Genomic DNA, 114,955 nt, shown 5'->3' with positions numbered 1-114,955 from the left:
TGGAGCAATTGTTACACTATGTTTGGAAACACCGCCTTTTTCAGCGCGACCTGAAAACGACCGATGGGGCGCCTGTTGAGGTGATTGATGCCGGCACACACAATACCGATGGAGGCCCCGATTTTTTTAATGCCAAAATAAAAATCGGCGATAAAACCTGGGCGGGAAATATCGAGATACATACTTCATCCGGCGACTGGTACAAGCATCGCCACGAATCCAATCCGGTCTATAACTCGGTGGTATTGCATGTGGTGGAATTTGCCAACGGCGAGGTGCGTAACGAAGCAAACCAACCGGTACAACAATGTTGTATCACCTACCCCAAACAGTTGAAAGACAATATCGACTATTTGCTGTATGCCGATGTGCCCATTCCGTGCTGCAATTTCATCGCTTCCGTTCCGCCCGTACACCTGAATGCCTGGTTCAATGCCCTCCTTATTGAGCGGCTCGAACGCAAGGCGAACGATATTTACCGGCATCTGGAGCAGTCGAATGGCTCGTGGGAAGAAGTGTTTTACATTCTCCTGACCCGCAACTTTGGGTTCGGACTTAACTCGGATATATTTGAACGCCTGGCATTGAGCCTGCCCTTGCGCTACATTCAAAAGCAGGGCGACAACATCCGGCAAATCGAAGCTTTACTGTTCGGACAAGCGGGGCTGCTTGAGGATGAACAGCCCGATGAATACGCCAAAAGCTTGCGTCAGGAATACCTTTTCCTCAAAAACAAATACAGCCTTTCGCCCTTGGAATCCCATTTATTTATGCGGATGAGGGTTCGACCGTCCGGCTCGCCGTCTGTCAGGCTGGCTCAGCTGGCCATGCTGCTGTATAAAACGCAGGGCTTGTTCTCTAAAGTCATCCAATGCAAAGACTTGGGACAAATAAGGCTGGTTTTTCACGAAAATGCCTCCGAATATTGGCAAACGCATTATTCCCTTGGGGACGAATCGCCAAGAAAGTCGAAATACCTGGGCGATTCTTCGCTGGATGTTATCCTGATAAATACGGTTGCCCCCATACTCTTTGCGTATGGCCGGAGTATTGGCAATGAAGAGTTGTGCGAGCGAGCCTTACTCTTCTTGGAGCAGTTAAAACCCGAATCGAACTTCATCACCCGCGATTTTGCAATCGCCCGCCTCAAAGCCCGAAATGCCTACGATTCGCAAGCCATGATACAACTGAGGAAAGAATATTGCGACAAGCGCAAATGCCTGTATTGCCGGATAGGGTTCAGGATGCTGGTGGAAAGATGATTTTTAACCGGCCATGGGTGATAAGCTAAAAATATTACCTAAATTTGCAAAAATATAAACCTTCAATTGCATTAGCTTATGGAAGCAAAGAAATTTTTATCTTTAGCATTAATTGCGTTATTGACACTTATGTCGTCAACAGCACAAAACATTCGTTATGTAAAACCGGATGGGACGGGCAATGGAACAACATGGGAGCTAGCGTCAAACGACTTGCAAGCTATAATCAATTTATCGGATGTGGGAGATCGGATATGGATGGCCAAAGGCGCTTATACTGCTCCCGCAGGTAATGGCTTTGTTCTGAAAGAAGGAGTTAGTATCTATGGCGGTTTTACAGGCGATGAAACAGAGCTGTATTTGGCGCCCGATACGGTGAACAACAAAACCATACTGAAAAGTGAAGGCAATGGCCGCGTACTGACCCAATTAGCCAATTTCGGCGCCGACACCGAATGTGCCGGCCTTATTATCACCGGCGGAAATGCAACGAATGCAGTCTTTGAACCTAAAAATGGAGGAGGAGCGTACATTATGGGGGGTACAACCTTGCGGTATTGCATTGTAAAAAATAATGTAGCATCCTTTTCTACTGTCGGAAATGGCGGTGGTATATACAATAACACGGGTACCATTGTAAACTGTGTAGTCTCGTATAATAAAGGATCCTCTGCCATAGGCTATGGCGGCGGTATATGTAATTTGGGATTACTACTGAATAGCATAATATCAGACAATCTGGGTGGTGGACTGGGTATTGGCGGCGGAATATTTAATACTCGTACTTTTAGTGGACAAGAAAAAACAGGAGTAGTATCTAATTGCTTAATATTCAACAATACAGCAGGAGAAGTAGGCAATACCGGTGGTGGAGTTGTGAACCTGAGTATTCTTATCAACTCAACAATAGTGAACAACTGTGGCGTTATTGACGATAAATCTGTTAGTGCTAATATAGGCGGTGTATACAATGATGGTGGTCCTAGTGGTGGTGGGTTTGCTTATAACAACATAATTTGGGGCAACACCGACATAGATATTTCAATTTACGATGGAGGAACAGTAAAAAACAACATATTCAAAAATGTTTCAATTGAGACCGAACCCTTTGTATTTACCGATGGTAATAGTAATGCAGACCCGCAGTTTGTAGATGTCGAAAACGGCGATTTCAGGTTACAGGCCTCAAGTCCGGCTATTGATGCCGGTAATAATCTATACTACGACCTTGTTCAATATGGCAATAAAGATGTTAGCAACAATAAACGCATTGAATTTGGGACAATTGACCTAGGCGCGTATGAGTTACAGAATCTGAGCTTAACTAAAATGCCAGCCAGCGACAATTTGTCTTATTTTATTCAAAACGGTTATTTGTATTTCACCGATGAGAACAACAAAGGTATTGTATTATATAATACAAATGGACAATATATCCGGCAATCTTCCGTCAACAATATTTTGTTGCCACAACGCGGAATTTACATCGTTAAGGTTAATTTCGATGGTAAAGAAAAGTTTTTAAAGATTATCTGGTAATATGAATAATAATGCGAATAATGTAGGGTCGCGGCACGCCACGACCCTACATTATTCACATTGGCATATTATTCTCATTATTCAAATACCCTCCAACTCAACAATTTTCATCACTCTACCAACCACTCCGGCGTTGTTGAGGACATAATTTCCGGCGGCATTTCCGGCAGAGGCTAGTACTTCGGGGTATTGCAGAAATTCTTCCATCAGGCCTCTGAAGGTTTCAAAGTCTTTTATCGAATAGCCACCACCTGTTTCAATCAGCTGGTTTGCTTCTCTGAACTTCTTGAAGTTAGGGCCGAATATAACGGGAATGCCATAAACTGCCGCTTCCACCACATTGTGGATGCCTACGCCAAATCCGCCGCCGATATAGGCAATATCGCCATAGCGGTATATGGCCGACAGCAAGCCGTAGGTATCAAGAATCAGGCAATCGTAATTGCCGATAGTCTCCGGCGATGCTTGGGTGTAGCGAATGGCAGGGCGTTTCAACTGGCTTTCGATATAGGCCAGATGGGATTCGTGTATTTCGTGGGGAGCAATAATCAGTTTTATGTTGCTGTTATTAAAATAGGAGATGAAAATATCTTCGTCTTTCGGCCACGAACTACCGGCAACCAAAGTTTTGTCCTTTTCTCCCGTTCCATTGTTCAAAAAAGCATCTACCAAAGGCAAATCTTTCGCCTGTTCTTTTATTCTGAGTACCCGGTCGAAGCGGGTGTCGCCACATACGGCCACATTGGCGGCTCCTATCTTCTCCAGCAGGCGTTTAGAGTTCTCGTCCTGCACGCAAATACATTTATAGAAGCGGAAAATCCTGCGCATACCTCTTCCATACCACCTGAAAAACAGTTGATTGGGGCGGAATATGGCCGATACCATGTAAACAGGAATGCCTCTTTTGTAGAGCGCTTGAATGTAATTGTACCAAAATTCGTATTTGATGAATATGGCAAGGGATGGATTGGTGAGATTCAGGAAACGTTTGACGTACTTCTTCCGGTCGAAAGGCAGGTAACAAACCACATCGGCCAGCTCGTAATTTTTCCTGACCTCGTATCCCGAAGGCGAAAAGAAAGTGAGCAGTATTTTATACTGCGGATAATTGGCTTTTATTTGCTCAATTATGGGTCGTCCCTGTTCAAATTCGCCTAAAGATGCCGCATGTATCCACACATACTTGGCGGTTGGGTCTATCTCTTTCTTCAATTTATCGGCAACTTGTTTATGCCCTTTTATCATCAAACGAGCCTTTTTGTGGAATGGCGAAACCACCCTGACGGCTAATGCGTATAATGCTATGACGAAATTATACATAATATTTGATATTTATTGTCATGTCGGCTACAAATAAAAGGATCTCAACTTCTTTGTTCAGCGCATGAAAATCTTATAATCTTAATTTTGCTTTTCAATTTTAGTTAAGGCTGTATGCAGTCTTTCAATCGTTTCTTCTTTCCCTATGGCGGCTGTTATATCGAATATATGGGGGCCTTTGGATTCGCCGACAACAGCCAACCGGAAGGCGTTCATCACATTACCCAGATGATAGCCTTTTGCTTCAATCCACGATTTAACCACCTCTTCCTGATTGTGAGCCGAGAAATCGGCTATTCCCTCAATAACGGCGATTAGCTCTGTCAGTTGTTCGGGCGTTTCTGCTTTCCAACGCTTCTTCAGGGTTTTCTCATCGTAAGATTCCGGCGCTTTGAAAAAGAAGAACGACTGATCCCATAAGTCTTTGACAAACGAAACCCGTTCTTTTACCAAGCCAACAACCTTGGCTGCATATTCGCTCGAAGCATCAATGTTATGTTCTTTAAGCGTCGGCAGAAACAAGGCGGCAATATCGCTGTCGGATTTTTGTTGAAGGTATTGATGATTGAACCATTTTGCCTTTTCGTAATCGAAACGGGCGCCGCTTTTGCTGCATTTTTCCAGCGAAAACAACTGTATGAGGTCGTCCAAAGACACTATTTCCTGATCGTTACCCGGGTTCCAACCCAACAGCGCCAGAAAGTTGATTACCGCTTCGGGCAAGTATCCGCTTTCGCGGTATCCCGACGATATATCGCCTGTGGCGGGGTCTTTCCATTCGAGGGGGAATACGGGGAAGCCCAGCCGGTCGCCATCCCGTTTACTCAATTTTCCATTGCCTTCGGGTTTCAGTAACAAGGGCAAGTGGGCAAAACGGGGCATGGTATCCGTCCAGCCAAATGCCTTGTAGAGCAGCACATGAAGCGGAGCCGAGGGCAACCATTCTTCGCCGCGAATAACGTGCGTTATTTCCATCAAATGGTCGTCAACGATGTTGGCCAGGTGGTAGGTCGGGAGTTTATCTGCCGATTTGTATAAAACCTTGTCGTCCAGTATCGAAGAATTAATAACCACTTTGCCGCGAATTTCATCGTTTACAACAACATCTTCGTTGGGTTCTATTTTGAAACGGACAACGTATTGCTCCCCCTTTTCTATCAGCGACTGCACTTCTTCTTTCGATAAGCTGAGCGAGTTCCGCATCGCGTTACGGGTAGAAGCATCGTACTGGAAATTGGCTATTTCGGCTCTTTTGGCTTCGAGTTCCGAAGGGGTGTCAAAGGCAATATAAGCCTTGCCACTGTTTAAAAGAACATCGACATACTGCTTATATATTTCTTTCCTTTCCGATTGTTTATACGGGCCGTATTTTCCTCCGAGATGTGTTCCTTCGTCAAATTGCAGACCCAACCACGTTAGTGCTTCAATTATATACTCTTCGGCGCCGGGCACAAAGCGTTGCGAATCGGTATCTTCTATTCTGAGAATGAAATCGCCTTTATGCTGCTTGGCAAACAAGTAATTGTATAAGGCAGTTCTAACGCCGCCTATGTGTAAGGCCCCTGTGGGACTGGGAGCAAAACGCACCCTGATTTTCTGAGTCATCTATTTAATAAATATGAAAATGGAGACAAAAATACATAAAATATATCAAATTGTAGCGTTTTGGGTGAGCAAAATGCTTAAAATAGTATTTTGTTTAAAAAATAAAGGCCGAACACCCGCTTTTTTACAATAAGTAGCCGCATTTATAGTCAGGGCAAACCTTAAAAATTTAGTACCACTGTTGCGGATGAGATTCCTCCCTTTGGTCGGAATGACTGTCTCCTTTTTGGGAGAGGGGATGAGGAAGCGGCGGCTTCGCCGCCGCTTCCTCATCCCTTAAACCACCAACAGGCAAGTCATTCCGACCAAAGGGAGGAATCTCCTGCTCATATCAACAACTTTACCGAAAGGCATAAGCCGTAAATTTTTCATGCGTTTGCCCTACATTTATAGTCCTTCTATTTTTTACAGTGTTTTATGGCATCCAAAAGAGGAGATTTTATGTGCAAAAAACAGAAACAAATTCTAAGGATTAGCAACAGGTTTTAGCCCCAGTTTTTTGGCCTTTTCCAGCAAATACTTGTAAGCCGCATCGTATTCGTTCGGAATCACGCCATCCATAATAGCGTCTTTGACAGACGATTTCAACCGCCCGACCTCTTCGCTTGGCGAAAGTCCGAATATGCGCATAATTTCTTCGCCCTTGATGGGTGGCTGGAAATTTCTGACATGGTCTTTTTCCTCAATGTCTTTCAGTTTCCGGCGCACAATCTCGAAGTTGTGCAGGTAGCGGCGAACCTTTTCGGGATTTTTAGAGGTGATGTCGGCCTCGCACAGCATCATCAAATCGTCAATGTCGTCTCCTGCCTCAAACAACAAGCGGCGCACTGCCGAATCGGTTACTTCGGACTCAACCAGTATGATAGGGCGCATGTGCAACGACACTAATTTTTGCACATACCGCATTTTTTCGTTCAAAGGCAGTTTCATCCGGCTGAATATGCCCGGAATCATTTTCTCCCCAATGTAGTTGTGATTGTGGAATGTCCAACCCAGCTTGTTATCGAAGCGTTTGGTCGCCGGTTTGGCTATATCGTGGAATAGGGCCGACCAGCGCAACCACAGGTTACCGGTACGTTTCGAGAGGTTATCCAGCACCATGAGCGTGTGGAAGAAATTATCTTTATGCCCAATGCCTACTCGTGTTTCCACCCCTTTAAGCGCCACCAGTTCGGGAAATATAATGTTGAGCAATCCCGTTTGGTACAGCAACATAAATCCGACCGAAGGCTTTGGCGACAGAACAATTTTATTCAACTCGTCAACAATCCGCTCCTTTGAAATAATCTCAATCCGGCTTTTGTTGGCGGCGATGGCCTCAAAAGTGCTGCCTTCAATATCAAAGCCCAATTGCGATGAAAACCGGATGGCACGCATCATGCGCAGGGGGTCGTCGCTAAAGGTGATAGCCGGGTCGAGCGGGGTACGAATCAGCAGCCTGTCCATATCTCCAAGCCCGTCGAAAGGGTCGAGCAGCTCTCCGTAGCGGTCTTTGTTCAGGCAAACGGCCAAGGCATTGATGGTAAAATCGCGCCGGTTCTGGTCGTCTTCGAGGGAGCCGTCTTCCACAATGGGATTGCGCGAATTTCGTTGATACGATTCTTTACGGGCGCCGACAAATTCAATTTCGGTGTCCTTATATTTCACTTGGGCGGCGCCGTAAGACTTGAAGACAGCCAGTCTGGCCTGTCTTCCGAGGGCGGTAGCAACCGCTTCGGCAAGTTCTATGCCCCGCCCTACGGTAACAACGTCAATATCTTTCGATTTGCGGTGCAATATCACATCCCTCACATAACCGCCTATGGCGTAACATTCGAGGCCTTTCTCATCAGCTATCCGGCTAATGGTGTCAAATATTTTTCCCGAAAAGCGCTTGTCTATATATCTTGGGTCGAGTTGCATCGGCTATTATTCTTCCTTTTAAGTGCACAAATTTATAACAAAAGGAGCAGATACCACAGAATATTGTTATTTTTGTGTGCTATATGTTTGTAAGTGGGGCTGTCTCATAAGTATTTTTGAACGCGAATTACGCAGATTACGCGAATTATCGCAATTTATTTATTGTTGAATTTCAATTAAATAAGAAAAAGATAGAGTGGTTTATTTGCGTAAATTTGTGTAATCTGCGTAATTCGCGTTCTTTCGAGACAGCCCTACAAATAAAATTCGTTTTTATGAAAAAAATATGCCTTTTAGCAATATGCAGCCTTCTACTTTCGGCCTGCGGCGAGAAAAACAAGGACGCCAAGTTATACTTCGAAACTATCCGCACCAGTTATCAGGCGGGAGATTACGAAACGGTCAAGCTGAAGATTGACAGCATCAGGATACTGTTCCCCAAAGCCTTTGAGCAGATAAAAGAAAGCATGGCGCTGTTGCAAGAAGTACGCAAGGCGGAAAACACCCGGCAAATAGCCGTTTGCGATTCGCTCGTTGCCATTCTCGCTCCACAAATAGATTCCATTAAGAAGAATTTTGTATATGACATAAACAAAGAATACCAGGAAACAGGCCGGTTTTTACCCAAAGGCGTTTTCGCCAATCCCTTGCTGACGGCCATCGGTTTGCGTTCGGGCGTGAATGAAGACGGCAGTCTCTTCCTCGAAAGCGTATTTATAGGAGGCAACCGGTTTCATAATCAGGTGAGTGTGAGCACAAAGGACGGATACTTTGCCGAAACATTGCCGGTAGATGGCGATGGGCTAAACTTCCGGTTTACTGATGCCGGTAAACAATACGAAGTGATTAAGTTTTCGGGAAGCGACGAGAACAATGTCGCCCAATTTATATATGCCTATTACGACAAGCCATTGACCATTACGCTGAAAGGTAAAAACACAACATCCTTCACCCTGTCGAATGCCTCAAAAAAAGCCATATCCGACTCCTACCTACTCTCGGTATGGATGCAACAAAGCGATAGTTTGAAAAATTTAAAAGAGAAATCGGAATTGTTAATTCGGTATTTGGATGTGAAAGAAAGCGTACAGCAATTGGGAAAGTAAGCAAAATGTCTTATTTTTGCAGAAAACTATTTCATAACCAGGAGTAAGAATGGATTACAAGAAACTAATAGAGCGACTAGGATTTACTCCCAAAGAAAACACATCGGGAATATATCGGAAAAAGTATGCCTCGTGTGATGGATATGGCATTGAAGTAGATTTTGATAAACAAACTATAGATTATGGCAATCTGATTACTTCGGACAGCAAAACAACACAAAATCTTTCTCAACCCGAAAACTTTGTAGTATTAGAATGTGCTGACAAACTTCTTTCCAAAGGATACAAACCTGAGAATATTATTTTAGAGAAAACATATCCTGCCGGACACGGCACTTCGGGCAGGTTGGATATTTGCGTTACCCGCGATGATGGATCGGAATATCTGCTCATTGAGTGCAAAACTTACGGAAAAGAGTTTGAAAAAGAATTTGCCCGCATGAAGCGCGATGGCGGACAACTATTTACTTATTTCAAGTTCAGCAACAAAGCGGATGTCATCATGCTGTATGCATCCGAGCCAAAAGGGAACGAAATAGTTTATCGCAACGAAATAGTGAAAATTGAAGACGATTACCGGACGGGTGATGTCAAAGATTTTTACGAAAAATGGAATAAACTAAGCAAAGATAATGGCGTTTGGGAAAGTCCCCCATACAATTTTACCCCTAAGGCATACACAATCGAAAAATTAGAAGACATAAAGCCCGAAGATAGCAGTTTTATTTTTAATCGGTTTTTAGAAATCTTTCGTCATAATGTTGTTTCAGATAAGCCAAATGCCTTCAATAAAATCTTCACTCTATTTCTTTGTAAGATTTATGACGAAAAAGATAAAGAAGGAACTGATGAAGAGTTAGATTTTCAATGGATTGAAGGGAAAGATGATGATGTTTCTTTTCAACTGCGATTGACAGATTTGTACAAAAACGGGATGGAATGTTTTTTAGAAAAAAAGGTAACTGATTTCTCCGATGAAGAATTTGAAAATCAATATGCATCATTGTTTATCGGAAACGATGATTTAAAAAAGAAATTTAAAGAAAATGTTCTCTACAAACTACGATTGGAAAAAAATAATGAATTTGCCATTAAAGAAGTTTATGACGAAAAATCGTTTAAAGAAAACGCAAAAGTTGTAAAAGAGGTTGTTGAATTATTGCAAAAATATAAAATACGTTATACAAAAAAACAGCAATATCTTTCCGATTTCTTCGAGTTGTTACTTACTACCGGATTGAAGCAAGAATCTGGGCAGTTCTTTACTCCTGTTCCTGTGGCTCAGTTTATTATCAGAAGCTTGCCGATTGATAAAATAGTAAATGAAAAACTAATCGGAGGAAAACCAAACGATTTACTTCCTTATATAATTGATTACGCGGCGGGTAGCGGGCACTTCCTCACAGAGAGTATGCATGAAATTCAACGATTGTTGATAAATGCCGATATTAAAAGTTTAAAGTCGGAGGCTAAAAGTTTTATTGATGTTTCAAAAATAAGACATTTTGATTGGGCAGAACAATATGTCTATGGAATAGAAAAAGATTACCGCTTAGTAAAAGTAGTAAAAGTGGGTTGTTATCTACACGGCGATGGGTTAGCAAATGTGATCCATTCGGATGGGCTTGCTAATTTCAAACATAGCGACTACAAAGAAAAATTAAAAGAAACCGACAAAGATTTTACAAAAGAAAATAAGCAATTTGATGTGTTAGTTTCTAATCCCCCCTATTCGGTTGCGGCGTTCAAGAATGCAGCAAGGGAATATTACGGAGGCGAAGACTTTGAATTATACAATAGTCTCACTGACAATAGTTCTGAAATAGAATGTTTATTTATAGAACGATCCAAGCAACTGATCAAAGACGGCGGTGTGGCAGGAGTTATTTTGCCAAGTTCTATATTGAGTAATTCCGGCATTTACACCAAAGCGCGCGAAATTATTTTGCAATATTTTGACATTATCGCCATTACCGAATTGGGGAGCAATACATTTATGGCAACCGGCACAAATACGGTTGTGCTTTTCTTGCGCCGTAGAAGCAATTATACAAGTATCAATTTAAGAAAATCGGTTGATAGATTTTTCGCCGATTGGCAAGATGTAACGCTCAACGGTGTAGAAAAACCTGTTGCAAAATACGTCAATCGCGTTTGGGAGGGAATCTCTTTCTCCGATTACCTCACACTATTACAAAAAACGCCTAACCAAGCTATTGAGGCACACGAAATTTATAGGGAATACCGAAACAAAATAAGTTCGAAAACAGAAAAAGATTTTTGGAATACAGTTGTTGAGTTGGAAAAAGAAAAATTGTTCTATTTTATTTTGACTTATCCTCAAAAAACAGTATTGGTAAAAACAGGCGAAAAAGACGCCGAAAAACGTTTCTTGGGTTACGAATTTTCTAACCGTAGAGGCAGCGAAGGTATTCATCCCATACAACGCGGTAAAACCATTGACGAATGCACCAAATTGTTTGACGAAAACAGATTTATAAATGACGAAAAAGCAAGTACTTACATTTACAAAGCATTCGCAAATGACTATGAATACCCGATACATGAGAGCCTGAAAGAAAATATATCCCGTGTGCATTTGGTGGATATGCTGACTTTTGACAGAGTGAACTTTGAAAAAAATATTTCTACTTCGATTAAAAAAAAAGTAAAGATTGAGAGTAAATATGAGATTAAAAGGCTAAAAGAGGTTTCAATAATTGATTATGGTACTCGCATTGTGAAAAAATCTGAGCAAGGAACTATTTACCCTGTTTATGGCGGTGGTGGCGAAACATTTAAAGCAAATACTTTCAATAGAGAAAATGTTTATATTATTTCAAGATTTGGAATGTCGCCTAATTGTGTGCGCTTTATAGAGGGAAAGTTCTTTTTGAATGATTCTGGTATGTCATTAAATTCCATTAATAATGAAATTACAAACCCAAAATATTTAGATTATTATTTATTTTTAAATCAAGATATTGTATATGATTGTGGTCGTGGTGTAGCACAGAAAAATATTGACATTGATTTGTTCAATAATATTCAAATTCCTCTCCCACCCAAAGACATACAAGAAAAAATTATTGCTGAAATTGAGGTGTTGGAAAAGACAGAGGAGGAGGCGAAGGAGGAAATTGGAAAATTAAGAAAAGACATTACAGAAAAAGCAAATAATTTATTTGGGAAGTATAAATCAGAAAAATTAGGATTATTGTCTAATGAGCCAGTGTATGGGGCAAACGAAAGCGCTGTTGTTGGAAATTCTAAGACAGATTATCGTTATGTAAGAATTACTGACATTGATGATAATGGGACGTTGAATGATGACTGGAAAACTGCAGCAAAAGTAGAAGACAAATACATTTTAAAACAAGGCGATTTTCTTTTTGCTCGTTCTGGCGCAACCGCAGGAAAAACGTTTTTATATAACAAAAAATACGGAAAAGCATTATATGCAGGTTATCTAATTAAATTTGAGACTAAGAAAGATTTATTATTCCCTGAATTTTTGAATTTTATTTTAAAGTCCGATAATTATACAAGTTGGGTGTTAAAAAATAGACAGGGAACAGCACAACCCAATATTAATGCGCAACAATTTTCGTCTTTTGAAATCCCTCTCCCCCCACTTTCCGAGCAGCAAAAAATCGTTGCCGGAATCGAAAAAATAGAAATCCAAATAAGCGAATTGGAACAGCAATTAGCAGCAATTCCTAAGCAAAAAGAAGAGGTTCTGAAAAAATATTTAATAACCCTCACATCCACCCCTCAATCGCCTCAATCTTCTCCTCCATACTCAACCCATAATCCAACCAATGGATATAAAGCCCCCGTTTTTCCATTCCTCTGAACCAGGTCATCTGGCGTTTGGCGAATTGGTGGATGGCTATTTCGAGTTGCGAGAACATTTCTTCGTAGCTTAGCTTTTTTAGCACATACAGTGTCAGGTATTTGTATTCCAAGCCGTAGTATATCAGGTTGTCAGGGGCGATGCCGCTGTCGAGGAGGGCTTTTACTTCTTCTACCATTCCTTCCTCAAGGCGCGCTTTCAGGCGGTTGGTGATGCGCTGGCGGCGCAGGTCGCGTTCGATGTCCACACCTGTTATCAGGCTGTTTAAGGGGGGGAACTCGTTTTGTTCCAAGGGGTGGTTCTTTTTGTATTCTTCTATTTCTATGGCGCGGATTGCCCGTTGTGCCGTATCAACGTCGGTGGTGTTGTGCAAGGGTTTGTAGGACAGCAGGATGTTTGTCAACGTTGCCAGACTTTCCGCTTCGTATTTTTTTCTCAGTTCTTTGTTCTCGGGCACATTTATCAGCGAATATCCCTTCAACACCGATTCGATGTACAGCCCCGATCCGCCGCACACTATGGGCAACAATCCCCGGCTCCTCACATCGGTGTATGCCCGGTGAAAGTCGTGCTGGTACTCGAATATATTGTATTTTGCTCCGGCGTCGCGAATATCTATCAGGTGGTAGGGAATGGGGGCGCCGTTGAGGGTGTAATCGTCCAAGTCCTTGCCCGTACCCAGGTTCATTGAGCGGTATATCTGTCGCGAATCACCGCTGATAATTTCGGTTTTCAGGTCGTAGGCAAGTTGGCAAGCCAGCGAAGTTTTTCCCGAAGCCGTTGGGCCAAGTATGGTAATTAAATCGTATTTTTTCATTCTGCAAATATAGGCAACAAGTAAAAATAATGTGATAAAATATATAAAAGACTATGCTATAAATCATTTTCCTGCCGATAATATAAAAAAAACGGCTTATCTTTGTGGCTCGAAAACAGACAAAGGTAATAATTAAATGTTCAACGCGGTATTTCCGGCTATAACATGTCAGGGCAAACGCATGAAAATTTTTAGTACTACTGTTACGGATGAGATTCCTCCCTTTGGTCGGAATGACTCGCCTGTTAGTGGTTTAAGGGATGAGGAAGCGGCGGCTTCGCCGCCGCTTCCTCATCCCCTCTCCCAAAAAGGAGACTGTCATTTCGAGCGTAGCGAGAATTGGAAATAGACGTAGTCAAATCGCTGCTCATAGCAGCAATTTTACCGAAAGGTATAAGCAGTAAAAATTTTCATGCGTTTGCCCTGTATAACATATAGCAAACCGTTCGTTTTACATAAAAAAGGCCTGAGCGCCTCACTTGCATAATGGAAGATATACAAAACTTAGTAAATGATATTGTATTTGCTTGTCAGGAGAAAAAAGCAAAAAACATCGTAGTAGTCGATATGACAAAATTACCCGGCGCTATTTGTCGGTATTTTGTTATCAGTGAAGGAAATACGCCTATACAGGTGTCGGCTATATCCGACGAGATTATTGATTACTTGAAGAAAAAAGCGAATGAAAGGCCGATTTCTACCGACGGTTTGCGCGAAGCAAGATGGGTAGGAATTGATTATGGCACAGTTATTGTCCATACCTTTATACCCGAATTGCGCGAATTCTATGACATCGAACACTTATGGGCTGATGCCGATTTGACGTATATTCCGAATCTTGATTGAAAAAATCAACAGTTGATAAACTCAAAATTATTTCCTTAAAAGAACAAATGGATAAAAATAACACAGGAAAAAATAGACCTCCACTACCCAAAGGAGGCGGATCCAAAGGCTCTAAGGTGCCATTCAATGCCTATTGGATTTATCTGATTGCTTTGTTTGTTATACTTGGGCTCTATTTCATTGGCGAAAGCGTAGCAGTAAAAGAAGTTTCATGGTCTGATTTTCAGAAGTATGCCAAGGAAAATTATGTAAGCAAAATCGTTGTTTATAACAACAAGAATACACTGGATGCCTTTATCCGTCCCGATTCGGCCAGTCGCATCTTCAAAGAAGATGTTGCTAAACTAAAGGATCCGTCTATATTGGTTCGCATCCCTTCAGCCGACCGGTTCTCCGATTTTTATGACAAGCTGAATGCCTCGGGCGATTACAACATAGAAGTGAGTTACGAAAGCGGCTCCGATTTCACCAGCATCTTCCTGAACCTGCTGCCGTTCATCCTCATTATCGGTATCTGGATTTACCTGATGAAGCGCATGTCGGGCGGTGGAAGCGGTGGAGGCGGTGGCGTTTTCAGCGTAGGGAAATCGAAAGCCCAACTTTACGATAAAGGTTCCGACCTTAAAGTTACGTTCAAGGATGTAGCCGGATTATCGGAAGCAAAAGAAGAAATAGAGGAAATTGTAGAGTTTCTTAAAAACCCGACCCGCTACACCGAAATAGGAGGTAAAATACCAAAAGGAGCATTGCTTGTCGGCCCTCCCGGGACAGGTAAAACATTGTTGGCAAAGGCCGTAGCCGGAGAAGCCAATGTGCCGTTCTTCTCGCTTTCGGGTTCCGATTTTGTGGAGATGTTTGTTGGCGTGGGCGCCTCCCGTGTAAGGGATTTGTTCAGACAGGCCAAAGAAAAAGCGCCGTGTATCATCTTCATTGACGAAATTGACGCCATAGGACGCGCCCGCGGCAAAAACCCCAACTTTGGCTCGAATGACGAACGGGAAAATACACTGAATCAATTGCTTACCGAAATGGACGGATTTGGTTCCAACAGCGGTGTAATTATTCTTGCGGCCACCAACAGAGCCGATATACTGGATAAAGCCTTGTTGAGAGCAGGCCGCTTCGACAGGCAGATACATGTGGACTTGCCCGATTTGAACGACCGTAAGCAGGTGTTCAAGGTGCATCTGCGCCCCATCAAGATAGATGATTCGGTTGATATTGAGTTTTTGGCACGGCAAACACCCGGTTTTTCGGGAGCAGATATTGCGAATGTGTGTAACGAAGCCGCATTGATAGCCGCCCGAAACAACAAGAAGATTGTTCAGAAAGAAGACTTCCTGAGTGCGGTTGACCGTATTATAGGCGGTTTGGAAAAGAAAAATAAAGTAACTACGCTCAACGAACGCCGGACAATTGCTATTCACGAAGCCGGTCATGCCACACTGAGCTGGTTCCTCGAACATGCCAATCCCCTGGTAAAAGTTACCATAGTTCCCCGAGGCAAGGCCCTGGGCGCTGCATGGTACTTGCCCGAAGAAAGGCAGATAACAACAAAAGAGCAAATGCTCGACGAAATGTGTGCCCTGCTGGGTGGCCGTGCGGCAGAAGAAGTCTTTGTAGAACATATTTCTTCCGGCGCCATGAACGACCTCGAACGGGTAACGAAACAAGCCTACGCCATGATTTCGTACATGGGGATGAGCGATAAACTCCCCAACTTGTCGTACTACGACTCAACAAATCAGGGATATGGCTTCACAAAACCTTACAGCGACGAAACAGCGCTCTTGATAGACAAAGAAGTGCAAAGCCTGATTAACACCCAGTACGAACGGGCAAAAGAACTGCTGAAAAAACATACCGAGGGACACGGTAAGCTAGCCGAAATACTCCTCGAAAGAGAAGTAATCTACTCAGACGACCTGAAGTCCATATTCGGAGAAAGGAAGTGGGTATCGCGCTCGGACGAAATTTTGAAAGAAGAAAGGGATGATGCCGACGGCAAAACAAGCAGTGAAGAAGTTGATAAACCGGTGGAAGAACAAGCGGTTAGCAAGTAAATAAGAGATATATTCTGGTGATATAGATATTTGTAGAGACGCAACATTTTGTGCGTCTCTATTTTTTGGCGCCCGCATCTTGAACGCATCCTTTGACAGCGCCAAACTTACAGCCCATCCAATGATGTCTATATCATGCCCCAAAGCCTTGCCGTTGGGCTGGGATATATTGCTACTTTGCGGCGTTTTTCTCCTTTCCCTAAAAATCCCAACAGAGGTCTATAAACATTCTGAAAGTTTAAACACCCATGCATATTCGCCATCGGTGGGCGAAAGCGATGGGGGGGTAATCGTCAGATTTTTGCCGCTTCGTGAAAAATGAACCTTGACATTGCTTCCTAATAAACTTACGGACGAAGGTTTTTGAGTAAGGCCGTTGACAGTAATAGCTTTTTCAGGGTAGCTGGTGCAAATAACATACAGGTCTTTTCCTTTGGTGGTAAAATAAGCCTGAATATCGGGTTGCCGGGAGGCGACACTCCAAGCCCGCGTTTCATAAATAGATTCGCCGTTCCGCTTCAGCCACCGCCCTATATCAATTAGTCGTTGCTGCATGATGACGGGAATACGCCCGTCGGCCGTTGGGCCGATGTTGAGCAGGAGATTCCCACCCATGGAGACCTTTTCTATCAATACGTGTACCAATTCCTCCGAACTGCTGTAATCATCCAATTGTTCGTTCCGGTTGAAGCCGAAGGAATGTCCGATGCCCCGACACTCTTCCCAAGGATGCTGTACATTGGAATCCATTTTTCCATCGTGCACCAAATCATATTCAGTAGTGTATATTCCGCCATGCCGACTGCGCGTTTCCTTTCCCCAACGGTCGTTCACAACCACGGTTTCCTTCACCGGCGATTCGTTATATAGCCACGCGAGAAATTCTGTACTTTTCCATTTCTCAGAGGGTATATCCCATTCTCCGTCTGTCCATAGCACGTCAGGATGATAGCGGTTTATCAAGTCTTTCATTTGCGGAGTCATGTGATCCTTCACATATTCGTCGAGGTTCGATTTGTACAAAGGATTAAACCATTCATACAACGAATAATAGAAACCCATGTGCAAACCTTCTTTCTTGACGGCTGTAGTTAGGTCGCCGGCCAAGTCGCGATGAGGCCCCACATCTACGGCATTCCAGTTCCAAGCATGCTCGCTCGGCCACAAGGCAAAGCCATCGTGATGTTTGGATGTCAATACCACATACCGGGCGCCGGATTCTCGGAGGAGCTTCGCCCAATCGGCAGGTTTAAACATTTCGCAGGTAAACCGGTTTACAAAATTCTGATAGGTAAAATTCTCGCCGTAATTTTTGTTATGAAATTTGACATATAATGGATTCAGTCTGTTATTCTTATCCATTAATTTCATCCAATACCATTCCGCATAACAATCGTAAACATTTGCGCCATCGGAAGGAAGTGGCCCCCAGGCCGGAACGCTGTAAAGACCCCAATGAATGAAGATGCCAAATTTAGCATCCGTAAACCACCCCGGAACCGGACGGCTGTCGATAGATTCCCAAGTTGCCGTGTAATTTTTTTGAGCCAAAAGACCCACAGAGAGTAACAGGATTACACTAAGTAATACAATTCCTTTTTTCATGATTTTCAGATGAATGTTAACGAGGACTTCTAAAAATTCATTTCCCTTTCTCACAGGGCTATTCTTTGAGATGATTACCTCGGTGGGACGAAGCCCATTAATCTCAGCCGGAATAATCGCTTCAAATATATGCCATTTTTCTGTTAAATACAATTAACCGAAGTTATTCATCAAGAATAATTTCAGATTACCCTATTCCCATCGCTGACCGAAAATCCGGCGTATATTTCTACCCCTTTTTCTTCGGCTTTTTTGGCCAGATAACGGCATAGCTCGCCCAACGAAGCCGTGTAATTTCCGGCATTGCTCATGTAGGGAGGATGAACCGGGACTTTTATCGAACCGTTCTCGCTCAATAAAAGTGTGGTGTCCTTGCTTACCCTGGCGTTCAAGGGAATCTCGTCGAATGGCACATCCGGCAAAAATTCTTTTAGCATATACCCACATTTTAACATAAAATAATTATAACAGCTCAATTTTCTTGTTTCGCAACAAGTTGAAAGGGAATTACCAGTCGTCCCCGTCGTCTTCGGCTTCCTCCTCTTTGTGCTTGTGTTTATGCTGGGCATGAGTAAGGTAGAGCGCCGCCGACACAAAAAGCACGCCAATACCAAGGAACAACAGTTCGAGTGCGCTGTCGTACTTGATTTTCAGCGAGTGCTCGAAGAAGGAAACAATCAACACCATCAGGATAACCTTTCCGAGCGAACTCTTCAGGTCATCTATACTGTTGATTTTCAACCAATTTGGTCGCGTATCGGAGCGGCGGCTGGCCGGGTCGATTTTGCTGATGAACAACTCGTACAGGCCCATACTGAATATCAGCAGCACGGTGGCAAACAAGTATTCGTCAACCGAAGAAACAAACAGCGCCACCAAATCGGAGCCATGCCCCTCCTCTATCGTAGTGGAAAATTGAATATCGTGAATAAAAATAATCAGCCCGTTCACCACCTGCAAGGTACTCTTAATAAACATAATAATGGCCGAAGCCAAGGAGCCCAACACAGCAATAAGCGTTATAAAACGGCAGTTGAACAGAAAAGATTCAAAAACATTTTCAATTATTTTCTTTACGTCTTTCATGTGATTTTACTTTTTTTTCGGGGAAAACACTATTTTTCAAAATTGACGTAAATATACAAATAGTTTATAATTTATAGCGATTGGGGCGGAAAAAAAATGAAATGGGAATAATGAGAATAATTTGCCAATGGGAATAATGCAGGGTCGTGGCATGCCGCGAATGGGTTACGCGTCCGTATTTTCCGTAGGGGCGAAATATCTTTCGCCCGCTGCCGCGAATGAGTTGCTACGATAAATAATACACCTACACAAATGCGGGCGTATTCGATACACACATGTCCACTAAAAACAATTAAGATTTTTTTGATAGCCGTTAGGTAAGGCTGAAAGCCTTAATTGGTAGCTATAGTTAAAAACTACACCGAACAAGGGGATTGTTATAATATTGTTCTCTTAAATCATGAATAAGAATGGCAAACGCATGAAAAAAAGTAGATTCATGCATTTGCCCTGATTATTCCTCTCCGAATGCTTGCGGGTTAAAATAATTATCGCCAAATTTGCAGTTATAAAGAATCATTCTATATAAGAACTGCTCGTAGATGCCTAATTCAAAGAAAATACTGGCTATTGCCGAAACTTCGTACATCATTCGCAAGGGGCTTGTTTATGCTTTATCGCAACTACCGACAGTGGCAAAGGTGGTGGAGCTGAAAGAGCATGAGAATATTTCCTATCAGGTGGATATTTTGGCGCCCGATGCGTTGATTATCAACCCGATGCTGTTGGGACACAGTTTTAAGCAGGATGTGAGGCAACAGCTGAAAGTGAGTAAAGACACATCGGTTATTGCGCTGGTGTACAACCTGATAGACGAACAATTCTACCGCTCGTACGATGACGTCATCCGCATCAACGATTCGGAAAGCAAGATAGAAGAGGCGCTCGACAAATGCTTTAAGGAAAGCAAAACAGCTCCCGATCAGGAGGAATTGAGCGACCGCGAAAAAGACATTCTCATCGGTGTTGTCAAGGGGATGAGCAATAAGGAGATTGCCGATTTTCACAACATTTCCATCCATACGGTTATCACTCACCGCCGCAATATCGGGCGCAAACTCGGCATACACAGCGCTTCGGGCTTGACGGTGTATGCCATAATTAACAAATTTGTAGATATTAAAGATATTTCGCTATGAACAATATTACAACTGTATTCAGCAAGTCGATGAAGATGTCGGATCTGATTGATGCCGATTATCAACTGTTATTGTTATTAATGCGCTTGGATATTTCGTTGGGTTTTGGCGAGAAAAGCGTGGATAGCGTTTGCCGTCAAAGCAATTTCGACCCCGATTGCTTTATTTTTCTGGCAAATTTTCAATCGGGCATGTCGAAGGTGAACATGCACGAGGAGTTCGACAAGCTACCCCTCGAACCATTTTTGTTTTACCTCAAAAAATCGCATACCTACTTCCTCGAAGACCGCTTGCCCGGCATCCGGCAGAATCTGAAAATAATTTTTGCTAACAAGGAAAATATTCAGCAGGAGGTAGTTCTCGGCTTCTTCGACAACTATATGCAGGAAGTATCCGACCACATGGTTTACGAGAATGAGGTGGTGTTCCCCTACGTCCGGTCGCTTATCAGCCAGAAAAACACCGATAAATATTCGATAAAAATCTTTGAAAAAAGGCACAACAACATCGACGAAAAAGTCAACGACCTGAAGCGCATCCTGATGAAATACATCTCGGGCATAGAAAACCAAAAGTTGATGACAAACATCCTCATCGAACTGTATATGACGCAGGAAGAACTGGAAAAACACACATTTATAGAGGATAACCTGATTATTCCCCGCGTGAAGAAGATTGAGGGGAAAGGCTAATTGTTTTTGAAGCGGTGATTATTCTTTATTTATAGTATTATTTATCAATTGCGATACCACAAAATCCGTATCTTCGGTATGAATGGCATCGTAGGTTTCGTCTATATAGTCAAACAGCTTATTCTCGGTAAAGAAATCAAACGCTTCACTTGCCGAAATGTTTTGCTTGGCTCTGTATTCTTCCAAAAGGAACAATGTGTATTTTTCTTTATCAGTCATATCTTTTACAATATTACATCGGGCATTTCAAATTTATTGGTAACAACTTCGTTCTCAAATACTCTATACAAAAACACATTACTGAATTGCCATAAATTATTTTCCTTTTTTTCAAGCATCGAATAAGTTTTCGACTTCATCAACATTTCGGTAGCCTTACGGAAACCAACATGCTTCGCTTCCATTATTTTTTCTACTAAACCTTGCGTTATGCACCAAAGCATCAACGAAAACTTTTTATCAGACATATTTATATTCCTTGAATGTTAATAACAGCACGGCCACCACGCCACTGTATAATTTTTTTTGCAAAGGCCATTGCCTGCTCAAAATTTGTTGTAGCATAAAAACCTGCTCCAAAATCAAGCGGGTGCGTTGCCGCTAATAATTGGGACTGGGTTATTATTTGGTTGCTTCCGTGATATAATTCCATATTTCATCAAATGCCTGCAAAAGCTGTTGTTACAAAATTACAACTTTATATTTGATTTTCAATCAACTATTTTCCAAAACCTGTCGCATATCAGAAAATAATATCACCCCTCTGTGGGATATAAAAAAGGTTATCTTTCAGTAGCGATGCACGATCCTGCGGCGTAAATCTGAAAGCGATTTTTTTTATTCAAACGGCTCAATAGACGTGATTGAGTATTGATTTCTTGTGGGAACTTCTTTCTTTTGTTTGGCATAATTACATGCCACACCTCTACAAAACCAACCACGCAAACCCTATGAAAAATAATCCCCCAATAGGTTAATTCGGAAATTAGTATTTACTTTGTTATTGAAAAAAGAAATCAAAATGAAACGCACCGAAATAGCAACTTTGGGAGAATTTGGGCTTATCAAACGCCTGACCGAAAATATTCAATTGAAAAACTCCGGCTGTATAAAAGGGGTTGGCGACGATGCCGCCGTTCTCGAATACGCCGCTAACACACAGGTATTGGTAACTACCGATTTGCTGTTGGAGGGTATTCATTTCGACCTGACCTACGTGCCGCTGAAGCATTTGGGCTATAAAGCGGCGATTGTCAACTTCTCGGATATTTATGCCATGAACGGACAACCCAAGCAGATAACCGTATCGCTGGGACTGTCGAAACGGTTTTCGGTGGAAGATATGGAGGATTTCTATGCCGGATTGCAGTTGGCTTGCGCCGAATATCAAGTCGATATTATCGGGGGAGATACCTCCTCTTCGCTCACGGGTCTGGTTATCAGCATAACATGCATTGGCGAATGCGCCCCAACTAAAGCGGTATATAGAAACGGCGCAAAGGATACCGATTTGATTTGCGTTTCGGGCGATTTGGGCGCGGCATTCATGGGGCTTCAGCTTTTGGAACGCGAAAAGCAGGTGTTTGACGGGAAAGAAAATTTCGCCCCCGATTTTGCCGGAAAAGAATACCTGCTCGAAAGGCAACTCAAGCCGGAAGCCCGAAAAGATATTATCCGCCTGCTGGACGAAGAAGGCATTGTGCCAACCTCCATGATAGATATTTCGGACGGGCTGTCGTCGGAGCTGATTCATATCTGCAAGCAAAGCGATACCGGCTGCCATATTTACGAAGAGCGCATCCCCATTGATTATCAGACGGCAATGATGGCCGAACAATTCAACATGAACGTTACGACTGTAGCCCTGAATGGTGGCGAAGACTACGAGTTGCTGTTCACCGTTCCGCTTCATTTGTTCGACAAGGTATCGAAAATAAAAGGAGTGCAGCTTATCGGCCACATTACCAAAAAAGATTTCGGACTTATTCTGGAAACCCGCGATGGCGCCAGCCTGGAATTAAAAGCACAAGGCTGGACATTTTAAGTTCAAAGCTTTCGTAGGAGTGGCTGTTTTTTGAATATTTCAAAGAACACTATTTCTTTATTTACCTATCAATGTCATTTGGCGCAAATATAGGACATTCACCTGCTCATTGATGTATCCCCTACGGGGAAAAGGCGAATTGTAATGCTAATTTTCTATTGATATGGATGTCCTACGGACAATTGTCGTAAAAATAAGTGTCGCCCCCTGCGTGGCTTGGCAGGGAAAATCGACTGTCAATCCGTAAGGGGGCTGTCTCAAAAGTCTTTTTCTGAGGTTGTCATTGCGGGATCCGACCCGCAATCTCCTGACATTCAGTTGATTTTTATTAGGAGATCCCGCGTCAAGCACGGGATAGCAGACTTATGAGACAGCCCTTTCAAAATCTGATGTACCGTCACCGTGAGGAGCGTAAAGGGCGAATAAAATTCTTTCTGTTTAAATTGGCCTGAACACAGGGGTTTGCTGGTGAGCTGTAAACCCCCTTTCAAGTATTAGAAGTTGGGTTTGGAAAACAGATTTTTGTTTTTCAGCGGATTGAAAAATAAAAATGCCTATCTTTGCAGACTGATTAACGAACAAGAAACAAGGTGAGGAGACTATTTGCATTTATTTTAAAGAGTTTGGGTTGGAAGGTGAGCGGAATAACCGAAATAACCGATTATCCCGACAAGTGCATATTGTGTGTAGCGCCTCATACCAGCAATTGGGACTTGATTTACGGCAAACTGGCCTATATTTCGGTGGGGAAAAAGGCGCATTTCCTGATGAAAAAAAGTTGGTTTTTCTTCCCCATGAACATCTTCTTCAGCGCTTTTGGCGGAATACCGGTGGACAGAAAAAAGAAAAATGCTCTGACAAACCAGTTATCCGAAGAATTTGCAAAGCGCGATACGTTTTACCTGGCCATAACGCCCGAAGGAACACGCAAAAAGACCGGTGAATGGAAAAAAGGATTTTACTACATCGCTTTGGCAGCCAAGGTTCCCATCATTATCATCGCTATGGATTATGTCGAAAAAGCGGTCTATCTCAAAAAAGTATTCTATCCGACCGGAGAGGTTGATAAGGATATAGAGGAAATTAAAGCTTACTACAAAGGCATTGCAGGACGGCATCCTGAAAAGTTTTCGACCTGACCGGCGGATAAAACTAAAGAATAATATAAAAAACACTACTCAATACCGAACATAAAAGGATAACTGTTTGTTAACTTTGTGTGTCAATATAGTCACTAATTTGAAATAGATATGAAATTGTTAAAACTATCAGTTTTTTTATTAGCAATACTTGCTTTAACTGCTCAGAGTTGTAAATCGGTAAAAAATGTGTCCGTTGTGCAACTGGATGGGAAATGGACATTGAAAACCTTCAACGGAAAAGATGTCGCCGAGTCGTTCAAAGGGGGGATTCCAACGCTGGAATTCAACATCACCGAAAAGCGTATATCGGGTTCGGGTGGTTGTAACAACTATTCGGGGGTTTTTATTTTGACAGAAAATGAATTTTCGGCGCCAAATGTAGTCTCCACCCAAAAGATGTGCTTTGCTCAAAATCAGGAAAGCGCTTTTTATCAGTTATTGGCCGAAGTGTCCACCCTATCGTTGAATGGCGAGAACCTGATTTTCACACAAAAAGGGAAACAGGTACTGGTATTTGTGAAGGAAAAAACTTTAAATCTGGCCGATTTAACCGGAGTTTCTTGGGTTCTACAATCCATAGAAGGCTCACCGGTTGACACTTACTTCAAAGGAACCAGCTTCCCCGGCATCGAGTTTGATGCAGCAAATAACAGCCTGAAAGGAAACGCCGGCTGCAACACCTACAATGCACCGTTTACACTTACCGGAAATACCTTGACGGTAAGCGCAGGAAGAACAACTCGCCGGGCTTGCGAAAACATGGAAGGCGAACAAAAATTTGTCGGAACAATTACAGGAGCAAGCAATATTGAATTGAATAACAACAACTTAGTATTGAAGAAAAACGGAGTAGAAGTACTGCGTTTTACGAAGAACAACTAATAGTTGAGTAGTCGCTCATTGTTTAAACGGGACTGTCTCATAAGTTTTTTGTCATTGCAGGCTCCGACCCGCAATGACACAGAGTTTTGGGACAGTTCCCTGCTAATTCAAAACATCGGTAACGCTTCCGCCACAATAAAATTGCTGCCACCGATGAAGATTAAATCATCCTTACCGGCATTTTTCAGGGCAGCATCTACGGCTTCTTTTACCGATGAGAATGCTTTTCCTTTCAGCAAACAGGTTCCGGCTTGTTTCTTCAGTTCGTTTTCGTCCAAGGCTCGCTCTATGGCTGCACGGCTGAAGTAGTAGGTCGCTTTTTGCGGTAAAAGCGGCAGAATTTGCGAAATATCCTTGTCGTTCACCATCCCTATTACAATGTGCAACTGCGAATAACTTTCCTCCTCCAGTTGCTTGACCACATATTCAATTCCGCCCGCATTGTGCCCCGTGTCGCAAATAACTTTCGGCACATCCTGCAATCTTTGCCAGCGGCCCGATAATCCGGTTAGCTCAATCACCTGGGCGAATCCGTCATACACAGCCCTCGCGGGAATGGCGTAGTGAAGCTTCGTTAAAGTCTCCACCGCTTTCAGCACGGTTGCCGCATTCTTTAGTTGATAATTGCCACCCAGTTCGCAGCAAAGAGCGGGGTATTCGAGTGTTTCAAGCAGCCAGTTTCCACCCTGTCTGGTACAGGACAAAATAGCGTTATCATCTTCCGCGAAAAAAATGGGAGCGCCTACAAGAGCGGCTTTTTCCTCAAAAACAGTACGGACAATACCTTCGGCCTCGCCAATAATCACCGGAATATCCTTTTTGATGATTCCGGCCTTTTCACCAGCAATTTGTGCTAATGTATTGCCCAAAAACCGGGTATGGTCGAAACTGATATTGGTAATAACCGACAAATCGGGCGTAATGATATTGGTGCTGTCCAAGCGTCCCCCCAATCCTACTTCTATAATACCAATATCCACCTTTTCATCGGCAAAATATTGGAAGGCCATCATCATCGTCAGCTCAAAAAAGGACGGGCTTATAGGCTCGAAATAGCTGCGGTGTTTCTCAACAAACTCAACGATGTAATCCCTGGATATTTTTTCTCCGTTCACCCGGATTCTCTCTCTGAAATCGACCAGATGAGGGGATGTATATAGGCCTGTTTTATAACCGGCTTTTTGCAAGATAGCTGCCAGAATATGCGAGGTAGAACCTTTGCCATTGGTGCCGGCAATATGTATTGTTTTGTATTTTTTATGCGGATGCCCCAGGTAGTCATCCAATAGCAAGCTATTATCCAATCCTTCTTTATACGCCTTTCCACCGATGTTTTGATACACAGGCAGTTGATTGTATAAATAATTTAGCGTCTCTTGATAATTCATATAATGTTCAAAGTTTCAAGTTCAAAGTTCAAAGCTTGTAGAGACGTGGCGTGCCACATCTGTATTTTATTGTCTGAAGTTGTCTTTGCGGGCTTGACCCGCAATCTCCTAACCGTGCCGATAATCCGTAGGGGCAGACCTATGTGTCTGCCCAATCGCCGACCCAATCACAGGGGCGTATCGAATACATCTAAAACACACAACCCGCCGAAGGCAGACACATAGGGTCTGCCCCTACGAACATCGCGCAATTCTCCATTCAAAGCAGCGGCGTGAGCAGCCGGAATAATGATTCCATAAAACGTTTTCGAGAGGGGCGGTTGAGCCATTCTTCGTAAAAAAGCTGTTCGGAATCCGACATGTCGGCTCTGAAAATCTCTTTGGCCTCCTTTGCCGCCATCCCGTCATAGATGAACGCATCTATCTCGAAATTGTGTTCAAAACTGCGAACATCCATATTGGCCGAACCTGTTATCACCAACGAATCGTCGATAACCATCAGCTTTGAGTGCAAGAACCCCGGCTTAAAGAAATAGACCTTTATTCTGGCATTCAACAGGCCTTTGATAAAAGACATGGAGGCAATATGCACAAAGGTGGTATCGGAATGTTCGGGTAGCATCAGCCGGACATCCACCCCGCTTTGGGCGGCTGTTTGCAAGGCCAGCAGCAAACTATCAGTCGGGATAAAATAGGGCGTTTGAATATAGATGCTTTTTTTTGCATTGGCTATGGCATGAAAAATCCCCTGGTGTATTTCTTTGAATTCGCCGGTAGGACCGCTTGTGGCAATCTGCATAATGGCGCTCCCGCAATCTTCCAGTTCGGGAAAATATTTTTGCGAGGCAATAAATTCTTTTCGGGCAGCATACCAGTCGGTAATAAAAGACGATTGAAGACCATGCACCGCTTTTCCCTCCAATTTGATGTGGCTATCCCGCCATACCCCGCCATTGGGTAAGCCCTTTACGTACCGGTCGGCAATATTCATTCCGCCCATAAAACCCACCTTTCCGTCAATGACTACCACCTTGCGGTGATTCCGGTAGTTAACCCTGCTGGTCAGCAAGGGGAAAACTACTTTAAGGAAAGGCGTAACCATAACGCCTGCTGCCTCCATTTGCCTAAAGAAGTTGTTTTTAGCTTTCCACGACCCAACATCATCGTACAAGAGGCGCACCTCTACACCTTCTTTTGCTTTTTCGACCAGTATATCGCGCAAGCGGCTACCGGTTTCATCGTCCATGTAGATGTAATATTGTATATGGATATGCTTTTTTGCCTTTTTAATCTCGCGGCACAAATCTTCAAATTTATCCTCGCCGTTGGAATAAAAACACAGCTTGTTTCCGCCATAGAGCGGAAATTCGCCTGATTCGTTCAATAACGAAATCAGCCGTTGGTATTCGTCGGGCGGATTCAAGGCCTCCAGCCGCTCGAGCGAACTTAGCGACTTCCGGTTCAGTTTCTTCTTCATCTTTCGGGAGATGAGGCGGTGTTTGCGGTTGTCTTCGCCAAAAAACCAGTAGATAATAAGCCCCAGAAGCGGAAGCAGCAGCAGAATTAATACCCACGAAATGGTTTTCAGGGGATTCCGGTTTTCGGATATAACAACAATTACCACCCCTATGGCCGTAAGGATATAAAGCAATTGAAAAATTAAATAGATATTATTCCCCGAAAACATAAGTCATTTGTTAACTATTCAGCCGCCATTCGGCTCCGTCTTTTCCATCTTTTATTTCAAAGCCGATAGCCGTCAGCTCGTTGCGGATTTTATCGGATGTAGCCCAGTCTTTGTTGGCTTTTGCTTGGGCGCGTATTTGCAGCAGCATGTCCACCGCCTTTGAAAAAGCCTCATACGAATTGTTATCGCCGCTTCGGGCTTCGTCCTTTATTCCCAGAATATCGAACAGAAAAATGTCGAAAACCGATTTTAGTTCCTCCGTATCTTCTTTTGTCAAGCTAATATTTCCGGCAATGGTCGAGTTGATGATGGTAGCCGCTTCAAACAGATGCGAAATGACGATTGCCGAATTCAGGTCATCGTTCATGGCCTCGTAGCACTTGCTGCGAATATCGCCGACATTGGCGCTTGAAGTAGCCGAAGCTTGGATTTTCCCAATTTTTGAATAAGCTTCGAGCAAGCGCGCCAATCCTTTTTCCGAAGCTTTCAGGGCTTCGTTGCTGAAATCGATGGTGCTGCGGTAATGCGCCTGAAGGATGAAGAAGCGGATTGTCATAGGCGAATAGGCCTGTTCGAGGGATTTGTGGCTACCGGCGAAAAACTCTTCAAGGGTGATGAAATTCCCCAGCGATTTACCCATTTTTTGTCCGTTGATGGTGATCATATTGTTGTGCATCCAGTATTTAACAGCCGGACGTCCTTCGGCGGCGGTGTTCTGGGCTATTTCGCATTCGTGATGCGGGAACAGCAAGTCCATGCCTCCCCCGTGTATATCGAATTCTTTTCCTAAATATTTGACGCCCATTGCCGAACATTCGATGTGCCAACCCGGAAAACCCTCGCTCCAGGGCGAAGGCCACTTCATAATGTGTTCGGGCGAAGCTTTTTTCCACAGGGCGAAGTCGATGCTGCGGCGTTTTTCTTCCTGCCCGTCAAGTTCGCGGGTGGTGTTCAGCAACTCTTCTATGTTGCGATGCGAAAGGATGCCGTAGCTGTATTTTTTGTTGTACTGCTCCACATCGAAATAGATTGAGCCATTGCTTTCGTAAGCATATCCATGCTCCAGTATTTTTTTCACCATGGCAATCTGCTCAATGATATGTCCCGAAGCGTGAGGCTCGATGCTGGGGGGCAAAACATTCAAGGCTTCCATCGCCTTGTGGTAGCGGAGCGTGTAGTATTGCACAATTTCCATGGGTTCCAACTGCTCGAGGCGTGCTTTTTTACCGATTTTGTCTTCGCCTTCGTCCGCATCGTTCTCCAAGTGTCCAACATCGGTTATGTTGCGCACATAGCGCACCTTGTAGCCAATGTGTTTGAGGTATCTGAAAAGCAGGTCGAATGTAATCGCCGGGCGGGTATGTCCTAAATGCGGGTCGCCATATACGGTGGGGCCACAAACATACATCCCTACATGAGGTGCATGCAGCGGTTCAAAAACTTCTTTTTCGCGTGTAAGCGTATTGTAAATCATTAATTTCTGCTCCATATCTTATTTACTGATGGCGAAAACTATTATTTTTAAATTGGAATTACAAAAATAAGAATAAATAAGTATTAACCAGGCAGCAGTTTTTATTATTTTTGCATCCATAGACACAATACTGATGCAATTATGGAATTTAGAACAAAAATAGAGCTGGAAAAGTCGAAATTGACCATCAACCACCAATCGAAATTGATGTTGTTTGGTTCGTGTTTTGCCTCTGCTGTCGGCAAGCTGTTGCAGGACAATAAATTCGATGTCAATGTAAATCCATTTGGTATGCTTTACAATCCGGCATCCATTGCCATGTCCCTGCACCGGATTCAGGACGGCAAGTTGTTTTCGGAGGACGAGCTTGTTTATCACAACGATCTGTTTCACAGCTTCTTTCATCACGGCGATTTTTCGGATGCCGATAAAGGCGCCTGCTTGGCCAAACTCAATGAATCTCTGAAAACAGCCTCCGAAGATTTGCATCACGCCGATACCCTTTTAATCACTTTCGGAACTTCCTATGTCTTCAAGCAGCGGGCATCGAACAGCATTGTATCGAACTGCCACAAGTTTCCGGCAACAGATTTCGAGCGTTACAGGTTGACGGTGAGCGACATAGTTGCCGATTGGTCGTCGCTTATCCAAAAGTTGAGAGAGGACAATCCCGCGCTGAATGTGTTGTTCACGGTAAGCCCCATCCGCCATTGGAAAGATGGAGCGCACGACAACCAGCTGAGTAAAGCCATTCTGCTGTTGGCAATAGACGAAATTCAAAAGCAGTTCGAGAATTGTTATTACTTTCCATCCTACGAGCTGGTTTTGGACGACCTTCGCGATTACCGTTTTTATGCCGAAGACATGGTGCATCCCAATGCCCTGGCGGAGGCTTATATATGGGAAGCTTTTGCCAAAGCTTTCTTCGACAGCGATACAGCGCAAGTCATAAAAGCATGGAGCAACCTAAAGCAGGCCATCAATCACCGTCCCTTCAACCCCGGAACAGCGGTGCATCAACAATTTTTAAGGCAAACTTTGTTAAAATTCAATTCTTTTCAACAGAAATACCCTTACTTTGAACTAGGAAATGAAAAAAAGTTTCTCGAAGATCAACTGATATTTAGCCAGGGAGATTACGGGTCAAGCCCGCAATGATATATTAATTCGTAAATTTAGAATGACAATTAAAGAAATCGCAAGCGTATTGGGGCTTGAAAATAAAGATTTCAAGGATGCATCCATCACCCATTTACTGACAGATAGCCGGAATTTGTTTTACCCGAAAGAAAGCCTGTTTTTTGCCCTCGAAACAAAGAACAATGACGGGCACAAATTTGTGAAGGAGCTGTATGGCTTTCAGGTGCGTAATTTTGTTGTCGAAAAAATACTCCCCGAATGGTCGGATTATACGGGCGCTAATTTTCTGCTGGTGGAAGATTCGCTTGCTGCTTTGCAAAAATTAGCGGCATACCACCGGCGTCTGTTCGATATTCCGGTGGTGGGAATAACCGGCAGCAACGGAAAAACCATTGTGAAGGAATGGATATACCAGTTGCTGCAATACCACTTCAATGTTACCCGTTCGCCCCGGAGCTACAATTCGCAAATAGGAGCGCCGCTCTCGGTTTGGCAGTTGGACGAGATTTCACAGATCGGACTGTTTGAGGCCGGTATATCCATGGAGGGGGAAATGGCGAAGCTCGAAAAAATAATTAGCCCGACCATCGGCGTTATTACAAATATAGGCGATGCACATCAGGAAAATTTTAAGACCCTGAAGCAAAAATGCCTCGAAAAACTGGAATTATTCACCAATTGCGAGGTGATTGTGTGTGAGGAAAGCGACAGTTTGATTGAGGAATGCATGACCGAGCTGCTCCTTTCGCAAAAAAGGCTTACCTGGTCGCGAAAGCACTCCGATACAAGCCCCTTGCAGATTATTAAGACGCAGAAACAGGCATCGTCCACGCTTATCCGGTATTCGTTTCTTCAGTTCGATTTTACGGTAGAAGCGCCTTTTATTGATGATGCTTCTATCGACAACATCACTGCGGCGTTGGCTGTGGCGTGCTATTTGCATGTGCCATTGGACGAGCTGCAAAAAATTGTGCCGACATTGGAACCTGTGGCCATGCGCCTGGAGGTGCGTTCGGGAAAATCGAACACGATTATAATCAACGATTCCTACAATTCCGATATTCATTCGCTAAAGATAGCGCTCGATTTTCTGATACAGCGCGCCGCCGCCGCCAACTTGAAAAAGACGCTTGTTGTGTCGGACATTTTGCAATCGGGCGTACAAGCAAAGGCCTTATACAACAGGGTATTGGACTTGGTTGTTCAGAAAAAGATAGAAAAAATAATAGGTATAGGAAAAGAAATTTCGCTTTACAGCTACCTGTTCGCCAAGATTGAGAGTTACTTTTATACCACAACCGACGACTTTATCAAATCGGGCATTTACAACGACTTCCAGAACGAGATTATTTTGCTGAAAGGCTCCCGCAATTTCAGGTTTGAACGGATTAACGCTTTGTTGGAAAGGAGAACCCACGAAACCGTTCTGGATGTGAATCTGGACGCCATCAGCCATAACTTTAATTTTTACAGGTCGAAGTTGAAGCCCGAAACCAAACTAGTTTGTATGGTGAAAGCCGACGGTTACGGCTCGGGAGCTGCCGAAATAGCAAAAACCTTGCAGTACCACAAGTGCGATTATCTGGCCGTAGCTATTGCCGAAGAAGGCGTATTATTGCGGAAAAAAGGGATAAAACTGCCGATAATTGTTCTCAATCCCGAGGTCAACGGATTCGACGATTTGTTTAGCAACAAGCTCGAACCGGAGGTCTATAATTTCAGGATACTCGACGCGTTTATCCGCGAGGCCAAAAAACGCGGAATAACCAATTACCCGATACATCTGAAGATAGATACGGGTATGCACCGACTGGGATTTGACGAAAATGACCTCGAAAAACTGAATAGCATACTGTCGGCACAGAAAGGCTTACGGGTGTCTTCGGTGTTTTCGCACCTTGCGGCAAGCGAAAGTTGGAATTTCGATGACTTTACGCACGAGCAAATAAGCAAGTTCAAGTACATCACCAAGGAAATAGAAACCGGATGCGGCTATCCTGTTCTGCGCCATATTCTTAACTCGGCAGGCATCGAGCGTTTCCCCGATGAGCAATTGGATATGGTACGTCTGGGCATTGGACTATACGGTATCAGCGCCAGCGGCTTGGATGGCTTGCAGAATGTATGCACGCTGAAAACAACTATTTTACAGCTGAAAAATATATCGAAAGACGAAACTATCGGTTATGGACGAAAAGGGACATTGGACCATGACGCAACAATTGCCACCATCCGCATCGGTTATGCCGATGGCTTGAGCCGCCGCTTGGGGAATGGAGTTGGCAAGGTGTTGGTCAATGGCCAATTAGCGCCGTTCGTGGGCAATATTTGTATGGATTTGAGCATGATAGATGTAACCGGCATTGAGATAAAAGAAGGCGATCCGGTCATTATCTTCGGCGAGAACCCCAATCTGATTGATTTGGCCGACAGGATGCAAACCATACCTTACGAAATTCTTACATCCATTTCGTCCCGCGTTAAACGTATTTACTTTAAGGAGTGAACTATTAGCTTTGATGTTTGTTGAATATATTTTACAAACAAATAGCAAAAAAAGATTAGGTCAAACGCATGAAAATTTTTACTGCTTATACCTTTCGGTAAAGTTGCTGATATGAGCAGGAGATTCCTCCCTTTGGTCGGAATGACTGTCTCCTTTTTGGGAGAGGGGATGAGGAAGCGGCGGCGAAGCCGCCGCTTCCTCATCCCTTAAACCGCTAACAGGCGAGTCATTCCGACCAAAGGGAGGAATCTCATTCGTAACAGTAGTACTAAATTTTTCATGCGTTTACCCTAAAAAAAAGATGCTGCAACCCGAATAAAATGAGATATATTTTTATCTTTGCGTAATTACTTGGTTACACAACATCTTTCTGCTTTTTACAAATGGAGATTTATGAAAAGGAAATGCATCGGTTTAATTTTATTGCTTGGCTGTTTTGCACCGGTTGTTTCGGCTCAAAAACGCTTGAGCATTGAGGATTGCCGCAAGTTGGCGATTGAAAACAACAAAAACCTGAAAGTAGCCTCCGAGCAGGAACGTACTGCCTATTATCAGAAAAAGGAAGCATTGACCAAATACTTTCCCGAACTGTCTTTTCAGGGAGCTTATTTGCACAATGGCCGAAACCTGAATTTGTTACCGTCTTCGGTAACAATGCCGCAGCTGCCGCCTATCCCGGGCATCCAATGGCCGATACCTCCCGGAACAGAAATCCCGCTGCCCGATAATATTAAGAATTTAGGGAAAATAGAGATACAAGATATATGGGTCGGCGGTTTTAGCCTGATGCAACCCGTATTTATGGGTGGAAAAATTATTGCCTACAACGATATACAAAAATACGCCGAAGAACTTGCCAAATCTCAAAAAGATACCTATCTGGCCGATTTAATCGTAGAAACTGACAATGCTTACTGGCAAATTGTGTCGCTCTCGAACAAGGAAAAGCTGGCCAGGTCGTATGTCGATTTGTTGAAAAAGATGGAGCAGGATGTTATTACCATGCAGGAAGAAGGCGTTGCCACCAAAGCAGATGTGCTGACAGTGAGCGTGAAGCTGAATGAAGGGCAAATGAACCTGACAAAGGTAGAGAATGGGCTGAGCCTGAGCAAAATGCTTCTCTGCCAAGTCTGCGGTTTGGCAATATCGGAAAATATTGTTCTCGAAGATGAAAATATAGAAAACCTCGGCGAAGCGGAAGTTGAAGCCACCATGCCCAATATTTCGGAGGCGCTTGCCAACAGAGGCGAAATAAAGAGCCTGGACTTGGTTACCAAAATATACAAAAAGCAAGAAAAAATAGCCTTGTCCGAATTTTTGCCGCAAGTAGCCCTCACCGCCAATTACTTGTGGACAAACCCCAACCTCTTCAATGGTCTTGAAAAGAAATTTGATGGGATGTGGAATGTGGGGGTCGTGCTAAAAGCGCCCTTGAATTTTGTGTCCGGTTCGGCAAAGCTGAATGCGGCCAAATCGCAAACGCGCATCAAGCAATACGAATTGGAAGAGGCCAAAGAAAAAATTGAATTGCAGGTCAATCAGTCGGCTTATAAATTGAACGAAGCCGGTAAAAAGCTGGAGATGAGCGAAGAGAACAGGAAGAAGGCGGATGAAAACCTCCGGTATGCCAATGTGGGATTTGAAGAAGGCGTCATTTCATCGTCCGATGTGCTGGCCGCCCAAACAGCCTGGATGTCGGCTCATTCGGAATTTATTGATGCTCAAATCGACCTGAAGTTGTGTAAGATTTATTTGAATAAAGTATTAGGAAAACAGCCCCTCCAAACCTCCCCTGCCTCTATCCCCCTACGGGTACTTTCTCCAAAAGGAGAAAGGAAAAGGTAAAAGCTTTGGGAGGCTTTTGAATCCCTCCTACGGGGGGGGCTAATACGTCTCTACACAGAACTTTGAACTTAAAACTTTGAACATAATATGGATACCTCAACTAAAAAAACAGGCTCTAAACTTATTCCTATCGTGGGATTTGTTGTTGTTATTGTGGCAGTCGGACTTTACGGCTTTCTATTCCTCAACCAGAAGGATAATATTATTCAGGGAGAGGCCGAGGTAACGGAAATCCGAATTTCGAGTAAAGTTCCCGGACGTGTTTCGCGGTACTTGGTTGCTGAAGGCGACTTGGTGAAGAAAGGCGATACGCTTGCCATCCTGAGCGCACCCGATGTGGTGGCCAAATTGTCGCAGGCCACTGCCGCCGAACAGGGAGCAGCCGCCCAAAACGAAAAGGCGATAAAAGGGGCGCGGAAAGAGCAAATACAAGGCGCCTACGAAATGTGGCAAAAATCCAAAGCCGGTCTCGAGATAGCAAAGAAATCCTTCGACCGGATACAGAACCTGTATGACAAAGGCGTAACTACCGCCCAAAAACGCGACGAAGCCGAAGCAAATTACAAGGCCTCAATCGCCACCGAAAAAGCGGCTAAATCGCAATACGATATGGCTGTGAATGGCGCCGAAAAGGAAGACAAACTGGCGGCAAACGCCTTGTTGCAAAGAGCAAAAGGCGCTGTGGCGGAAGTAGATTCGTACATTGACGAAACTTTTTTGATTTCCCCTGTCGATGGCGAGGTCTCCGAGATATTTCCGCACGAAGGCGAATTGGTGGGATCGGGTGCGCCTGTACTGAATGTAATGACATACTACGATAAATGGGGCGCTTTTAATGTGCGTGAAGACTTGCTGGTTCAGTTTAAGATGGGCGAAATCGTTCGGGTGTATGTTCCGGCGCTGGACAAGGAAGTGGATATGAAAGTCTATTACCTGAAAGATTTAGGTTCGTACGCGGCCTGGAAAGCGACTAAAACCACAGGCAGTTACGACCGGAAGACCTTTGAAGTGCGTGCGCGTTTTGTACAGGACGCGCACGATGTAATACCGGGTATGTCATTGATTATTAAACACAATTAATGAAATCCGATACCGGCATATATGTAATATTTTGCAGGGAGTGGCGGCGTATAATCACTTCCAAGATATGCATCTGGGGAATACTGGTTGTTCCCCTATTGTCTATGGCGGTTTTTGTTTATATGATGAGCGAAGGATTGCCATCTAAAATTCCTATTGCGGTTGTCGATATGGATAATACGGTTACATCGCGCTCCCTAATCCGGCAATTGGATGCATTCCCCAAAACAACGGTTAAATTTAAAAGCCTTTCTTTCAGGGAAGCGCGCATGAGAATGGAGCGAGCGGAGGTTTTTGCCGTGCTGACTATTCCCCACGGATTTTCGCAAAAAGCCGTATCCGGCGAACGCCCGAAACTGGTGTTTTATACCAACAATGCCTTTCTTATATCCGGCTCATTGCTTTTTCAAGACCTCCGAACTATCTCGGTATTGGCTTCCGCATCCGTTGGACTAAAGATCGCTGAAGCTAAAGGTTACAGCAAAAAGCAGATTATGCCTGTGCTCCAACCCATATCCGTAGAGTCTCATCCCATCGGAAACCCCTGGCTGAGTTACTCGGTCTATCTGAACAATACGATATTGCCCGGCATATTAAACCTGATGATCATGGTATTTACCATTTCGTGTTTCGGCTCGGAAGTGAAATCGGGGACAGCCAGAAAATTGATGGAGATGGGGAACGGGTCGATAATAAAAGTGGTGACAGGTAAATTATTACCCTACACAATACTGTTTTTTATCGTTGCCCTGCTGTATATGTCGGTTCTCTACTATTACAATAAATTCCCGATGAATTCGGGTTTTTTGCCTATGTGCCTCAATTATTTGTGTTTGATAATAGCGGCACAGGGAATGGGACTTATATTGCTGGGCGTTTTTGCCAACTACCGTTCAGCCTTGAGCATATCCAGTTTGTGGGGAATGATAACTTTTTCTATTTCAGGCTTCTCGTTTCCATCTTTGGCGATGAGTCCCTCTTTGCTGGCTTTAGGTTATTTATTTCCGCTCCGGTACTTTTTTCTGGTCTATGTCGATCAGGCGCTGAATGGATTGGAGATGGGCTATTCGGCCTGTTATTATGCGGCCATGCTGACGTTTATGGCTGTTGCATGTTTGTTTTTCCTCCGAATAAAGAAGTTTTTACTAGCCAATGTATATGAAGAATGAAAAGAGCCATTGTTGACATATATCACGTATGCATGAACGAATTTAAGTTCGTTTTCAGGGATAAAGTGGTCATATTTATCTTCTTTCTGGTACCTTTAGCATACCCCTTGTTGTATGGATTTATCTACAACAATGAGGTTGTTCGCGATGCAAAGATGGTTGTTGTGGACGATTCCCATTCTTCGCTCGGGCGCGAATTTATTCGCAAAACCGATGCATCTCCCAATGTGGAGATTGTGAGGATGGTCTCGAATATGGAAGAAGCAAGGGAAGCCCTCAGACGGAAAGAAGCATTCGGCATTTTGTACATTCCTTCCGATTTTTCGCGCAATATCAATACCATGCAACAGACGCAGGTAATGGTTTATTCCGATATGAGCAGCCTGTTGTTCTACAAATCGTTTTTATTAACGGCCGCAGAAGTGTCTTTGAATATGGGCGCCGATATACGCGTCCAGGAACTGGGATTCGGCACACGGGCGCAGGATGCCGTTACCATGCAAATAATTGATTATGAATGGGTCGCGCTATATAATACCCCCAATGGATTTGCCAGCTTTTTGGTGCCAGCCATCCTTATTCTGGTACTGCAACAAACATTGATGCTGGGCATTGGCACAATAGTGGGGACGCATAACGATAAAAAGCGATTCTCGGTAGCTTCTTCCGGTAAAATGGGGAAAACCATTTCGTCTCTGCACTTAACAATCGGAAAAGCAATCTGTTACAGCTCGCTTTACTTGCTTATCGCGGTTTGGGTTCTGAGGGTCGTCCCTTACTTGTTTGAGCTGCCCCAGATAGGGAATCCATTGACTATTCTGGCGTTTTTGGCGCCATTTCTCTTAGCCGCTACTTTTTTTTCCATGACTTTGTCATACTTTGTTTCACAACGCGAGTTTGTGATTATACTTTTTGTGTTTACGAGCCTTATATTCCTGTTCATTTCGGGTATATCGTGGCCATGGACAGCTATACCTGCTCCTTTACAGGCCATAGGATATATTATACCTTCTACTCCGGCTATTCATGCCTTTGTTAAGGTGAATACGATGGGCGCTACCCTGGCCGATATACAGGTCGAGTTTATTGCGTTGTGGATACAGGCTTTTGTATATTGTATGCTGGCAACAGGCATGTACAAATGGTGGATTGCCAATTATGACCCTTTATACAAAGGCCAATTGAAAAAAGGAACGACTTCTTCGGAAATAAGAAATCAACATTGAAACAATGAAAAAGTCCGGTTTATTACTGCTGTTATTTCTCCATTTTATAGCCATTTCATCGCAAAATCGAGATGTGGCAGCGCTAAAAGTCGGCGCCGACCGCCTGGAGGTTCTGTTACCTTTGCTGAAAGACAAAAAAGTAGCTCTTGTTATCAACCAGACAAGCTGTTTGAGCAACGGCGTACATTTGTTGGATACCCTTTGGGCAAATGGGGTAAGCATCACCCGGATTTTTGCTCCCGAACATGGTTTCAGGGGAGATGCCGGCGCCGGGGAAACTATTGTTGACGGAAAAGACCGGGAAACGGGGATCAGCATATTATCGTTGTACGGCAATAATAAAAAGCCGGCCAGGAGCCAGTTATCGGATGTGGATGTCGTTGTGTTCGACATACAAGATGTAGGAGCACGCTTCTATACCTACATCAGCACGATGCACTACGTGATGGAAGCTTGTGCCGAAAACGGGAAAGAATGCATCGTCCTCGACCGCCCCAATCCCAATGATTATATCGATGGTCCGGTACTTGATCCCCAATATAAGTCGTTTGTGGGTATGCATCCCATTCCGGCGCTTCATGGCCTGACCGTTGGCGAACTGGCACAAATGATTAATGGCGAGAAGTGGTTGAAAAATAGAGTAACATGCCGGTTAACGGTTATATCCGTAACAGGGTGGACTCACGGGAAGTCATTTTATCCCCCCATCAAGCCCTCTCCAAACCTTCCGACTGACCAGTCAGTAATGCTCTATCCCTCCCTGTGTTTCTTTGAAGCAACGACTATAAGCATAGGACGAGGCACCCATTTTCCTTTTCAGGTCATCGGTTTTCCGAATCCGAAGTTCGGTTCATTCACATTCACGCCGGAGTCTTTGCCCGGATTCGATAGAAATCCCTTGCAAAAAGGTAAATTATGCTATGGAATTGATTTGAGGGAAGCAAAAGTTGAAAGAGGCCTCAGTCTAAAGTACCTGATTGATTTCTATAAAAAAGCAGGGAGAACCCCCTCCTTTTTCAAATCGCCCGATTTTATGGATAAACTGGCCGGAACAAACAAGTTGAGAGAACAGATTATTAAAGGAATGGATGAGAAAACTATTCGCGCAACTTGGAAAAAAGACTTGAATAACTATAAAACAATGAGAAAAAAGTATTTATTATACCCTGATAACGTTAGCGAATAGTATCTTTGTATAAAAATCAGACCAAGCGTATGCTCAACAAACAATGTCCTTTGTGCGGAAAACAAATAAATGAAGAAGAGGGAATATGCAAGGACTGCCTTGGAACGGCTAAAGAAAAGGAGTTCGTAACTATTCCGGTCGATGAGGAACAGCCGGAAGAAACCGAACCGGACAAACCGGCTATTGAAGCCGAAGAACAGCCCCAATCCGATGATATAGCGCCTGTTCAGCTGGAAGATAACAAGAAAAAAGCCGGAAGAATCAATAAAAAGGTGTTGATTTTTTCGCTTTCAGGTGTATTGGTATGCATTGCTGTGGGCGTATATCTTTTTATCGCAGACAGGGATTTGCGGAGAGAACAGGAGATAGAACTGAATACCTGGTATTCGTGCATCGAAGAAAATACGCCGGTGGCCTATTCAATTTACTTACAGACCTACCCTCAGGGCAAGTTCAGGAATGAGGCTTCGAGCAAGATTGGCAAACTACGCGAAACGGAACGGTTGGCATGGGAAAAGCTGAAAAATTCGGCGGATATAGATGAATACTACAACTTTCTGAGGATATACCCCAATACGCCCTTTAAGAGTGAAGCGAAAAAAATGATGGATTCTTTAAGTTGGGAGACAGCCGTAAAAAGCAATACAGCCGAATCGTATCAATTTTATCTCGAAACCCTGCAATCCGGTTATATTACCGGCTTATACAAAGGAATGGCCGAGGAACGGCACGATTATCTGAAGCAAATTAAGGACTTGACTGAAGAGGAATCGGAGAATGTGAAAAAAACAATCAATGTCCTTTTTCAGGTGTTATCCAAGCAGGATACCAAGGAGTTGAATACGCTGTTCAGCAAGATTATCACCAATTTCTATGGAGCGAGAAACCGTTCGGCAACGGCAATAATCACCTCCATAAAAGCTGATATGGACAGGAACAATATCAAAACCCTGAGCTATGACCCCGATCTCGGGTCGCTGAAAACATGCAAGGATGGTAAGGGAATAGTGATTATTGAGATTAACGTCAAAAAGAAAATCGCTTTCAAGATTAAAAAAGTGGCAGAAGAAATAGACGAAGTCCTGCACATCGACATTAATCCCGATATGACAATAAAATCCCTATACCCCAAAGACAAGAAGAGCAACGATTAAAAGCGACTGACCGTATAACTTGTATTTGGTTTTGTCTTGAATACGGTAACATAATACCCCTCGTATTTTGTAGTCCTGGCAGACGCACCCTTTACTTTTACCGGAACATCCGTCCTGATTTTGCAGTCATTGCCCGCTTTCGACAGGATTATTGCCGAAGATAATTTGTTCTTATCCCAGTCGATAGCTATCTCGAATGCACCCCGCGCACACAATCCCTTTACGCTACCCTTGTTCCATTGCCGGGGAATAGCAGGCAAGAGGTGTATTTCGCCCAAGTGGCTTTGAAGAAGCATTTCGCCAAGCCCCGAAATACCCCCAAAATTTCCGTCTATCTGGAAAGGAGGATGGGTATCGAACAGATTGGGCAAGGTGGAAGTCGATAGCAGTTCGCGATACATTTTGTAGGCGTGTTCGCCATCGAGTAAACGGGCTTGGAAGTTCACTTTCCAGGCTTTGCTCCATCCGGTGCCGCCATCGCCCCTTATTTCGAGCGTTCTTTTACAGGCAGCCGCCAATATCGGCGTCAAAACCGGCGAAATCTGGCGACCGGGATGCAATCCGAACAAATGCGAAACATGGCGGTGAACAGGGTCTTCGTCCTTCCAGTCCTTATACCACTCGATGAGGTTCCCTTCTTTCCCGATGCGAAGCGGATAAAGTTTTTCTCTTGCTGCCATCCATTTCAAGCGTTCGTCCTTATCAACATTCAATACTTCGGAGGCTTCAATCAGATTCGTGAACAAATCCCAGATAATCTCCATATCCATGGTGGAGGCAATGGTAACCACCCCTTTATTTCCGTTATCGTCAATAAACACATTTTCGGGCGATGTTGAGGGCGCTGTAACCAGGTAACCATCTTTCTCCACCAACCAGTCCAGACAAAAGTCGGCGGCGCCTTTCATCAAGGGGTAAGCAAGTTCGGCCAGGTATTTTTTATCGGCGCTAAACCTGTAATGTTCGTACAGGTGTTGCGACAGCCAGGGAGAACCCAAAGACCAGTTCGCCCATTTGGGATCGCCTGTTTGGTGGCCAACCGGATTGACATGCGCCCAAATATCGGAATTGTGGTGCGCCGCCCAGCCTTTCATGTTGTAATAGTTATGCGCTATTTTGGCGCCCGTAACCGAAATATGCTGAATTTGCTTTATCAAGGGTTCTGTCAAGTCGCTCAAATTCAGCATTTCGGCAGGCCAATAATTCATTTGCAGATTGATGTTGACGGTATAATTGCTTCCCCACGAAGGGCGTTGATTTTTATTCCATATCCCTTGCAGGTTGGCAGCAATTCCACCCGGACGGGAACAGGAGATAAGCAGATACCGCCCAAAATTGAAGTAAAGCGCCTCCAAAGCCGGATCGTTACTCCCTTTGGCATAGTCTTTCAGCCGCTCATCGGTAGGTTTGTTTTGCACATCCTGACTTCCCAAGTCAAGAACCACCCGGTTGAAATATGATTGGTAATCGGCGATATGTCGTTGCTTGAGTTCGTCATACGAAAATTTTTCGGCGGCAGATAAGTAATTCTGTGCCAGTTGGTTTTCATCTTTTCCTTCGGTGTCGGGGCGTTTATCGAATCCGTTGAAACTTGTTGCGGCTGAAATCAGGATGATGGCTTCGGTAGCTTTCGTTATTTGCAAAGCCGGGTCGGATGTTATGCTCCCGTCTTTTAGCAGCACTTTTACGCGGTACTGGTAACGCATCCCTTTTTGTCCCTTCTCATTCTCGTATATCAGCGGAAAATTGCGGGCTGAATTAACATCGACAGGCAATTGGCCGTTCAGTATAAATTCGTTGTTACCCAATCCGGTTATTGATGCATTTTCAAAAGGGGTGTTGCCGGTGAGGCTGAAATTGAGGAATCCCGGTTGAGAGGCTGTCAGTTTAACAACTGCAACTTGGTCTGGAGCCGACACAAATACCTCGCGTGTGTAGGTAATGGTATCTATCGAAAACGAGACGGACGCGACAGCTTGAGATAAATTCAATGCCCGCACATAATGTGAAGGCGTTTTTTTCTGCGCATAACGTTGTTCGATAATTATATCTCCCATGGGAACAAACGATTGGGAATTAGCCCCTTGTATATTGCGCAACACCTTCGATGCCTCGCCCCACTTCTCCTGAAACAAGAGTTCGCGGGTTTGCTTTAGATATTCTACGGTATTGGCAGGCGCCGAGGTATTGGCAGGGCCTCCTCCCCAAAGGCTTTCTTCGTTGAGGTTGAGAGTCTCTTTGTATATGTCGCCATATACCATCAGCCCGATGCGCCCATTGCCCAAAGGCAAAGCTTCTTCAAAGCGTGTGGCCGGATTTTTATACCACATATGCCACGAACTGTTATCTTCTGCCAATTCGGCAAAAGCATACGAACAGGTGATAAAACAGAAAAGTGTGATTAGTTTGATGTGTTTCATGGAACTCTTTTTTATTTTTCAATTCAGTTATCAGGGCTGTCTCAAAAGTCTTTTTCTGAGGTTGTCATTGCGGGCTCCGACCCGCAATGACAGTCCCGTTTCGTTGTATGGGATTATAAATCCCATACAACAGATGCGCCAAAAATCCCCCTCAGGGGGGACTTAGGGGGGCTGTTATTTCAATTTCTCATCCATAGCTGCTGCTGCTTTGCGTCCGTCTCCCATAGCGAGGATAACGGTGGCTCCGCCGCGTACAATATCGCCGCCAGCATAAACATCCGGCAAGGCTGTTTTCAGGGTGCTTTCGTCTATGACGATGGTGCCCCACTTGGTTACATCCAAGCCTTTAAATGTCGATGGAATCAGGGGATTTGGCGAAACGCCCACACTTACAATCACTTCATCCACCTCTATCCATTCGGTAGCTCCTTCGATGGGAACAGGCTTCCGGCGACCAGAGGGGTCGGGTGCGCCAAGTTCCATTTTTTGCAAAAGCATTCGTTGCACACGGCCCTTGTCATCGCCCTCGTATTTGATGGGGCTGTGCAAGGTCATAAATTTGATACCTTCTTCCTTGGCATGTTTAATTTCCTCCAAGCGGGCAGGCATTTCGTCTTCCGACCGGCGGTAAACGATAATGGCTTCTTCGGCTCCGAGGCGTTTGGCTGTGCGCACGGCATCCATAGCGGTGTTACCGGCGCCTATAATGGCTACTTTCTTGCCCATTTGCACAGGAGTATCGCTATCGGGGTTGGAGGCATCCATTAAATTTACACGGGTCAGGAACTCGTTGGACGACATGATGCCGATAAGGTTCTCGCCGGGGACATTCATAAAATTGGGAAGACCTGCGCCACTGGCAACAAATATGCCTTTGAAGCCTTCGTCGTGCAAATCTTCGTAGCTGATTGTTTTTCCTACAATGCAGTTCTTCACGAATTTCACGCCTGTTTTGCGAAGGACTTCTATCTCTACATCAACAATTTCGTTGGGTAACCGGAATTCGGGGATTCCGTATTTGAGCACCCCGCCTATTTCGTGCAGGGCTTCAAAAACCGTTACATCGTATCCGCGTTTTGCCATGTCTCCTGCAAACGATAAACCGGCTGGACCCGAGCCAACTACCGCCACTTTTATACCGTTGCGCTCAGCCACAACAGGCAGGGCGATTTTCCCGCTTAACCGTTCGTAGTCGGCGGCGAATCGTTCCAAGTAGCCGATGGCAACAGGCTCTTTGCCCATTTTTTGGATATAGATACACTTCGATTCGCATTGCTTTTCCTGAGGACAAACACGTCCGCATACGGCAGGCAAGGCGCTTGTTTCTTTCAGGGTTTTTGCCGCTTCCAGAAACTCGCCTTTTTCGATGTATTTGATGAAAGTGGGAATATTTATTTCTACCGGACATCCTGCAATACAGGTCGGATTCACACAATCGAGGCATCTTTTGGCCTCAAGCAAAGCTTGTTCCACGGTCAACCCTGTGTTTACTTCATCCTTCAAGCTACGGCTCCTGAAATCGGGAGCCAGTTCGGACATGTGTACGCGAGATATATCAGACCGCTCTTTGGCTTTCATGCTTTTCCGCAATTCGTCTCTCCACGGTTCGTTACGCTGTTCATTCATATAATATAAGTGTTTTTTAGTTACAAATTGAACCCTCAATTTCCCTGCAGAGGGAATTAAAAAGCCTCCAAAAGCTTTTACCTTTTCCTTTCTCCTTTTGGAGAAAGTACCCGTAGGGGGATAGAGGCCGGGGAGGTTGGAGGGGCTTTAGTTATAGGCTTTCAGGCGCATGATCATTTCGTCAAAATCCACTTGGTGGGCGTCAAATTCAGGGCCATCGACACAAACAAATTTGGTTTTTCCACCTACCGATACCCTGCAAGCGCCACACATACCGGTTCCGTCAACCATAATGGTATTGAGCGAAGCCATGGTTGGGATGTTGTATTTTTCGGTAAGAAGCGATACGAATTTCATCATAATCGCCGGTCCGATGGTAACGCACATATCAACTTGTTCGCGCTGAATAACCGATTCTACGCCGGTTGTTACAAGCCCTTTCTGCCCGTACGAACCATCATCCGTTACCACAATTACTTCATCCGAATATCCGGCGACCTGCTTTTCCAGAATAATCAGGTCTTTTGTACGTGCTGCCAAAACCGAAATAACCCTGTTACCTGCCTTTTTCATGGCTTCGATAATGGGTAGCATGGGGGCAATGCCCACACCACCGGCGGCACAAACAACCGTCCCGAATTTTTCGACATGCGTTGCACGTCCCAGCGGCCCTACCAAATCGGTGATATAATCGCCCACATTCAGGTCGCAGATTTTCTTTGAAGAAGCGCCTACGTTTTGAATAACCAGCGTGATAGTTCCCTTTTGGGTGTCGGAGGAGGCTATTGTCAGGGGAATGCGTTCGCCCTTTTCTCCAATCTTAACAATAACAAAGTGCCCTGCCTTGCGGCTTTTAGCAATCAAAGGAGCTTCCACCTCAAGCTTAACAACATTGGCCGAAAAATACTCCTTGCCTGTAATTTTATTCATGTATCTCTGATAAAAAATTTATGTATGCAAATTTAAACAATTAAACAATAATACAGTAAAAAACACATTGAGAATTTAGGGCAAACGCATGAAAAATTTTACTGCTTACACCTTTCGGTAAAGTTGCTGATATGAGCAGGAGATTCCTCCCTTTGGTCGGAATGACTCGCCTGTTAGTGGTTTAAAGGATGAGGAAGTGGCGGCTTCGCCGCCACTTCCTCATCCCCTCTCCCAAAAAGGAGACAGTCATTCCGACCAAAGGGAGGAAGCTCATCCGTAATAGTAGTACTAAAAAATTTCATGCGTTTGCCCTAATTAAGAATTAAAATAAAATTTTTATATACCATAAGTCGCCTATCCCCTGTGTTTGATATTCCCCGATTTGGGATAGGGAACCCCGAAAATTTTAGTTGTTATTTCCAGGACTTCTATTCTCCAGATTTTCACATTCTTAACAGCAGGCGCCGAATAGGTGAATTTTTTAACGGAGTACTGTTTCATGATGCAATCCAGGGCTTTGACTTTTGCCTCGTAATCTTCCTCAAAACAGACTTTTCCCCTGCACATCACGCTGCTTCCTTTCATGCGGTAGCTACAAGCTACGTCCTCGTCCTGATAAGCCAGTTCTGGCTCCGGGCAAAAGACGATACACACCGTTGGATTGGCCTCGAGGGACGAAATGCTGTGGCCCTCCTGCGCCGAGTGCAGGTAGATGATATTGTCCTCAAACCCAAAATTCATCGGGATGACATAGGGCAAGCCATCAACATCGACCATCGCCACATGGCAGAGCTTGTTTTTCTTGATAATTTCATCAATCAGCGTCCGTTCTTCTGTTGTTATTGTAATCATACCTCTTGTTTTATGCTTAGAATCTGTAAAGATAATAAATTTGAAAGTGTTTAGAATGTTAAAATACAGCTGAAAAACGAGATTATGCCGTAAAAAAGATTTTATTTTATAAATTTGAAGCGGAATGTTTATGCTATTTAAGGTCTCAGAGCTTTTTATTGTTTTGATAAGCATATATACAACAGACAGTTACAAACTTGAAATATATCATTAAAACCTTATTGTTACCGATACCGAAAAGTTCCGGATAAAACACACGCCGCCATGAAAAAACATATTGCCGTTATTGTACCCATACTCACACTTGTTGTTGTGCTTTTCAGCGCTTGCCGACCGGAAAAAGAGGAGCCGTTGAGTATTGATTTTGAGCAGATTAAGCAATCGGATACCTTGACTATAATAACCCTTAGCAGTTCGTATGCCTATTTCATCTACAAAGATGAGGCGATGGGCTACGACTATGATTTATGCAAGGATTTTTGCAGCCATTACGGTCTGGAACTGAATGTGAAAGTTGCCGAAAATCAGGCCTGCCTAATCGAGATGCTTCAGCGTGGCGAAGGCGATTTGATTGCGTTTCCGGTGGCCATAGAAAACGAGTTGAAAGATTCGGTCATCTATTGCGGCCCTACGCAAATATCGCATCAGGTTCTTGTTCAACGGGCCGACAGGGGCGATACGCTGCTTACCGATGTTACCGATTTGATAGGGAAGGAAGTGTATGTAAAGCACAACACAAAATACCATCAACGCCTGCTGAATCTGGATGCCGAGCTGGGCAATGGCATCATTATCAAAGATGTGGAGAAAGACACGGTGAGCGTTGAAGACCTCATCGAGATGGTAGCGCAAGGCAAAATAAAATACACCATTAGCGACGATTATGTGGCCAAACTGAATAGCACCTATTTCCGCAACATCCATATTTCGTTGCCCTTGAGTTTCGACCAGCGGTCGTCGTGGGCGGTGCGCAAAACTTCGCCCGAACTGGCAAACGCTTTGAACGAATGGGTAAAATCGACAAACAATACGCCCATATACAAAAGCATCACAAAAAAATATTTTGAACTGAGCAAAATGCCTTTTGACGGGGAGTACATTGTGCCGAAAAACCTGCCCAAAGGCAATATCTCGGTTTTTGATGAGCTGTTTAAGCAATATGCCGGAGAATCGAATTACGACTGGCAGCTTTTGGCCGCAATCGCCTATCAGGAATCGCGGTTTCAGACCGATTTAACCTCATGGTCGGGCGCCACGGGGCTGATGGGATTGATGCCCGGAACAGCCCGGGCGATGGGAATATCGACTGACGACCGCTTGAATCCCGAACTGAGCATTATGGCCAGTGTAAAATTATTGAACAAGCTCGATAAATTGTTTTCGGGAATAAGCGACAACGAAGAACGGATGAAATTTGTTTTAGCCTCATACAACGGCGGAAACGGACACATATACGATGCCCGCGCCTTAGCCAGAAAATACGGCGACAACCCCGACAACTGGGAAAGCGTAGAAAAATACATCGAACTGAAAAGCAAACCCGAATACTACAACGACCCGGTTTGCAAAAACGGCTATTTCAGAGGAACCGAAACCGTGAGGTATGTGAGAAACGTTATTGGAAACAGGGAGAAATTCAGGGGGAAGAAGAGCTAATATGGAATAATGAGAATAATGTGCCAATGGGAATAATACGACTAATGGAGGTGGTTGTCTCAAAAGAACGCGATTTACGCAGATTTACGCAAATAAGCGCTATATATTTCTCTTATCTAATTGAATTTCAACCATAAATAAATTGCGATAATTCGCGTAATCAGCGTAATTCGCGTTCAAAAATACTTTCGAGACAGCCCCGTATGGCGATTGTAAAAACCGCATTCCGAATACTATTCGGGATGCGGTTTTTATAACGTACGACGAGCGTTTCTGCTTACTTTATCACCACCTTTTTGGTAGCAACCTCTTTACCCATCAACAGCCTGACGTAGTAGATACCCTGGGGTAAATCGGACCGGTTGATATTTACCGCCTCCGCATCGCAGCTGGTTTTGCCCAGCATACCGCCCGAGGCATTGTAAATCTCCACCGTGTAGGGCTGTACCTCGCCACTCAACTCCACCGTGAAATTCCCGTCATTGGGATTGGGATATACGGTGAAATCGAACTTTTCGCTTGGATTTTGCGTTGTTACTGCTTCTTCCAGCGAGGTGGCTATTTCGGGGTCGTCCACAACTTTGGCGGATGACAGGCTGGGGGAAGCCTGGGCTGCTGTGATGGTAACGTTGGAACCCTGTTTTGCCCAGAAATCGGGGCCGATGGTTACGCCGTGTTGCGAATTGATGTTGACGGTGTTACCTGCATTTATTGTTGTGTTGGTCATTTCGATGGAACAGCCGGTAACGGTGAAATTATGCCTACCTAAGAAATACTCAATGGCTGTTGGATATGTTCTATCATATATAAAGACATATGGACATGGATTTGCCACATTTTGTAATAATGAAGAATTTGCTATTGTTGTCCTCATTCTTGAACCTTGACCGGATGTATGATATTGCATACAGCTTGGCGGGACATAAGCCATGATTAAGTGAATATTAGGATTGTATTGACTTCCACTTGCTCCTGAACATGTTAGACCATTCCAAGTACAAGTATTTTGGTTAACCTGAAATGTTTGAGGATCCGCTGGCGTATCTGCTACAAAGTCTCCACATGAAGACCCGTTGCTCCCATTAGGTAATTCTGCACATCCGGACTCACATAAACCATGAAAAGTATGATACAAACCCAAACAATGTCCCACTTCATGGGACAATGTATGGGTACTGGCAAGATTACTCCCAAAAGCATTACCTCCTATTACTAATGCTGTGCCGGGTATGCCACTCGCTAATCCAAAGTCTAACTTATCATTAGCAAAAAGATAAATATCAATGGCATCCCCATGGGAATTTGGACTAAAATTATCAAATTTGCCATCACCATTATTGTCTCCACTAAAGCTTGTTCTATCATAAGTCGCATTATCTTTTATTTCATCTATTCCCAACAAAGAGAAACTAATTCCATGATTCTCATAATCAGAGTTTAACGTGCTTAACGCCATATTTATTTCGGTTTGAGTCTGCCCACCTGTTCCATCAGTCCTCCGTATTATGTGTAAAAATATTTTGACTGTATATGTGTTTTGCACTATTTGAAATTGAGTGGACGGAATTGTTTGCAAAATATCGGGAATATCAGATGCTGTTGCACAAAAACTTTGTGCCATTATTGTTGGACTCATAAACACAAAAACTAAAGAAAGCAAACTCCACTTTATAGTTCTCATAACTTTTTAATTTTTAATTTTGATTTATAATCTAGCGGATTATTATTTGTGCCCTCATCAGGGTATGGATCAAGCCGTAATAACCGAATTCTGTATCCCAGCGTATCTTTATAGGCATTACTATTCTCATTTTCTTCGTCAATACAACCCCAAATCGACAAATCAATATCTGATGTCTCCCCATTTTTAGTAACAGATATTTGAATATCTGCACGACTGCCGTAGGATAATTCACACTGCGATTTGTAACAACGCCCATCATTTAAAATTTTCTTGAGACCAATAGTTAATTCAACATCATTATTTTCAGTCATAAGTGTAATTGATTCATTGATCTTTACCGTAAACGCATCACCAAGGTGAATTGCTGAATCTTTTTTATCCTCATCATCCCCACATCCAGCAACACCTACAGCCACAAAAAACAAGGCAATAAAAAACATATATATCTTTTTCATAATTCGTATATTTTTATTTGTTTATTAATCCGTTTACTTGTATTCGTAAATTAAAAAATTTGCAACTTTTGGTAGTTGAAAACTACCTGAATATCAGGCACAAGTTACAAACTTGCGCCAAACGAGGGATTGTGTATATAATTTAAAGCACAAAAACACAAATATCAATAAAACATATTTCCATTTCATAACTAATAATATTTAATAATGTTGATTAATGTTTAATGAGAATACCGTATTTTGTTCTTGTGGTAACTTTGGTATCAATGAGGCTACTTGCCAATTTTCTCCCGCAACATCTGTAAGGTTAAGTGTTATATCTATATTCAAATTGTATTTATTATGACCCATTTGTACCACTTCTTTCTTAATAATACCAATTCCCCCTGTAGCAACTCCATGAGCAATAATCAACGAATAGTCGTCAAAATTGACATCTATAGCAGGAATATCGTCACCTCTACAAGAAAAATACCGATTTAATTCTTGCTCAGAATTTATCAAATAAATCTTGTTCAATTCAATATTTTCCCAGCAAAAATATGAAACCCGCTCTAATGATAGATCCTGAATTTCAACGCTTTTAGGTGTATTCTTTTCATCATCCCCGCACCCAGCAACACCCATTGCCACAAAAAACAGGGCCACAAAAAACATATATATCTTTTTCATAATTCTTTTTTCTGAATGGTTGATAACTCTAGTATATACCATATATGAATTGGACCCGCTACAGCAGGACGTGATCCATTGTACTCATACAATTTTCCACTTAATACGATAGGCAACCCTTCTTCTGGTATTTCCCAGTCTTTAACGTATAAAGGACAATTACAAATACCATACGTAGTAATATACTTGACCATATCCGATTCATATTCGTATTCTTTCATAACTGCACTTATCAGATTATTACTTCCGTATAACGCAATGAACGGAGTAGATACAAGACCGTTAGGCTCTTCTCGGAATATGACAGCTTCAAAATTATCAATATCCCGAATATATTCTGTTTCAGGATTGCACGGAATTATTTGCGCCTTTTTTTCCTCTTCCTTATCGCAGCCGCTCATTCCGGTAGTCAGGACAAACAGGGCTGTCAATATAAATAATATCTTTTTCATAATTTTTACCCTCCGCTATTTAGCTGTTTTTAATTCTTTCAATTCCGTTTTCAATGTTTGTATCTCGTCATTCTGCTGAATAACATACAGCGTCAGTTCTTCAATTTTTTGCAGCAGCTTTACCTGCAATACGCCCAAGTCGGTGTCGCCGCTTGTCATCTCGGCGGCAGAGGGTATCTCGGGCAGGTGTTTGTTTTCCTTGATAAAGCTATGCACTTCGTTGAGCGATTTTAGCTGGTAGTTGGCGTCAAAAACAAAGTCGGCGCCTGTGTTGAGGTTTACTTTTATTTCCCTTGCCCTGAGCGTGCCGTTCACATCCAGCTTGTAGTAGGGGTTGTCGGTGCCGATGCCTACTTTGTCTCCAATTGTCATGAAACTATACATGGCAAGGTTCGAGAAATTTGTAACACGACCGATAACAAGCCTGTCGGCATCATCATCCCCTAACCCAATTCTAAATTCAGAAACATCACTGCTTACGGCATACTTGGCCATCCACACAGGGTCGGTGTTCCATTCGCAGCCCGAAAAATTCAGCATTTTTCCATATCCCCAGGCTGATCCGCTAACCAAATCTTCCCCAATCTTATAATTTCCATTGCTGTCCGAAACCAATGCAGTTTGTCCAAACGCCGTATTTGCCAACAATACGGCAAATACTGACAGTAAAAGTTGTTTCGTTTTCATACTTAATTGTTTTAGTGATTTTTATTATGACAAATATATAACAATATTTCAGAATTACCCCCCCCATTTAGTTAGATATGGTTAATCATTGAAAAAGAATAATTCATAAAATAAATTTAAGGCCTCAAAATACTACGCCAGAAAAAAATACAGACATTTGTCCGGCAAAAACAAGGAACAATGCTTTCTGTCATTGCGGGCTCCGACCCGCAATCTCCCAGCTATGGCACAAAACCCAAGCATTGCAGAACCTCTCAGTAGAGACGTGGCGCGCCACGTCTCTACACAAAACCTTGAACCTGAAACTTTGAACCTGAAACTGCATCATAAAAATGGGGTGTTAAACTAACTAAGTCAAAAAATCACCCCTAACAATATAACCGATTACATATTTTTGTAACGAGAGATGTAGTAACCACAAATCTGTGCCATTAAATAATACAGGGCTGCGTGTTTGTGATTCTTTATTAACCATTGAAAATGAAGCTGTTAACATTTGATTTGTAAGCTAAAATAGAAATAAATAATGATTAATAACCTAACCTAAACCTAAATTAATGACAGTAAGAAAATGAAAACATAACACAGAAAACGCTTTAAAAGCATATTTTATCATGAAAAAGAATAAAGACCAATACAGTTATAACAATTTAATTAACGTTCTATGAGAAACAAAATTGATTTGAAATTATCAGGATTTTGTCTGCTCTTATGCTTGTTCTTATTTAGTTCGTGCGAAGAAGAACTGGACAAGTATTATGAGGTTCCCGGATGGTTGAAGGGAAACGCAAAAGAAGTTCTGGAGAAAAAGGGAAATTTTTCGGTTTTCCTCGAAGCCGTCGATAAGGTTGGCTACACCACCATGATCAGCGGAAAAGGTATTATTACAGTAATTGCTCCTACCGACGAAGCTTTTAAAGCTTGGTTTGTTGCAAACGGCTACAGTTCGTTGAACGATGTTCCTAAAAAGGTACTCGAAAAGGTGGTTGCATATCACCTGATTTGGTTTTCGTACGACAAGCAAAAGTTAGCTAATTATCAGCCGGATGGATTAACCACTACGGAACAATTTGCTGCCGAAAATGCCGGTATGTACTACAAGTTCCGAACCAAGAGTAAAGATACTATTTCGATAGAAAACGATCCGACCGTTGAGCCAGGCCAGGCTGCCAGAAGCAGAAAGGTATATCACAACGACCGTTTTGTGCCCGTTTTATCGTCCTGGTTTTTCAGTACGAAAGGCATTGATGCGGCTTACAACTACAAATATTTTTATCCCAAAAGTGAATGGACAGGCCAAAATGGCGGTTTTGTTGTTTCTAACGCATCGGTGAGCGAATACGCCATTGTTGCCGATAACGGATATGTTTATGTGGTGGACAAAGTGGTAGAACCACTCGAAACGGTGTATGACGAATTGAAAAATTCATCGGAATATTCCGATTTCCTGAGCATGTACAACCGCTTTACCTATTACATTATGGATCCGAGAGCTACGGCCGATTACGGTGGCCCGGGCGATACGCTTTATACTCATTTTCATTTGTCGCTTCCACTCATTGCTTCGGAATGGACAACCTCCGAAGTGGATTATGTGCCGACATACAATGATATTAAGTCTTTGAGTCGCTGGACATACAACGTATTTGCGCCTAGCAATGCAGCTATACAAACTTTCTTCGATTCGTTCTGGAAAGATTATTATACTTCGATAGAAGATGTGCCGTTTATTCCATTGAAATATTTGTTGCTTAATCATGCCTATCAAGGTGATGTTGTTTTCCCCGAAGAAATTACAAGAGGGAAGATTATAACCAATTTCGGAACACCTATCAGTTTCGATCCGGTAAACACCAGCTTGAGGAAGATTTGCTCAAACGGTACAGTATATGGTTTGACTAGTGTGAACGTTCCGCGTATGTTCCAAAGCGTTACGGCTCCGTTGTTCCGCAATCCGGACTATACCGCGTTTTTGCACATGATGGACAAGGCAAACCTTGTTCCGTCTTTGATGACAGATAACGCTCAGTTGGCGCTGTTTATACCTACCGACCATACCTTAATTACCAATACCATGATTAATAGTTATGGTTTGCAGTATTCCGATAACAATCCTAATTTGTACGGAAAGCAAACGATAGAAATTGAAAACAATGAGGGAGGTTATGATGACTTAAGCGTGTCTCGTATGGTTCAGGTTACAAACAACCATGTGGGAGCCAGGCTAATCTCAAGTTCGGGTACCAGCAAAATTTATAAAACGCTGACTCCGTACCAGTACTTGTTACTCGACGAAAGTACCACCCCTGCCAAGGTTTACTCTTCGGATGTTTATAACAACTTGTCGAACAGAGCGCCCAATGTTAAGAAAATATATGATGCTTACAACGGAACAGCTTACGAATTATACGGAGAAGATGCTATCGCCTTATTGCCCGATGCCAATTATTTCAGGGATCAGATAATGAGGAATACGCCTCCTACATTCACTTCGTTCAAAGATTTGCTGACAACCGCCAAGTTTAATCTGACGACTCCACCGTTCAGCTTCCTGTTAGATCGCTTCATTGTGTTTGTGCCTACCAATGATGCCATTGCAGCCGGAAAAACTACCGGAAAAATTCCTACGGATGAAGCCGCTTTGGCCGACTATTTGAAATATTACTTTGTGAATGTGGCTACAAGTTCTCTGGCCGATTATCCTTTCCCTGGCGCCGGCGTTCAGGGAGAATTAAACACATACAAGGTTAATGCGGGCAGAGTTCCAACCAAGTTGACAATTATTGACACCGGTTCGGCTATACAGGTAAGAGATGCCAAAGGCAATATCGCCAATGTTGTATCGGTATTCCCGTATATCTACGGCGATGGAGCTGCTTATCAGATTGATGGCTTATTAGAGTTTGAATAATGAAAAAGAATATAGATATGAGAATTTTTCGATCGATAATTATATTAACATGTTGCCTCTTTGTTTCATTTGCATCGAGTGCACAAGGCATATTGACGGGTGTCGTGAAAGACAATACCGGAGAGACTGTTATCGGAGCCAGCGTATATATTGAAAATAAAGACCAGCGGTCTTTGGTCGGTACAATGACCGGACTGGATGGCGATTACAGATTGCAGGTTCCGAAAGATAATAATATGACGGTGGTATTTTCCATGATTGGCTACAAAGTCAAAAAAGTGAAATACAACGGTCAGACCGTACTGAATGCAACACTTGAAGACGATTCTTACACACTCACGGGCGTGGAAGTTATCGCTAAAGTTCAGGAACGCAACCAATCGGGCTTGACACAGCGCGAGTTTGTGGCTGCTACTCAAAAAATAGAAATGTCGATGCTCGAAACAGCCCCGGTAAGTTCTATTGAGGATGCCTTGCAGGGACGTATGTCGAACGTGGATATTATCACCAGCGCCGAACCGGGAGCTTCCAGTTCGATACGCATCCGTGGTACTTCTTCGTTGAGCGCATCAAACGACCCGCTTATTGTAGTGGATGGGGTTCCTTATCCTACAACTATCAATGACGACTTTGAATTTGCAACCGCCAACACCGAAGATTTCGGAGCTTTGCTGAATATTCCGCCCAACGACATCGAGTCGATAGAGGTATTGAAAGATGCAGCGGCAACATCCATCTGGGGCTCGAAAGGCTCGAGCGGGGTATTGCTTATTACAACCAAAAAAGGTTCGGCCGGAAAAACTATGCTGACTTTCGATGCGAAATACAGTTATGGTAAAGAACGGAACACCATCCCGATGTTGAAATCTTCGCAGTATGTGGCAATGGTTCAGGATGCAATATGGAACACCATAGGCGATTTAGGCGTATCATCGGCGCAAAGTCAGAATTATTTGAAATTGTTGTACGATACAAAAGAAATCGGCTTCGACCCAAGTTGGGTGTATTTCGACGAATACAATCAGGAAACCGATTGGTTAAGTGAAATTACTCAACCCGAACAAAGTTTCGAAGCCAACTTCTCGATGTCGGGTGGTGGCGAAAAGGCCCTATATCGTTTTTCTGTCGGCTCTTTCACCCAAGACGGTACAACTATTGGTACGGCTATGTCGCGTATCAATACCTCGTTCAACCTGACCTACAAGTTCTCGAACAAATTGGATATTACCACCAACTTTGCCTTTGTCAATTCCGACAAAGATGCCAACTGGAACAGCCCGCGTGGACATGCTCTTAACAAGATGCCTAACATGAGTCCTTACTACATCGACAAAAACAACAGGCGGACAAACGAATACTTTACGCCATCCAATTATTTTCAGGGAGACCTGACGGTGAAAGGCAGTAGTGGCGAGTTGTCGGAAATATTTAATCCGGTGGCAATGGTAAACGAATCAATAAACCGGACAGTTGCAACCGACAGCCGCTTCACCTTCGATTTGCATTACAAACTCTTGAAAGGACTTGATTATCGCGGTACAGCCAGTTTGTATCTCAAGAAAAATAAAACGAAGAAATTCTTGCCGCAAAGCGTATCGGGAGCCCCCTGGACTTTCGAATATTTTAACCGCAGCGCCGATAACGTTTCCGACAATACAAGCATCTACATTAAAAACTCGCTTATTTATCAGGGATATTTTGGCGAAGATCATAAGTTGACAGCCAACGCTTCTATCGAAAACGAAGAAGGTAACTCGTCGAGTTATGCCAGCGAAATCAGCGGAAATGCTTCTCCTGCTACTTCCGACCCTACTGCCGGAGGTACCATCGCAAAACTTGCATCAGGCTCGTCTCAGACACGCAGCGTAGGATTTAACTCCAACCTGCATTATGCCTACAAAGAAAGGTATATGATTAACGGAGGCTATCGCGAAGAAGGGAACTCATCAATGGGTTCGCACAACCGTTGGGCCGGTTTCAAAACCATCGGTCTGGCTTGGGTGCCGAGCGAAGAAGAATTTCTGCAATCGCAGGAATGGCTGTCGTTCCTCAAAATACGCGCCAGCTGGGGACAAAGCGGTAAAACGCCTAGCGGCTCTTATGCCTACATCGGTACGTTTAAAGCCATCACTCCCGGATACATCGACATGGCGGCGGTAGAACCGAATCAGATTCAGTTGAATAACCTGAAGTGGGAAACTTCTACTCAACAAAATCTTGGTCTTGATGCCAGCTTCCTGAACGATAGACTTTCGATTGTGGCCGATGTTTATAAAAGTAAAACAAAAGACTTGTTGAACGAAAAAATTTCTATCCCTTCAAGTTCGGGTTACGCAAACGTAAAATACTACAACTCGGGTAGCTTGTCGAACCAAGGATGGGAATTTCGCGCCGATTACCAGGCTTTCCGCAATAAAGACTGGCAAGTATCGGTCAATTTCAACCTGGCTCAAAATGAAAATAAAGTAGAACAAATGCCCGATAACTTGTATTCGTACATGTATGAAGCCAAAAACGGATACTATGCCTACAATATACGAATAGGCGATCCGCTCGGCGCTTTTTATGGATACAAATACAAAGGCGTTTATCAAAACGAAGAAGAAACTTATGCTCGCGATAAGGCGGGTAATCTGATACACGACATCAATGGCAAACCGGCACACATGATCAATATAGATCAGGAAGTTCACCCGGGTGATGCAAAATACGAAGATGTGAACGGCGATGGCGTGATTGACCGCTACGACCTTGTTTACCTGGGCAATTCCAATCCTTTACTCACCGGTGGCGGTGGCTTCGAAGTTAAATACAAAAACTTCCTGTTCAGCGCTTTCTTCCATGCCAGGGTAGGACAAAAAGTAATTAACAAAACGCGCATCGATTCCGAAAACATGTATGGCGAACGCAATCAGAGTATGCGCGTGTTGCAACGCTGGAAGCACGAAGGCGATAATACCGATATACCTCGCGCTTTGTACGACAGAGGATATAACTACCTGGGTTCCGACCGCTTTGTTGAAGATGCTTCGTTTTTGCGTTTGAAAAACGTAACCTTGAGGTACAATCTGCCGAGGGAAATGTTGAGCAAATGGGGAATAAACCGGATGATGGTTTATTGCACAGCATACGACTTGTTTACATGGACTAAATATACCGGACAAGATCCTGAAGTGAAATTAAGCGCCGATGGAGACTATGATCAACGTATTTATCAGGTAGCAAAGGATGCTTCCTATACCCCTAAGGCAATGAGATTTTTATTTGGTCTTTCATTTAGTTATTAATAGATTTTTGATTATGAAAAAAATTAAAATAGTTCTGCTTTTGGTACTCGCTTCGGTGATGTTTCCTGCGTGCGACGATTATCTGAGTTTGTTCCCCGATAATGCGCAGACATCCGACCAGTACTGGAACTCGAAAAGCGATGTGGAATCGGTGGTTGCAGCCGGTTACGTGAAACTGCGCGAAAGTGTCGATTACCTTTATGCTTGGGGCGAAGCCCGTGGTACGGATATTGATTACACCGGTAATGTTACCACATCCGAACTGGACGCCGCCAGAGAAATAAAAGAATTGAGGGTACGGGAGTCGAATAAACTGACCCAATGGGCTTGCATGTATAAGGTGATAAATATGGCCAACTCGGTACTGAAATATGCGCCCGAAGTGGTTGATATAGACCCTTCGTTTACCGTATCGGAAATGAATGGATACTTTGCCGAAGCTTATTTTCAACGTTCGTTGGCTTATTTCTACCTGGTAAGAACATTTAAGGATGTTCCGCTTGTTACGCAACCATACGTGAGTGATGAAAATACATTTGATGTGGCACGTTCTACGGAAGAAGAAATACTGACCAGAATAAAAGAAGACCTGACCGCCGTACTCAAGTCGAATACAGCCAAGGAATTTTATCCCGAATCAGATGTTTACAACCAGGTGAATACCAAAGGAAGAGCTACCAAATGGTCGATACTGGCGCTTTTGGCCGATATTTACCTGTGGGAAGGCGATTACGATAAATGTATCAGCGCTTGCGAACAGATTATAGGTTCGGGACGCGTGGGAATGATTTCGAAAGACCTTTGGTTTACAAACTTTTTCCCCGGCAATTCAAACGAAAGTATTTTCGAAATACAATACAATTACACCAAGGGACAAACCAATAAATTTTTCGACTGGTTCTCTGTCAATTGGTATTATTCACCTTCATCATTCGCTTCGTATCTGTTAAACAATACCCAGCTTGCCGGCGATGTAAGGGGGAATGGTGGCACCTTTTATGTGGATGGCGGAAAAACAAAAATATGGAAGTTTGTAGGTGTTAATTCGGTGGCTAATGGTGGTGTTGCTGCTGTTAGAGCTTCGAACGAATACGACCAGAATTTCATTATCTACCGCCTTGCCGAAATATACCTGATGAGGGCGGAAGCTTACACGATGAAAGGCAACGATTATTATGACGAAGCGATGGCCGACATCCAGTTTGTACGCACCCGTGCCGGCATAGTGGAGCCGCAATTGCCGCCATTCTCCAGCGAGATCGAAATGTTGACTTTTATATATGAGGAAAGAATACGCGAATTTTGTGGCGAAGGTAAATCATGGTTCGATTTGTTGCGGATAGCTCGGAGAAACAATTACGAGTACAAGTCGTGGATGATTAACGAAATTTTAGTTACGTTGAGTCCTATGGACTGGGGAACTGCAGGTGCAAAATTGCTGAACGAAGGTTCGCACTATTTACCTGTTAATCTGGATGAAATGCAATCGAACCATTTGTTGGAACAAAATTCCTACTACACAAACTTGTATGGTAACAAAAATTAAAACAAAGAGTATTATGAAAAAAATAGCAATATTTATATGTGCAATGTTGTTGCTCGTCTCGTGTGAAGACCCAAATAAGGGCGATATAGTGCCTGCCGTGGGAGAATATCCGATTGCCACCTGGTTGACACTGGACGGAAATAAAAACTATTCGAAATGGGCCGATGTGTTGAATCAGGCAGGTATGTATTCCACACTAAACCTGAGCAAATCTTATACGGCTTTCATCCCTTCGAATGAAGCGGTGGAAACCTATTTGGCAAATCACGGATACGCTTCTGTTAGCGCTCTTCCAAAGGCTGAAGCCGAATTATTGGTGAAATATCACACAATAGCCGGTACTGTTTACGACCAGAATACGTTTAGTGTTGGAGTGCTTTCCGATACAACGGCTTCCGGCGACCGTCTGTCTATCGAATACCGCGGTAGCGATATTTATGTAAACGGCGTAGCCCATGTCGATAACCTGGATGTGAAAACAACCAACGGAATTATTCAGGGAATAAATCAGGTTTTGATTCCTATCACGGCCACTATCTGGGATATAGCCAGTGCGCCCGAATATTCTATCATTGCCGAACTCCTCGATATAACAGGCTACAAAACCTTGCTGTCGAGTATAAGAATTGGAGGTGTTAAAGTCAACTACACCTTGTTCTTGACGCCAAATTCGGCTTTTGTCGAAAATGGAATACACAATGCAAGCGAATTGATAGCTGCGATAGGCGCTGCCGATCAAAACTATACCGACCCCGACAATGCCTTGAACAAATATGTATCGTATCGTATTTTCGACCAGTTGTGGGATTTAGACCAATTATCCGAATTTTCGGGCACTTCCACATCGAAAAATATCGAAACCTCGGCTTCCGGCGAGTTGATAAATGTTTCGGCACGCGATAATAGTTTGTATATCAACTACCGCAAAGCAACCGGAAAAGGCATTTCGATACTTGTTCCTAATATCAATACCAAAAACGGTATTGTTCAGGTGATAAATGACCCGATGTTTGTTATTGTTCCCGATTTGGCGAATGTAACCTGGGAACTGACCGACTATTCCGACTTGGCCGATTTATTTAGCGATTACCGTACACCAAAGGAAAAAGATGATGTTAATCGTAACATCGAAGTAGGTAAAGTTAATTGCTACACATGGGAAACGGCTGCTTTTGATGTCTTGAACTCATCTGTTAGATACGGCATGTACAAAAAAGATTCGGAAGGAAATAAAGCGATGAATCATGATGCCTTGAAGTTGAACCTCAAATTGTTTGGCTGGATTGAGATGCAGTCGCCGACTATTCTCAGAGGCAACTACACCCTGAAAGTACGCTGTCTTAGTGCAGGCTCATCTAACCTGACAAAAAGCGGTAAGATAGCAATCACGGTGGATGGCGCTTATGTTGGTGTTGAAGCGGCAACTAACGGACTGACAACGTCTGCCTCCCTTCAAACGGTTGTAATAGGCAATGTGGTGTTTAACACAACCACCAGCCACACTCTGCGTATTCTCCAAACGGATAATGTTGAAATCGTATTGGATTATATAGAATTTGTACCCGCTGATTAAATAGGGCTATAAACACATAAATTATTGTAATTATGAAAAAGATATTTTTATTATTAGTAGCAAGTGCATTCATATTCATATCCTGTTCGGACGAGTGGGATAAGCACTACAATAGTAATGTTGACAACGAAGACGTATCTACCCAAACTTTGAAGGAATATTTTGATAACGAAAGCTCCTATTCTCAGTTTTATGATCTCCTTAAATCTGCCAAATTTGCCGATGAAATGAGTAAAAATCAGTATCTGACGGTTTTTGCGGTAAAGAATGAAAACTACGATGACTCGGAGTACGAAAATCTATCCGATTCATTGCTGGGCGGCTACCATATTTGTAATCTCGCCTTTGGACAAACCGAACTGAAACAAGGTTTGAGAATCATGTGTATGAATGGCATATATGTAACCATCTCGCAAGAAGGAGACGATTTTTATGCGAACGGACAGAAAATACTATCCAGCAAACGTTTCAAAAACGGGGTGGTTCACGAAATTCCGGAACTGATGCGGCCATTGACCAATATGTTTGCTTATGTAGAAACACTTGGAGACGATTACTCAATTATCCGCGACTCAATTCTTAGCTACAATGTGCGGATGTTCGACAGGGTAAACAGTACGCCTGTTTCGGTTGATAAGTCGGGGAATATTGTTTACGACTCGGTATTTTATTACACCAACCCCATGTTCGACAAAGCAGACATAAGCAGCGAATTTAAACAGTTCACCATGTTTTTGCCCAGCAATCAGGTTATTGAAGATTGTTATGCAGCCATGCAAAACGCCTACGGCGCGATGGGTACAGATTATACTCAGGCCGATACACTTTTGGCAATCAACTGGATAAAGGGAGCTATTTTCCATAACGGACTGGTAAGCGATTACCACGAAGCAGTTGATTTAAAATCGGCTGCCGGACAAGTATGGCGGACTACCGTGCAAGAAGTGGATGAAGTGAATACCGATGAATTGAGTAATGGAGTGGTTTATAAGGTAACTAAAATGAAGATACCGAATAATCTTTACCTCAAACGAATGAAATCGTTGGTACACTACTACGAATACCTGACCGAAGAAGAAAGAGCCTCGTTGTACATCTTTAAGGGACTTGATACAGCCAGATCCGATGGTGGTATCGAAATCTTCAAGGGAGATGGTACGCCGGCTAACACCCCGATACAATTCTATTATCTTTTGAAACTGACCGGTATAGCCGATTCTTCGGATGAATTTTCGGCCGAATTTCCACCCATCAGTTACAACGCCGCAACCGGAGAAGCTGCTGTAATGAAGGTGCCACCCGGAGAATACGACCTCTATATGGGATTCCGCAGTAGCGACCATGCTTTTGTGGATATATCTTTCCATTCGGGGAACGACCCGATGCCGGACGATTGGCCTGTTTTGAAGGCGGAACTTCAGGTTCAGGCTTCCAACCCATGGAACTACGACCGTAACAACGTTACCTCAGAGTATAGTGGCGGTATTGGTAAGTGGAACGGACATGGCGGAAAGGTTGGCACGGTTAACCTGGAAGGTGATGGTTTGGAAACTTTCCACATAAAGGTGAAATTTAATAAGCTTTATAGTACAACTGCCGCAAAAACTTTGCAGATATATCACTGGGCGTTGCTACCAACAGCCAATAACTATTAAAAATGATGCGATTTATGAAAAGATATAAAATTATACAAGTTCTTACGTTAGTAGGAATCCTCTTATTTAATATCCATGCCGGTTATGCTCAGGAAAAACGTCAGTTGACAGGGAAGGTTGTATCCTCCCTGTCGCATGGCCAACCATTGGCCGGCGCTGTTGTCTCGGTATCGGGAACATCAAACTCTGTGCAAACCGACAGTGAGGGTAATTTTGTGCTGGAAGCGCCGGACTTGGCCGCCAATATAGAAATATGGTCGCCGGGTTATTACACCTACAAGCAACCAATTATGGGACGAACCCAGATTGTAGCGAGCCTTATCCCTGTTGATAAATACAATTACAGCGAAACTTTGCTGAAGCACATGGACAAAGACGAATTGCAAAATAAATCTTCGGCCATTAACAACATCGATAAGTCGAGTTTTGCGAAAGGGAGTATAACAGTCGAACAGGCGATATATAACTCGCTGCCGGGTTTAAGAACCGTAATGAAGAGCGGTGCGCCGGGCGAAGGCGGTTATCTCAATTCGAGAGGGATAAAATCGTTTGTAGGTAGCTCGGCTCCCCTGATTGTAATTAATAACGTGCCCTACGTGAGCGATATGGAAGATTCGTATGTGGTTAACGGTTATTCAAACAGCATTCTTAACGGATTGAACCCGAACGATATTCAGAATGTTACCTATCTCAGAGGTGGCGATGCTTCTATCTATGGCTCACTGGGTTCCAACGGCGTTATCCTTATCGAAACCGATAATGCATCCGACCGCGAAACCAAAGTATCGTTTATCGGGCAATACGGTGTGTCGAGCAATACGGCTACTTTGCCTGTGATGAAAGCCGATGATTACAAAGCTTACATAGGTAACATCGCTTTGACTCACTATCCCGACCCGGCCGATGTATTGAGTACGTTTCCTTTTTTGAAAGACGACCCGAATTATTATTACAAGTTTATGTATGACGGCAACACCGATTGGCAAGACAAAATCTACACGCCGGCCCTTGTTACCGACAATTTGTTGAAAATAAAGGGTGGGGATGCGATAGCCATGTACGACCTTTCGCTGGGATATTTGAATCAGAGCGGAACGGTGGACGGCAGCAACCTCAGCCGGTATCACGCACGTTTGAATGCCAATGTAAATATATCCAGAGAGATAGATATGTTTGCATCCATTTCGATGGCCTATCTTACAAACGACTATCAGGAACAGGGAATGCTAAAACAAACCAATCCTATTTTGGCGGCGTTAGCTAAATCGCCCTTGAAAAGCCCGTATGAAGAAGACCAGTTTAATCACGAATTGCCCAATTTTTCGACCATAAAGGATATGGAAGGTAAATTTTATGAAAACGACCGTGTAAGTAATCCCCTGGCTGTGGTGAAAACAACCGAGCTGAAAGCGATAACTTATGACGTAATCATGAATGGCGGCTTTAATTATACCGTGAATCCCGACTTGAAATTGACCGGAATGGTGGGCTTTTTCTACAACTTCAACAACGCGAAAGCGTTTATACCGGGTGTAACAATCAGGTCTATCATGCCTCTTTCGGATGGTTTGGCCAACAATACCGTACGCAATGGTGTAAAAGAAACGCAAAACATCTATTTCAACCTGAATGGTTCGTGGAAAAAGAAGATTAATGATATACACAATTTAAAAGCCTCTTTGGGTTGGCAAATGATGCAAACCCATCGCGAGTTTGACTTGGGTACAGGGATGAATACCGCATCCGATTATTACAGGGATTTAGGAAATGTTTCGGTCGTAGGCCGTAATGATTACGGATACATCGACTTGTGGAACTGGATGAATTTCTACGGCAAAGCCGAGTACAACTACAACAACCTGATTTATGGAGGCCTGAACCTGTCGTACGACGGCGCTTCATCTACCGGCCCCGATGCTACCCGCTTTTATGTGTATCCATCGCTGAGCGCTGCTTGGAACATCAAAAACATGCCGGGTCTGTCGAACTCAGTTTTGTTGAATAAATTGACGCTCCGCGCCGAATATTCGTTGACCGGAAACAGCAACTATGCCTCTATGATGAGCGAATATTATTTCATCAATCAAACTTTCCAACAGTTGTCGGGTATCGTACGCCAGGGTATTGCCAATACCAAAATTGTTCCCGAAAAAACAGCAACAATTAATCTTGGATTGGATGTGGCCGTTTTAAACAATGCCGTGGATCTGACAGTAGATGTATATCAGAGCAAAACTACCGATGTTATCCTCGACAAGATGATTTCGCCCGTATTTGGTTTTAATTCTACTTACGACAACCTGGCCGAAATACAAAACACAGGCGTGGAAGTTGGTTTGCAGGGCTATGTTTTCAAAAACAAAAACTGGAGCTGGTTAGTTGGCGGTACTATTGCACAAAACAAGAACGAAATTTTGAGCCTGGGTGGCGAATCGGATAAGATTATCGAACTGGCCGACGGTTCGGCGCTTATCAGCCGCAAAGGCGAATCGGCTTATAGCTTCTATGGTTACAAAACCAACGGCGTGTTTGCTTCGGCACAGGAAGCTATCGCCAACGGTGGCCTTACAACCTATGCAGGAGCTTCTTTCGGCGCCGGTGATGTGCGCTTTGTGGACGAATACAGGGATGGCGTGATTGACCAAAAAGACCGCGTGATTTTGGGCGATGCAAATCCCAATGTGTTCGGACGGTTCTATACATCGGTAAGCTTCAAGGATTTCACGCTGACTGCCAACTTTGCATACAGCCAGGGCAACAAGGCTTACAATGCGGTAAGACGCAGCTTTGAGTCGGTCAACAGCTTCGAAAACCAGCTTATATCGGTGAATAGAAGATGGATGAGCGAAAACCAGGTAACAGATATTCCCAGAGCAGTTTACGGCGACCCAATGAACAATAGCCGCTTCTCCGACAGATGGATTGAAGATGCTTCGTTTGTCAAACTGAAAGAATTGACATTGAGCTACAACTTCAAAAACCTGTTCAATATAGTACGTGGAGGAACTGTTTATGTAACAGGCGAAAATCTGGCTACATGGACTAAATACCTGGGCCTCGATCCTGAGTTCTCGTATTCGTATAGCTCAAGCATGCAAGGTTTCGACTATGCAAAAGTGGCTCAACCGATGAATGTGAAATTTGGCGTTAATCTACAATTCTAAAAAATATAAACAATTATGAAACGATATATTAATATTTTAATTTTCATTTTATTAGGATTGTCGATAACATCCTGCGATGACTTTTTCGGTGTGAATCCTGATGACAAATTGCTGGGGGAAGATTACCCTAGCACGCTTACCGAGTTGTATTCGGGGTATATGGGGGTAGCGGCGAAAGCGCAAACAGTAGCCGACCAGGCGATATACCTCGAAGGCTTGCGCGGAAACTTGCTCGAACCAACCCAGAATGCAACAAACGAAATTATTGATTTGTACAACTACAGCGATGTCAGCCATAGTGAGTTTGCTAACCCCGTAGGATACTACGATGTGATTCTCAATGCGAATGACTACCTGGCTCATGTGACCGAATATTACGAAAAAAATCCGACAGCCATCGACCAAACTACATTCGATGCCCTGATAGGTGGTGTTCTTCGCTACAAAGCCTGGGCATACCTGATGCTGGCGAAGATTTATGGCGAAGCGGTGTGGTTGGACGATCCCCTCCTCCAGTACAAGGATATTACCCAATACCCAACGATTGGTTTTGATGCGGTAATCGACAAATGTATTACTTTAATCGAAACAGGTATTAAAATCAATGGACGTACTGGCAATATCACCGGTAAAGGCAGGGTGCGCTGGTCGGAAATCCTTAGCACAAGCGAATCGCAATGGGAACGCTTTTGCCCGCCGGCCGAAGCCTTGCTAACCGAGTTGTATTTGTTTGCAGGCAATTACCAAAAATCAATTGATAACGGATTCGCCATGCTGCGTATCGGATTGGAAGATTCTGAATCTAAACCTTCTTTCCAGATAACCCTTAGCGATTATAACGGCGACTGGAAAAAAATCTTCCGTACTTATACCCGTCTCGAAACTATATCCCTGTTTCTGTACGATTACGACAAAAACCAAAGCAATCACCTGATTGACTATTTCTACAACGGTCCTTCGTGCAAGTACCTGATGCGTCCTACACAGGCGGCGATAGATTTATTCAGGGCACAGGCACAGAGTGGAGCCGGAACAGGCGATACCAACCGGTCTTTTGGCGGTGATGGTACAAATAGAGACAATGCAGCTTCGTTTTTGTTTATAAATGGAGATTGGGTGATGTGGAAATATATCTCGAGCCGCGATGGCGCCGCTCAGGTTTTCCGTGGCGAAACGCCTGTGCAGATTTACCGCGCTTCCGATATTCATTTGTTTTTAGTTGAAGCTTTGTTGCACGTCGAACGGGCAGTATCGGACGCCGCCGGCAATGTTACTTACAAAGACCGTTTGACCGAAGCGATGGCCTTGTTCGAAGACGGAATGGCAGGATATTACGATTCGAAAGTGAAAGCTTTTGTTTCGCCTTTCGAAGATTTTCCGAGAACGCTTTATATAAGTTCGGCTACGGAAGGATACAATGTCGGAGTCAGAACGCGGGTTAGTCTTGCTAAGGTAGGTGGCCCTGTGGTTAGAAACGCAGCATTGACACTCGAAGAAAAGAGATACGCCCTGGATAAGCTGGTGCTGGACGAAACCTATCTCGAATCGTGTGGCGAAGCCCGTGGCTTGTATGCCGCCATTCGTATGGCAAAACGCTGGAACGATCCTTCGTTTGTAGCCGACAGGGTAAGCGAAAAATACCCGCTGGGCAAACGCGAGGAAATAGCTCAAAAGCTGCAAAATCCGGCTAATTGGTTTATTAAGTATGATTTGAAAAAATAACAGCCCCCCCGCCCCCCGTAGGGGGGATCCGGATCCCCCCTACGGGGGGCTTTTTAACAACAACAAAAATGAAAAAAAGCTTATTTCTTTTAGCGCTGATGTTTATTGCTTTGCAGGGTAAAGGGCTTTCCCTTTCCTCCGGCGATAGCTTGAGCCTGAAAGAAACGAAACCTTACTTCTCGATTCTCAAAAGCCAGACAGATACGGCTGTTATCAACCGCTATCCTGCCGGTAAGCTATCGGATTTTAGCCGTAGCCTGCAGCCTGTTGGGCGGATATTGGAATCGGAAGGTTATTATGTGTGGTGTTGCGCCCCCATATACGACAACGAAGGCCGTGTGCACGTGTTCTACTCGCGCTGGCCCGACAAGTACAAGATGGGCGGCTGGATACACAAGTGCGAAATTGCTCATGCAGTAGCCGACAAGCCCGAAGGCCCTTACGTCTATCTGGAAACAGTACTGGCTCCACGCCCGGGTTACTTCGATGCTACTACCTGCCACAATCCGCACATACAATACCTCAACGGAACCTATTACCTGTTTTATATGGGGAATAGCGACGGCTCGGTATATACCAAACGCATTGGCCTGGCAACCGCCAAATCGTTGTACGGCCCTTGGAAACGCTCCGATAAACCGGTTCTTGAAGCCGGAAACAAAGGCGAGTGGGACGATTGCAATACAACCAATCCGGCATTTTTGCTCAATCCCCAAAACGGGAAGGCTTGGCTCTATTACAAATCGTGGAACGAAAAGGACTACAGGAACGAAAAAGGCGACATTCGCGCCAACCGCAAGTATGGACTGGCTATCGCCGACGAGGTGGAAGGCGAATACAAGCGCTACGAAGGGAATCCCGTGATTGACCTCTCGGGGCATGGCGGAAACAAGCAGGTGGAAGATGCCTACATCTATGTAGAGGACGGCAAATTCAAGATGTTGATGCGCGATATGGGTTATTTCGACCACTCGGCAGGATTGATTTTTGAATCGGACAACGGCCTCGACTGGTCGGAACCAAAAATCGCCTGGTTTGGCGCCGAAGCCTACATCGCCGAATCGCCCGCTCCCGCTCACCTGAAAAGATACGGACGCTTCGAACGTCCACAGTTATTAATGAAAAACGGAAAACCCGAATACCTGTTCAATGCCGCCCAAGGTGGACGGTATGGCTCATCGTCGGGATTTGTGTTTAAAATAACCAGCCCCTCCAACCTCCCTGTGGGGGAGGCTTTTATGATCCCCCCTACGGGGGGCGGGGGGGCTTTTAATTAATTTAAAACCAATTTTATCATGAAAAAGCTTTACATTTTATTGGCCATGTTTTTGGCTGTTAGCCTAAGCACATTCGCACAAGACGATGTGGATTTAGGTAGAGATTATAATGGTTCTTCAGCATCGAATGCTACTTCCGGATCATTATTTGTTAGTGGTACCACAGCCTATACGGTTTATTCCGGTCAGACGACGGAAGTGAAATTTACTATTGGTGGTGGAGCTGCGACGAATAACGCTTCTAACAATGTTTATACCAATAGTGGTACTTATATTTGTGCTGCATTGACCACAAGTCAGACATACTATTTAGAAGGAACTATTACCAGCAATAGCGATGACAAAGTAATTACTGCGGTTAAAGTTAATGGCACAACCGATAATACATCCAATCCAGGACAGCCGGCGTTCCTTTTTTCGGATGAATACCCATTTAATCCGAATAATATTACCGGATACAAAGTTGGTAGTCTTCCTGCTTGTCGTGCCGGAAATAATGGACAAGTTGTTGATGGGGTAGATGTTCCTGACGGGACGAAATCATTCAGGGTATATCGACAGGTTAGCATAAAAGAGACTACAACATCCGGAATTTATGAAATTAATCCAACTGGAGATATTTCTCTTGGAACCGGTAGAACTCTTCGTCTCGCCTACGTGCGTGCAACGCTCGAAGATGGCGCTCCTGCTACCGAACCTAAAATCGAATTAACTTCGGCTGCGGCTACTACCACGCAAACTGTTTATCCCAATCAGTCGATAACTTCTATTGTTTATAAATATGGCGGTACAGCTACTGCGGCTACTATTGTATGGTCGCCGGGTGGCGTTACGGCTCCTGCCGGAATAACCGTTACCCCCAATACTACTGCCAAAACCCTTACTATATCGGGTAAACCAACGGCTGAAGGTACTTACAGCTATTCGATAACTTCTACCGATGGTTCGTTGATTACATCTCCTCTTTCGGGTACGTTGACCGTACAGGATACCGACAAAAAGAAATTGGCTTACGTTACAACCTTGGGCGATGTTCGGGACGATTCGTTTACAAATGCTTTTGAGGCATCAGGCAAATTTGCCGTTACCAAAATAGCTTCCAGCGCCACAGGTGTGGATTTTGATGTATTTGATATTATTGTGCTGAGCGCCGTTCCCAATTCGGGCGATGCCGGTCTTGCCGAACTGAAACTGGTTTCGTTGACAAAACCTTTCTTGCAGATGAAGACTTACCAAATGCAGGCCAGCAGATGGAATTGGTGTGTACCGGCTAATACCAATCAAACAACAATTGTTGTTCCGGCAGCAGCCAAAAGCCATGCCATATTTGACGGTATTATATTTACGGGAAGCGGGAATGACGAGATTGTTGTAACAACAAAAGAATCGGGTAATCGTGTTGTTAAATTCCCATCACTGGTATCTTCTTCTGCACAACCAACTGTGTTGGCCACTGCAAAAGGTGAGGCTGATCCTGCCTGGAGCTATGCCGAAATACCTGTGGGCACCACCCTGAATGCCATGTCTGACCCAACTCAGTTCTCACAGATAATATTGGGATTGAGCGAAACAGCATGGGACGGACTGACAGCCGATGCCATAACATTGGCCGTAAATGCAGCCAAATACCTGACAGGAGGATCCAGCGTTAACATCGAAAGCGCTGCTGCCGACAACGCAGGCAAAACAGTAGTCGATAAAGCCTATTACGACCTCACAGGCCGCCCGGCTGCAAAAACAGCCAAAGGCCTGTTGATACAAAAATCGGTGTACGAAGACGGAACATCGGCTTATAGCAAGGTGTATATAAAATAAGGATTAATGTAGGGGCAGACCTGCGTGTCTGCCCAATACACTATAACAACTATATTACTAATTTAAAAAAGAAAATTTTATGAAAAAGATTAGACTTTTTTTGATGGCTGTGTTTGCAGTCGTGAGTATGGGCTTACAAGCTCAGCCGACAGTATTGTTTGAAGCCAACTTTAATGTTGATGAAGGTTTTGGTACCGAAGGCGCAGAAAATGCGGAGGTTGATATTGATTATTATCCCGGAAATTCAGCCGATGCAAATGCGGAAAAAGTAATTGCTAAAGGCTTGACTCTTGGGGCAGGGCCTAATGGACAACGTATTCATATTAAGAATACTTCAGCAGCGTATGATTATACAGGTACAGAAGCTGCATATACAGCAGAAACTCCGGATGATAACGGAGCGACCAACGGAGGAATCAGCTTTATCCGCAAAACAACTGCCGGCGGTGGCGGATACTTAATCACGCCCGATATACAAGGCCCCGCAACTATAACACTGTGGACTTGTAGCGGAAATAACTCTACTGCACAAGAGTATGAAGCGTTAATCAGCGCAAATGGTGGAGAATATGTTTCACAAGGGCTTACCACTCTTCCAAGTACTAGGGTTATAAAAAAACAAGTATTCACTTATACCGGAACAGGAACATTTAAGTTCAAATTCCTCAATACAACTGTTGCAGGAAATAATACAAATCTGTATATATTCCGTATATTGATTACAGCAGGTCTTGATGTTCCGGCGCCAACTACACCAACGCTTTCTTTGCAATCGGGTATAGCTTCGCAGAATGTATATGCAGGTTCTGCTATTGCTCCTATCGTCTATAAATATGGCGGCACAGCTACTTCTGCTTCCGTTACATGGACAGCAGGATCGGTTCCGGCAGGATTAAGCGTTACTCCCGACGCTGAGGCAAAAACTGTTACCATTGCCGGTACTCCTACTGCTCAAGGTAATTATGCCTATTCGGTAACAGCTACTGATGGTACAAACACCACCGATGCGCTTACAGGAACTATCAGTGTAACCGTGCCTACCAAAACCCTGATTGCTTATGTAACCAACAACGCTACTCCAACCGATGCAGGCGATGTAGCCATCTTGGAAAAATTGCGCGAAAGCTATGATGTAAATGTGATTCTTTCTACAGCAACAGGCGTCGATTTCAGTACTTATAAAGCAATAGTATTGGCAGCATTACCGGGTTCGGGCGATGCAGGTATGTCGCAATACAAAGGTATAGCCAAACCTCTTGTTAACTTGAAACCATTTATGTATCAATCCAGCCGTTGGGCTTGGGGAAGTCCGGTTAATATAGAATCGGCATCTGATCCGGCTTCGTTAGACGATGTGCCTAAAGGCGTAGCCGTTGTAGATGCAGCTCATCCGATATTTGCAGGTTTTGGTAGCGAAATAGCTTTGGCAACCGGTTCAAAACATGCCAAATTCAGAATACTAACTCCTATATATGAGTGGGTAGCAGGCAACGAAGATAAAGCTACCGTATTGGCAACTGTTCCGGCAGGAGCTTATAACTATACCGCTTCATCTCCTGCGCCTAGCGGAACTACCGATGTTTCGGGCAAACCCGTTATTTTCGAGTTCCCTGTAGGTACAACTTTAGCTGATGGAACTTCTTTCACTCAAAAAAATATTAATATAGGAGTGAGTGAACAAACAGCAGGATTTTTAACAGCTGACTACTTGACTATCGTTAAAAACGCAGTTGATTATGTCATCTTGGGTAGCGGCGACGGTATCGGAAGCGTAGCTGCTGACAATAGCGGTAAAACAGTAGTCGATAAAGCCTACTACGACCTGACAGGTCGTCCGGTAGCTAAATCGGCAGCCAAAGGTTTGTTGATACAAAAATCTATTTACGAAGACGGAACATCTTCGTTTGGTAAAGTGTATATAAAATAAGGATTGATGTAGGGGCAGACCTGCGTGTCTGCCCATTACATTAAAAATATGAATTAAACCAAATAACGCTTTTATTTTACTAATTTCAAAATTAAATTTTTATGAAAAAAATTCGACTATTATTTTTAACTGCCTTTGCAGCAGTATCTTTGAACGGATTTTCACAAGCGGTTGGCGATGCACTTGTGTATGATGCAAGCAAGTATTACCAAATCTTCTCTTTCGGGACAGATGAAGGTAAGAATGTGGACAATCCGAAGTATTTGTATGCCGTCGGCGATTTGGTGAAATGGGTGGAAGTAACCGATGGCGATTTAACAGCAGCTCTTGCCGCCGCCGATATTGATGTAACAGCCACTTATTGGAAGCTGGCGCCATCGGGAACAGGCAAGCTTGCATTGAGAACTGCAAGTGAAAAATACATTGTACGCGGAAATATACCTTATGCTGATGGTACTGCTGAAATAGCAAGCGCTTTAATAGGCGAAACAAGGCAACCCTACTCTGTTCTTTTCGAAAAAGTTGATTCAAAAAATTCGATTGACTATAACACTTATAGCATTCGCATGGAAGTTCCGGATGGAGAAGCAACTAAAGTGGTAGGAATGGAAGTAAACAACGGAAACAAAGAAAGCGCTTCGGAATTGGAGAAAACCGTACAATTCAACAATACAGTAGCCGACCGTCCACGCTGGCGTTGGGTATTTGTCGAAACCGATATAGCTGCCTCTGTTGAAAGCGTTGTTGCCGACAGCAAAGTAGCAGTATCTAAAGCCTACTACGACCTGACAGGTCGCCCGGTAGCCGAATCGGCAGCCAAAGGCATCCTGATACAAAAATCGGTTTACGAAGATGGAACATCGGCTTATAGTAAAGTTTATATAAAATAAAAAACAGCCCCCCCACCCCCCGTAGGGGGGATTCAAAAGCCTCCCCTACGGGGAGGTTGGAGGGGCTTCCCCCCTACGGGGGGTGGGGGGGCTGCTGTTCGGGAAAATGTTATAAATCTGTTTTTTTTGAAACAAACACTTGAAAAATAAATAAATATGAAAAAATGTTCATTCATCATTGCCCTTTTGGGAGTATTGTTTTCGTGCAATGCCGGAAAAGTTGAAAAGATAGACCGCTTTGCGCTTGTTGAACGGAATAGTCCGAAAGTAAATGAAATTGAAGAGCTATCCTCCTTGTCGGTAGGCAATGGCAATTTTGCGTTCACTGTGGACGCAACAGGTTTACAAACATTTCCCGAACTTTATTCTGCCGGTGTCCCGCTCGGCACACAGTCGCAATGGGGATGGCACAGTTTCCCGAATGTGAATAACTTCACTCCCGAGGAAACATGGAAAATTTACAATTTCAGGGGCAAGCCCGAGCCTTATGCTGTTCAGTTTAACGAACCGGGCAGGCCGCACGATGCCGCCAACTATTTCCGCGAAAATCCGCACCGGATGCACCTGGGAATCGTAGGCCTCGAACTAACCAAGCCCGACGGCACAGCAGTGCAGGCAGGCGACATTAAAAACATCAATCAAAAACTTAACTTGTGGGATGGATTGATAGCCAGCAAGTTTACAATCGGCGGTGATTCCGTATCCGTAAAAACCGCCTCTCATCCCGACAAAGACCAGGTGGCCGTTGAGCTACATTCGGCCTTGGTGGCTAAGGGAAACCTGAAGATTAAATTCCGCTTTCCTTTCCCCACCGCCAAACATTCGGACGATGCCTGCAACTGGTCGGCGCCCGAAAAACACAAGACGGAGATTATTTCCCAAAACGGTCAGCAGGTCGTATTCCAGCGTTCGCTCGATACCACCACCTATTACGTTACCGTTAAATGGACAGGAAAAGCATCCGTTGACAAAAAAGAAGAACATTATTTCGTGCTCAGTCCCGAATCAGATAGCTTCTCGTTCACCTGCGGGTTTACAGAAGCAAAACCCACAGAAACAAACGATTCAGCAGGGGAAGCATTTGCCGCCTCGTCGGTCTATTGGCAAAAATTCTGGCAAGACGGCGCCGCAGTCGATTTCTCGAAGTGCACCGATCCGCGCGCCAAGGAACTCGAACGCCGGGTGGTGTTGTCGCAATACCTCATGGCCATACAATCGGCAGGATCCGTCCCTCCTCAAGAAACTGGCTTGACCTATAATAGCTGGTTCGGAAAGTTCCATCTCGAGATGCATTGGTGGCACGCCGCCCACTTTGCCCTGTGGAACAGAGCCTATTTGCTGGAACGCAGCATGGATTGGTACACCCTTGCCTATCCAAATGCAAAAGGAATTGCCGAACGCCAAGGATTTAAAGGCGCCCGCTGGATGAAAATGACCGACCCTTCGGCCACCGAAGCTCCTTCAAAGGTAGGCTCGTTCCTCGCTTGGCAACAACCGCATTTCATCTACATGTCCGAACTTATTTACCGCAGTAATCCCTCGGACGAATTTATAAAGAAATACGCCTTTTTGGTGAACGAAACAGCCGAATTTATGGCATCCTTTGCTACTTATGACGAACTGGAAGGCCGTTACATCCTGAAAGGCCTGATTCCGGCGCAGGAAACGCTGCGGGCTGGAGAAACAATCAATCCGCCTTTTGAACTGTCGTACTGGCATTATGCCATGTCGGTGGCGCAAGAATGGCGCGAAAGACAGGGCCTGGCACGCAAACCGCAATGGGACGAGCTGATTGACAAGCTGTCGCCCCTGGCCTATAACAAGGATGGACTGTATCTGGCGGCAGAAGATGCAGTGGATACCTACATTGATGTGCGCTATACTTCCGACCACATGGCCGTATTGGGCGCCTACGGCATATTGCCCAAGTGCAAGCTGGTGCGCGAAGACTACATGAAAAATACCCTGAACTGGATATGGGATAACTGGAATTGGGGCAAAACCTGGGGATGGGACTATCCGATGACAGCCATGAATGCCGCACGCATGGGCGAACCCGAAAAAGCCGTAGGCGCCCTGCTGATGGATAAACGGACAAATACCTACCTCGTAAACGGGCACAACTACCAGGATTCGCGCCTGAGGGTCTATCTTCCGGGCAACGGCGGATTGCTGACGGCGGTGGCCATGATGTGCGCAGGCTGGGATGGAAACGAAACAAAAAATCCGGGCTTCCCCAAAGACGGCACGTGGGATGTGCAATGGGAAGGTCTTATTCCGATGCCGTAAAGCCCCTCCAACCTCCCCGGCCTCTATCCCCCTACGGGTACTTTCTCCAAAAGGAGAAAGGAAAAGGTAAAAGCTTTTGGAGGCTCTTGAATCCCCTCTACGGGGGTGGGGGTGTGGCTTGTCATTGCGGGCTCCGACCCGCAATCTCCTGAAAATCATAGCACATTTACTCAGGAGATTGATTAAGGTCGATTTACGCTTCGCTCCAGTTCCGCATCAAGTGCGGAATGACAGACTTATTGGACGCCCCCTACATTTATCATTCATAATCAAATATACATGAAATCAATCGTATTAACACTTGTTTTTGCTGCATTAGCCGGTCTTACCTCCTATGCCCAGCCACGCGGATACTGGCACAACACCGAACGCGAGTTGCGTTACACACCCGACGGGGAGGACTTTGTTATCGTAAACGGTGATAAAAAGTTCAACAAGGCCTTGTACGGCACCAATACCGCCTTCCGTATTGAGACCAGCGATGTGCCCGAATTTGGATTCTTTATGCCGAATATGGGTGGCAACATGCAACTGGGCCTGATAAAGGGCGCTGAAAGCCTGTGGCTCAACAATGCCCAACACATCAAATCCATTTATCGTCCGGGCGCACGCATCTATGAAATAAAAGACCCGATTCTCGGAGCGGGAAAAATCAGCATTTATGTGTTGGCGATGGCCGATGCCGAGGGCTTGATTATGAAAATAGAAACCGAAAACATCGCTTTGGATACGGAGTTGATGTGGATGTACGGCGGGGCAAGCAACAAAAAATTCTCGCGCAACGGCGATTTGGGAGCCGATCCGCCCAATTCGTTTGCCTTAACGGTCAGCGGATGTAGCAATAACAAGTACATAGTCAGCGGTAATTCGTTTGAACTGCAATACGGCTTCGATGCCAAAGGCTCCTTCCGTTCTATCGAAGGGCTCTTCCCTGCGAATACGGTATTAAAAACCGGTTCGCCCTCCGAAATAACATCGCCGACTGCTGTTTGGGCTTCTTCGGCTGAGGACAATAAACCCGTCATCCTGGCCAGGACAAAGCTAAAGGCTTCCGAAATTCTATTTGTTTCCCTGAAAAACAAGGATAAAAGCGCATTGAACTATGCCGCTCTGCCAAGCGTATTCGACAAGGCCGAAATCCGGCGAAAAGAAATTGCCAACACCGTTAAGATAAAAACCCCCGACCCGTATTTCAATACGCTTGGCGGCGTGTTGAGCACAGCTGCCGATGGCATTTGGGACGGAACGTGCTGGCAACACGGCGCGATAGGCTGGCGTATGCCCCTGAATGGTTGGCGCGCTGCCTACGTGGGCGATGCGATAGGTTGGCACGACAGAGCCCGGACACATTTCGATGGTTATGCCGCTTCGCAGGTTACGACTGTTGAACCGGTAATACCGCATCCTACCCAGGATAAAAAACTGAATCTGGCGCGTGCCGAAAAGGTATGGGGCACGCAGATGTACAGCAACGGCTATATTAGCCGGAACCCGGACGATGCCTCCAAGATGCATCACTACGATATGAACCTCTGCTATATCGACGAATTGCTCTGGCACTTCAACTGGACGGGCGATATGGAGTATGTGAAAAAGATGTGGCCTGTTCTGGTACGCCATCTGGCCTGGGAAAAACGCAATTTCGATCCGAACGACGACGGTCTTTACGATGCATACGCTTCTATCTGGGCAAGTGATGCCCTGCAATACAACAGCGGCGGTGTTACCCATTCGTCGGCATACAACTACCGCGCCAATAAAATGGCTTCCGAAATAGCCGCAAAAATAGGACAGAACCCCAAGCCTTATGCCGTGGAGGCCGAAAAGATACTGAATGCAATCAATGCACAGCTATGGCTGGACAGAAAAGGCCGTTGGGCTGAATACAAAGACCTGATGGGTAATCAACTGGTGCATCCCGATGCGGCCATCTGGACGGTGTATCATGCTATTGACTCCGATATTCATTCGCCCTTTCAGGCTTATCAGGCAACACGCTACATTGATACGGAAATACCGCATATCCCCGTCTTGGCCAAAGGTTTGAAGGATGAAGACTACAAGACTATTTCCACCACCAACTGGCTGCCTTATTCGTGGTCGATCAACAACGTGGCTTTTGCCGAGGTGGCGCATACTTGCCTGGCCTACTGGCAAGCCGGACGAAACGAAGAAGCCTTCAAGCTATTCAAGAGCTCGGTGTTGGATGGAATGTATTTGGGAGACACGCCGGGCAATATCGGGCAAATCAGCTTCTATGATGCGGCACGCGGAGAGTGTTACCGCGATTTTGGCGATCCGGTGGGCGTTTATTCCCGTGCGTTGATACAAGGTCTTTTCGGCATACTGCCCGATGCGATGAACAACAGGCTGGCGATTCGCCCCGGTTTTCCTGTCGGTTGGGAGTCGGCATCGGTCTCCACTTCGGATATTGATTTCGATTTTCAACGAAGCGGGTTGAAGGATACTTACACGATTAACGCTAAATTCCCCAAACAGTTAAGTCTTGATTTATACCTGAAAGCTCGAAAAGACAAAATCAAATCGCTGAAAATCAACGGAAAAACGCAGGCTTGGACGCTCGAAGAAGGTATTGAATCGCCCTTGATAAAAATCCATGCCGAAGCAACAGTCGGCTACACCGTAGAATTGGAGTGGGAAGGCGCAGATATTGAACCGGCACAGTACAAGCAAGTGGCAACGGAAGGCGAAGACTGGACGCTAGCCACACATGCCCGGATAAAGAAGCTATACGACCCTCAAACGGTGTTGAAAAATGCGAAAACAACGGCAAACAGCTTGCAGGGAACGGTAGCCGGTGAGTTAGGTCATCGTAGCTTGTTCGTTCAGCTGGAGCAGGGACAAATGAGCTGGTGGCAACCAATCGCCCTCGAAGTAACCGATTATATTTCGGTGGATTACAATGCCGAATCGGAACAATTGCAGTTCTCGCTGAAAAACAACAGCCAACATAAATTACTTGGGCAGCTTGTTCTTAACGGAGCGTATAAACAAAACCTGAATCTCGTAGCAGACGGTAAATCGGAAGTTTATACCGTTCCGAATGAAAATGTGCGGTTTGGAACCAACGAACTGGAAGTGATTGAAAACGGAAAAGTGGTGTATAAAACCAAGCTCATCAACTGGAATTTAAAGAATCCGAATCCCGTATATGAAACGGTGAATATAGACGCTGCTCTGAATGCGTCCGTCAGGCAGATTTTCAAAAACGAATACCTCAGTCCGCGATCGCCTTATACAACCCTTCAAGTCCCAACGCAAGGGATAGGAGAGTGGTGTCATCCCGATATGTCGGCAGAGATAGATGATGCCGGATTGCGAAAAGCCTCCCAAAACAACGAATTTAAAACGCCATTCGGTATTCCGTTCAGAACAACAAGCGAGCGCTCGGCGAATAACATTGCATTTACGACATTGTGGGACAATTATCCTGAAAAAATAGTGTTACCTTTATCCGGTAAATCCGCACATGCCTATTTGTTGATGGCCGGAAGCGCCAATCACATGCAGTGCCACATCACCAACGGAACCGTAGTTATCCGCTATAAAGACGGAACTTCTGCTTCGCTGGTTCTGGTCAATCCCGATACCTGGGCGCCTATCGAACAGGATTTCTTTGTGGACGGCGAAGCATTTCAGGCAGCTCCCCGTCCGTATCGTGTAGCGCTTAAAACAGGCTTGGTGAGCCGGAACCTCGAAAAGGATATGAACATACGGGGCGTTTACGGGCGGAGCATCAACGGCGGGGCAGGCATTATTCTGGATTTGCCTTTGAACAAAAACAAAGAACTGCAAAGCATGGAGATAAAGGCCGTAGCCAATGAAGTGATTATCGGCTTAATGGCTGTAACGCTTCTGCGTTGAAGGGATTATACAAGTAAGAAACAAAAAATTTAAACATAAAAATATAAGTTGATTATGAATACAATAAGGAAAATAACCGCTTTGGTTCTCTTTTCATTGACCTGCGTTTGTTATACACAGGCACAAAAAACCGCCATTTTATTCGCCGAGTCCGAAATGAAGCGTTGCCCTCAGGCCTGGCAGCTCGATCATGGTAGCCGCTTGTATTTTGGCTACTCGCAAGGTGTTGGCTGCACGGCCATGTTGAAAGTGTGGAAACAGACAGGTGATAAAAAATACCTCGATTATGTGGTGCAATGGGCCGATACCCTGATTAATGACAAGGGTGAAATACACGAATACCATGTAGAATCGTATAATATCGACTACATCAATTCGGGGAAGGCGCTGTTTGATGTGTATGCGCAAACAGGCAACGAAAAATACAAGCTGGCTATGGACAGGTTGGTGAAGCAAATGAGCAACCATCCCCGCACATTGGAAGGCGGTTTTTGGCATAAACTTATCTATCAACACCAGATATGGCTCGATGGCTTATACATGGGTTCGCCTTTTCTGGCTCAGTATGCAGCTACTTTCAACAAGCCGGAACTGACTGATGATGTTATGAACCAGTTCCTTATTTGCGCCAAACATACTTACGATGCCAAAACAGGGCTTTACTACCATGCCTGGGACGAAAGTAAAAAACAACGTTGGGCCAATCCTGTAACAGGTCAGTCGCCTAACTTCTGGGGCCGCAGCATAGGCTGGTGGTTTATGGCATTGGTCGATGTGTTGGATTTCATTCCGCAAGACCATCCGCAAAGAGGCGAGCTGGTGAAGATAATCAATGGCTTGGCCGAAACCTTGCCCAAGTATCAGGATAAAACAGGCCTGTGGTATCAGGTGCTGGACAAAGGCGATAAGGAAGGCAATTACCTGGAAGCTTCGGTTTCGTCGATGTTTATGTATTCTTTTGCCAAGGCGGTGAATAAAGGATACATCGACAAAAAATACAAGGCAGTAGCCGAAAGAGCCTATGACGGACTGATGAATACGCTGATTGTAAAAAATCAGGATGGTACGCTTACACTGACAAAATGCTGTGCAGTGAGCGGTCTGGGTGGAAATCCCTACCGCGATGGCAGCTTCGATTATTACGTGCACGAACGCATCCGCAACAACGATGCAAAAGCAACCGGCCCGTTCATTATGGGTTGTTTGGAACTGAATAAATAATCAAATATCAAATAAATTCGATGATAATGAAACAGAATCTGTATTTTATTCTTGCGGGAATAGTCCTGTTTGCGCTGCCATCTAAAGCGCAAGATACACGGGAACGAACTTATTACTACGAAGTTTTGGAACCACGTCATGAACCGAAACCGCTGGTAGAAGGTTTTGCCAAAGAACGGGTAGATGAAAAAATGGGCAGGGGATTGGTTGCCGCCAAAACCCAGGACGGGAAGGCCATTCACCTGAGTTGGCGCGTACTGAAAACCGATGACGCTGCACTAAAATTTAATGTCTATCGCTCGGTAAACGGTAAATCGAAAAAGCTGAACAGCAAGCCGGTTGTCAATACCTCCGATTTTGTTGATACAACGCCGGTAGCAGGCCTTGCCGAGTATTGGGTGGAAGGTGTTTTGAACAAAAAATCGGAATTCTCGGACAAAATTACGGTGGACTTTTCCAAGTTGGAAACGACTAACTATGTGAGCGTGAAACTGAAAGGCGATGTGCGTGCCGGAAAAATTGCAGTTGCCGACCTCAACGGCGATGGCGTTTACGACTACATTATCCGCCATCCGCATACCAATGTCGATCCGGGTACAAAGGGCGATACCACCGGTGTAACGTTTAAAATAGAAGCTTACCTGAGCGATGGCGCTTATCTGTGGACAAAAGACTTAGGTCTGTCCATCGAACCGGGAATCTGGTATTCGCCGTTTGTTGCTTACGATTTCGATGGCGACGGCAAAGCCGAAGTGGCCATCAAAACAGGTGGCGCCGACTACAAACGCAACGAGCTGGGACGTGTTTACGGCGGTAGCGAATACCTGACCATACTGAATGGTATGACCGGAAAAGAAATTGCCTCGGTGGATTGGCCTGAACGCAACGACCGTTATGGAAATCTGGTCAGACAAAACCGCAACCAGATGGGTATGGCTTTTCTGGACGGAAAAACTCCTTGCATATTGGCTGCACGCGGCACCTACAAACTGTTGGTGGTGGATGCCTGGCAACTGAAAAACGGCAAGCTGGAAAAAGTGTGGCGTTGGGATGGCGATGAAGAAAATCCCATTATCCGCAGTCAGGGTTCGCACAACATGGTGTGCGGCGATATTGACGGCGATGGACGAGACGAAGTGCTAATAGGTTCCTGCGCTATTGACGATAACGGTACGCTGTTGTGGTCAACCGGCTTGGGACACCCCGATAAAGTTTACCTGACCGACATCGACCCCTCCCGCCCGGGAATGGAGGTTTTTCTGGCCTTGGAACCTTGGCACGAAAACGGGTACGGCGTGTGTACGGTGGATGCAAAAACCGGCGAAAAGATATGGGGCATTGGTCATAAAACTTTCCATGTGGGCGACGGCATGGTGGCCGATATAGATCCTGCTCATCCGGGGCTGGAATGTTTTGCCAGCGAAGACAGCAAAGGCGGTTCTTCGGATAAATATTTGCTTACTTCAACCGGCGAAAAAATAGGCATGAATGCGGATGTTCCTCCCTGCCGCAACTGGATATGGTGGAACGGCGGATTGGTGCGTCAAACTTTCTTTGGCGACGATAACCGCTGGGGAGCCGGTTCAAGCTCAAACGGCAGAAGCCAGTCTATCGGCTATTGGAAAGGCGAAAAACTAACCGAGGGCATACAAGGCGATATTATTATGATTGCCGACCTGCTTGGCGATTGGCGCGAAGAGGTGGTTACAGCCCTGCCCGGCGAATTGCGGATTTATCATACCGCTTTTCCGGCAAAGGACAAACGGGTAACGCTGATGCAGGATCCTGTCTATCGCAGCTATATTCTTGAGCGGTCGCAAGGTTATCCTCAATCGCCTGTTCCGTCTTATTATCTGGGTGAGTAATTAAAATTGATGATTGGAATTTTATGAAAAGAATCACTAGTTCAATATTGCTTATAACATTTTGTGTTACAAGCTTGTTTTCTCAAAAAGGAGGTTATGATTATTTGTACAAAGGCCTTCCTTTCGATATGCCTGTTTTATCGGCTCCTGTTTTTCCGGCCAATAACGCGCTGATAACCGATTTTGGCGGAGTAGGGGATGGCATTGTCCTCAATACCGGAGCTTTTGCCAAAGCGGTGGCTGCCTTGGAGGCCAAAGGCGGTGGAACGCTTATTGTTCCTTCGGGTGTATGGCTGACTGGCCCCATCGTCCTCAAAAGCAATATTAATTTGCACTTGCAGAATAGGGCTATCCTCCTGTTTTCGCCCGATAAGGATTTGTATCCAATAGTGGAAACCGTATTTGAGGGATTGGATACACGCCGTTGTCAGTCGCCCATTTCGGCGCGCAATGCGGTGAATGTAGCCATCACCGGAAACGGCGCTATTGACGGAAACGGACAGGTTTGGCGCCCCTTGAAAAAACAGAAGGTTTCCGATGGTTTCTGGAAATCGGCTACTTCGGCGTCGGGAACATTCAAACGGGCAGATTATTGGATGCCATCGGCGGCCTACTTACACGCGGATACGATTAGCGATATGAATGTGCCGAAAAACATAAAAACAGACGCCGAATGGATGGCCATACGCGACTTTTTGCGTCCGGTGATGATTAGCTTCATGGAGTGCAAGGGCGTGTATCTGAACGGTGTTATTTTTCAAAATTCACCCGCTTGGAACATTCACCCGCTGATGTGCGAGAATGTGATTATTGATGGCATTCAGGTGCGCAATGCGGCTTATGCACAAAACGGAGACGGTTTGGACTTGGAATCGTGTAAAAACTCAATTATTGTAAACAGTTCGTTCGATGTGGGCGATGACGGTATTTGCATCAAATCGGGAAAAGGTGTGGACGGACGGAAACGCAACCGTCCCTGCGAAAACCTGATAGTGGATAACTGTACGGTCTTTCAAGGGCACGGCGGATTTGTAGTCGGCAGCGAAATGTCGGGCGGCGTGAAGAATATCAAGCTTTCCAACTGCCAGTTTCTGGGCACGGATGTTGGTCTGCGCTTCAAAAGCACACGTGGCAGAGGTGGAGTTGTAGAGAACATTTATGTAACGAATATCAACATGTTCGACATTAATACCGAACCACTTTTGTTCGACCTTTACTATGGCGGCAAATCGGCCTCCGAATCATTGGCCGACGGCGATAAAACCCCTGTTGAGGCCTCGCTCCCTCCGGTAGATGAAACTACGCCCTCTTTCCGAAATATATTCATCAAAGATATTGTATGCAGTTCGGCACGCCGGGCGATGTTCTTCAACGGGCTTCCCGAGCACAACATCAACAACATCAACATCGAGAATGTAACGATTCACTCAACCATCGGCGCCGAACTTTCCGAGTCGGATAATATTACGCTGAAAAACATCAATATTTATCCGAAAAAAGGCTCTGCGTTGATTTTGAAGAATGTGAAAGACGTTAAAATCAAGGGCTTTCAAACCAATCCCGATATTCCTGTGATGGTTGATATTTCGGGGAAAAACAGCCGGGCGATCGAAATAGCCAGCCAATACGGAGGAGATAAAATAAAACTGGATAAAGCAATTAGCAGCGAAAAACTGAGGTTGGTGAAGCAATGAACAGTATAAGAAGCCTGACTTTTACGCTGTTGGCTATCCTGGTTTGCATTTCGATGCAAGCTCAGGACGGGGCATCGGCTAAATTGTCAGGCTTCGTTAAAAATATCAACTCGTTCAATTACCTGAATCCGCAGGAGAAAGTGTATCTGCATTTTGATAATTCAGGTTATTAACAATCAACCTATTGGTAAATTTGAAAATTTTTACAGAAATATTAGCGGAATATTTGTAAGCCAAATAGAATCAATCGCTATAGTGGAAGACAATAATGCATCATTTCCATATTTAGAAGATGAAGGATTGGCACATTTAAATACGCAGAACAATGTAGCTATATTCATTTATACCAACAAAGATGGAGGAAAACGTAGAGAAAATAAAGGCATCCGTCCCACCAAACTGGCCGGTTATTCGGTGGCTAGTGAATATTATCGTGCCGATTACAGCAAGGGAATACCTGCTAATGAGAAAGATTATCGCCGCACTTTGTACTGGAACCCTGACCTGAAAACAGATGCAACAGGCAAGGCATCAATCAATTTTTACAACAATAGCGTAGCGAAGCAGCTAGACATTAGTGCGGAAAGGTTGAGCAGCGGTGGTTTGCCGGTGGTATCTACAACACCTCCGCCATCCTTTTAGCCTCTTGCAGCGAGCAGGCATTAAAGTGCCACCATTCGCCTCTGATGGTGTTGAATCCGGCTTCTGTCATCACCGTTCTGAGGAGCCTCCGGTTAGCGACTTGTTGATGTGTTAATACGCCGTTGAGGACATAGGAGTCTTCGTTGTCTATTCCTGCTTTTGCGCCAAAATAATCGAATTTGGTTCCCATATCCAGCGAGAGATTTGTGGTGTCGCATATCGTTATATCAACTGCCATCCCGTAGTTGTGGAGACCGGTTCTTTCGGGATTGGCCACATACGGCTGTTGGGGGGTATTTTTTACCATCTCGAACATTTCGCGTTGTATAGCCAGAGGGCGTGCTGCGTCATAAACCAGCAAACTGTATTCGGGATGTTGGCTTTTCAATAGCGATTGGGCTTTTGCCAGTTTCGCCATGGCGTATGGATGCAGATAAGCCCGGTTCAGGTTCTTGTATAAAATCCGGCCAGCAAAGTTATCTGCTGATGCGTATTTCAGGTCGATTGCAATGCTGGGGTAGCAGGCTTTAATATCCCTCAAGCCCAAACTATCGAGTTGCAATTCTAAGCTGCTCTTCGGAATTTTATCGGCGCTATTCTCCGAGGCTAAGCTATCCTGTACGCTTATGTTATCGTCTGCATCTTTTGCCGAAGGCTTACCCGAACAGTAAAATAGTGAAAAGACGATTACCGGCAAGAAAGCAGCTAGATATAGGCTACTTCTTCCTTTTTTCTCTGGCTTGTTTTTCTTTTTCACGTCTCTCAGCTTCACGTTGTTTTGCTTTTTCTTTCCGGGCTTTTTCTTTTGCCTTTAGTTCCTCTGCCCGCGCCTTTTCCTTGTCTTTCAGCTCTTGCCGATGGGCTTTTTGTGCATCGACTTTTGCCTTGGCAGCCGCTTTCAGGGCGTCTTCTTTCGCTTTTATAGCCGTTTTTTCAAGCTCAACTTTTTCTTTCCCGGCATTTTTAATTGAGTCCTGCCTGGCCTTCTCCAGCGTGTTTATCGAATCTTGCGCCGCTTTTTCCCTGGCTTTTTTCGCTTTATCAAGTTCCTTTTGTATCCTTTTTTCTTCCTTGAGCGTTTCCTTTTCTTCTTTCGTCAGTTTCGGCTTGTTTTTGATGCTGTTTATCAAACTCTTAATGCCATCCACAGGGTTGTTGACTATGGCATCCAGGGCATCGTTCACATCGTTTGCTCCGTCCATTATGTCATCAATCGCTTTGTCGGTAATAGCCTCTTCGATGTTGTTTTCTACTTTCTCTATTTTCCCGTCAACACTTTCTACTTTCGGCTTGATGATTATTTCAAGCGGCTTAATATCGTCGATGCTTTCGGTCTCAATTTCGGCAGGATTGGTTTCCGTATCGCTTGTTTCGGCGCTCTTTTCTTCGGTTTTTTCCGGTTCTTCCTCTTCGGCGGTTTCCTTCAGCTGGTTATCCCAATGGGCGATTAATTGAGGCATTTGTGCTCCATAGTTCTCCTTGAAGAACTCGAAGTAGTCATTCAAGCTTTTACCCCTCGATAAAACGGCATAGTTACCGGTGGAAATGGGTAAGATTATAATTGTTGAGTCCAGTTTTCCAATCAACGAATTTTCCTCAAAGATTTTGTTGGTATATTCTGCCACATCCTTTAATGAAGCGAATTCGCTCACCTGCAATATTCCAAAAGGAGTTAATTCGCTAAAGTTCAGGTCGAAGGTCTGCAAAACAAAGTTGGAGAAATTGTAATCGGCCACATTGTAAAGCAAGTCATTCTTGCTAGTCTTTTGCGGGTCGAAGATTAACATCAGCTGATGGGGCGCATCGGCTTCATTCTTGAACTGGGTGATGGTGTCAATCTCTGCAAACTCGGCGCCTCCCAGCGGGATGTTCCATATCATGCCGCGGGCAGTACCGCCTGCCGCAAGAATTTTCCCCGAATTTATTCCTTTCAGCATTTCCGAGGCAAGCGTTGTTACATCGGCTTCGGGATATTTCTCTACCAACTCGCTCAACTTGTTCTTGAAAGTCGCCGGTTCGTTGGTTTGAGCATAGCTTAACGCATCGAGGAACATGAATTTCGGGCGCAGTTTCGATAGGGGATACTTATCCTCCACAAGGGTGTAATTTTTGCGTACAACAGCTGTATTACCGGCTAAATACGCATCGTATGTTTCGTGATAAAGGCTGCTTTCTATTTGAGGCAAATTCCTCAGATTCCATTCGTAATCAGGGTCCGACAGAGTTTTTGCATAACTGCCTTCCGCAAACTGGTTCAGCAGCTTGGCCCTGTAATTATCGGCCATGGCTTTATCGCCAAGTTGGGTGTATATGAGGAATAACTGGTAGTAAATTTCTTCCAGATTCGGGGTCTGCGGAAAGCGGCGCATATCCGTGTCGAAGGTCTCAATGGCCAGATTGAAATCAAGGAGATCGTCCTTGTAAATCAATCCCATCTGGAAGCAAGCATCCTCAATAATTTCGTTCGATTCCTGAATAGCTTCCGGCGTTAATGGCAACTGGCTTAAATAGAACTCGGGTGTATAAATCTCCGCTTCGCCTCTCTGAGTTTTTTCGGGCGCTGCTTCATTGTTGCTGATGCTGTCGGCCACATTTTCTCCGGTTTCGGCCAGAACCTCATCGCTAGGAGAGTCGCCAAACGAGGACGAACTTTTATTTTTTCGCCGCCAGTTATCCTCCAGTTTCCGGTTGCCCCACAGTTTTCGGAACGATGTTTTCCCTTGCACAACCGTCTGGGGATTGTAGAAGTAAAACGGGCTTTGCGCACCCCCCAATTGTCTGGGCAAATTGGCCGGCTTGTTGGATGGAAAACTCTCCGAATCGTCCGGGTTTTCCGAGTTCCAATCGGCGCGGGCTTGTTTCTTTTTTTCTTCTTCGTCTTTTTTCTTCAGGTCGGCAATGAGCTTGTTAATAGCCTCCAGCCGTTCATTTTCCGGCATTCGGGCCAGGGTTTGCAAGCTGTCCTGCAAATGGATAGCCTGTGCGTGAATCGCCAGTTTGTCAAGCACCTCCGAGCGCAGCATCAACTCGTCATACCGCTCGTATTTTTTACCCAGAATGCCTAAAGCTTCGGGGTAAAGCGGTTGGGCGTGAATGTAATCTTTTTGCTTGAAGTAAATATCGCCCAGCATAACCTGTGTTATGGCTTTATCGTATCCGTTTCGCGTACTCTCCCGTATGGCAAGGGTGTAGCTGTCAATGGCTTTCAGCGTGTCGGAATTGCGTAGATAAATATTCCCTATCGTGTAATGTATTTGGTCTAAATACTCTTCGTTTTTCGCCGATTTTGTCATCTTGTTAAGGCTCGATAATACCTTTTTTTCGGCCTGCCTGTCATCGGGATTAATGTACTGCGCTTGTTGAAGCTTGGCATTCAGCGCGAACATGTAGGGGGTATTCAAACCCGGAACCTTACCGAAGGCCTCGTATGCTTTCGCCCTGTTCCCTGTTTTGGCATACAGTTGCCCCAGCAGGTATTTGAACCGCATCGACTGAGCGCCATCTTCGTTTTTTATTGCTGTCTGAAGGTAGGGAATGGCTTCTTCGTATTTTTTACTTCGGATAAGGTAGTTGGCATAAGCCTCGGCGTGTAAGCCTTTTTGTGTGTCGGGAACGCCTCCGGCCAGTTCAATCTGACGGAAAACATTTTCGGCTTCGTATATCCAATTCATTTGCAGATAGGCGTTTGCTATCCACAAACGCGCTTCGGTAGCTGTTTCGGGGTCGGTTTTATAGAGCCGCGTAATGTGCGAGAAGGTAGTTACGGCACGCAGGTAATCGAGGCTTTGATACTCGGCTTTGGCCATTAATAACCACGCATTTTTCAGGAAAGGATTAAATTCGCGCTGGCTCAACCATTCCTGATAAGCCATATTGCTGCGTTTATTGGGGTCTCTTTCGGGTTTAACCGAAATGGAATGCAGCTTGATGGCTTTAACGCATTTATCAATGGTGGTTTCAAATCCGTTGATTCGCTGCTCCTCGTCGGGATAATAGGGATACATGTAAATCATCTCCGACAGATTATCCACGTAGGCAGTGTTCTTACTCTCTAAGGCATTGATATAGGATTGCTCGGCATTGAAGTAGATATTGTAGCGCGTGTTGATTTCATGGTACAAGCGCGTAGTCTTCGTATTCTTCTGGTTCGAACACGAAAAAAGCAGTAATAAAGAACTGATTGTGCAAAATATCGATACCTTTTTTTTCAACACGTAAATTATTTGTTAGGAATTAAGTCGCTTGAATAAATTCTACTGTCAATATCTAATTAAATTAGAAGTCCTAGTCGCTCGCTTAATATTCTTTCATTTTTTAACTCACATTCCCAAATTCTTATCACTGTCCAACCTTTATTCAGAAGCGTTTGTGTTACTTCTGCATCACGTTTTACATTTCGCCCTCGTTTCTTTATCCAATAATCAGCGTTATCTTTAGGTCGTGTATTCCGACAGTCGTGTCCATGCCAAAAACACCCATCTACGAAAATTACAGTTTTATATTTAGGAAAAGTAAAATCAGGTTTTCCAAAAAGTTTGTAATTTCTGCGCCAACCTTTGATATTGTTTTCTTTAAAATAAGCGATAAGTTTTAATTCTGTAGATTTATTACGGCTTCCCTTTATTTGTCGCATTACATTACTGCGTTGTTCCTTTGTAAAAACGTCAGCCATTTTTCTGTATTACGGTTATCCATGATTTTTCAAAGCCTAATGCTTGCAATATTTGTTCTTTATCAAGAACTTCAGGTTGCTTAATTCGGATTATCAAACTTCTTTCAGGTACATCCTCTATAATTGTAAATTGTGAGCCATGAGGCTGCCATGTGAATTTATGTTCTTTTGTTTTTCTATCAATCTCAATTAAATTATTATTCTTGTTCCACTCCCAGTTATAAAGCTCCGTATCACATCGAATAGTGTCAAATTCAAAAATAACGACTTCAGACAAATCGTTGGACTTCATCAAAACCACAGTCCGAACATGTTTGAATTTCTCACGAATTGAGGAAACTCGCTCATTCCAAATATTTAGAACAAGTTCACCGATGGCATTTGGGTTTGCATTAGTGTCAATATGCTCGCCATAAGAATAAGTTGGTGAATTTCTCCCTGAAATCAATCGGACTCTTTTTTGTTCAGAAGGCTTTGTCGCTTTAACTGTTTTTGCTCCCCATGCCGTGTTCCCTAAAACGACATCGTCAAGTCCTACATTTGATGGTTTCCATTCGGCTCCAATACAGTTAGCAAATATATTTTCCCAATCAGACCCTTCCAACTCCGATTTTCCTTTAGAGGCAAGCAAATAAATCAACTCTTTTCCCAGCAAAAACGGAAAGTCTTTGGAAAATTCATTTAGGGGAAAAGCAGGGACAGATTTATTTACTGTTCTAAGTTTGGGCGATTTACTATCATTCTCCATATTCAAAATTTAATGTATTGTATTCTTGAATAACAGATGTCATATCTACTGTCTTTGCGACGTATGGTAACAATCTTAAAATGACAGCTTTTACAAGGTTTACAGGAACAGCATTACCTGCTTGTTTTCGTGCCTGGCTGTCATTTACGACAATCTTATAGCTGTTCGGAAAACCCTGTAAGCGAAACATTTCTCTTGGGGTTAAACGCCTTTCACCATTTACTAACAAATAATTATATGATGCTCCAGAACGTAAAGCGCAGGAATAAGGATATGAACAAATATTACCCGATTTATTCTCGTGCCAAATAGAAAGTTTATAGGCAGACGTATGTTTATTTTTTCGCTTTTCTAAAATATAACTAGAAACATAATGCTTTTTCTCAACTTGAGCATCAAGTATTTCTTCAAGTGGCTTGAATGGACGTCTAGGAGGAGGAAAAGAAAACAAAATAGGTTGACGATGCCCCACTATAATTACTCGTTCCCTTTTTTGAGGGAGTCCGTAATCAAGCGCATTCAGAATCGCATATTGAACGTGATAACCTAACTCTTTGAGCGTATTAAGGATTACTTTTAAGGTCTCTCCCTTGTTATGTCCAGCAAGTTGTTTGACATTCTCTAAAATAAATGCTTTCGGCTGTTTCTCTTTTAAAATTCGCGCAATATCAAAAAATAGAGTTCCGCGCGTATCTTCAAAGCCTTTCCTCTGTCCAATGATACTGAATGGCTGACATGGAAACCCTGCAAATAAAATATCATGGTCAGGAATATCTTTTTCGTTCACTTTGGTAATGTCGCCAAAAGGACGCTCGCCAAAATTTTCCTCATAACTGAATTGACAAGCAGGGTCAATATCAGACGAAAAGACGCAATTAGGGATGATTTCATTCTCGCGACATGCTTCGTCCATTGCTTGACGAAAGCCGCCAATGCCACAAAAAAGATCAATAAATTTTATTTCTTCCATAACGAACAAGTTTTTACAAAAATACTAAAATCATACTATAACTGCAACAACTAAATTTCGTCTCTCAAAAACTCTGCCAACTTATTCACCGCTTTTGCCCGGTGGCTGATTTTGTTTTTTTGCTCGTTGCCCAGTTCGGCAAAGCTTTCGTTGTATCTTTCCGGCACAAATACGGGGTCGTATCCAAATCCTGAGTTTCCCTGGGGTGTATCAATTATTTCTCCGTTAACCACCCCTTCAAACAGGTATTCTTTTCCGTCTATTATTGCCGCTATTACCGTTCTGAAACGGGCTTTCCGGTTGGTGGCGCCTTTCAGTTCGGATAAGAGTTTTTTTACATTGTCTTCCGCGCTTTTTTGTTCTCCGGCATACCTGGCCGAATGAACGCCCGGCGCATTTCCCAGCGATTCAACTTCCAAGCCTGTATCGTCGGCAAAACAGGCGCATTTTTTTGCTTCCCAAATATAGCGGGCCTTAATCAGGGCATTTGCTTCCAGGGTTTCTCCGTCTTCGGGAATATCGACATCCAGTCCAATGGCTTTCAGGCTTAAAACACGGTAGTCCTCTCCTAATACGGCGCTGACTTCCTCCAGTTTATGCCCGTTGTTTGTCGCGAAAATGAGTTCTTTCATCATCGTATAGTTACTATCTGCGATTCCTCATACTCCGTTTGGGGGCCGATGAGGATTTTGCGCCTTGATTGGATTTCTTCTCCTCGTTTGTCCTGACTTTGCTGTCCGAAGACTTCTTGTCGGTGGCTGCTGCTGCTTCTTTCGATTCGGCTTTCACTGGTTTTTTAGCAGCCGGTTGCGTTTTGGTAAGCGTAGAATCGTTCATCGCCCAAAGTTTATTTTTGAATTCTTTGAGCTGGGTCTCCACTTTTTTCTGTTCTTTTTTCACCAGCGAGTCGTTGCCGGGGTACAACTGCGCCAACGACAAATTCTTCATATTGGTCGTCTTGTAAATCTCCCCTTTGAAATCGTGTTTCCTGAAAAAATCGTCGATTGTTTGGGTGGACGCATTGTTCAGGTTCGATGTCATGATAGGCATTCTTGCCGCGTAGGGTCTGATTTCCTCGTAAGGTAGCCAGAATAGAGGATAGCGTGTGGTTTCGGCTTCAAAGTCGCCTTGGCTGAAGATGATGGGGCATATCGCCAGTATCTTCGTGTCAACCACCGAATTGCTCTTGTCAAAATACCAGGCTTCCTTCACATAATAGCCTAACACCTCGTTGCTGGGAATATCAATGTCCTCTATCACATATTTTCCGTTCTGCTCGGTGTACATTACGCTGAACCTGTTGAGCAAATCCTTAAAATTCAGTTTGTTGTCGTCGGTAAAGGTCTCTATCCTGTCCAACTGAAATTCGTATGCCGATATTTCGTTGTTTGCCAGTAATTTAAAAATCATGGTAAACAGGTTCATCCTGTCGCCTATCGGTGTAACCGGATAATACAACGAGGCATTTTTCTCGTCGTTCAAGTCGAGGAAACGGTATATTTCCCTTGTCCATGGCGCATTTCCAACCCATTGTGTTTGCTGCCTGTTCATGTTCTCGGCACGAACGGTCAGTTGGGGTAGGGACTCTTGCTTTTGCTGATTTTGCCGTTTCGCAATCCGGTCTCTCGCCGATTCTTCCTGGGCCGAAAGCGTTTGAGCAAAAAGCAAACTGCCCGCTACTACTGCTATTGATATAAGTAATTGTTTCATATTATTATAGTTTATAGCCCCCCGCCCCCGTAGGGGGATTCAAAGCCTCCCCGTAGGGGAGGTTGGAGGGGCTTTTAGTTTATTCTCACTTCCATGGCCGTTGCATCATATTCATTGCCATCGGGGCCTTTGGCCTTTACGTCTGTAATGAAGAATGATTTTCCGCGAGCCAGTCCTCTGATTTTACTTTTTTGTGCATCCGTGAAATTCGAGCCGACCGAAATGTCGCGCACCGAGTTTGTTCCGTCCGAAAGCACAATGGTGAATTGCAATACCGTAAACGGAATATTCAACACGCCATCGTAGATAGCCACTTTAATTCCCTGCGTATTCACAACCGTGGCTTTCGGGATACGTCCTCCTTTGAAGCGTTCGGGATTGCCATCGGCATCGGGATATTCGATAAAGGTAGTTGGATCGGGCAATTTTCTTACCTGAAACTCCTTTTTGGTTACTTCCACATACTTTCCATTGCCAAAATCGGCTGAAACGGATACCACCATCGGCACACCCACTTTGCTTGGTTTGGCCACCCAATAATTATCGCGTGGCTGCAACGAACCACTGCCATTGGCCACCTGCGCCCTGATGCGATTAGTCGATACGCCCGGCACCGAAATGTCGATGGCATTGTCGATACCTGCATACAAAACATTCATCAGGCGGGGAGCTAGCGAAGCCATGGGCTCAATAACATTGTAATCGGCAGAGAAAGGTATTTGCTGGTCGTCTTTCCCCGGACGGGACAAGAAAACATTCCCCAGAAACTTCCGGTCGCCAATACCCGATGCCGGAATACTGAAAGTTCCGTCTTCGCTTATCGTTCCGGCGGAGGGCACAAAACGGGGTCGTTTGGTTGTATCAACGGCTGCCAATATAACGCGCCCGCGGAATGTGCTGCCTTGCATCACAAATTTGGATTCGGGAACAACATAGGCTTCGAGGCTATTGACGCGGTAGTCGTCGGCTCCGATATTGCTCAACAGTTCGGCCAATACATCGCTTTCTACTGCACGAATATCGCTCTGCAATTTAGTCAGGAGTGTTATTGCTGCGGAAGTAGGCATTTGTTCAAAAAGAACTTGTTCCCAATTTTTGTTTCCGATACCCAGTTTTTTGGATGCTTGCGTATTTAGCCTTTCTTCTACAATCTCTTTCTTGTTTCCGCCGACCAACGATGCCGCCTGATGACGGTAAGAGTCAATGGCTTCTCTCAGTTCTTGTCCACGATTGTTTGTGGGCGATAGCATGATAACAGACGGTGCGTCCAGATTTTCTTTGCTTTCGATGTTATTCACATCGCCATTTTTTCCATCTGCCTCTACAACAATGAGTTGTTTCAGCGATTGTATGTGATTGTATAAAGAATCCGAACTTTTCTTGAATGTTTCCGCCCGTCGATACCAAAGTTCCGATTTTACGGGGTTTTGCGTATAAAATTCCTGCATCTTGTTTGCCAGTACATCGTTTTGTTCGGTTGTACTTTTGATTGTTTGTTGCAAGCCTTCTTCTACCAAGACAAAACCATCCAGCACCTCATTCGATACGTTAAACGCCAGCATAGCGATAAACACCAGATACATGAGGTTTATCATTTTCTGTCGTGGAGAATTTGGACTATTTGATGCCATTCTTTAGTGTTATAAATACGAAATTCTTATTTTGTTTCAGTTGGTTGCGAACCGGTAGCTCCAAAGCCGCCGATACTCATATTCATGTTCACGGTCATTGCCTGCAACATGCGTGCATACACACGATTCAGTTCGGCCAGCTGGCAGGCCATTTTTTCGGTCTCGTTCTTAAAGATAGAACTGTCGGCCAATGAGCCGTCATACAGGTGCTTGATCCGGTCTAAACCGGCGTTGATTTGTTCTATTGTATTAATCTGTCCGCTCACGCCTTTCAGTTGGATTTCGTAAATTGTATTCAAGCCTGTTATGTTGCGGTTCAACGATTCCATTTGGCTAACGTATCCGCGGGTGTTGTTGCCGATTCCTTCCGAGTTATCGGAGATGGCCTTGAACGAATCGAGCAAGGTGTCGGAAACCTGGGTGAGTGAAGTAGTGATTTCGGCAAATTTTTCCATGCTATCCGACAACTTGGTCAGCTGTTCGGCATATTTTTCGGATGCATCGGCCATGTCCGTTGTATCGGGTATGGCCGAAATAGCGCCACCGCCAATAAATGTACCGCCACCGCCAGATGTACCACCGCCTGTGCCACCCGAAGATGATGCAGCAGGAGTTATTCCGCTGACGCCGCCACCGATAATTACTGTACCGCCAAGTCCGTTCACTCTTCCTCCGGCAACAGCATTGGAGGCTTCCGGGTTGTCTTCGTCATCTTCGTCATCTCCTCCCAGCACAGGATACACTTCTTCCCATTTGTAATCTTTCGGCGGTTTGTCGAATGCCGACAAGGCGAATATCAAGGCTTCGGTAATCAACCCGATAGCCATTATTTCGGTGCCGTACTGAGCATGTACGATTTTGAATAATGTTCCGATAATGACAATAGATGCGCCAAAACTATATGCTATCTGGAAAAAACGTTTTCCCTTTTCGCTGGACAAATATTTCTCTACGGCATTTTTATATTTTCTATATTTCTTACCCATAATAAATTTGAGCCTTTAATTGATTATCTTATTTCTTTGATTTGGCGAAGCCTATCTGCGACCTTACGCAGCGGAATCCCACATACGAGCGTGGTTGGTTCTGGTATTCGTAATCGCGCATATCGCCTCGTATAAACATGCCTACATCTTTCCACGAACCGCCCTTTATCACTTTTTTCTTAATGGAGTAAGGGTCTTCTTTGGCGGCGTTGTAGTTGTATTCGGGGTTCATGTCATTCATCGACAAACCGCCCGATTCGTTGTAGGTGGTAGAAGTCCATTCGGCCACATTTCCCGCCATATCGTACAAGCCAAAACGATTGGGCACGTAGCTGGCTACACGCGATGTAATCAGGTTGCCATCCTTGGTATAGTTTCCGTCTCCGGGTTTGAAGTTGGCCATAAAGCAGCCTTTTTCGGTGGTGGTGCCTTCGCTGTCCCAGGGATATTTGTTTTCTGTTTTTCCTTCGCGGGCGGCAAATTCCCATTCTCCCTCGGTAGGCAGGCGATAGGGTTCTATTTCGCGCGAACGAACTCCCATGCCCATCCGGTAATACATGGTGCGCCACTGGCAGAAAGCCGTAGCCTGTTCCCAGGTAACTCCTACCACCGGATAATCGTTGTATCCGGCATGGGAGAAGTACATTCTCATATAGGGTTCGTTGTAGGCATTGTTGAAGTCGTTTACCCAGCAAGTGGTATCGGGATAGATATTCACGATGCGGGTATGATAGAAATCGAACAGGGTGCTTAGCGGACGCGTGATTGTTTGGTTGACGATGTTTCCTTCTTCGTCAATGTAGGCCGTATCTTTCGAAATCATCACTATTTCGTTGGGATTGGGCTGAACATCGGTATCCAATACCCTCTCGGCAGGATTCAGACGGTTTTTTCGCCGGGCTGCTTCGGCATAGTCGAACCAGTCGTACTTGAAGTTCATTTGAGCGGCATCTATCCCTCTTTGCGAAGTGATGGGATGCACGAAAGTAACGCTCTGGATAGCCCGTTCTTCATCTTCGGTCGGTCGTTTCCACGGAATAGCCTTTTTCCAGTTGAGGTGGGGCTTAACCGGGTCTCCGTAGCGGTCTTCTTCTATTTTGAAAGTTTCATCTCCGCCGATAGCCGGATCGGCCAATCGTTCGCGGATAATGGAATCCCGCACCCAATAAACAAACTGGCGGTATTCGGAGTTGGTGATTTCGGTGTCGTCCATCCAAAACGCATCAACCGATACGCCTTTAGCGCTCGCTTTTATTCCCCACAGCGAATCGTTGTCGGCAGTACCCATGTCATAAGCTCCGCGCGAAACAAGCGCCATGCCGTAAGGCGATGGCTCAGCCCACGAAGAGCCGCCTGTTCCGACCAATTCGCCACCCACAGAGGAACTTCCCGCCGGTTTTCCGCAAGAAGTAACCAGTATAGAAACTGCGATGAATGCAAAAAATAATTTTCTCATATTTCGTAACTTGTATCTCTTATTTATTGGGCAATGCCCCACATATTTTATCGTTTTTGTGTATTGGGCGTATTCGATACGCCCCTACGTTTGTTTATTTGTCGTTGCGGGCTTCGACCCGCAATCCCCCACGCAAGGCACAAATTCTGAGCCTTTGTCAGGAGATCCCGTGTCAAGCACGGGATGACAGCTATTTTTTGGGCGGGCAAACCCTGCCCCTACAAGTCCCCCCCCCCACCCGAGGGGGAATTCAAAGCCTCCCCTACGGGGAGGTTGGTGGGGCTGTTACATTATCCGCACGCTCTTTTGCCTGTTCTTGCCCACTTTCTGCAACTTTATCGGCATCAGGAAGCGGAGAAAAATCTCGTGGGTTCCGCTGCTGGCCACTGCTATATCGGAGGTCGAAAGGTCGTATGCATAACCGGCATCTATACTTTTGTACTTTAAGCCAAGCAAAAATACAAAGCCATCGTCTTTCCTCCAGGATGTTCCTATATTGAACATTTTATTGTAAACAAGCCGCGCCGTTACATCGTACTGCGTAAAAACAGCATCCGATTTTATCAGAAACGAAGGCTGTAACTCATACAACGGATTCCGAAGGCGAATATTGTATCCGGCCGTCAAATAATATGTTCTACTCATATATGTTGACACGTTCTCGCTAATGTCGATGGAGGGGCTGGTGAGGTGTGTTACAGAGAATCCCGCATAATAATCGGGCGTAACCCAGGAGGCGCCGAAATTGAAGTCGTATGCTTTTCCATCGCTACTTCCGGTAGGCATGGCTTCGTCGGTCTCGCTGTCGTCGGTCAGGTGTATTCTGCCGGCATCGAAACCGATAGTGGCTAAACTCGCCTGAACGCCAATGTTCAGGATGTTTTTGCCCCATTGTTTTTTATAGGCGTACTGCCCGCCGATGGATTTATTGCTGAAAAGCCCTATCGACTCGGTCATCATCACCAGCCCCACGCCGTGCACCCTGTCGAAAAACTTGACAGGCATATCAGCCGACAGAATAAAGGTTTTGGGCGCGCCGTCTATCCCGACCCATTGTTGCCGGCTCAGCACAACAGCCTGCATATCGGTTGTTTCGCCCACAAAAGACGGGTTGAAATACGTTTTAGCCCGCCAGTACTGGCTTATCTGTGCATCCCACTGCGCATGTATTCCCCCAGAGAAACACACACCTGTAAATAGTATGGACAATAAGCGCTTAAACTTCATCTATATATTCTATTCGGTACAAAAACACGAAATTAAGGATTATATTTGAATATATAAACTGCAAAAGCCAAAATAAATTGTACAGGGAAAGGGAAAAACTCAATATGCCAATGTGAATAATGTGCTGATGTGCTAATGTGCTAATGGGAATAATGTAGAGACGTGGCGTGCCACGTCTGTTTATCGTAGGGGCGTATCGAATACGCCCGTTGCCACGAATGGTTTTTAAACGCCCAATTCGCGGCAGCGGGCGAAAAATATTTCGCCCCTACGATAATACAATAACACGGGGCGCAAATACAGACGTGGCACGCCACGTCTCTACATTATTCCCATTGGCACATCAGCACATTGGCACATCAACACATTAGCATATTAGCACATTATATCCATTATTCTTATTTTAATTGAATTTTAATAAGAAATTAATACGAAAACGCGCTAAAATTTAAGCGGACGCCCGTTACTTTGAAACAAATATTTTTATTATTAATTTTAAAACAGTACTTCTTATGAAAAAAATTACACTTTTTAGAACCCTTTCGGTTCTTTTTCTTTCGCTGTTAGTTTCTTCTGCTTCGGCAGACGTGTGGTTGTTGGCCAGTGGTGGCGACGATGCTAACGATGGATCTACTAAAGAAAAAGGCGTTGCTACGTTATTCAGAGCAACCCAACTGCTTGCTTTTAATGCTGTCGAAGGTATCGACAACAGGGTTATTATTGTTTCGGGGATTGTTGACATTTCAGACGACCCGATGTTCAATAAAACGCTGGATGGTAATGCCAACGATTTGAAAGGCGTTCCATTGCGTGTCGATAACAGAGGTTGGGGAATGACGATAAGGGCTGAAGAAGAGCTGACCGACAAGAGAGAGTTGGCAGAACGTAAATCGGGTTTCACTTCAAAGAACCAGGGACGTCTTTTTAACGAACTTGCCGGGTATGGTGCGCCTGCAACGGGTCCTGTTACCATCAAGGATTTGATCTTTACAGAAATGGGAAAACCGGGACAAGGTGATGGCGGCGCCCTTTACATATTGAATAACAACGCTAAAATTACCATTGATAATTGTGAATTTACCGGAATCAAAGCCAATTCGGGTGTTATGCGTGTTTATAATTCGAATGCCGACATTATCAATTGCTGGTTTCACGACAATGAAGTAAGAGAAGGTGGAGCCATTTTATGTAATAGCGCTCAATTCGAGAACAACAGGCATTTGCTTATTCAGAATTGTCTTATGGAAAGCAACAATGGTGGCGCCCTTGATCTAAGTGGGAATCCTTATACCAACGGTCGCGGTGGAGCTATCTATCTGGAAAATGCAAGGAAAGCAACAATCAAAAATTGTATTATACGGAATAATGTAACGCACGGAGCCGGTGGAGCGATTTGGATTAGCGCCAATGGAGATGCCGGTCTCGAACCCGGTACCGGTGGTAGCACCGGCGTAGAAGCAGCGTACAAGGTTAGTGAAATTACTGTTGAAAATACCTTGATAGCCTATAACGAAACAACCAACAACAATGGTGGCGCTTTTTGGGTACAAAACAATTCCAATCCTGCTAGTACGCCTCCCCAATCGCTTAACCTGACAGTTGTAAATTCTACTATTTTTGGAAATCAGGCCGGAACTGCCACACAAGGCGGGCAAGGTGGCGCATTTATGTTTGACAATGTAACAGCTCCTCTATCATCTTTCAATTTGATTAACTGTACCGTTTCCGACAATGCAGCCAGCTCGAATGCAGGTGGTGGTCCGGGATTACGTTTCTTCAACACTACGCTGACTCTGAAAAAGAATATTTACAACTCTATTATCGAAAATAATGTTTCTCCGAATACGTTAAACACTACCGGCGATATTGCTACTCAAAGCGCTGACGATGTAAACCGTTATTTCTTGAACATCCAAAATTCTTATATAGGAGCCATATTATCCGATAGCTATAAACAAGAAAATTTGCCCGAAACTAATCATGGATTCTATAGCACAAGTGAAATTATTTCTGAAGCAGGCTTAGCTGATGCGAGCATGATAGATCTTTACAATGCCATCCCATTGAGTCCTGATGTTGAAGCTTTGACATTTGGTAATGCCGAATACCTGCAGGAATTGGGCATCACTACCGACCAGCTGGGTCTTCCACGCTTGTTTGCTGATGGTAAATGCGCTATCGGTGCGCTTGAGTACGATTACTTTGCCATAGATGAAGAAATTGACAAACTTGCAGATGGTATTGAAGTTGCAAAACAAGCGCCTGCACAATTGTCGCTTGTACAAAAAGGTTCATCTTTGTATCTGTTGTCGTCTGAAGCAGGCTTGGCAAAACTCGATTTGTTCAGCATCTCGGGCGCATTGGTGAAGAGCTATGCTCCGCAAGCAGTTGAATTGCCTTATGCATTGGGCGTATTGCCACAAGGTTTGTATATTGCAAAAGTAACCGTAGGAGGTCAGGCTTATTCTGCTAAAGTTATTATCAAATAAACAATCCTATTATATTCATACAATAGAGGGCAGCCGTTGGTTGCCCTTTATTTTTTTGCTATTGTCCGAACCGTTGATTTTTGTATGATTAGAATCATTAAATATACAGATTCTTACCTCATTTTCTTAACTTAATGACATTGTGCTTTAGCTTACGGTTAATAAAGCGCCGTCCCATGCGGGACTAAATACGGGGTATTAAAGGCTTTCAACCTTAGCCTATTCGGACTTTTTTTCATGCGTTTGCCCCGATTTTCACCCCGATTCATAGGATTAATAGCTTTTGTTTTATAAATTTGTTCTTTCGTAGCAAACATGACAAAATTGAACAATAGAATAAACATAATGGATAACGGCGATATATCTATATTACAGAATATTAATTATCCTTCCGACTTAAAAAACCTGAACATTGAGCAACTGGAAACGGTTTGTTCCGATCTTCGGCGCTTCATCATAGACCAGTTAAGCTGTAACCCCGGTCATTTTGCTTCCAGCCTTGGGACGGTGGAGCTGACCGTTGCCCTCCACTCTATCTACAATACGCCTTACGACCGTATTGTGTGGGATGTGGGTCATCAGGCTTATAGCCATAAAGTGCTGACAGGCAGGCGGGAACGCTTTTCTACTAACCGCAAGTTTGGAGGGCTGGCCGGTTTCCCTAATCCCGAAGAAAGCGAGTACGATTCTTTTATTGCCGGTCATGCCTCCAATTCCATCTCGGCGGCGCTGGGTATGGCTGTGGCTTCGCGGCTTAAAAACGAAAACAGGCATGTGATAGCCGTCATCGGCGATGGTTCGATGACCGGAGGATTGGCTTTTGAAGGCCTCAATAACGCCAGTTCGCAGCCCAACGACCTCCTGATTATCCTCAACGATAACGAGATGGCCATCGACAACAATGTCGGCGGCTTGCACGATTATTTGGTAAAACTAACCACTTCGCGGGCATACAACAAGCTGAGGAACGATGTTTATCAGAAATTCAAGCGGAGAGATCTTATATCCGAGAAGGGAAAGAACCTTATCCTGCGGTTTAATAACAGCCTCAAATCGTTGCTGGCAAAGCAGCACAACATTTTCGAGGGATTCAATATCCGCTATTTCGGGCCGGTTGACGGCCACGATTTGAAGAGCCTGATAAGGGTGCTCGAAAACATCAAAGACCTGAGAGGCCCCAAGCTGTTGCACATAAAAACAGTAAAGGGAAAAGGATATAAACCCGCCGAATTGTCGATGGCCGAATGGCACGCCCCCGGAAAATTCAACAAAGAAACCGGAGAACGCATCATTGCCCGCTCAAAAGACCAACCACAACTGTATCAGGACGTTTTCGGGCATACGTTGGTGGAACTGGCCGAAAAAGATGTGCGGATAGTTGGCATCACGCCGGCCATGCCCTCAGGCTGTTCGATGTCGTACATGATGAAGGAATTTCCCGACAGGGCCTTTGATGTGGGAATAGCCGAAGCTCATTCGGTTACATTCTCCGCCGGGCTTGCCAAAGAGGGACTGATACCATTCTGCAACGTCTATTCGTCGTTTATGCAACGCGCCTACGACCAAGTAATACACGATGTGGCGATACAAAAACTGCACCTGGTTATGTGCCTCGACAGAGCCGGATTGGTGGGCGAAGACGGGCCAACACACCACGGCGCATTCGACCTGGCCTATATGCGGTGTGTGCCGAACCTGATTATTTCGTCGCCCTACAACGAACATTATTTGCGAAACCTGATGTACACCGCTACCTACGGCAACGACGGGCCTTTCGTTATCCGCTACCCGAGAGGGCAGGGCGAGTTGAAGGACTGGCAAAACCCGATGGAAATATTGGAAATAGGGAAAGGACGCAGGCTTCAGGATGGGAACGACTTGGCCGTATTGTCCATTGGGCCAATAGGAAACACGGTATCCGCCGCCATAAAAAACCTCGAAAAAGAAGGGCACAGCATCGCCCACTACGATGTGATATTCTTAAAACCGATCGACACTGCCCTGCTCGACGAAGTAGCCGGTAAGTTTACCAAAGTGGTAACCATCGAAAACGGCGTCATCACCGGAGGCCTGGGCACAGCTGTAGCAGAGTATTTTTCCGACAAAGCATACCACAACACCGATGTTATACGCGTAGGACTTCCCAACGAATTTGTTACGCACGGGTCAATCAAAGACCTGAATCACCTGTGCGGATTGGATGTTGAAGGTATTGAGAAGAAGTTGGGGGAAGCGCTGAAAAAGTGATGGATTTGTACCCTATCGGGTATTGTTTGTGTGGATATGGGTTATTTTGTACCTTATAGGGTATAATATCAGATTAATTTGCTATCTTTGTACCCAAACAGGTACAATATGCAACAGCTGTCTCTATCGGATTATGTAAAGGATATGCGTAAACAATACAAGTTAACGCAAGTAGATCTCTCGGAAAAGTCGGGTGTAGGACTTCGTTTTGTGCGTGAATTAGAACGCGGCAAACAAAGCTTGCGTCTGGATAAAGTGAATCAGGTTCTGAGCCTTTTTGGCGCAGAAGCAGGCGCCGTACCAATGAATAGAAATGACTTATGAAACAAGGATTTGTCTATCTTTCCAATATATTAGCGGGCATCGTTACCGAAGATGAAAATGGATTTACCTTTAGCTACGATCGTGCATTTTTACGGTCGGGCAATGCACAAGCCATTAGTTTGACCTTGCCATTAACGGAGAAACCCTATCAAAGCAATGTCTTATTTCCTTTTTTTGACGGTCTTATTCCGGAAGGCTGGTTGTTGAATATTGCCGAAAGCAGTTGGAAAATCAATGGTCGCGACCGGATGTCCTTGCTTTTGGCTTGTTGTAAAGATTGTATCGGTGCAGTTAGCATAACACCCAATGATATAGAGGAATAGTAGGTATGGAAAGATGTTTGTACTGCTACAAAGGATTGGAAGAAGGGCAAGTGGATTTTCATCCTTCCTGTTCTAAAGCAATTTTTGGGACAATAACGCCTCCCATCCTTCCTTACACGCGCAACAATCTGAAGGAGTTAGCAGAGCAGCTTATAAGCGCTCAAACAACTATTACCGGTGTTCAACCTAAATTGTCTCTGGATTTTGCGGAGAAAGAAGTCCCCAAGCGATTTACGATTGTTGGATTGTGGGGCAGGTATATCCTGAAACCTCAAACGGAAATTTATTCAAGTCTTCCCGAGTTGGAAGATGTAACCATGCACCTTGCTGCAATAGCGAAGATACAAACGGTTCCTCATACCCTTATCCGCTTCGGGGATGGAGAGCTTTGTTATATTACGAAAAGAATTGACCGAGGCAACAAGGGGGAGAAGTTCCCCATGGAAGATATGTGTCAACTGTCGGAACGGCTCACCGAATATAAGTATAAAGGCTCGTATGAGCAGATTGCAAAGTTGATTCTGAAATACGCTTATACGCCTAAACTGGATGCAATTAACTTCTGGGAGCAGGCGCTGTTTTGTTGGATAACCGGCAATGCGGATATGCATCTCAAAAACTTTTCTTTATACAGCTTCCGCAAAGGAACTTACCACCTGACTCCGGCTTATGATATGCTCTCAACAGCTCTGGTGATGCCCGCGGACAAAGAAGAACTGGCCCTAACGCTCAATGGCAAGAAGCGGAAAATTACGAAGGAGGACTTTGTCAAAGCCTTCCAATCCTCTAATCTGGAAGATAAAATTATTGAAAATATCTTTGGAAAATTTGAGAAGGCTGTTCCGCTATGGAAAGATTGCATTCAAAATTGTTTTTTGAATGATGTGATGAAAGAGCAATATATTGAGTTGATAAATGGACGGATGGGTAAATTGAGAGATTAATTGAACCAACATCCCCCCCCCCTCAGTAAAACTTACCTTTTAGTAACTTACCAAATAGTAACTTACCTTTTAGTAACTTTTTTAGCTTACCTTTTGGTAAGTTGATAAAAGTGTTTATCTTTGCAGAAAACATAGTTGCATGAAAGATAAAACGCCTTTTGTTTTTGGCCGGATAGCTGATACAAAAAACTTTACCGACAGGGATGTAGAACGCAAACGCTTGCATCAGAATTTTACATCGCTTGTCAATACAATTATTATATCGCCCAGAAGGTGGGGGAAAACATCCTTGGTGAAAAATGTGGCACGAAAAATAGCAGCAGAAAACAAAGATATAAAAGTCTGCATGTTGGATATTTTCAATGTGAAAACCGAGATGGAATTTTATGTGGCTTTAGCACAGGCCGTTCTGCAATCCACATCGAACAAATGGGAAGAACTGGCCGAAAATGCAAGGAAATTCCTTTCTCATCTACTGCCTAAAATATCGTTTTCTCCCGATTCTGTGTCGGAAATCTCTTTTGGTATTAGTTGGGAGGAAATGGCTAAAAATGTCGATGAAATTTTAGACTTGGCAGAATCCATTGCCAAAGCAAAAAACATAACGATAGTTGTCTGCATTGACGAATTTCAAAGTATTAACGATTTTGAAAATCCGCTGGCTTTTCAGCGCAAATTGCGTTCGCACTGGCAACAACATCAACATGTTAGCTATTGTCTTTATGGTAGTAAACGACACATGTTGCTGGATATCTTCTCGAATATATCCATGCCATTTTACAAATTTGGCGACATCCTGTTTTTGGAGAAAATAGACAATGCTATTTGGGGAAAATTCATCCAGAAACGCTTTCGTGATACAGGAAAAGAAATTGCGCAAGAAGCGGCTAAGATGTTAGCCGGATTAGTCGAAAATCATTCGTATTATGTACAGCAATTAGCCCAGCAATCGTGGTTGAGGACAGACAAAAAATGTGATGAAAGCATCATCATGGAAGCTTATGATGGCGTTAAGAATCAGCTGAGCCTGCTTTTTGTCGGATTGATAGAATCGCTTACCAACAAGCAAATCGACTTTCTAAAGGCGATAGTATCCGGCGAAACGAATTTGAGTTCAAAGGACGTTTTGGAAAAGTACAAATTGGGTACATCCGCCAATGTCATCAAAATAAGAGAAGCGTTATTGTCAAAAGAAATTATTGATGTAAATGCACAATGCATTGAAATTCAAGACCCGATATTCAAAATATGGCTGAAAACCGATTATTTTAAGATGAAATAATCCCCAAGCCATAAATTCCCCCTCAAAAACACAAATCACCTCATAAAGTAGTATATTTGTATTTTGTTTTACGAACGTACAAGTAAAAAGTAGCGCTAAAATAACATGAGAATTGTCATTGCAGGAGCAGGAGCGGTTGGAACTCATTTAGCAAAATTGCTTTCGGCCGAAAATCAGGATGTCATTTTGATGGATCCCGATAAGGAGAAATTGAACTTTTCGAAGAATAACTTTGAAATGATGACCATGATTGGTTCGCCGACTTCGCTAAAAGACCTCAATGAGGTGGATATAAAGGATTCGGATTTCTTTATCGGCGTTACTCCCGACGAATCGGTAAATATCACGGCCTGTATGCTGGCGGCGAATCTGGGGGCGAAGAAAACCTTTGCCCGTATTGATAATTACGAATATCTGTTGCCTAAAAACAAGGATTTTTTCGGAAAACTGGGCATCAACGCCATGGTTTATCCCGAAATGCTGGCGGCAAAGGAAATTGTGTCGGCGATTAAAAGGCCCTGGGCCAGGCTCTGGGTGGAACTTTGCGGTGGCGCCATTATTCTTGTGGGCGTTAAAGTGCGCGCCAACTCCGAGCTGATTAATAAATACCTGTACGATTTAGGCGCGAAGGAAAAGAAATACCACATTGTCGCCATAAAACGAAACAACATCACCATCATACCCAAGGGGAACGACCAGATTCAGTCGGAGGACATCCTGTTTTTTTCCACCACCAATGAATTTATCGACGAGATACCCAAAATAACGAGCAAAGAGAGTTTTCATGTTGATAATGTGATGATTATGGGGGGTAGCCGCATCGCTATCCGCACATCGCAATATCTGCCGGACGGTATGAAAATCAAATTGCTGGAATCCGACAAGGAAAAGTGCCAGAAGTTGCTGGAAGTTTTGCCAAAGAATGTTACCGTATTTAATGACGACGGACGAAATACCGATTTCCTGATAGATGAAGGAATCAGAGATATGGATGCGTTTATTGCTGTTACCGGCAACTCGGAAGCCAACATACTGGCTTGTTTGGCGGCTAAGCAATATGGTGTGCGGAAAACTGTGGCCGAGGTAGAGAATATGGACTATATTTCGATGGCCGAAAATCTGGGTATCGGGACAATCATCAACAAAAAGCTGATAACGGTAAGCAACATCTACCGCTTCCTGCTTAGCGCCGATGTGTCGAATGTGAAGTCTCTTACCTTTGCCAATGCCGATGTGGCCGAAATTGTCGCCCGTCCCAATTCGGCCATTACCAAAAAGGAAATAAAACGATTGGTCTTACCCAAGAATGTTACATTGGGCGGATTGATACGAAACGGCGAACCGATGCTCATTGACGGAGAGACGCAGATAGAGCCGTACGACCATGTCGTGGTTTTTTGTCTGAATGATGCTATACGCGATATAGAGAAGTATTTTTGAATAAAACACCTCCCCCAACCCCCTCCTGCTGAGGGGGCTTCAATAGCCTCTTCCTTCGGGGGAGGTTGGAGGAGGCTCAAACTAAAAACATGCATAATTTTAATTTCAGGTTTGTTCTGAAAACAGTAGGTTTCCTGATCCTTATCGAATCGCAATTCATGATGATAGCAACAATCGTTGCCTTTTATTATCACGAATCGTGTGGCGATGCAATGCTTGTCAGTAGCACGATAGCGCTTGTCAGCGGAATGCTTCTCAGGTTGTTGGGCTTTCAGGAATATGAAAAACCGATAGGTAAACGGGAGAGTTTTTCGCTGGTAGCATTAACCTGGGTTACTCTTTCGGCATTTGGCATGTTGCCCTATTATCTGAGCGGCGTTGTTCCCGATATAAGCAATGCGTTTTTTGAGACTATGTCGGGCTTCACTACAACCGGCTCAACCATCATCCGGAATATAGATACGGCGCCGCATGGACTGCTGTTCTGGCGGAGCCTCACCCAATGGATAGGCGGAATCGGTATCATTGTGTTTGCGCTGGCCTTGTTGCCGATACTTGGCGGCAATGCTTCTTTCCTTTTCGATGCCGAAACAACGGGTATCACCCACGACCGGATTCGCCCCCGCGTAACCCAAGTAGCCAAACGTTTGTGGGGTATCTATCTGTCTGTTACCGGCATATTAATTGTATTGCTTTACATTGGGCCAATGGGCGCTTTCGACTCTATATGTCATGCCATGGCCACGATGTCCACGGGAGGTTATTCTACCAGACAGGCTAGTATTGCTTATTGGCATTCTCCTTATGTAGAATATGTTATAAGCCTGTTTATGTTTATCGGGGGCGTAAACTTTTCGCTGATATATTTTGTGTTTCAGGGCGATCCGAAGAAATTATTCAGGGATGAAGAATTCAGGTGGTATGCTGTTATTTGCCTGTCGTTTGTGCTTCTTATTGCCGTTTGTTTGTTTGGCTCTCAGAAGATAGAGGGTGTAGAACAGGCATTTCGCACCTCCTTGTTTCAGATTATATCGGTAATGACCACCACCGGCTTCACTACCGTTGATTATGTGAATTGGGGAGCCTTTTATTCGCTGGTGATTTGCTTTTTGATGTTGTTTTGCGCCTGTGCCGGATCGACATCGGGAGGAATAAAAATTGTGCGGTTTATTATCCTGTCGAAGAATGCATTAAACGAGTTTAAGCTTCAGGTACACCCCAATGCCATATTGCCTGTCCGGTTGAACGACCGGGTTATTCCTATTGAGGTTGTTACGAAAATACTGGCCTTTATGTTTCTGTATCTGGCCATTCTGGTTATTAGTTTCCTTATCCTTTCGTTCACAGGGATGGGTTTTGAGGAATCGGTGAGTTCGGCGGTTTCGTGTATGGGCAATGTGGGGCCCGGCTTGGGTAGCATTGGCCCTAGCGGACATTTTGCCGATATTCCGGTATTTTCGAAATGGTACCTCTCTTTCCTTATGCTGACCGGACGATTGGAACTCTTTACGGTTTTGTCGTTGTTTATGCCTGCTTTTTGGCGCCGATAATCCACAAGAGACTAAATTACCACGGAGTTGAGAATCGATAGCAAGGGATAACATATCCCTTGCGGCTATGCCCTACAAGCAGGCTCTAAATTTTTTCAGGTTTGCCACCTGCAATTTTGTAAATTTATTTGGCTGTTTTCCAAACATTTCTTACCTTTGCGGCATAGGTTAACAATTAGTAATATGGCAGTTTATCCTGAAAATATATCCGCTGTTATGCACTCTTATAATGCTCTGGTTCAGAGTGTTATAATCCTTGCGGGGGGGGTAAACGCCTATATTTCAATGAGTTAGAGGGTGGTAAAACTTATATGCACAAGCCGTGCCGGATTCGTTCCGGCACGGCTTTCGTGTTGTTATACGCCGAAGAAACACAAAAACTCAATGTTTAAATTTCTTGTTTCATAGCAATAAAATTAAACGAACATTTTATTTCATCTTCCTGTAAAATTTGACGAATAAATTTTAAACAGTTTCTAAATTTAAATAATGTAAACATGAATTGGATTAACAAAAAATCAACGACACGGCTACAGAGCGGTTATAATCCGTACAAATTGTCGTACAGATGCGCAAATTGCGTGGCGGTACAGCGGGCGGTTACTGTCTTCGCCTTTCTCTTCTTTCTCTTTCTGCCTGCAACGGCGCACGCGCAAGGCGGTCTTGGCCCTAACAACAACTTCTCCATCAGCAACAGCCCGACTATATACGCAACGCTGGAAGAAGCAGTTGAAAACCTGGAAGACACCGGCGGCACAATAACGATGCTGCAGGACGTAAACCTACTAGGACAAAGCGCTTCCCTACTCTATAGTAAAACCTATACGATAGATTTCGGCGGTAAGACCCTCGACAATGGCGAAATTACAATATACGCCGGAAAGGTTACGTTTAAAAACGGCGCCACCACTGGTGTCAACATTAACGTGTATTTCAGCGAGCTAATCGTCGAAAGCGGCTCCTACACCGGCCAAGACAACGCAATAACGTCTTCGAGCGGCGGCAAGGTAACGATTATCGTCGGCGAGTTCTCCTGCACCAATGATGTATCCGGCGACGGCTGTCTGGTTACAGACAGCGACGGGGAAATCGTTATGGCGGACGGCTCGACGGCAAATCCTGCGAATTGGGCAACAGTGAAAGCAACGACGGTAACGGTAACCCGGACAAGCACCGGTATAGGCAACATTGCCGGCGCCAAAGCCATCGTTTCCGAAAGCTATTACGACCTGACCGGAAAACCGGCTTCGGCAACGGCAAAAGGCTTTGTCATCAGGCGCACGGTTTATGATGACGGCAGCGTTATAAACAGCAAGGCGCTGGTTAAGTAGCAAGTAGCAATATAATACATTGCTACTGAGGTTGTTTTGTAATTGAGATTAGGTGAAAATGAGGTTATAATAAAAAGGACAAAGGGTAACGCCCAGTCGTGTTCGGAAGCTTGTAATTATATGTTATGTACCGTAAAGCTGCGTGTTATTAGCATCATTCCGCAGGAATGATTCGCCCGGTAGAAAAATCAGGCTTAACAGGGGTCGCATTCCGAATGGAATGCGTCCCCGTCAGGTTACTTCTATGCTACCGAGCGATGCAATCCTAAGGGATTGCAGCATCTTAAACAATTATATCATAGAAATTTACAATCATCCGATCACCTCTGGTTCAGAGGTCCCCCCTACGGGGGATTCAGGGGGCTTCTTTTATCTCATCATACAAACAATAACTACCATCTGCCTGGCGGGTATATCTTCCTTCGATTTTCGATTTTTCGACCAGGCTATCAGCAACACGGTAGCCCATTAATTCGCCCAGTATGAAGATATTGCCGGATGTGTTTAACCGGCCTGTTTGCTTGTCGTAATATTTGCCGACGATGCTGTCGGTATTTATAAACGGCTTGTTTTGCATCACAACCAAGGGAATGCGGTATTGTATCTTGTACTTGTTTAATATTCCGTGCCCCACATTTATCACTTCTCCGTGGTCGGAATAGTAATAAACGAGCGCATTTTCGTCGAGCGATTTTGTTACATTGTATATCTCTTTCAATACCCTGTCGGTGTGGTGGATCGATTTGTCGTATTCGATAGTTTCACCGCTGCTTCCTAATGCTTCGGTATCTTTCGTATCACACCTGTCCGAATAAGTCCAATGGCTTCCTCGCAGATGAACAACGATGAATTGTTTTTTGTTGGGCTTGATGATTGATTTTATAGCTGGAATTAAATCCAAATCATCTGAATTAATGCCCGTCAGAAAGAAAAGCGAATCCGAATTGTTTGAAATCAGATTCATGATGGAATTATAACTGCCGATTTTGGTTTGATTGGAGATCCAGTAGGTGTTATAACCGGCATCTTTTGCCAGGTTCAGCAGGTTTTTATTGTTTATAAAAGGCTCAATATCCAAGGGGCTGGCGTAGGAAAAGGTCAGCCGGAGAGCTTCCCGCGTGAAAGGCGCCGGAGAGATAACATGCCTGTAAAATGAAAGTAAATCCTTATTGGCGGCCAAACTGTCTAAGAATGGCGTGGTTTTTATGGGGTAGCCATACAACGAATGATTTTCGCAATTCGCGCTTTCGCCAATAACAAGAAAAATTTTGGACGTATTTACCGAATCACCCTCCAGGGAGATACCTTGCGGTAGTGTTTTTATTCTGTTTATCTCGCTGTTTATGCCGTTCATTTCTTCAAAATAGGCTCCCATGATAAAAAAATCGTTTATCACAAACGGATATTTATTGAATAATACATCGTTTAAAGACAAAATTACAGAAGAAGCTTTGGCCCCTTCAATCATCAAAGCCAGGGGTTCTTCGTCTTCATGCACATACAGAATGGCAGGTAAAACGAAAACACCCAATAGAATAAAAAGAACGGCTGACAAAGGAGTCAGTATATACCGCTTAATTCCTCTCTTTATTTCGAGCGATGATTTCAGCCATAAAAAGCAGAAAAGAGCGAACGCAGGCAACCAAAAAGGAAGAACAATAAGCACAACGTTGTATATTTCCGACAGGTTTGTTTCGGCGATTGATGCCGCTACACTGTGGTTCATCACCCCTTTATACAGGTAGAGCAAGCCCATATCGGCAGCCATCAGAAACGATAGAAGGATGGCTGCGGGTATGCGTAAGGGAGTTCTCGCAAAAACCGGAATAATGGCGAATAACAGCAGCGAATTGAGAATAGCAAAGATTACATCCTTAATTACATGCCCATTTGTAGCCGTAATCCTGAATATAAAAGAGAGAATAAACAGCAGGACAAAAATGCCAAGCGAGTATTTATATGCTTTTATAAAGGCGGCCATTCTTGACTTCATACCAGTTATTTGGAGACTTCAGTTTCTCAGTATTCGGTTTTGTCTTCTTTTTCTTCCCACAACCTGAACGCCGACAAAGCGTCTTCTCTCAGCATTTCTTTGGCAGGGACGCTCCGTTTTTCGGGCTTAAGGTTTATTTCGTCGTAGATGAACGAATCGTCGAAGCCGATGTTTTTTGCATCGGTTTTGTTGCAGCCGTAATATATCCGGTCGATATGCGCCCAGTATATGGCCGACAGGCACATCGGGCAGGGTTCGCAGGACGAATAGATAACACAGCCGCTGAGGTCGAATGTGTTCAGTGTTGTGCAGGCTTTTCGGATGGTCGATACCTCGGCATGAGCCGTCGGGTCGTTGGTTAGTGTAACTGCATTGCTGCCTTCCGCCACCACTTCTCCGTCTTTAACTATGACGGCGCCGAAAGGGCCTCCGCCTTTTTTCACACTCTCTTCGGCCAGTTCAATGGCCCTCAACATAAATTTGGAATCGACTTTGTTGGTCATATTATTTTGATTTTATTTCGGTATTAATGTTATCAATGTAATCCAGTATCCCATCTCTCCCTGTTTTGTGTTCGGACGAGGTGGTGAAAACGGGAGGAAGGTCTTCCCATGTCTCTTTCAGCTTGCCGATATACAGTTGTATATTAGCGTTTAAGCGGGATTTGCTTAACTTGTCAATCTTCGTGAAAACGATGGAAAAGGGAATCGCATTTTCTCCCAGCCAGTTGATAAATTCGAGGTCTATGGCCTGTGGTTCGTGCCGGCAATCCAATAGCAGAAACAGGCTGGTCAGTTCTTTCCGGTTCAGGATATAATTGTCGATAATTTGACGAATCATTTCCCTTCCTTCTTTCCCCCGCTGGGCGTATCCATAACCCGGCAAATCGACCAGATACCAATGGTCGTTGATAACGAAGTGGTTTATCAACTGGGTTTTCCCCGGTTTCGAGGAGGTCATTGCCAAGCCTTTCTTGTTCGTCAGCATATTAATCAAAGACGATTTCCCGACATTCGACCTGCCGATAAAGGCATATTCGGGTTTGCCATCCTGCGGGCACTTGCTGTAATCGGTGTTGCTAATAACAAATTGGGCGTCTTTAATAATCATTATTTTCTTTATCTATGTTTTTATAACACAAAGATAGGATTATTGTTGTGATAAATAATCCGAAAATCAATATTCCTTCATTTAAACCGATTCTAAAAACATTAACTTTGCAGAAAAAGTTTTAATATAAAAGCCCATGAACAAAAAAGACACAATAATTGTACAAGGAACGGCAGTAACGCTCTTTTCGCAGCGCGAAGACCAATATATTTCGCTGACTGATATGGCGAAATTCAAAAACAGCGAAATCCCTGCCGTTGTAATTTCGCATTGGATGAGTACCGTTTTCTCGGTTAATTATATGGGAGAAAATGAATAATCCCAATTTTAACCTAACGGGATTCCGTGAGGTTAAAATGCTGATGACAGAAACAGCTTTTTCCATTTCGCCCAAACAATGGATTGAAAGGACAAATGCAATAGGTATTATCTCAAAATCAGGACGTTATGGCGGTGGTACATTTGCACACCGCAATATTGCTTTTGAATTTGCCTCCTGGCTTAGTCCGGAGTTCAAATACTACCTTATAAGCGAGTTTGACCGCCTCAAACAAGACGAACAACAGCAAAAATCCTTGGAATGGAATTTGCAACGTACCCTGTCGAAAATCAATTACCGCATTCACACCGATGCCATTAAGGAACAGATTATTCCCGCCGTTGTTACCAAAGAACAAGCCTCATACATTTACGCCAACGAAGCCGATTTGTTGAACGTGGCTCTGTTTGGCAAAACAGCCGCACAATGGCGCAGCGAGAATCCCGACAGCAAAGGAAATATCCGCGACCTTGCCACATTGGAGCAATTGGTCGTACTCTCGAATATGGAAAGTATTAAGAAACTGTTTAAATTTTATTTGAGATTTATTTTATTGAGCATAATCATAATAAAAGCAAGATGAATCATAGCCTCACTTGAGCTTATTGTATATTCATAGTCTTTAGCCAAGCGTCTGAAATTTTC

General features: G+C 44.3%; 87 protein-coding genes and 2 pseudogenes. 50 read left to right on the top strand and 39 right to left on the bottom strand.

Annotated features, from left to right (window positions below):
* Both ACYPWY_RS06350 and ACYPWY_RS06345 read left to right on the top strand, forming a co-directional pair.
* Positions 1 to 1,262: DUF2851 family protein (locus ACYPWY_RS06350; RefSeq protein WP_459684598.1), on the top strand; the 1,262-nt coding region annotated here is incomplete at its 5' end.
* 78 nt (positions 1,263 to 1,340) lie between these two features.
* Positions 1,341 to 2,801 (top strand): choice-of-anchor Q domain-containing protein, encoded by a 1,461-nt coding sequence (locus ACYPWY_RS06345; RefSeq protein WP_459684597.1) that lies wholly within the window; start codon positions 1,341 to 1,343, stop codon positions 2,799 to 2,801.
* A gap of 81 nt (positions 2,802 to 2,882) precedes the next feature.
* On the opposite strand, the gene ACYPWY_RS06340 is transcribed toward ACYPWY_RS06345, so the two are convergent.
* The 4 genes from ACYPWY_RS06340 to ACYPWY_RS06325 form a co-directional block, all read right to left on the bottom strand.
* Positions 2,883 to 4,121, bottom strand: coding sequence for a 3-deoxy-D-manno-octulosonic acid transferase (locus tag ACYPWY_RS06340; RefSeq protein WP_459684596.1), 1,239 nt, complete (start codon positions 4,119 to 4,121; stop codon positions 2,883 to 2,885).
* Positions 4,122 to 4,202: 81 nt separating this feature from the next.
* Positions 4,203 to 5,726 (bottom strand): glutamate--tRNA ligase, encoded by a 1,524-nt coding sequence (gene gltX, locus ACYPWY_RS06335; RefSeq protein ID WP_459684595.1) that lies wholly within the window; start codon positions 5,724 to 5,726, stop codon positions 4,203 to 4,205.
* Between the two features lie 169 nt (positions 5,727 to 5,895).
* Positions 5,896 to 6,021, bottom strand: a complete 126-nt coding sequence (locus ACYPWY_RS06330; protein WP_459684594.1) for a hypothetical protein — start codon at positions 6,019 to 6,021, stop codon at positions 5,896 to 5,898.
* 170 nt (positions 6,022 to 6,191) lie between these two features.
* A complete protein-coding gene (locus ACYPWY_RS06325; RefSeq protein ID WP_459684593.1) occupies positions 6,192 to 7,628 on the bottom strand; it encodes a CCA tRNA nucleotidyltransferase in 1,437 nt (478 codons plus the stop codon).
* 275 nt (positions 7,629 to 7,903) lie between these two features.
* Here ACYPWY_RS06325 and ACYPWY_RS06320 point away from each other — a divergent pair, with 275 nt between their 5' ends.
* Both ACYPWY_RS06320 and ACYPWY_RS06315 read left to right on the top strand, forming a co-directional pair.
* Positions 7,904 to 8,734, top strand: a complete 831-nt coding sequence (locus ACYPWY_RS06320; protein WP_459684592.1) for an outer membrane protein assembly factor BamD — start codon at positions 7,904 to 7,906, stop codon at positions 8,732 to 8,734.
* A 49-nt stretch (positions 8,735 to 8,783) separates the two neighbouring features.
* The gene (locus ACYPWY_RS06315; protein WP_459684591.1) at positions 8,784 to 12,590 is read left to right on the top strand and encodes a restriction endonuclease subunit S; all 3,807 of its coding nucleotides are present in this window, start codon (positions 8,784 to 8,786) and stop codon (positions 12,588 to 12,590) included.
* On the opposite strand, the gene miaA is transcribed toward ACYPWY_RS06315, so the two are convergent.
* Positions 12,496 to 13,407: a tRNA (adenosine(37)-N6)-dimethylallyltransferase MiaA gene (gene miaA / locus ACYPWY_RS06310; protein ID WP_459684590.1), complete on the bottom strand. Its 912-nt coding sequence runs from the start codon at positions 13,405 to 13,407 to the stop codon at positions 12,496 to 12,498. The genes ACYPWY_RS06315 and miaA overlap by 95 nt on opposite strands.
* 181 nt (positions 13,408 to 13,588) lie before the next feature.
* Between miaA and ACYPWY_RS06305 the strand changes: the two genes are divergently transcribed.
* The 3 genes from ACYPWY_RS06305 to ftsH all read left to right on the top strand — a co-directional run bounded on the left by ACYPWY_RS06305 (position 13,589) and on the right by ftsH (position 16,316).
* Positions 13,589 to 13,756, top strand: a complete 168-nt coding sequence (locus ACYPWY_RS06305; protein ID WP_459684589.1) for a hypothetical protein — start codon at positions 13,589 to 13,591, stop codon at positions 13,754 to 13,756.
* 137 nt (positions 13,757 to 13,893) lie between these two features.
* Positions 13,894 to 14,253, top strand: a complete 360-nt coding sequence (gene rsfS, locus ACYPWY_RS06300; protein WP_459684588.1) for a ribosome silencing factor — start codon at positions 13,894 to 13,896, stop codon at positions 14,251 to 14,253.
* Positions 14,254 to 14,300: 47 nt separating this feature from the next.
* Positions 14,301 to 16,316: an ATP-dependent zinc metalloprotease FtsH gene (gene ftsH / locus ACYPWY_RS06295; RefSeq protein WP_459684587.1), complete on the top strand. Its 2,016-nt coding sequence runs from the start codon at positions 14,301 to 14,303 to the stop codon at positions 16,314 to 16,316.
* Positions 16,317 to 16,535: 219 nt separating this feature from the next.
* On the opposite strand, the gene ACYPWY_RS06290 is transcribed toward ftsH, so the two are convergent.
* The 3 genes from ACYPWY_RS06290 to ACYPWY_RS06280 form a co-directional block, all read right to left on the bottom strand.
* Positions 16,536 to 17,921, bottom strand: a complete 1,386-nt coding sequence (locus ACYPWY_RS06290) for an alpha-L-fucosidase (RefSeq protein ID WP_459684586.1) — start codon at positions 17,919 to 17,921, stop codon at positions 16,536 to 16,538.
* A 182-nt stretch (positions 17,922 to 18,103) separates the two neighbouring features.
* Complete coding sequence (locus ACYPWY_RS06285; protein ID WP_459684585.1) at positions 18,104 to 18,358, bottom strand: NAD(P)/FAD-dependent oxidoreductase; 255 nt, start codon at positions 18,356 to 18,358, stop codon at positions 18,104 to 18,106.
* Positions 18,359 to 18,428: 70 nt separating this feature from the next.
* Positions 18,429 to 19,007 (bottom strand): YqhA family protein, encoded by a 579-nt coding sequence (locus ACYPWY_RS06280; protein WP_459684584.1) that lies wholly within the window; start codon positions 19,005 to 19,007, stop codon positions 18,429 to 18,431.
* A gap of 542 nt (positions 19,008 to 19,549) precedes the next feature.
* Here ACYPWY_RS06280 and ACYPWY_RS06275 point away from each other — a divergent pair.
* Together ACYPWY_RS06275 and ACYPWY_RS06270 are read left to right on the top strand one after the other, a co-directional pair.
* A complete protein-coding gene (locus ACYPWY_RS06275; RefSeq protein WP_459684583.1) occupies positions 19,550 to 20,146 on the top strand; it encodes a helix-turn-helix transcriptional regulator in 597 nt (198 codons plus the stop codon).
* A complete protein-coding gene (locus tag ACYPWY_RS06270) occupies positions 20,143 to 20,838 on the top strand; it encodes a hemerythrin domain-containing protein (protein ID WP_459684582.1) in 696 nt (231 codons plus the stop codon). The genes ACYPWY_RS06275 and ACYPWY_RS06270 overlap by 4 nt, the downstream gene beginning before the upstream one ends.
* An 18-nt stretch (positions 20,839 to 20,856) precedes the next feature.
* On the opposite strand, the gene ACYPWY_RS06265 is transcribed toward ACYPWY_RS06270, so the two are convergent.
* Genes ACYPWY_RS06265 through ACYPWY_RS06255 form a run of 3 tightly spaced genes read right to left on the bottom strand, consistent with a single transcriptional unit; the run spans position 20,857 to position 21,490 of the window.
* The gene (locus ACYPWY_RS06265; protein WP_459684581.1) at positions 20,857 to 21,057 is read right to left on the bottom strand and encodes a DUF3791 domain-containing protein; all 201 of its coding nucleotides are present in this window, start codon (positions 21,055 to 21,057) and stop codon (positions 20,857 to 20,859) included.
* A gap of 5 nt (positions 21,058 to 21,062) precedes the next feature.
* Positions 21,063 to 21,305, bottom strand: coding sequence for a hypothetical protein (locus tag ACYPWY_RS06260; RefSeq protein WP_459684580.1), 243 nt, complete (start codon positions 21,303 to 21,305; stop codon positions 21,063 to 21,065).
* A 2-nt stretch (positions 21,306 to 21,307) separates the two neighbouring features.
* On the bottom strand, positions 21,308 to 21,490 hold the full coding sequence (locus ACYPWY_RS06255) for a DUF3990 domain-containing protein (protein WP_459684579.1): 183 nt from the start codon (positions 21,488 to 21,490) through the stop codon (positions 21,308 to 21,310).
* Between the two features lie 369 nt (positions 21,491 to 21,859).
* Between ACYPWY_RS06255 and thiL the strand changes: the two genes are divergently transcribed.
* The 3 genes from thiL to ACYPWY_RS06240 all read left to right on the top strand — a co-directional run bounded on the left by thiL (position 21,860) and on the right by ACYPWY_RS06240 (position 24,906).
* The gene (thiL, locus tag ACYPWY_RS06250; RefSeq protein ID WP_459684578.1) at positions 21,860 to 22,882 is read left to right on the top strand and encodes a thiamine-phosphate kinase; all 1,023 of its coding nucleotides are present in this window, start codon (positions 21,860 to 21,862) and stop codon (positions 22,880 to 22,882) included.
* A 590-nt stretch (positions 22,883 to 23,472) separates the two neighbouring features.
* Positions 23,473 to 24,021 carry a 1-acyl-sn-glycerol-3-phosphate acyltransferase gene (locus ACYPWY_RS06245; protein WP_459684577.1) on the top strand — a complete coding sequence of 183 codons (549 nt, stop codon included), beginning with the start codon at positions 23,473 to 23,475 and terminating at the stop codon, positions 24,019 to 24,021.
* Between the two features lie 111 nt (positions 24,022 to 24,132).
* The gene (locus tag ACYPWY_RS06240; RefSeq protein ID WP_459684576.1) at positions 24,133 to 24,906 is read left to right on the top strand and encodes an META domain-containing protein; all 774 of its coding nucleotides are present in this window, start codon (positions 24,133 to 24,135) and stop codon (positions 24,904 to 24,906) included.
* 107 nt (positions 24,907 to 25,013) lie between these two features.
* Here the strand turns inward: ACYPWY_RS06240 and ACYPWY_RS06235 are convergent, their stop codons facing one another.
* The 3 genes from ACYPWY_RS06235 to cysS form a co-directional block, all read right to left on the bottom strand.
* The gene (locus ACYPWY_RS06235; RefSeq protein WP_459684575.1) at positions 25,014 to 26,294 is read right to left on the bottom strand and encodes a bifunctional folylpolyglutamate synthase/dihydrofolate synthase; all 1,281 of its coding nucleotides are present in this window, start codon (positions 26,292 to 26,294) and stop codon (positions 25,014 to 25,016) included.
* A 259-nt stretch (positions 26,295 to 26,553) separates the two neighbouring features.
* Entirely contained in the window at positions 26,554 to 27,981 is a 1,428-nt protein-coding gene (gene cls / locus ACYPWY_RS06230) for a cardiolipin synthase (protein ID WP_459684574.1), read from the bottom strand.
* A 10-nt stretch (positions 27,982 to 27,991) separates the two neighbouring features.
* Positions 27,992 to 29,470: a cysteine--tRNA ligase gene (gene cysS, locus ACYPWY_RS06225; RefSeq protein ID WP_459684573.1), complete on the bottom strand. Its 1,479-nt coding sequence runs from the start codon at positions 29,468 to 29,470 to the stop codon at positions 27,992 to 27,994.
* 126 nt (positions 29,471 to 29,596) lie between these two features.
* Here cysS and ACYPWY_RS06220 point away from each other — a divergent pair, with 126 nt between their 5' ends.
* The 8 genes from ACYPWY_RS06220 (at position 29,597) to ACYPWY_RS06185 (ending at position 40,761) form a co-directional block, all read left to right on the top strand.
* Positions 29,597 to 30,613 carry a GSCFA domain-containing protein gene (locus ACYPWY_RS06220; RefSeq protein WP_459684572.1) on the top strand — a complete coding sequence of 339 codons (1,017 nt, stop codon included), beginning with the start codon at positions 29,597 to 29,599 and terminating at the stop codon, positions 30,611 to 30,613.
* A 22-nt stretch (positions 30,614 to 30,635) separates the two neighbouring features.
* Positions 30,636 to 33,101: a bifunctional UDP-N-acetylmuramoyl-tripeptide:D-alanyl-D-alanine ligase/alanine racemase gene (locus ACYPWY_RS06215; protein ID WP_459684571.1), complete on the top strand. Its 2,466-nt coding sequence runs from the start codon at positions 30,636 to 30,638 to the stop codon at positions 33,099 to 33,101.
* A gap of 393 nt (positions 33,102 to 33,494) precedes the next feature.
* Positions 33,495 to 34,946: a TolC family protein gene (locus ACYPWY_RS06210; protein WP_459684570.1), complete on the top strand. Its 1,452-nt coding sequence runs from the start codon at positions 33,495 to 33,497 to the stop codon at positions 34,944 to 34,946.
* 87 nt (positions 34,947 to 35,033) lie between these two features.
* Complete coding sequence (locus ACYPWY_RS06205) at positions 35,034 to 36,026, top strand: HlyD family secretion protein (protein ID WP_459684569.1); 993 nt, start codon at positions 35,034 to 35,036, stop codon at positions 36,024 to 36,026.
* Positions 36,026 to 37,195: an ABC transporter permease gene (locus ACYPWY_RS06200; protein WP_459684568.1), complete on the top strand. Its 1,170-nt coding sequence runs from the start codon at positions 36,026 to 36,028 to the stop codon at positions 37,193 to 37,195. Before ACYPWY_RS06205 ends, ACYPWY_RS06200 begins: the two co-directional genes overlap by 1 nt.
* Positions 37,192 to 38,421 (top strand): ABC transporter permease, encoded by a 1,230-nt coding sequence (locus tag ACYPWY_RS06195; protein WP_459684567.1) that lies wholly within the window; start codon positions 37,192 to 37,194, stop codon positions 38,419 to 38,421. The genes ACYPWY_RS06200 and ACYPWY_RS06195 overlap by 4 nt, the downstream gene beginning before the upstream one ends.
* A gap of 4 nt (positions 38,422 to 38,425) precedes the next feature.
* Positions 38,426 to 39,607, top strand: coding sequence for an exo-beta-N-acetylmuramidase NamZ family protein (locus ACYPWY_RS06190; RefSeq protein WP_459684566.1), 1,182 nt, complete (start codon positions 38,426 to 38,428; stop codon positions 39,605 to 39,607).
* A 29-nt stretch (positions 39,608 to 39,636) separates the two neighbouring features.
* The gene (locus ACYPWY_RS06185; RefSeq protein ID WP_459684565.1) at positions 39,637 to 40,761 is read left to right on the top strand and encodes a hypothetical protein; all 1,125 of its coding nucleotides are present in this window, start codon (positions 39,637 to 39,639) and stop codon (positions 40,759 to 40,761) included.
* Here the strand turns inward: ACYPWY_RS06185 and ACYPWY_RS06180 are convergent.
* From ACYPWY_RS06180 to ACYPWY_RS06160, 5 genes are all read right to left on the bottom strand, one after another.
* Entirely contained in the window at positions 40,758 to 43,181 is a 2,424-nt protein-coding gene (locus ACYPWY_RS06180; RefSeq protein WP_459684564.1) for a glycoside hydrolase family 95 protein, read from the bottom strand. The two genes, ACYPWY_RS06185 and ACYPWY_RS06180, sit on opposite strands and share 4 nt — an antisense overlap.
* 174 nt (positions 43,182 to 43,355) lie before the next feature.
* Complete coding sequence (gltA, locus tag ACYPWY_RS06175) at positions 43,356 to 44,807, bottom strand: NADPH-dependent glutamate synthase (protein WP_459684563.1); 1,452 nt, start codon at positions 44,805 to 44,807, stop codon at positions 43,356 to 43,358.
* Positions 44,808 to 44,954: 147 nt separating this feature from the next.
* The gene (locus tag ACYPWY_RS06170; protein ID WP_459684562.1) at positions 44,955 to 45,737 is read right to left on the bottom strand and encodes a sulfide/dihydroorotate dehydrogenase-like FAD/NAD-binding protein; all 783 of its coding nucleotides are present in this window, start codon (positions 45,735 to 45,737) and stop codon (positions 44,955 to 44,957) included.
* Between the two features lie 173 nt (positions 45,738 to 45,910).
* Positions 45,911 to 46,039 carry a hypothetical protein gene (locus ACYPWY_RS06165; RefSeq protein ID WP_459684561.1) on the bottom strand — a complete coding sequence of 43 codons (129 nt, stop codon included), beginning with the start codon at positions 46,037 to 46,039 and terminating at the stop codon, positions 45,911 to 45,913.
* A gap of 52 nt (positions 46,040 to 46,091) precedes the next feature.
* Positions 46,092 to 46,589: a pyridoxamine 5'-phosphate oxidase family protein gene (locus tag ACYPWY_RS06160; RefSeq protein ID WP_459684560.1), complete on the bottom strand. Its 498-nt coding sequence runs from the start codon at positions 46,587 to 46,589 to the stop codon at positions 46,092 to 46,094.
* Between the two features lie 264 nt (positions 46,590 to 46,853).
* Between ACYPWY_RS06160 and ACYPWY_RS06155 the strand changes: the two genes are divergently transcribed.
* Positions 46,854 to 48,245, top strand: a complete 1,392-nt coding sequence (locus ACYPWY_RS06155; protein WP_459684559.1) for an MltF family protein — start codon at positions 46,854 to 46,856, stop codon at positions 48,243 to 48,245.
* A 277-nt stretch (positions 48,246 to 48,522) separates the two neighbouring features.
* Here the strand turns inward: ACYPWY_RS06155 and ACYPWY_RS06150 are convergent, their stop codons facing one another.
* The 6 genes and pseudogenes from ACYPWY_RS06150 to ACYPWY_RS06125 form a co-directional block, all read right to left on the bottom strand.
* A complete protein-coding gene (locus ACYPWY_RS06150) occupies positions 48,523 to 49,080 on the bottom strand; it encodes a T9SS type A sorting domain-containing protein (protein WP_459684600.1) in 558 nt (185 codons plus the stop codon).
* Positions 49,081 to 49,116: 36 nt separating this feature from the next.
* Positions 49,117 to 49,701: pseudogene (locus ACYPWY_RS06145) on the bottom strand (M43 family zinc metalloprotease); the annotation flags it as partial.
* 221 nt (positions 49,702 to 49,922) lie between these two features.
* Positions 49,923 to 50,384, bottom strand: a complete 462-nt coding sequence (locus ACYPWY_RS06140) for a hypothetical protein (protein ID WP_459684558.1) — start codon at positions 50,382 to 50,384, stop codon at positions 49,923 to 49,925.
* Between the two features lie 201 nt (positions 50,385 to 50,585).
* A complete protein-coding gene (locus ACYPWY_RS06135; protein ID WP_459684557.1) occupies positions 50,586 to 51,056 on the bottom strand; it encodes a hypothetical protein in 471 nt (156 codons plus the stop codon).
* Entirely contained in the window at positions 51,053 to 51,508 is a 456-nt protein-coding gene (locus ACYPWY_RS06130; RefSeq protein ID WP_459684556.1) for a hypothetical protein, read from the bottom strand. Before ACYPWY_RS06130 ends, ACYPWY_RS06135 begins: the two co-directional genes overlap by 4 nt.
* A 15-nt stretch (positions 51,509 to 51,523) precedes the next feature.
* A complete protein-coding gene (locus ACYPWY_RS06125; RefSeq protein WP_459684555.1) occupies positions 51,524 to 52,195 on the bottom strand; it encodes a hypothetical protein in 672 nt (223 codons plus the stop codon).
* Between the two features lie 664 nt (positions 52,196 to 52,859).
* Between ACYPWY_RS06125 and ACYPWY_RS06120 the strand changes: the two genes are divergently transcribed.
* The 18 genes and pseudogenes from ACYPWY_RS06120 to ACYPWY_RS06035 all read left to right on the top strand — a co-directional run bounded on the left by ACYPWY_RS06120 (position 52,860) and on the right by ACYPWY_RS06035 (position 85,558).
* Positions 52,860 to 55,106 carry a fasciclin domain-containing protein gene (locus ACYPWY_RS06120; protein WP_459684554.1) on the top strand — a complete coding sequence of 749 codons (2,247 nt, stop codon included), beginning with the start codon at positions 52,860 to 52,862 and terminating at the stop codon, positions 55,104 to 55,106.
* 17 nt (positions 55,107 to 55,123) lie between these two features.
* The gene (locus ACYPWY_RS06115; RefSeq protein ID WP_459684553.1) at positions 55,124 to 58,393 is read left to right on the top strand and encodes a SusC/RagA family TonB-linked outer membrane protein; all 3,270 of its coding nucleotides are present in this window, start codon (positions 55,124 to 55,126) and stop codon (positions 58,391 to 58,393) included.
* Between the two features lie 13 nt (positions 58,394 to 58,406).
* Positions 58,407 to 59,939 carry a RagB/SusD family nutrient uptake outer membrane protein gene (locus tag ACYPWY_RS06110; RefSeq protein ID WP_459684552.1) on the top strand — a complete coding sequence of 511 codons (1,533 nt, stop codon included), beginning with the start codon at positions 58,407 to 58,409 and terminating at the stop codon, positions 59,937 to 59,939.
* A 13-nt stretch (positions 59,940 to 59,952) separates the two neighbouring features.
* Positions 59,953 to 61,512 carry a fasciclin domain-containing protein gene (locus ACYPWY_RS06105; RefSeq protein ID WP_459684551.1) on the top strand — a complete coding sequence of 520 codons (1,560 nt, stop codon included), beginning with the start codon at positions 59,953 to 59,955 and terminating at the stop codon, positions 61,510 to 61,512.
* A gap of 32 nt (positions 61,513 to 61,544) precedes the next feature.
* Complete coding sequence (locus tag ACYPWY_RS06100) at positions 61,545 to 63,167, top strand: fasciclin domain-containing protein (protein ID WP_459684550.1); 1,623 nt, start codon at positions 61,545 to 61,547, stop codon at positions 63,165 to 63,167.
* 14 nt (positions 63,168 to 63,181) lie between these two features.
* Positions 63,182 to 66,331, top strand: a complete 3,150-nt coding sequence (locus ACYPWY_RS06095; RefSeq protein ID WP_459684549.1) for a SusC/RagA family TonB-linked outer membrane protein — start codon at positions 63,182 to 63,184, stop codon at positions 66,329 to 66,331.
* Positions 66,332 to 66,346: 15 nt separating this feature from the next.
* Positions 66,347 to 68,053, top strand: coding sequence for a hypothetical protein (locus tag ACYPWY_RS06090; protein ID WP_459684548.1), 1,707 nt, complete (start codon positions 66,347 to 66,349; stop codon positions 68,051 to 68,053).
* Between the two features lie 68 nt (positions 68,054 to 68,121).
* The gene (locus tag ACYPWY_RS06085; protein ID WP_459684547.1) at positions 68,122 to 69,330 is read left to right on the top strand and encodes a glycoside hydrolase family protein; all 1,209 of its coding nucleotides are present in this window, start codon (positions 68,122 to 68,124) and stop codon (positions 69,328 to 69,330) included.
* An 18-nt stretch (positions 69,331 to 69,348) separates the two neighbouring features.
* Positions 69,349 to 71,145 carry a hypothetical protein gene (locus ACYPWY_RS06080; RefSeq protein ID WP_459684546.1) on the top strand — a complete coding sequence of 599 codons (1,797 nt, stop codon included), beginning with the start codon at positions 69,349 to 69,351 and terminating at the stop codon, positions 71,143 to 71,145.
* A gap of 79 nt (positions 71,146 to 71,224) precedes the next feature.
* Positions 71,225 to 73,072, top strand: coding sequence for an Ig domain-containing protein (locus tag ACYPWY_RS06075; RefSeq protein WP_459684545.1), 1,848 nt, complete (start codon positions 71,225 to 71,227; stop codon positions 73,070 to 73,072).
* Between the two features lie 101 nt (positions 73,073 to 73,173).
* Positions 73,174 to 73,962, top strand: a complete 789-nt coding sequence (locus tag ACYPWY_RS06070) for a hypothetical protein (protein WP_459684544.1) — start codon at positions 73,174 to 73,176, stop codon at positions 73,960 to 73,962.
* A 156-nt stretch (positions 73,963 to 74,118) separates the two neighbouring features.
* Positions 74,119 to 76,251 (top strand): hypothetical protein, encoded by a 2,133-nt coding sequence (locus ACYPWY_RS06065; RefSeq protein ID WP_459684543.1) that lies wholly within the window; start codon positions 74,119 to 74,121, stop codon positions 76,249 to 76,251.
* 279 nt (positions 76,252 to 76,530) lie between these two features.
* Complete coding sequence (locus tag ACYPWY_RS06060) at positions 76,531 to 80,136, top strand: DUF4450 domain-containing protein (RefSeq protein ID WP_459684542.1); 3,606 nt, start codon at positions 76,531 to 76,533, stop codon at positions 80,134 to 80,136.
* A 141-nt stretch (positions 80,137 to 80,277) separates the two neighbouring features.
* Positions 80,278 to 81,357: pseudogene (locus ACYPWY_RS06055) on the top strand (glycoside hydrolase family 88/105 protein); the annotation flags it as partial.
* A gap of 20 nt (positions 81,358 to 81,377) precedes the next feature.
* A complete protein-coding gene (locus tag ACYPWY_RS06050; RefSeq protein ID WP_459684541.1) occupies positions 81,378 to 83,222 on the top strand; it encodes a rhamnogalacturonan lyase family protein in 1,845 nt (614 codons plus the stop codon).
* Positions 83,223 to 83,245: 23 nt separating this feature from the next.
* Positions 83,246 to 84,916, top strand: a complete 1,671-nt coding sequence (locus tag ACYPWY_RS06045; protein ID WP_459684540.1) for a glycoside hydrolase family 28 protein — start codon at positions 83,246 to 83,248, stop codon at positions 84,914 to 84,916.
* Positions 84,913 to 85,089 carry a hypothetical protein gene (locus ACYPWY_RS06040; protein ID WP_459684539.1) on the top strand — a complete coding sequence of 59 codons (177 nt, stop codon included), beginning with the start codon at positions 84,913 to 84,915 and terminating at the stop codon, positions 85,087 to 85,089. Before ACYPWY_RS06045 ends, ACYPWY_RS06040 begins: the two co-directional genes overlap by 4 nt.
* 82 nt (positions 85,090 to 85,171) lie before the next feature.
* A complete protein-coding gene (locus ACYPWY_RS06035; protein ID WP_459684538.1) occupies positions 85,172 to 85,558 on the top strand; it encodes a hypothetical protein in 387 nt (128 codons plus the stop codon).
* On the opposite strand, the gene ACYPWY_RS06030 is transcribed toward ACYPWY_RS06035, so the two are convergent.
* The 11 genes from ACYPWY_RS06030 to ACYPWY_RS05980 all read right to left on the bottom strand — a co-directional run bounded on the left by ACYPWY_RS06030 (position 85,533) and on the right by ACYPWY_RS05980 (position 98,958).
* The gene (locus tag ACYPWY_RS06030; RefSeq protein WP_459684537.1) at positions 85,533 to 86,330 is read right to left on the bottom strand and encodes a M15 family metallopeptidase; all 798 of its coding nucleotides are present in this window, start codon (positions 86,328 to 86,330) and stop codon (positions 85,533 to 85,535) included. The two genes, ACYPWY_RS06035 and ACYPWY_RS06030, sit on opposite strands and share 26 nt — an antisense overlap.
* Positions 86,275 to 89,769, bottom strand: coding sequence for a type IX secretion system periplasmic lipoprotein PorW/SprE (gene porW / locus ACYPWY_RS06025; protein WP_459684536.1), 3,495 nt, complete (start codon positions 89,767 to 89,769; stop codon positions 86,275 to 86,277). Before porW ends, ACYPWY_RS06030 begins: the two co-directional genes overlap by 56 nt.
* Before the next feature lie 59 nt (positions 89,770 to 89,828).
* Positions 89,829 to 90,230 carry a very short patch repair endonuclease gene (locus ACYPWY_RS06020; protein ID WP_459684535.1) on the bottom strand — a complete coding sequence of 134 codons (402 nt, stop codon included), beginning with the start codon at positions 90,228 to 90,230 and terminating at the stop codon, positions 89,829 to 89,831.
* Positions 90,223 to 90,978: a hypothetical protein gene (locus ACYPWY_RS06015; protein WP_459684534.1), complete on the bottom strand. Its 756-nt coding sequence runs from the start codon at positions 90,976 to 90,978 to the stop codon at positions 90,223 to 90,225. The genes ACYPWY_RS06020 and ACYPWY_RS06015 overlap by 8 nt, the downstream gene beginning before the upstream one ends.
* Complete coding sequence (locus tag ACYPWY_RS06010; RefSeq protein WP_459684533.1) at positions 90,968 to 91,948, bottom strand: DNA cytosine methyltransferase; 981 nt, start codon at positions 91,946 to 91,948, stop codon at positions 90,968 to 90,970. Before ACYPWY_RS06010 ends, ACYPWY_RS06015 begins: the two co-directional genes overlap by 11 nt.
* Positions 91,949 to 91,998: 50 nt before the next feature.
* Positions 91,999 to 92,583, bottom strand: coding sequence for a non-canonical purine NTP diphosphatase (locus ACYPWY_RS06005; RefSeq protein WP_459684532.1), 585 nt, complete (start codon positions 92,581 to 92,583; stop codon positions 91,999 to 92,001).
* 10 nt (positions 92,584 to 92,593) lie between these two features.
* On the bottom strand, positions 92,594 to 93,658 hold the full coding sequence (gene porN / locus ACYPWY_RS06000; protein WP_459684531.1) for a type IX secretion system ring subunit PorN/GldN: 1,065 nt from the start codon (positions 93,656 to 93,658) through the stop codon (positions 92,594 to 92,596).
* Between the two features lie 74 nt (positions 93,659 to 93,732).
* Positions 93,733 to 95,289 carry a type IX secretion system motor protein PorM/GldM gene (gene porM / locus ACYPWY_RS05995; RefSeq protein ID WP_459684530.1) on the bottom strand — a complete coding sequence of 519 codons (1,557 nt, stop codon included), beginning with the start codon at positions 95,287 to 95,289 and terminating at the stop codon, positions 93,733 to 93,735.
* Positions 95,290 to 95,315: 26 nt separating this feature from the next.
* Positions 95,316 to 96,275 (bottom strand): type IX secretion system motor protein PorL/GldL, encoded by a 960-nt coding sequence (porL, locus tag ACYPWY_RS05990; protein WP_459684529.1) that lies wholly within the window; start codon positions 96,273 to 96,275, stop codon positions 95,316 to 95,318.
* A 28-nt stretch (positions 96,276 to 96,303) separates the two neighbouring features.
* Entirely contained in the window at positions 96,304 to 97,731 is a 1,428-nt protein-coding gene (porK, locus tag ACYPWY_RS05985; protein ID WP_459684528.1) for a T9SS ring complex lipoprotein PorK/GldK, read from the bottom strand.
* A 285-nt stretch (positions 97,732 to 98,016) separates the two neighbouring features.
* A complete protein-coding gene (locus ACYPWY_RS05980; protein ID WP_459684527.1) occupies positions 98,017 to 98,958 on the bottom strand; it encodes a PorP/SprF family type IX secretion system membrane protein in 942 nt (313 codons plus the stop codon).
* Between the two features lie 512 nt (positions 98,959 to 99,470).
* Between ACYPWY_RS05980 and ACYPWY_RS05975 the strand changes: the two genes are divergently transcribed.
* The 9 genes from ACYPWY_RS05975 to ACYPWY_RS05935 all read left to right on the top strand — a co-directional run bounded on the left by ACYPWY_RS05975 (position 99,471) and on the right by ACYPWY_RS05935 (position 110,888).
* On the top strand, positions 99,471 to 101,447 hold the full coding sequence (locus tag ACYPWY_RS05975) for a right-handed parallel beta-helix repeat-containing protein (protein WP_459684526.1): 1,977 nt from the start codon (positions 99,471 to 99,473) through the stop codon (positions 101,445 to 101,447).
* 345 nt (positions 101,448 to 101,792) lie between these two features.
* Positions 101,793 to 103,694: a 1-deoxy-D-xylulose-5-phosphate synthase gene (gene dxs / locus ACYPWY_RS05970; RefSeq protein ID WP_459684599.1), complete on the top strand. Its 1,902-nt coding sequence runs from the start codon at positions 101,793 to 101,795 to the stop codon at positions 103,692 to 103,694.
* Positions 103,695 to 103,802: 108 nt separating this feature from the next.
* Positions 103,803 to 104,018 (top strand): helix-turn-helix transcriptional regulator, encoded by a 216-nt coding sequence (locus ACYPWY_RS05965; RefSeq protein ID WP_459684525.1) that lies wholly within the window; start codon positions 103,803 to 103,805, stop codon positions 104,016 to 104,018.
* Positions 104,015 to 104,341, top strand: coding sequence for a HipA N-terminal domain-containing protein (locus tag ACYPWY_RS05960; protein ID WP_459684524.1), 327 nt, complete (start codon positions 104,015 to 104,017; stop codon positions 104,339 to 104,341). The genes ACYPWY_RS05965 and ACYPWY_RS05960 overlap by 4 nt, the downstream gene beginning before the upstream one ends.
* A gap of 5 nt (positions 104,342 to 104,346) precedes the next feature.
* The gene (locus ACYPWY_RS05955; protein WP_459684523.1) at positions 104,347 to 105,285 is read left to right on the top strand and encodes a HipA domain-containing protein; all 939 of its coding nucleotides are present in this window, start codon (positions 104,347 to 104,349) and stop codon (positions 105,283 to 105,285) included.
* A gap of 139 nt (positions 105,286 to 105,424) precedes the next feature.
* The gene (locus ACYPWY_RS05950) at positions 105,425 to 106,567 is read left to right on the top strand and encodes an AAA family ATPase (protein ID WP_459684522.1); all 1,143 of its coding nucleotides are present in this window, start codon (positions 105,425 to 105,427) and stop codon (positions 106,565 to 106,567) included.
* Between the two features lie 105 nt (positions 106,568 to 106,672).
* A complete protein-coding gene (trkA, locus tag ACYPWY_RS05945) occupies positions 106,673 to 108,007 on the top strand; it encodes a Trk system potassium transporter TrkA (RefSeq protein WP_459684521.1) in 1,335 nt (444 codons plus the stop codon).
* 89 nt (positions 108,008 to 108,096) lie between these two features.
* The gene (locus tag ACYPWY_RS05940) at positions 108,097 to 109,557 is read left to right on the top strand and encodes a TrkH family potassium uptake protein (RefSeq protein WP_459684520.1); all 1,461 of its coding nucleotides are present in this window, start codon (positions 108,097 to 108,099) and stop codon (positions 109,555 to 109,557) included.
* Between the two features lie 497 nt (positions 109,558 to 110,054).
* Entirely contained in the window at positions 110,055 to 110,888 is an 834-nt protein-coding gene (locus ACYPWY_RS05935; protein ID WP_459684519.1) for a hypothetical protein, read from the top strand.
* A gap of 355 nt (positions 110,889 to 111,243) precedes the next feature.
* Here ACYPWY_RS05935 and ACYPWY_RS05930 read toward each other — a convergent pair whose 3' ends face one another.
* Genes ACYPWY_RS05930 through yihA form a run of 3 tightly spaced genes read right to left on the bottom strand, consistent with a single transcriptional unit; the run spans position 111,244 to position 113,991 of the window.
* Complete coding sequence (locus ACYPWY_RS05930) at positions 111,244 to 112,881, bottom strand: sulfatase-like hydrolase/transferase (RefSeq protein WP_459684518.1); 1,638 nt, start codon at positions 112,879 to 112,881, stop codon at positions 111,244 to 111,246.
* A 26-nt stretch (positions 112,882 to 112,907) separates the two neighbouring features.
* Positions 112,908 to 113,384 carry a nucleoside deaminase gene (locus tag ACYPWY_RS05925; protein WP_459684517.1) on the bottom strand — a complete coding sequence of 159 codons (477 nt, stop codon included), beginning with the start codon at positions 113,382 to 113,384 and terminating at the stop codon, positions 112,908 to 112,910.
* Between the two features lies 1 nt (position 113,385).
* Positions 113,386 to 113,991, bottom strand: a complete 606-nt coding sequence (gene yihA, locus ACYPWY_RS05920) for a ribosome biogenesis GTP-binding protein YihA/YsxC (protein WP_459684516.1) — start codon at positions 113,989 to 113,991, stop codon at positions 113,386 to 113,388.
* A gap of 136 nt (positions 113,992 to 114,127) precedes the next feature.
* Between yihA and ACYPWY_RS05915 the strand changes: the two genes are divergently transcribed.
* The gene (locus tag ACYPWY_RS05915) at positions 114,128 to 114,310 is read left to right on the top strand and encodes a KilA-N domain-containing protein (protein WP_459684515.1); all 183 of its coding nucleotides are present in this window, start codon (positions 114,128 to 114,130) and stop codon (positions 114,308 to 114,310) included.
* Positions 114,311 to 114,353: 43 nt separating this feature from the next.
* The gene (locus ACYPWY_RS05910; protein ID WP_459684514.1) at positions 114,354 to 114,893 is read left to right on the top strand and encodes a KilA-N domain-containing protein; all 540 of its coding nucleotides are present in this window, start codon (positions 114,354 to 114,356) and stop codon (positions 114,891 to 114,893) included.
* Positions 114,894 to 114,955 lie beyond the last annotated feature (62 nt).

It is taken from the genome of Viscerimonas tarda, assembly GCF_054601255.1.
Note: the sequence above shows the minus strand (reverse complement) of the source record. Positions and strands in the feature narration are given on the sequence as shown.

Coding starts and splice junctions, on each gene's coding strand:
- ACYPWY_RS06345 (WP_459684597.1), top strand. CDS start 1,341: ATGGAAGCAAAGAAATTTTTATCTTTAGCATTAATTGCGTTATTGACA.
- ACYPWY_RS06340 (WP_459684596.1), bottom strand. CDS start 4,121: ATGTATAATTTCGTCATAGCATTATACGCATTAGCCGTCAGGGTGGTT.
- gltX (WP_459684595.1), bottom strand. CDS start 5,726: ATGACTCAGAAAATCAGGGTGCGTTTTGCTCCCAGTCCCACAGGGGCC.
- ACYPWY_RS06325 (WP_459684593.1), bottom strand. CDS start 7,628: ATGCAACTCGACCCAAGATATATAGACAAGCGCTTTTCGGGAAAAATA.
- ACYPWY_RS06320 (WP_459684592.1), top strand. CDS start 7,904: ATGAAAAAAATATGCCTTTTAGCAATATGCAGCCTTCTACTTTCGGCC.
- ACYPWY_RS06315 (WP_459684591.1), top strand. CDS start 8,784: ATGGATTACAAGAAACTAATAGAGCGACTAGGATTTACTCCCAAAGAA.
- miaA (WP_459684590.1), bottom strand. CDS start 13,407: ATGAAAAAATACGATTTAATTACCATACTTGGCCCAACGGCTTCGGGA.
- ACYPWY_RS06305 (WP_459684589.1), top strand. CDS start 13,589: ATGAAAATTTTTAGTACTACTGTTACGGATGAGATTCCTCCCTTTGGT.
- rsfS (WP_459684588.1), top strand. CDS start 13,894: ATGGAAGATATACAAAACTTAGTAAATGATATTGTATTTGCTTGTCAG.
- ftsH (WP_459684587.1), top strand. CDS start 14,301: ATGGATAAAAATAACACAGGAAAAAATAGACCTCCACTACCCAAAGGA.
- ACYPWY_RS06290 (WP_459684586.1), bottom strand. CDS start 17,921: ATGAAAAAAGGAATTGTATTACTTAGTGTAATCCTGTTACTCTCTGTG.
- ACYPWY_RS06285 (WP_459684585.1), bottom strand. CDS start 18,358: ATGCTAAAAGAATTTTTGCCGGATGTGCCATTCGACGAGATTCCCTTG.
- ACYPWY_RS06280 (WP_459684584.1), bottom strand. CDS start 19,007: ATGAAAGACGTAAAGAAAATAATTGAAAATGTTTTTGAATCTTTTCTG.
- ACYPWY_RS06275 (WP_459684583.1), top strand. CDS start 19,550: ATGCCTAATTCAAAGAAAATACTGGCTATTGCCGAAACTTCGTACATC.
- ACYPWY_RS06270 (WP_459684582.1), top strand. CDS start 20,143: ATGAACAATATTACAACTGTATTCAGCAAGTCGATGAAGATGTCGGAT.
- ACYPWY_RS06265 (WP_459684581.1), bottom strand. CDS start 21,057: ATGACTGATAAAGAAAAATACACATTGTTCCTTTTGGAAGAATACAGA.
- ACYPWY_RS06260 (WP_459684580.1), bottom strand. CDS start 21,305: ATGTCTGATAAAAAGTTTTCGTTGATGCTTTGGTGCATAACGCAAGGT.
- ACYPWY_RS06255 (WP_459684579.1), bottom strand. CDS start 21,490: ATGGAATTATATCACGGAAGCAACCAAATAATAACCCAGTCCCAATTA.
- thiL (WP_459684578.1), top strand. CDS start 21,860: ATGAAACGCACCGAAATAGCAACTTTGGGAGAATTTGGGCTTATCAAA.
- ACYPWY_RS06240 (WP_459684576.1), top strand. CDS start 24,133: ATGAAATTGTTAAAACTATCAGTTTTTTTATTAGCAATACTTGCTTTA.
- ACYPWY_RS06235 (WP_459684575.1), bottom strand. CDS start 26,294: ATGAATTATCAAGAGACGCTAAATTATTTATACAATCAACTGCCTGTG.
- cls (WP_459684574.1), bottom strand. CDS start 27,981: ATGTTTTCGGGGAATAATATCTATTTAATTTTTCAATTGCTTTATATC.
- cysS (WP_459684573.1), bottom strand. CDS start 29,470: ATGGAGCAGAAATTAATGATTTACAATACGCTTACACGCGAAAAAGAA.
- ACYPWY_RS06220 (WP_459684572.1), top strand. CDS start 29,597: ATGGAATTTAGAACAAAAATAGAGCTGGAAAAGTCGAAATTGACCATC.
- ACYPWY_RS06215 (WP_459684571.1), top strand. CDS start 30,636: ATGACAATTAAAGAAATCGCAAGCGTATTGGGGCTTGAAAATAAAGAT.
- ACYPWY_RS06210 (WP_459684570.1), top strand. CDS start 33,495: ATGAAAAGGAAATGCATCGGTTTAATTTTATTGCTTGGCTGTTTTGCA.
- ACYPWY_RS06205 (WP_459684569.1), top strand. CDS start 35,034: ATGGATACCTCAACTAAAAAAACAGGCTCTAAACTTATTCCTATCGTG.
- ACYPWY_RS06200 (WP_459684568.1), top strand. CDS start 36,026: ATGAAATCCGATACCGGCATATATGTAATATTTTGCAGGGAGTGGCGG.
- ACYPWY_RS06195 (WP_459684567.1), top strand. CDS start 37,192: ATGAAAAGAGCCATTGTTGACATATATCACGTATGCATGAACGAATTT.
- ACYPWY_RS06190 (WP_459684566.1), top strand. CDS start 38,426: ATGAAAAAGTCCGGTTTATTACTGCTGTTATTTCTCCATTTTATAGCC.
- ACYPWY_RS06185 (WP_459684565.1), top strand. CDS start 39,637: ATGCTCAACAAACAATGTCCTTTGTGCGGAAAACAAATAAATGAAGAA.
- ACYPWY_RS06180 (WP_459684564.1), bottom strand. CDS start 43,181: ATGAAACACATCAAACTAATCACACTTTTCTGTTTTATCACCTGTTCG.
- gltA (WP_459684563.1), bottom strand. CDS start 44,807: ATGAATGAACAGCGTAACGAACCGTGGAGAGACGAATTGCGGAAAAGC.
- ACYPWY_RS06170 (WP_459684562.1), bottom strand. CDS start 45,737: ATGAATAAAATTACAGGCAAGGAGTATTTTTCGGCCAATGTTGTTAAG.
- ACYPWY_RS06165 (WP_459684561.1), bottom strand. CDS start 46,039: ATGAAATTTTTTAGTACTACTATTACGGATGAGCTTCCTCCCTTTGGT.
- ACYPWY_RS06160 (WP_459684560.1), bottom strand. CDS start 46,589: ATGATTACAATAACAACAGAAGAACGGACGCTGATTGATGAAATTATC.
- ACYPWY_RS06155 (WP_459684559.1), top strand. CDS start 46,854: ATGAAAAAACATATTGCCGTTATTGTACCCATACTCACACTTGTTGTT.
- ACYPWY_RS06140 (WP_459684558.1), bottom strand. CDS start 50,384: ATGAAAAAGATATATATGTTTTTTATTGCCTTGTTTTTTGTGGCTGTA.
- ACYPWY_RS06135 (WP_459684557.1), bottom strand. CDS start 51,056: ATGAAAAAGATATATATGTTTTTTGTGGCCCTGTTTTTTGTGGCAATG.
- ACYPWY_RS06130 (WP_459684556.1), bottom strand. CDS start 51,508: ATGAAAAAGATATTATTTATATTGACAGCCCTGTTTGTCCTGACTACC.
- ACYPWY_RS06125 (WP_459684555.1), bottom strand. CDS start 52,195: ATGAAAACGAAACAACTTTTACTGTCAGTATTTGCCGTATTGTTGGCA.
- ACYPWY_RS06120 (WP_459684554.1), top strand. CDS start 52,860: ATGAGAAACAAAATTGATTTGAAATTATCAGGATTTTGTCTGCTCTTA.
- ACYPWY_RS06115 (WP_459684553.1), top strand. CDS start 55,124: ATGAGAATTTTTCGATCGATAATTATATTAACATGTTGCCTCTTTGTT.
- ACYPWY_RS06110 (WP_459684552.1), top strand. CDS start 58,407: ATGAAAAAAATTAAAATAGTTCTGCTTTTGGTACTCGCTTCGGTGATG.
- ACYPWY_RS06105 (WP_459684551.1), top strand. CDS start 59,953: ATGAAAAAAATAGCAATATTTATATGTGCAATGTTGTTGCTCGTCTCG.
- ACYPWY_RS06100 (WP_459684550.1), top strand. CDS start 61,545: ATGAAAAAGATATTTTTATTATTAGTAGCAAGTGCATTCATATTCATA.
- ACYPWY_RS06095 (WP_459684549.1), top strand. CDS start 63,182: ATGAAAAGATATAAAATTATACAAGTTCTTACGTTAGTAGGAATCCTC.
- ACYPWY_RS06090 (WP_459684548.1), top strand. CDS start 66,347: ATGAAACGATATATTAATATTTTAATTTTCATTTTATTAGGATTGTCG.
- ACYPWY_RS06085 (WP_459684547.1), top strand. CDS start 68,122: ATGAAAAAAAGCTTATTTCTTTTAGCGCTGATGTTTATTGCTTTGCAG.
- ACYPWY_RS06080 (WP_459684546.1), top strand. CDS start 69,349: ATGAAAAAGCTTTACATTTTATTGGCCATGTTTTTGGCTGTTAGCCTA.
- ACYPWY_RS06075 (WP_459684545.1), top strand. CDS start 71,225: ATGAAAAAGATTAGACTTTTTTTGATGGCTGTGTTTGCAGTCGTGAGT.
- ACYPWY_RS06070 (WP_459684544.1), top strand. CDS start 73,174: ATGAAAAAAATTCGACTATTATTTTTAACTGCCTTTGCAGCAGTATCT.
- ACYPWY_RS06065 (WP_459684543.1), top strand. CDS start 74,119: ATGAAAAAATGTTCATTCATCATTGCCCTTTTGGGAGTATTGTTTTCG.
- ACYPWY_RS06060 (WP_459684542.1), top strand. CDS start 76,531: ATGAAATCAATCGTATTAACACTTGTTTTTGCTGCATTAGCCGGTCTT.
- ACYPWY_RS06050 (WP_459684541.1), top strand. CDS start 81,378: ATGATAATGAAACAGAATCTGTATTTTATTCTTGCGGGAATAGTCCTG.
- ACYPWY_RS06045 (WP_459684540.1), top strand. CDS start 83,246: ATGAAAAGAATCACTAGTTCAATATTGCTTATAACATTTTGTGTTACA.
- ACYPWY_RS06040 (WP_459684539.1), top strand. CDS start 84,913: ATGAACAGTATAAGAAGCCTGACTTTTACGCTGTTGGCTATCCTGGTT.
- ACYPWY_RS06020 (WP_459684535.1), bottom strand. CDS start 90,230: ATGGCTGACGTTTTTACAAAGGAACAACGCAGTAATGTAATGCGACAA.
- ACYPWY_RS06015 (WP_459684534.1), bottom strand. CDS start 90,978: ATGGAGAATGATAGTAAATCGCCCAAACTTAGAACAGTAAATAAATCT.
- ACYPWY_RS06010 (WP_459684533.1), bottom strand. CDS start 91,948: ATGGAAGAAATAAAATTTATTGATCTTTTTTGTGGCATTGGCGGCTTT.
- ACYPWY_RS06005 (WP_459684532.1), bottom strand. CDS start 92,583: ATGATGAAAGAACTCATTTTCGCGACAAACAACGGGCATAAACTGGAG.
- porN (WP_459684531.1), bottom strand. CDS start 93,658: ATGAAACAATTACTTATATCAATAGCAGTAGTAGCGGGCAGTTTGCTT.
- porM (WP_459684530.1), bottom strand. CDS start 95,289: ATGGCATCAAATAGTCCAAATTCTCCACGACAGAAAATGATAAACCTC.
- porL (WP_459684529.1), bottom strand. CDS start 96,275: ATGGGTAAGAAATATAGAAAATATAAAAATGCCGTAGAGAAATATTTG.
- porK (WP_459684528.1), bottom strand. CDS start 97,731: ATGAGAAAATTATTTTTTGCATTCATCGCAGTTTCTATACTGGTTACT.
- ACYPWY_RS05980 (WP_459684527.1), bottom strand. CDS start 98,958: ATGAAGTTTAAGCGCTTATTGTCCATACTATTTACAGGTGTGTGTTTC.
- ACYPWY_RS05975 (WP_459684526.1), top strand. CDS start 99,471: ATGAAAAAAATTACACTTTTTAGAACCCTTTCGGTTCTTTTTCTTTCG.
- dxs (WP_459684599.1), top strand. CDS start 101,793: ATGGATAACGGCGATATATCTATATTACAGAATATTAATTATCCTTCC.
- ACYPWY_RS05965 (WP_459684525.1), top strand. CDS start 103,803: ATGCAACAGCTGTCTCTATCGGATTATGTAAAGGATATGCGTAAACAA.
- ACYPWY_RS05960 (WP_459684524.1), top strand. CDS start 104,015: ATGAAACAAGGATTTGTCTATCTTTCCAATATATTAGCGGGCATCGTT.
- ACYPWY_RS05955 (WP_459684523.1), top strand. CDS start 104,347: ATGGAAAGATGTTTGTACTGCTACAAAGGATTGGAAGAAGGGCAAGTG.
- ACYPWY_RS05950 (WP_459684522.1), top strand. CDS start 105,425: ATGAAAGATAAAACGCCTTTTGTTTTTGGCCGGATAGCTGATACAAAA.
- trkA (WP_459684521.1), top strand. CDS start 106,673: ATGAGAATTGTCATTGCAGGAGCAGGAGCGGTTGGAACTCATTTAGCA.
- ACYPWY_RS05940 (WP_459684520.1), top strand. CDS start 108,097: ATGCATAATTTTAATTTCAGGTTTGTTCTGAAAACAGTAGGTTTCCTG.
- ACYPWY_RS05935 (WP_459684519.1), top strand. CDS start 110,055: ATGAATTGGATTAACAAAAAATCAACGACACGGCTACAGAGCGGTTAT.
- ACYPWY_RS05930 (WP_459684518.1), bottom strand. CDS start 112,881: ATGAAGTCAAGAATGGCCGCCTTTATAAAAGCATATAAATACTCGCTT.
- ACYPWY_RS05925 (WP_459684517.1), bottom strand. CDS start 113,384: ATGACCAACAAAGTCGATTCCAAATTTATGTTGAGGGCCATTGAACTG.
- yihA (WP_459684516.1), bottom strand. CDS start 113,991: ATGATTATTAAAGACGCCCAATTTGTTATTAGCAACACCGATTACAGC.
- ACYPWY_RS05915 (WP_459684515.1), top strand. CDS start 114,128: ATGAACAAAAAAGACACAATAATTGTACAAGGAACGGCAGTAACGCTC.
- ACYPWY_RS05910 (WP_459684514.1), top strand. CDS start 114,354: ATGACAGAAACAGCTTTTTCCATTTCGCCCAAACAATGGATTGAAAGG.